Here is a 115343-nt window from a genome sequence, read left to right as displayed (position 1 = left end):
TAGTTACGATTTCGTGGTTAGTTTCTTCAAAATCTAATACTACTCCGATTCTCAAGGCTTCAATCTCAGGATTTTCAGCCGAAAATGCGTTTGAACATGTTAAGTATCTCGTGCAGAAAATCGGACCGCGACCGGCCGGAAGCAAGGCAGAAGTGAAAGCAGCTCAATATATTGATTATGTGTTAAGGCAAAACGGTTGGAAGGTACGCGATCAACCCTTTAGTAAAGTCGTCGTGCGTGAGGCTTCTGTTCTACAAAAGGAACAACAAGTCGAATTAATTAACAGCCAAAATATTATTGCCGAATTACCAGGAACACGTCCCGATACCATCATTGTAGGTGCTCATTATGATTCTGCAACAGTCAATGCCCCCGGAGCAGTGGACAATGCTTCAGGCGTAGGAGTTTTATTGGAACTTGCCAGAGTTCTTAGTCAAGAGCCTCACGAAGAAACCTATCAATTTGTTTTCTTCGGAGCAGAAGAGTATGGACTTGTTGGATCGCAATTCTATACGTCTCAAGTAGATTTATCAGCCGTTCGATGGATGCTCAATCTAGATATGATTGGAAGTCCCATGGAAATTGATGTTGCAGGAAAAAAATCAACCCCTCCAGAGTTAATTAAGCAAGTTACAGCATTGGCTGGTGAAAGCAGTATTCCCTTTCACCTTAGTCGTGATTTCATTTTAATGACACGTGAAAGCGCTCAAGGTGGAGTAAGCGACTACAGTCCTTTTCTCGATCAGAATATTCCTGCTCTTGGATTAGGTATCTACGGTCGGCCAGAGGGGTATTTTCATCGACCGGAGGATCGTATTGACAGAGTTTCGCTAGAAGAGATTCAGAAGATTGGAGATTTTGCGCATCGTTTGCTAACTAATGTAAAGATGAGCACGATTGGCCCAAATGAATGGGATGAATTATATCTGCCTTTCCAGCTCGGCAAGCATGTAATTATTCTCCCTAATTATGTGATACGTATAGTTACTTGTCTTACATTCTTTGTAACTGTGTTAATGTTAATAAAGTTTCATAAGAAAAGGAACCTGAAAAAGTTTGAATGGAAAAAGGCTTTAGGAGTGTTGGGGATCTCATTGTTGCTGAGTCTGATTGTAGTTATTACAAGCGGAATTGGTGAAGCAGTATGGGGATTGATTAAAGAAGTACAAATATTGTACTACGCATATCCTTTGCTTTTTATAGTTGCCCGCGTGGGAATTGCACTAGGGGTCTTCTTAATTATAACAAGTTGGCTGTATAAGCTTCCTTTAGTGCGGGATTCTGAACTCTATTGGGTTACTGGAGCAGTATTGCTTTTAGGAATTAGTTTAGTCTTAGCATTAACTCGGATTGACCTGGCATTTCCGTTCATATTTTGGTTGTTGTGCTTAAACATCCAGTTCTTTTTCCCCAACATTGTTTTGGTTTTAATCGGCCCTTATTTCCTTATTTGGATGCATTATGAACTTCTTAATTCCCAACAATGGATTAGTTATTATCAAGCAATACATAACTATTTCTTAGTTTTCCTTGGGATTTACAGTATATTGATGATTCCATTTTTTCTAGCGTTGCTGCACGTTTTGATTACCAAGACCCATCGCTTGAAAAAACTGTTGGTTCTTTCAAGAAAGCCGGCACTAGTTGTTACTGCTCTATTAATTCTATCTCCTGGTTTAGTTCCTGTTTACACTAGATCTTACCCTCAAACAGTCGTTGTCCAGGAGGAGTGGTCAGGAAGCAGCGAGGGGAAGGTTCACATTTTCTCTGACGAACGTTTGCCCAGAAGCGTCGTAAAAGATTTAAGCGGAGAGGATGGAAAGAGTCTTTACATCCCCATACAAAATGAAAAACCGCCAATTAATGTTGAAGCTTCCATGGCGGAGACTATTAACGATGGACAGAGGATTCTTGACGTATCATTTATCTTGAATTATTCGAGGGAACCATACTTGACACGGGTCAGGATAGAAAGTGAACACCCTTTTGAAGTGCAGACCGATGAATTTTTACCAATGGCCAAACTTCCTAGAAAACTGCAGTTAATAGGAGTACAACAATCAAACCAAAAATACTCAATTATATTACAGAGAACACCGCCGCATAAAAATAATATCCACATGTCCATCGAGACACAGGGTTTAGTAACCTGCTCTATCGAAGCAATGTTTTCTGATCCATCCCCAAGAATACAAATTCAACATGATTTATTATCCATAGACTATCAGATTTGGTTCAAAGAAAAATATGATTTTTAACTGAAACATTGAATAGGCCCAAAAAGAATTGGGAACGATGATAAAGATAATTTGGAGGAGGGTAAAAAAATGTATACAACGATTGCCGTTGAAGATGGACTTGGTAATGTAATTCAGGCCCTTCATAATGCAGGGTTTAAAACGACTCCTTTGGAAGGTCAATCATTAAAGAACAACGTTCGGGCAATTGTCGTAAAAGGGGACGAAACGAATATTCTTGCCCCTGAATGGCCTGTGAAATTGCCAGTTATTAATGCATCCGGACGTAGTGCTGATGAAATTGTAGATGTTCTTCGAGATCGTCTCTCATAATTTATAGAATTATTTTTTGAGCTAAACTTCGTCCTTCTGTAAAGGACGACTTTTTTTCGTGACCATAAAGGTATAATATTCCATATAATGAATTGAAGACTTGTATCTCATTCAGGAAGGAGTTGCTCTTATGTTCTTTGGTCTTATTCCCTTTGCCTTGGGTTTTGGTTTAGGTACTTTTACTGCTGCACCACGTTATGTTCCGTATCCGTCTCCTTATCCCCCATATCCCTATCATTACCAGGGATGGTATTAGAATGCAGCTTTAATTGCACTAATGCTTAGAAAGTTTATAACGTAAGTTTAGACTTTCTGCCAGAAAAATGAGAGAAAAGGAAGCAAAAGCTTTCTTTTCTCTCATTTTCGAGGTATATTTTGAAGGATGTCAATCTCATATTAATGGTAGACTGAAAGCGAGGGAACTAAATGACGGTTGCAAAAGCGTTTCTCAAAAAGAATCGTAAAAAGAGACTTGAGCAAGGGCATCCCTGGGTTTTTCCCGGTGAAATTGAAAAGATCGAGGGGAATCCTCAAGGCGGAGATGTTATACATATTGTGAATCATGTCGGACATTTTTTGGCCCAGGGATTTTATAATCCGCTATCCCAACTTATCATACGAGTAATAACTTATTCAAATGAAGTTGAAGTAGATCAAAATTTATTTCTCCAGAAAATTGAGCAAGCATGGAAGCGGAGACAGTGGTTAGTTCCGGATGCCACATCTTGTCGGGTTGTCCATGGTGAAGCTGATTTTTTGCCTGGATTAATCATCGACAAATATGAAGATGTTTTGGTCGTGCAAATTCTTTCCCTAGGCGTAGAGATACGTCGACAGTGGGTCTATGATGCCTTAACTCAGATCTTTAATCCACGTGGAATTTATGAACGAAGTGATGTCCCGGTAAGAAGGCTGGAAGGACTACAAGAAAGAGAAGGCTTCGTTGATAAGCCATTTGATACCAAGGTTACGGTCTCTGAAAATGGTTTGAGAATTTTGGTGGATGTAGCTGAGGGACAAAAAACAGGCTATTTCTTTGATCAGCGAGAGAATAGAGCAGCCTTGAAGCCACTGATGACGGGATGGGGTGCTAGGCACGGCATTAAAGTGGAAGGGGACACGCTTCCCGTAGATGCTAAAGGGAAAACAGTAAAAAATCCTTTTTGGGATGGTGCTGAGGTATTGGATTGTTTTTCTCATACCGGTTCTTTTATGTTGCATTCCTGTCTCTATGGTGCTAAAAAGGTCACCTGTGTGGACATTTCAGAAAAGGCCGTTGAAATGGCTAAAGGTAATGCATTGCTCAATGGATTCCTGCATCGTACTGAATTTATGGCAGCCAATGCTTTCGATTATTTGAGAGAACAAGTAAATGAGAAAAAAAGCTGGGACATTGTAATTCTAGATCCGCCGGCATTTGCCAAAAACCGTCAATCTATTGAAGGGGCTATACGAGGTTATAAAGAGATCAATCTCCAAGGCATGAAATTGGTCCGTAACGGAGGGATTTTGGTAACTGCATCTTGTTCTTACCACTTGAGTGCTGCACGGTTCTTAAGCATGCTTCAAGAGGCAGCCGCAGATGCTCATAAAGTATTAAGACTCATTGAATTCAGGCGTGCAGGCATTGATCATCCTGTTCTTTTAGGCAGTGAAGAAACGGATTATTTAAAATTTGCGATATTTGAAGTGTTTAACCGCTAATTACCAGAAAATCACTTGCAAAGGATTGTCATTATCATATAATAGGTAATATATGGAGGAGGGCTGGGAATGGAGGAAGTTAAAACTTTTGAAAGTATTTGCAATTTATTACGCAATCGCTCCTATAAGTTGACCCCTCAGCGTCAGACAATTTTACAAACATTTCTGGAGCATGTCGATCGTCATTTAAGTGCTGAAGAGGTGTATATGCTTGTAAAACACCAAAATCCAGAAATAGGTTTAGCGACTGTCTATCGTACCTTGGACATTCTAGCTGAAATAGGAATTTTACTTAAAAATGATTTCGGAGATGGGCGGAGCCGATATGAGTTTAGCAGAAAAGACGAACATCACCATCACCATCATCTGATCTGCTTGGGGTGTGGGAATGTCTCGGAATTTGATGACGATTTGCTAGAGTCTCTTGAAGCCGTGATCATTAAACGAAATCAATTTAAAATCATGGACCATGACTTAAAATTTTATGGGTATTGTAGTCAATGTGGAGAGGGGCATTAAATTGCGCCTTTCTATTTTTATTTGAGCAAGATTTTCTAAAATAGGAATAAATAACAAACAGGAGCTGTAAAAGTCAGAATTCTGACGAGTAAAAGCATTATTAATAAACCTTATTGCGAATTACCGCGCATTTGAAAGGCATTTGACGTTCGATTTATGTACTAAATAGAAGGGGAAAGCAATACGAAAGGAGAACTAAAATATGGTAAAATAAGTAAAAAGAGGTGGAAGCTATGGATCTACCTATGGCCTCAAATACCAAACAAAAAAGGCCCACTCTAAAAAATTCGTATTTGTGGAGTTTTATGCAAGCCAGATGGAATCGTCGGTTTGGTAAGACCGATGAAGCTATCCAAAATTGGGTAGATTTATTGAATCGAGAATCATCTAGACCACGTTTTAAAGAAGTCGGCTATTTAATTGAAGTCCAAGCGTTACAAGAAGCAAGAGGATATTTAGAACAGCTGGAAAGTGACTCGGATGAGGATATATCGGAAAAGAACTATCTTCTTTCAAAGTGTTATCTTGGGCAAGCACTAATTCCACAAGCTAAAGAAAAGATCGAACAAGCGATCCTCAAAAAGCCGCAGAATGCAAAGTATTGGGACTTACTTGCGGACTGTTATCTAGAACTGGGAGATTGGCGTGAGGCAATTAAGGCCTTAGATAACTCCATGAGAGCAGCACCCCAAAATGCAGAAACAAACTATCGAATGGGAATGATTTACTCTTTTCACGAGGAATATCACGAAGCTTTAAGGTGTTTTCAAGGATGTTGTCAACTTAGGCCCCGTGAATTCTTGTATTGGGAAATGAAAGCAGAGATGCATTTACTTCTAGAACAGTTAAAAGACGCCTGTAACAGTTATGAAAGAGCACTTCGTTATGGAGGAACCCCAGACTTAGCCGCCAGACTGGCGTACTGTTATGTTCAGAATGGTGAGATCAAGAAAGGAATTCAATATTACAAATACACCTTAAAGTATGAACCTGATCATTATGACAGCTTAAGTAATCTGGCAGCAGTCTATCAAAATCTGGGCCGTTCCCAAGAAGCGCTGACCTTGTTGGAACGTGCCAAAAACATCTATCCTAAGGACCCGATACTGCTTAATAATTTGGCTTTTACGTTAGTTCATCAGGGACGAACAAGAAAAGCATCTGAGTATTATCGAGAAGCGTTAGAGTTGACACCAGATCATCCACTAATTCTATACAATTTAAGTGTTTGCCTTACGCGTAAAGGAAATTGGCAAGAAGGTATTGATTTAATAAATCAACTTCTTAAAATTGAACCAAATCATTCAGCAGGATGGGCTTTGCTGGGAAATATTTATGACCAAATTGACCAATCAGAGGTTGCAATAGACTGCTTTAATAAGGCATTGAAGCTAGCATAAAAGAGAAGGGAGAGACCCTTCTCTTTTCTCGTATCAATAAGAAAGCTCACAGGGCTATCAGCTCAAAATCGACGGCAATTACGGCAGCAGTATATTTTTTGATATTTCATTTTTCTTTTGTAAATAATAGTGGTAAAATAGAATGTAATTTGTCTAATAAGGAGCGCGAAATGTTTCAGGTATGTGTTCGAGCGCACTTTGATGCTGCTCATTTTATCAGGGATTATGATGGTGATTGTTCTAATTTACATGGTCATCGATGGGATGTAGAGGTTTGTATCGCCGGTAAACAATTGGATCAGTTAGGGATGTTGATAGATTTTAAGGAAGTTAAGCAGAGCATACGTAAAACGCTTAAATTACTGGATCATGGTTTGTTAAATAACTTAACTTTTTTTGGTCCTAAAGGAGTTAATCCTACAGCAGAGAACCTAGCCCAGTTTTTGTTTTTGGAATTCAAAAGGGATTTGGTCATAGAGGATAAGCGCTTGGCGTGGGTAAAAGTCTTTGAATCTCCTGATACATGGGCCATTTTTAAGGAGGATTAAAAAATGGCGGGAATCGTTTTACTTTCAGGTGGTTTAGATTCTACTGTGGCCTTAGCGCTCTATTTGGAAAAGGGCAGTATTGATTTAGCCCTTACCATCGACTATGGACAAAGGGCAAGCAGGAATGAAATCTCTGCTTCGCGAAAGATTGCAGAGTTCTATAATATTGCGCATCAGGTTATTCCTATACCTTTTTTGCAGGAACAGACTCACTCCGCTCTTGTTAATCGTTCTGAAAATTTGCCCTTGATAGAATATAACAAACTAGATGATCTTGAAGGCCAGGCGCTAGAAAGTGCACGTCAGGTATGGGTTCCCAATCGCAACGGTTTATTTCTGAATATTGCGGCTGTTTTTGGCGAAAATATGGGCGACCACCCAGTTATAATCACTGGTTTTAACAGGGAAGAGGCTGCAACCTTTCCAGATAACTCCCTGGACTTTATAGAAGCGGTGAACCGATGTTTGGCTTTTTCTACCCAAAATAATGTGACCGTTTTCAGCCCTACTTCGATTTACGAAAAAAAGGAAATTGTTAGAGAAGGGTTGCGCTTGAACGTTCCATTTAACTATATTTGGAGCTGTTACGAAAGTGGAAATAAAGTTTGTGGACAGTGTGAGAGTTGTCAACGTTTAAAACGAGCCCTGCTTAAGAACGATGCAAAAGAACTGGTAAGAGAATTATTTGAAATAGATCAGAAATAATAGTTTTTAAAGATCTGACCAGAGACTCATAAGAGAGGAAATTTCAATGAAATACTTTATAGAGCACAAACTCCTAAACTACGATGGCAGCCAGCTTCAGTCTTTATTTGCCTATAAAAATTTTGGTTTAATGGGGGATAGTATAAGTGTATTCCGTGGCTCCTGCCATGTAGAGCAAAACGAGATGGTGGACATGGAGGATGTCTTGGCTAAGGATTGGATTTACAGCGAAGACATGTTGCATTTTATAGTAGAACATTTTGATATGGATTTAGAAAAGGCAATTATTCGGCAACGCCTGCTCATCGCTACAATCAAGGAAGAACTCGAAAAACTTGGGGTGAAGACCCTAAGTCGGAGTGGGGATGATCTTTATGAAGAAGATAAAAAGCTTTCTGTAAGTATTAGCACCCTTTCACCAGTGTCTAGTATGATTCATTGCGGGCTTAATGTTTCCAAGCTGAATACACCCATTCCAACCATAGGCTTAGGTGATTTCCGGATTCAAGATGTATTAGGATTTGGAGAGAGCGTTGCCGAACATTATTGTGATGAGGTTCTTTCTATGCGTCTTGCGCGTTGTAAAGTGCGAGGGGTTTCGTAATGCTTAAGTTGCCAGTTACGGAAATATTTTCTTCAATTCAAGGGGAAGGTCCTTATGTTGGAGTAAGGCAAATCTTTCTTCGCTTGCCAAACTGTAATTTAAGGTGTCCATATTGTGATACGGTGACAACAGCACCGCAACAATTGCGCATGGAGACGGAAGCAGGGTCGGGAGTTTTTAACATGACTGAAAACCCTGTTCCAATTGAAAAGATTATAAAGTTGTTGCAAATTTATGATTTTTCTCTTCATCATTCTTTGAGTATCACTGGAGGAGAGCCCCTTCTGTGGGTTAACGAATTACGAGCAATCTTACCTTTTTTGAGAGAGAAAGGCATTAAGATATACCTTGAAACTAATGGAACATTACCTGAGCAGCTTCTTCAGATCCTACCTTGGGTTGATATTATAAGTATGGATATTAAGCTGCCATTTGATGGTCAAAGCTTCTGGGATGTTCATGAGTCTTTTCTGCGCTCTAGTCTTCAAAAAGAAGTCTTCGTCAAAATTGTTGTTCATCGAGAAACCAGTCTTACGGAACTCCAGTACGCTCGTGATTTAATAGTGGCGGTAGATCCGCTGATCCCAACAATCTTACAACCTGTAACAGCAACAAATGAGATCAATACCCCTAAACCTTATCAACTTCTAGAATGGCAAAGTTTTTTTCTTAAGAAACTTACTAACGTAAGAGTTATTCCTCAAACACATGTATTTATGGGACAACTATAGTTAAGTTAAATTAAATCTAATGAAGGACCATATAGAGTAAAGGAGAAAAGAATTATGGGGATGGATTTAGAAAAGATTGAGCAAGCTGTTTACATGATTTTAGAAGCTATAGGAGAAGACCCTAAACGCGAAGGGTTACGGGATACACCAAAGCGTGTAGCTAAAATGTATGCGGAAGTATTTAGCGGTTTACATGAAGACCCTGGTTATCATTTGAATGTACAATTTTCAGAAGAACACGAAGAGATGGTTATCGTGAAGGATATACCGGTTTATTCTATGTGCGAACATCACCTTGTCCCATTTTACGGCAAGGCCCATGTTGCTTATATCCCGAGAAAAGGTAAGATAACAGGTTTGTCAAAATTCGCTCGTGTAGTTGAAGGGTTTGCACGCAGACCGCAACTTCAAGAACGTTTAACGTCTGAGATCGCCGATGCTATTATGGCAAAACTTACCCCGCTGGGCGTTTTGGTGGTTATTGAAGCAGAGCATATGTGTATGACTATGCGAGGGGTTAAGAAAGCAGGATCACAAACATTAACGTCTGCCGTACGTGGGATATTTAAGACAAACCCTATTACTAGATCGGAAGCATTTTCATTAATTCAGGGACACAGACGCTAAGAAAGAGGTAATTTTGGGTGAATGACAATATAAACCCGTCTGATCGTCAAGGAAAGATAGAACTTATTGCCTCACAACGCTTAAGTGTGAATGGTGAACTTTATAAAGTGGTAGATTTTTTAAATAAAAATCTCAAGGGACATCGCTTAATGTTTGGGTTAACTAAAAAAGAAGATAAAATGGTTATTTCTGTTTACGAAGTAGAATAATCGGAGGAATAATATGCATATTTTACTAACAAATGATGATGGATATCATGCCTCTGGTATTCAAACATTATATCGTTCACTTCGATCCCTGACAGAGCATGATATTAGCATTGTTGCTCCAGAAGGTGAGCGTTCTGCCACGGGCCACTCTATAACCTTGTTTCATCCTTTGTTTGTAACAGAACATGATCTTGACAGCCATCAAAAGGGATTTGCCGTTAGCGGTACTCCTTCTGATTGTGTTAAACTTGCTGTCCAAGGAGGGCTTATTACTAAGCCTGATCTGCTTATTTCGGGAATCAACCAAGGCTCTAACTTAGGAACGGATGTTTTTTACTCGGGAACAGTCTCAGCGGCCATGGAAGGAGTAATACTGGGCGTTCCTTCATTAGCTGTTTCTTTAGCAAACTATCAATTTACGGATTTCGAACCGTCAGCAGTCTATTTAGCAAAGCATTTAGATTATATCGTTAAGCCTCATAAGAAAGGCTTAATGAATATAAACTTTCCGGGCAAACCTCAGTCTAAGTGGGCTGGAGTTAAAGTGACAAGACTTGGTAAGGCTATTTATGACAATGTGTTTGAGCGAAGAGTTGATCCTCATGGGAGAGCTTATTATTGGCAATGTGGCAATAGGGCAGAAGATCTTGAAGAGGATACGGATTTAAGAGCGATCCAAGAAGATTTTATTTCGATTACTCCAATGCATAGTGATTTGACGGATTTTAAAGGGATTGAACCTTGGAAAAAATATTTTAACATATCCAACAGTTTGCTCGATAACGGGGTATAATTAAAGGAGTACAGATTAGTTCTGTACTCCTTTACCTATTGATTATAAGGATGTCTCATTTAAGGATTCTTTTGCTCTGCGGATCATGGTTTTAACCATGCTTCCACCAATTCGTCCTCCGACATGACCACATTCTCGAGAGGTCATGTTTTCCCAACCTTGACTCTTAATTTTTGAGCTTATACCTAGTTCATCTGCAACTTCCCATTTGAATTGTTCCAACACCGATTCCGGTAAAATTCCACTATTTCTATTTCTGCGACTCATAAACACATCTCCTCTCAAATCTATCTACTGACACAATTGTAGTATTCACATATGCTTCAGTGTTTATAGTGCATAAATAATGGATAGTTATTGTGTTTTTACTAATGGAGGAAGCTTTAATGATAATTGGCACGTTTATATTTTATTTTATATTATTTGCGATCGTTTTCTCATATCCAGGATTCCGAAATAAGAAGGATAAACGTTCAGTATTTAAATTATTAACAATTCCTGCTATCTTAGGACTGGGAATGGTTTTTTTAACTGTCATAAAAGTATATTTTGTTTACAAGATTTTGGCATTATTAGTTGTTCTTGTGACATTTGTTTTATCTTATTGGCAATGGGGAAACCAAATTCGTCGATTGTGGAATGAATTTTAGGGCGGAAGAAACTTTCCGATCCATGGCAGTCTTCTTAGATCGGCAAAGGTGACGCCGCCATTAAATAATAGAATTGTACCATAAATGACTATTCCAACTAAAAATTCAAGGGGATATCCTAAAGGATGGCTGCTAAAGAACGGATCCGAAAATTGAAATACGAGAAGCATACCTACTCCGCCAAAAACTGGTTGGAGAACAAATCGTTGAAGATCTAAAGGCATTCCGGTGTACCTTGAAATTGCCGCGATATTTAAGACAGCCATCATAAAATAACCAAATGCATACGCCCATGCAGTTCCACGCAGACCCCAATGGGGGAGACCTGTTAGGTAGATAAGCAAGGGGATGCGAATGACAGCCCCAATGATGGAATGGACAACTGGAAGATGAACTTTTCCGATTCCTTGCAAAATTCCCGTTGTGGTTTGTTGTACGTAAGAAAAGATTCCTCCAAAAGCTAACACACGCAAAATTGGTGCAATTTCTGAACTCTTGAAAAACGCGGTCAATGGACGAGCAAAATAAAAGAGAATAATAAGGCAAGGAATTCCAATTAAGATCGTTAAACGAATGGCTTCAGCGCTGCGTGCACGGACGACGTTTAATTGTCGTCTTACGGTTGCTTCAGATATGGCAGGTACAAGTGAGGTTGCTAAGGCAAATGTAAAGACACTGGGAAAGGTTAGCAGTGTAAAAGCAGAACCACCAAGCTGTCCAAATAAGGTTACTGCTTCTCGTGCAGAATATCCCGCTACTTGAAGACGAAGAGGGATGATTATTGCATCTAATGAAGACAAACCCGTAGCCAGCAGCCTTCCAACGGTCACAGGCGAAGCTAATTTCCATAATCTGATTAATATTTGGCGTGAGGAAAAAGTTCTTGCCTGATTGTCTCGTGTGACTTTAAGTTTTGCCCTCCAATATTGGATAATAATAGCGATCAATCCGACGAATTCGCCAGCTAACATGCCTAGAGCTAATCCTGCTGCAGCCCATTCAACGCCATAATTCAAAAGTCGAAGAGCTGCCGCATATCCGACTGCCACTCGAATTATCTGTTCGCAAATTTGGCTTACAGCCGTGGGAACCATATTCTGTAAACCTTGAAAGTATCCCCGGAAGACTGATGATACAGAAACGATAAAAATTGCCGGAGTGCATATGAGAAAGATGTTAAGCACTCTTGGGTCAGAAAAGATCTTGTGAGCTATATAAGGGGAAAGGAAATAGAGAGAAATAGATACGAAGGCTCCTGAAATACTGAGGAGCCAAAGGGCTAAACGGAAGATGGATTGGGCATTAGAAATACGTCCAAGAGATACTTCTTCGGAAACCATTTTGGCAATTGCGAGCGGTATACCCGCTGTTGTAACAACAAGAGCCATCATGTACATAGGAAATACCATATTAAACAAACCATAGGCTTCACCACCAATATTTATCATTATTAAATATTGGTAGGCGAAGCCCAACAGGCGGTTTAACAAATTTGCACCTAACAGTATAGCTGCACCGTAGACAAAGGTCCTTCTCGCCATGTAACCCTCCCTAATCTGAGTTATATATAACCATATGCTTGTAGAAAAAAAGAAATGCTTAGGAAATTTTCGGAGTGCTTACTAGGCATAAAGGATTTTGGCTCACGACGAAGAAATGTTAAATGCATGGAATATTGATCCAAGATTGGGGCATTATACCTCGTGAGGGGAGAGGTAAAAGTGTGGGTACTTCTTAAGAATGCCAAAATATACTGTCCTGAGTATACTGATAATTCGGACTTGTTGATTGTTGGAGTTAACATTGCTGCAGTCGGCAAAAATCTGAGACTGCCTGATTTTGTAGAGGGGGAAGTGATCGACCTTCAAGGTAAGACACTGGTCCCAGGTTTTATAGATGCTCATGTACATATTTGTGGAGGAGGGGGCGAAGCGGGACCTGCTTCGCGTACTCCAGAACTTCAACTTTCTCAAATAACTCGGGCTGGAACAACAACCGTCGTTGGTTGTCTGGGGACAGATTCCGTATCACGCTCTATGTCAGAGCTTTTGGTTAAAGCTAATGCACTCCAGGAAGAGGGAATAAGCACCTATATTTACAGTGGGGCCTACCGAGTTCCAATGAGAACACTTTTGCCAACCTTAGAACAAGACCTAGTCTTGATTTCAAAAGTCATTGGTGCCGGGGAAATAGCTATTTCTGATCATCGTTCGGCACAACCTCAAATCAGTGAACTTGAGCATTTAGCGGCAGAAGCTAGAGTTGGCGGAATGCTCGGAGGAAAAGCAGGGGTAGTTCACGTTCATCTAGGAGAGGGGAAACAAGGCTTACAACCCATATGGGAAATATTGGAGAAAACAGATATCCCTATTACTCAATTTATACCGACTCATATTAATCGAACTCATACTTTACTAGAACAAGGGATTCAGTTTCTTTTAGCAGGAGGGCATATCGATCTCACGGCAGGGTGTGACGATTTTCCGGTTGAACTGCAGGTGCCGTCAGTCTTAAAAATGTTGTACCAGCGGCAACTTCTTAATGATAGGATCACCGTAACCTCAGACGGGAATGGAAGTATGCCTAGATACAACGAAGCAGGCATACTTATTGGCATGGGAGTCGGTTCAGTAGAAGTTTTATGGCGTGATATTAGAAGTTCAGTCATGCAACAAGAAATTCCTTTGGAGGCAGCCTTGCGTACAATTACAGCCAATGCAGCAAACGTACTGCGCCTTAAAAACAAAGGGATGATTCGCGCAGGCTATGACGCTGACCTGGTAGTGCTTGATGAAGATCTGCAGGTCGATTCTGTCTGGGCCAAAGGCAAATGTATGATCCACAATAAACAGCAAAGGGTATGGGGCACATACGAAAAAATAAATTAATATTCCAAACTTGAGAATACTTGACCCACTCTAATCAATAAATTAGTACTAATCTAGGATCTAGACATAGAAACTCCGGTAATCTGTTGCAAGTAAAAAGGCTCGGTCCTTTTTCTTAAATAACAAATCAAGGAGGAATCGTCTTGAAAACCTATGACACAAAACAACTTCGCAACGTCTGTCTAGTTGGGCATGGTGGTGCAGGAAAGACTTCCCTTGCGGAAACCTTTCTATTTAATTCAGGTGCGATCAATCGTATTGGCAAAGTTTCTGAAGGAAACACAGTCTCAGATTATCTACCCGAAGAAGTTAAACACAAAGTGTCGATTAGTATGAGTCTGACTCCGTTTGAGTGGCAAGGAGTTAAAGTCAATGTTCTCGATAGCCCGGGATACTTAGACTTTTTGGGAGAAGTTAAGAGTGGTTTACGTGTCGTTGAGAGTGGAGTTCTCGTACTTTGCGGGATAGCAGGGCTTGAAGTCCAATCGGAAATTACGTGGAATATTATGGAGGAACAAAAACTTCCTAAGATTATTGTTATTAATAAATTAGATCGAAAGAATGCCAATTTCCAAAAGGTGGTGGATCAGCTAAAAGATGCCTATCCAGAAGCAAGGCTGGTTCCTCTACACCTTCCTATGGGGCAGGAATCAAGTTTTAAAGGGTTAATCGATATTCTCGAAAATAAAGCCTACGACTATGACGCAGATGGAAGTGGGAAGTGTTCTGTCAAAGAGGTTCCAGTCGAGTACAGGGAAGAGACCGATTTTTTAAGAGAACAATTAGCTGAAGCAGTAGCGGAAGCTGATGATGAAGTATTAATGAAGTATCTTGAAGGGGAAGGATTAAATGAGGCAGATCTGCAAACTGCCTTAAAGGAAGCATTAAGGCAAAATCTTATAATTCCAGTGCTTTGCAGTTCTGCAAATAAAAATATAGGGATTTCAAAGATTATGGATTTCTTGGTAAAATTCGCTCCCCCCCCGGAAGCAATTCAAGATAAAGCGGCTCTTGTCTTTAAAACCCTAACAGATCCTTATGTCGGGAAAATGTCTTTCCTCCGCGTTTATGGGGGGAAATTTACTGCTGAATCATTGGTCTATAATTCAAGTCGCGAATCAGATGAAAAGATCGGGCAACCTTTTTATTTGAGAGGTAAAATCCAGGAGCCGGTTGGATCTGTGTTACCGGGAGATATTGCAGTTATCGCAAAATTACAAGAAGTAAAATCAGGGGATACATTATGTTCAAAAGATCATCCTATCGAGCTTGAGGGGATAGACTTTCCGGTCCCTGCGTTATCAGTTGCTATTCAAGCGAAGACTAAAGGGGATGAAGATAAGCTTAGCAGTGCTTTAACACGTTTGCTTGAAGAAGATCCTACAATAAGGATCAGTAAAAATACAGAGACTAAGGAATTAATTTTAACAGGACTGGGAGAAATGCAACTTGAGATTCTTCAAGAAAAGCTAACCCGGAAATTTGGAGTTGATGTGACCTTAAAAGTGCCTCGCGTGCCTTATCGTGAGACTATTCGTAAGGCAGTCAAGGTAGAAGGTAAACACAAGAAGCAAACGGGCGGACATGGTCAATACGGGCATGTATGGATTAACATAGAACCTTCTGAAGGCAGTGACTTTGAGTTTGCTGAGTCGATTTTTGGAGGGTCTGTACCGAAGCAATACATTCCAGCGGTCGAAAAGGGAATTCGTGAGGCTATGGCAGAAGGGACTATGGTAGGATATCCGGTAACAGACATTAAAGTAACTCTTTGTGACGGCTCGTATCATGCTGTTGATTCTTCAGAAATGGCCTTTAAACTTGCAGCGATTATGGCTTTTCGCAAAGGAGTAGAGTTAGCTAAACCCACCTTGCTTGAACCAGTTGTTGAAATAGAAGTGAGAGTTCCTGAAGTCTTCATGGGAGATGTAATTGCGGACCTTAATGGAAAACGGGGAAAAGTTTTAGGAATGGATGCCAGCCAAAAAAATCCATCCATACGGGCCCACGTACCACAGGCCGAAATGATGCGTTATGCAATAGATTTAAGAAGTTTAACTCAAGGGAAAGGTTCATTCACTATGGATTTCCTGCGCTATGAAGAAGTCCCAAGCAAAATAAGCGAGACATTAGTCAGTCAATTGAAACTAGCGAATAATCGTTAGAAAACTCGGCTAGTCCAGGCTTTAATCGCCTGCGGGCGCTTTAGGTGCGCTGAATGCGCGGGTCATTGAAATAGGGGCTGTAATAGATTACAGTCCCTATTTTAATTGAATACATTTTGAATAAAGCAGTTGCCTTTTCCAAGGGACAGGTCCATTTTTTGCTATAGAGACAAATTATTACAAGTTGTATAATTGTTTTCATGTCTAGAATCTTTTCAGTAAGAGGATGAATACAAATATAGGAAAATAGAACCATGATGTTGGATTGAAGTTATGTAGGGAGAATGATAAAATAGATGATGTTAGTAAGAACTAACATGATGGAAGTAGAGTGATTGGAGAGGGCCTATGTGCACTACTGAAGATAAAATAATAAATGCTTCAATTGTTCTCTTCTCGAAAAAAGGTTACACTGCTGTTACTACTAAAGAAATAGCTAAAGAAGCAGGCGTAAGCCAAATGACCCTTTTTAGGCACTTTGAAAGTAAACATAATTTATTTGAAAGGTCATTGGATAAATTTGTTTTTTCTCCTAAATCTAAAGCATTATTTGAAAGCTTAGAATGGGATTTAGAAAAAGATTTAAATAAAATTTGTTCTTCCTACCAAGATGTTTTATATAAAAACCAAAAAATTATTCTGATGCATTTAAAAAACGAAGAATTAAATCCGCATTTTGAAGCTGTATTATATAAATTTCCGAATGAGTTTAAGAAACTTTTAAGCAACTATTTCGAAGAAATGAGGAATCGAGGGGCCATCATTGAAAATCCAGAAACATTAGCTGTGAATTTTTTAACAACCAGCTTTGGCTTGTTTTTCACATCTTTAGTCATGAATAAACTTACGTTTGATACTGATATTCAGACGTGTATTTCTAATTATATTAAAATATTTACAAAATGCATAAGCTTGTTATAAATAATTCTCGCCTTAATCAATCTAACCATCCATGGCCAGACCTGAATGATTGAGCCAGCAGAATTTTCAAAAAAAACGTTGTGCATAGTGGAGGAAAAAAATGAGTAGCAGAGTTTTAAATATTGGTTTGGACATTGGTTCTACAACTGTAAAAATAGTTGTTTTAGATAAAGATAAAAATCTTCTTTATAAGAAGTATTTAAGGCACTTTTCTAACATTCGAAATACGGTTATTAAAGTACTTGATGATGCCAGAGCTATTATACAAGGAAATTTATTTACCCTGATGGTCACTGGATCTGGTGGGTATAATATTTCTCATACTCTGGAGATACCTTTTATTCAAGAAGTGATTGCTTGTACGAATGCCATAAAGGTTGTTATTCCCAACACGGAAACTGCTATTGAACTTGGCGGAGAAGATGCCAAGATTACTTTTCTTGGAGAATCTATTGAGCAACGAATGAATGGAACGTGTGCCGGGGGCACCGGAGCATTTATCGATCAGATGGCTTCCCTATTGCAAACAGATGCCCTGGGCTTAAATGAATTAGCTAAAAACTATCATCACATTTATCCAATAGCTTCTAGATGTGGAGTGTTCGCAAAGACTGATATTCAGCCCTTATTAAATGAAGGAGCTGCCAAGGAAGACATTGCGGTGTCTGTTTTTCAGGCCGTTGTAAATCAGACGATAAGCGGCCTGGCTCAGGGACGGCCTATTAAAGGAAATGTAGCATTTTTAGGCGGGCCTCTTCATTTTATGTCGGAGCTTAGAAATCGCTTTATTGAAACTCTAAAGCTAGAGAACAAAAATGTTATATTTCCTGAGAACTCCCAATTTTTTGTGGCGATCGGAGCGGCACTGTCTTTTGGTGAAATGACGCCTATCACCATTCAGAAGTTGTACGATAAAGTACCTGAGATTCTAAAGGTCGATAATTCTGAGAATAAAGAGTTAGAAGTATTATTTGCTAGTGACGAGGAATATAACGAATTTGAGAAGCGACATGCTGTGCATAAAGTCAATCGAGTGGAACTTGATAATTACGAAGGAGATGCCTTTCTCGGAATTGATGCCGGTTCGACTACCACGAAGATTGCCCTTGTCGATGAAGCTGGAAGCTTATTGTATTCCTATTATGGCAGCAACATGGGTAAACCCTTAGAGTCTACCATCGCGGCCTTGAAAAGTTTATATAAAAAATTAAATAAGGGCATAAGGATCGTAAATTCTGCCGTTACTGGATATGGGGAACATCTTATTAAAGCGGCCCTCAGAGTGGACATTGGAGAAATTGAAACTGTCGCACATTACACGGCAGCTAACTTTTTTCAACCAGGAGTCGATTTTGTTCTTGATATTGGCGGACAGGACATGAAAAGCTTAGTGATCCGTGATGGGGTTATAGAATCCATTACATTAAATGAAGCCTGTTCTTCAGGTTGTGGATCATTTGTGGAAACTTTTGCAAACTCATTAAACATGGATGTCAAAGAATTTGCTCGATTGAGCGAAGGGTCCAGGCATCCTGTTGACCTTGGGACACGATGTACGGTATTCATGAACTCTAAAGTAAAACAGGCGCAGAAAGAAGGCGCTGAGATAAGTGATATTTCTGCAGGAATCTCCATTTCAGTTATTAAGAACGCACTTTATAAAGTCATTCGATTGAGAAATATCGAAGAACTAGGTGAAAAAATTGTTGTCCAGGGAGGAACCTTTTATAATGATGCCGTCCTTCGGGCCTTTGAGAAAATAACCAAAAAAGAAGTAGTTCGACCAGATATTGCAGGCATAATGGGTGCTTTTGGTGCCGCTTTAATTGCTAAGGATCAATATGAATTTGGGTATCAAACAAGTCTTGTTCAAGGAGACGATTTGTTCAATTTTACAACTGAGGCTACGATGAAGCGTTGCGGTTTATGTGGAAATAATTGTTTAGTAAGCATTAAGCAATTCTCAGGTGGAAATGAATATATTTCAGGAAACAGATGCGAACGAGGACTGGGAAAAGACCTCGTCAAAAGTGATATCCCAAATCTTTACGAATACAAGTACCAAAGAGTTTTTAACTATAAACCCTTAGCCAAGGACAAAGCAACGAGGGGAACCATTGGCATTCCAAGAGTTTTAAATATTTATGAGGACTATCCTTTCTGGTTCACCCTTTTTACAGAGCTGGGTTATCAAGTGATAATCTCGGGTCGTTCCTCAAATAAGATTTATGAGCAAGGAATGGACACAATCCCTTCCGATTCTGCATGTTATCCTGCCAAGCTTGCGCATGGGCATATGGTTGACTTAATTAATAAAGGGATTAATAAACTTTTTTACCCCTGCATTCCTTATGCAAGGCAAGAAGATAAAGAGGCTGACAACCATTACAACTGTCCTATTGTTACCTCCTACCCGGAGACAATTAATGCAAATATGGACAGTTTGCGGGAATCACAAGTAACGTTTTATCACCCTTTCCTGCCATTGGATATGCCTCGCAGAATGCTAAAACGACTAATGGAAGAGTTAAAACCTGAGGGAATACCAAAGCATGAGCTAGCGCAGGCGCTTGATAAAGCATATGCTGAACTTGATCGTTATAAGGACGATGTAAGAACAAAAGGAGAGGAAACTCTAAATTATATCCGGAAAAATAAGATCAAGGGAATTGTCCTCGTGGGAAGGCCTTATCATATTGATCCTGAAATTAACCATGGTATACCAGAGATGATAAATTCCTATGGCTTTGCTGTTCTATCTGAAGACGCGATTCAACATCTGGGCAAAGTCCAAAGGCCAATGCGTGTTGTTGATCAATGGGTGTACCATTCAAGAGAATATAATGCGGCAAGTTATATAGCAGAACAGGGGGATTTAGAATTAATTCAATTGAATTCCTTTGGTTGCGGACTTGATGCAGTGACTACTGATCAAATTAAAGAGATACTCGAAACATTCGGGAAGATTTATACGGTCTTAAAAATTGATGAAATAAATAATTTGGGAGCAGCAAGGATACGTCTGCGCTCTTTGATCGCCGCAATAAAAGAACGAGATAAGAGAAACTTCACTCCTAAAAGACTATATAATTATCCAGCAAGGGCCGTATTTACAAAGGAAATGAAGAGAACTCATACAATTTTAGCTCCCCAAATGTCCCCGATTCATTTTCAGTTCTTTAAGACGGCGTTTGAAGATTCTGGTTACAGTATAGAATTTCTGCCCTCAGTGGATAAGTCTGCAGTCGACGAAGGCTTAAGGTATGTGCATAATGACGCTTGCTATCCAGCTATTATTGTCGTTGGTCAACTGATGAAGGCGTTGAAATCTGGAGTTTATGATATTAACAACACCTCAGTCATAATGACTCAAACGGGTGGCGGTTGTCGAGCAACAAATTATATTTCGTTTATCAGAAAAGCGTTAAAAGATGCGAATATGGAACAAGTTCCTGTCATTGCCTTAAATACGGGAAATTCATCCAGTTTGGAGACCAATCCCGGTTTCAAATTTACTGTTCCTATGTTTAATAAGATAATGCGGGGGCTGGTCTATGGAGATCTTTTGATGAGAGTCCTGTATAGAGTGCGACCTTATGAGAAGTTTCCGGGTTCAGCTAATCTCTTATATGACTATTGGGTTGAGAGATGTCAGGAATCATTGAAGAGTGGAAATAAAAAAGAACACGAAGAGAATATTCGTCAAATCGTAGCAGATTTTGATAGCCTGGAACTTTACGAGGACTTAGTCAAACCGAAGGTTGGAGTTGTTGGTGAAATTTTGGTTAAGTTTCATCCGACAGCAAATAACAACGTCGTTGAACTGTTAGAAGCTGAAGGAGCAGAGGCTGTAGTTCCTGACCTGACTGACTTTCTCTTGTATGGTGCTTTTGATAATCGCATTAAATACGAGAAACTTTCTGGAAGTTTTTGGGATATGGTGTCTGGATACTTTTCGATTAATAGAATTGAATCTTATCGTAAAGAGATGAAGAAGGCACTTAAAGCCAGTAAACGGTTTGAAGCTCCAAAACCTATCGAAGAGATTGCCAAGTACGCGGAAAATCATCTCTCTCTGGCCAATCAGTGTGGTGAAGGCTGGTTTCTTACTGGAGAGATGGTTGAGTTAATTCGCAGCGGCGTTAATAACATTGTTTGTTTACAACCCTTTGCCTGCTTACCTAATCATATTACGGGAAAAGGCATGGTTAGAGAAATTAGAAGATCCTTCCCTAAAGCGAATATAGCAGCTATTGATTATGACCCGGGAGCAAGCGAAGTTAATCAACTCAATCGAATTAAACTTATGCTTTCAGTAGCCGTAGAAAATCTTGAAAACAAGTCTGAGGAAGCTAAAACCCCACCGTTAGACTTAGAGAATGAGTTAGTGGAACGTAAGTTGACGATGGTTTTAAGCGGAGAGCAGAATTTAATTGAGTGTAAAATGGATTAACGTAGATGTAAAGGGCTCAACCTGTTTTTGGCTAAAACGGTTGAGCCCTTAATATTGCACGAGCAGAGGCAAGTTTTAAAGAAAGGTTAGGTTTACTACCCAGGCCAAAACTTATACTGGCTAAGAGCCTCTAAATTATTTTGATAATGATTAACAATAGAGCTATGATGATTAATAACGCCACCAAAATACCTAAAAAGCCTAAAAGCATTCTCTTCACCCCCTCATTTAGATCTGCAGAAGAATGAGAGGTTTTATTAATATACTCTATTCAGCATGTCCGTAAATGTTCGATATTTATAATTCTGGATATTAATTAGTGTTTTGATTATTGGCAGACGAAGTAATCACTCAAAAAATATAAAATACATCCCTTAATCGACAACATTAGCTTGGCGGAAGTTAAATTAATCGATACACTTAGTAAAATTTAGTTTAAGAAACCATACTCTCAATATATAGTTACAGATTTCCCCTTACTTCGCGAGAAACTTGTGAGATGATTAGGCTATCTTAGGAATATGGGCGCATTATTATTTGGGTAGAAGTGTGTAACATCACTAAAAGCTTTAATAAAAGATGGGGATAAATAGGAATAGATGACTGGATGATTAAAAGCATAGATGAATATAGTCATCCGACAAGAAGGAGTTGTTATGCATAACTATAGTCTTAGGGAATTTTTATTGTTTCCACCTGTTTATTTGAACGTAAAGAAACTTAGGTCCGAACTTCAAGGAAAGACTGTTCTTATCACTGGTGCGAGCTTTGGGATAGGAGAGAAGTTAGCTTATTTACTGGCAGATATGAATATTCATTTGATTTTAGTCGCTAGAACAGAGGAAAAGCTTTTAACAATGAAAAGGGAGATAGAAGAGAAAGCGGCCAAAGTAAGTGTTTATTCTGCCGACCTTAGAAAACCTGAAGAGATTAAGGAATTGTTAACCTTTATTCATCAGTTGCCTGATGGTTTGGATTTGTTGGTAAGTAATGCGGGTATATCAATAAGGCGATCAATTAGCCATTCATTAGACCGTTATCATGATTTTACTCGAACGATGGCTATTAATTATTTTGCGCCAGTTCAATTGTTATTGTCGCTCATTCCACTTCTAGAAAAAAATAAAGGTCAGGTTATTAACATATCAACAATAAACGTCTTGTTAATCCCTTTCCCTTATTGGGCTGCTTATCAGGCATCAAAAACGGCTTTTGATACCTGGTTTCGGTCTGTAGAACCTGAATTGAATGCTATGGATATATCAACAACAACTATCTATCTTCCATTAGTGAAAACACGCATGATCATGCCAACAACTGCTTATCAAAAACTTCCTGCTATGAATCCATATCATGTTGGAAAAATCATTTGTAAGTCAATGTATACAAAAAGACAGAAGTATAGGCCATGGTGGTTTATTTTTGGACAGTTTGCTTCACTTATGTTCAGAGGAATCTGGGAATTATCGACTTCGGTTATAAATAAGAAAGAGGAGATTTGATAGAGATAATGGTTAAACTCATCAATGTTTTATTCAAAATGAGATTACTTTCACCATTAGGACTTTATAGCCTAATTTCTGCTGTTTTCAAATATGGAATGAATTTAATGGCTCTATTAAGTTTTGCAGAAAGGATATATGCTAGTAAAACTGTATTAGTGGATGAGGATGAAACATTAAGTTACGAACAATTATGGTCACAGTCGGAAAGAGTTTCCCTTGTTTTGAAAGAAAGCTATCAACTTCGAAGTGGTCAAAAGGTAGGGTTTTTATGTAAAAACCATGTTTCTTTAGTTAAATCAATTTTTGCAGTTTCTCAATTAGGAGCAGATATCTATTTGCTCAATACTGAAATGAGCCTGAGTCAGTTTAATAACTTTGTCGTTCAACATGATTTTGACTTTCTTGTCTATGATTTTGAATTAAGTTCTAAAATTGAACAGTCATCTTATAGTAAAGATAGGATTCTGAGTTACCATAATCGTTTAACGGCAATCAATACCTTGCTAAATACAACTGGGAAGACAAAACTAAAATCCCGACGGTCCTCATCGAGTAAAATTATGATACTAACAGGTGGTACAACAGGAAATCCTAAAGCAGCAGCTCATAAACCATCCCTGCTCAATTATATAAATCCATTTCTGACCATGTTAACTAGACTCAAACTTATAAATTATAATACGGTTTTTATTGCTACGCCGATTTATCACGGTTATGGGGTAGCGATGCTATTGTTATTTATCGCATTGGGTAAAAAAGTGGTTATTAATAATGGATTTGAAGTAAAAAAAGCGTGTACTCTAATTCGTGAGCATAACGTTGAAGTAGTAACTGTCGTACCATTAATGGTCTATAAAATGCTAAAGCACAATGCAGAAGATTTAAAATCCCTATCCTGTATTGTTTCAGGCGGGGCTGAACTCAATCCGAAACTAGTAATAGATATTTATAATACTCTGGGAGAAGTAGTGTATAATCTATATGGCACTTCAGAAGCCGGTCTGAATACCATTGCAACTCCACAGGATTTACTCTATTCAACGAAAACGGTGGGCAAAAAAATAGAGGGTGTCCACTTAAAGATTTTGGATGAAAATAAGAATGAAGTGAACTTTGGCAACGTAGGTCAATTGTGCATTAAAAATAAATGGTCAATGAGAAACAGTAAAAGTTCTTGGATTGAAACAGGGGATTTGGGTTATCGAGACTGTAAAGGGTATTACTTTTTATGTGGACGGGTGGACGATATGGTTGTTTCAGCTGGTGAAAACGTTTATCCGGTTGAAATTGAGCAGGCATTAATAAATCACCCTCAAGTAGAAGATGCAGCAGTTATTGGGATTAATGATGAAGGCTTTGGGCAACGGTTGAAGGCCTATGTACTTCCAAAAAAAAATGCTGATCTCACAGAAAAGGAACTTTTAGAATGGCTCACCTATAGAATTGCGAAATTCCAGATGCCTAAAGAAATAGCCTTCGTTAATCATTTACCTTATACATCTTTGGGTAAACTTGATAAGAAGCAACTTAAAATGAAATAACCAAATAAGCCCTATCGAAGGGCCTATAAAATAAATCTGTCCGAAACCTGAAATGGGCAAAAAGAAAAAGGCTCTAAGCCTTGGTGAGTTTGGCAGGGGATGAGAGAGTCGAACTCCCACTGACGGTTTTGGAGACCGCTGTTCTACCATTAAACTAATCCCCTATATTTTTTGCAACGAAGTGAATTATATCGGAAAAAGGTGAATGTGTCAATATGCTTTGCGAAAATTCTTTGGATATTGAATTTAATTTTGAAATAAGCAGGCAGGATTTTTGAAGAAAAACAAGAATAGGCATACTATAATAAAGTATATCTATGATCACTTTGTGGATTTATGGTAAGGGTTATAATAATCCATAAAGCAAATGCTAATGAGGGAGGGGTGTTTTTGAGGTCCGATTTACACATTCATACTCATGAATCTGATGGATTACTTTCCGTAGAAGAGGTCATTAACCTTGCGTATGCTAATAAAATCCAAACCTTAGCCATTACGGACCATGAAAGTACACAAGCTATTAACAAGGCTGAAAGTCTTGCTAAAGAATTAGATATTAAAATTATCCCTGGAGTAGAATTGCTAACGAGCTATCAAGGTCATGAAGTGCATCTGCTGGGGTATTTCAATGACGTGAATCATCCGGTTCTGCAAGAACGTTTAAAGGAACTTCGAGCACAGCGTACTGATTTAGCCCATGACATGGTTGAATGCTTAAAAAACAGTGGAATTTCTCTAAAGTGGCAAGATGTTGAGAAAGAAGTCGGAGCAAATGGAGCTGTTACTAAAGGGCATATTATGAGGGCCATTTATCATCAGGAAGATGGCAACACTCAGAAAAATTGGCGAGAAATAGCCGCTCATTTCCGGCCGGGGGGAGTTGCCTATTTACCATATTTAAACCACGCCTTTGAGGATGCAGTGAATCTAATATTTTCTTGCGGCGGACTGCCAGTGGTGGCTCATCCAGGACTGCTTTGGGATCCACAGATAGTGTTCGCTCTGTTAGCCTACCGGCCTATAGGACTTGAAGTATACTATGGGTATTGGGAAAGACAATCAGCGTTAATAAAATACTATACTGAGGTTGCGGAAAACTTTGCTATCATTGCAACAGGCGGCAGTGATTATCATGGACCTTCAGGGTATGTAAAATTGGGTCAAATGGATATTCCCTATGACAGCGTTCTTAAGCTAAGGTCTTACTTAACAATTTAATCTGTACGTAATTAATGTTCGACTCGACAGAAAGGAGCAAGTTGTTGGTTAGGAGGGTTTGGATCGCCTTTATTGCCTTAGTTGTTACACTAATAGTTGGGACAGCCGGCCTCATGGTAACAGAACATCTTAGTTTAGCTAGAGCTATATATCTTACGGTTCAGACAGTTACGACGGTTGGATTTGGAGATATCGAACCACAAACCGACGCCGGGCATATCTTTCTGATTTTCATGATGCTGAGCGGAGTCGGGGTCATGTTATATTTTGCTGGACTATTAATGGCCTTTCTGATTGAAGGTCAGTTAGCTGGTGTATATTGGAGAAGGAAAATGAATAAAAAAATTCAACAAGTGCAAGATCATGTTATTGTCTGCGGTGCAGGACGTGTGGGCAGACAAGTCGTTTACCGCCTTCGTAAAGAGGGGGCTCAATGTGTTGTAATAGAACAAAAAGAAGATCTGGCTAACGAATTAATTGAAGAAGGTTTTTTGGTTATTAACAGTGATGCAACTCATGATGAAACCTTAATTATGGCTTCCATAGAAAAGGCTAAGGGACTTATCTCAGCTCTCCCAGAAGATGCTTTGAATGTTTTTGTTACATTAACAGCGAAAGGACTGAATCCCAATATTCAGGTAGTTGCCAGAATGGATCACCCGGAGTCTGAGAAAAAGTTACTGCGAGCAGGTGCTGATAAAGTGATTTCTCCGGCAACACTAAGTGGTTGGAGAATGGCGATGTCAATCTTGAAGCCTATTAGTGTGGAATATCTTGAAACTGTGATCCATGATCATAATATTGAAATGGAAATGGTAGAACTAAAAATCAATGAAGGTTCCTGTTTAGTTGGAGAGACATTATTAACTAGCGGTATTAAGCAACAGACAGGGGCAATGGTACTTGCCATTTTACGTGGCAATCAGGTAATCAGCAATCCTAGCGCCGGAGACGGAATATTGCAGGGGGATCTTTTGATCGTCTTAGGGTTAAGAGATCAATTGCATCGGTTAGAAAAACTCGCTGCAAACCTTTCAAATTGTAAAACCTGAAAATCATCATAGTTTTCGGTTAAAAGGAGAAGTCTTGGGATAAAATACCCTCTATGTGAGAGTAGTAACACTTTTCATGGTGGAGGGAAGATATATGCATAATTCACGTTCTGAAAAAGATGTCTTGAAGGATATTAAGAAACTAATTCAAACTCATTTCGGAGAAAGCGCTCAAGGAATTCACGTTGAGGTCAGAGGGGATAAGGTTACACTGTGGGGAACAGTGGACAGCCTCGTAGAAAAAGACTTTTTTGCAAGCCGAATCGGACGAATTGCCGGGGTTCGAGAACTGGATAATTCTCTGACTGTAGCTAATGACGGAAACATCTTGGATAAAGACATCGAGAGGGACATAATCGAACGGTTTCAAGGATCTCGTTATGAGGATATCGCTCACTTAGGTTGTCGAGTAAGCCGGGGGATAGTCACTTTGCTGGGGCATATGGAAACTCAAAGTGAGGAGAGATTTGCTAAACGCCTGGCCTCCCAAATACGGGGAGTTAAAGAAATTCGGAGTGAAATTCAGTTTTTACAAAAGGCAGTTGACGATGCGACTTTAGTTAATCGTGTTGAAACTGCTATGGTTGCTTCTCCTTGGGTAGATGCTCATGAGATTAAGACTGCATCTCGAAATGGTCTGATTACCCTCACTGGACTTGTTGACTCTCCTGAGGAAATAGAATGGGCTGTTGATACAGCCTATAAAGTGCCTGGAGTAAAAGCCGTGGTCAGCGAAATATTTGCTCGTCATCAATCTCAAGGGGAGGATTTGTGGTTAACCGAACAGTTAGTCTCTAAGCTTGGCCAACACCGCTTGAATTCTGGACAAATTCGCGCTTTTGTTAAAGATGGAATTGCTTTTCTAACCGGAGAAGTGTACTCAGAAGAAGATCGGGAATGGGCTGGAAAGATGATTCAATATATTCCTGAAATTCACGAGGTCAATAATTCTATAAAAGTCGCGGCACACTCCGCAAAATAAGCTTTAGCTCTAACTTTTCAAGATAGGCATTATTGATCTTAGAAGCCTTCATTTGTACTAGCAAAGTATGATGAAGGCTCTGTTTTTTTGTGGCTGATAATCCAACTGTCGCTGAATAAGTTTTTAAAGATTAGTCGATAATGCTACACATTTTAAATATGAACATAAAATGGAAATTAGAGAATTGAAAAGACATTATATTTTTCGATAGAAAGTCATGCTATAATGAGGACTGTATTGTTTAAGGGTAATATTGATGCTTTAGAAAACTTGGCTAGAGTCAAGCCAGACTAAAAAAGATAGAGAAGGTGAGCTGTTGGATCCGATAACACATGGCTTAATTGGAATTGCACTCAGTAACTTGTCGGGTCACCCGATGCAATTGACTGATCCTGTTTTTTTAGGTTGCACATTAGGTGCAATGCTCCCTGATTTAGATATTATAGCTCACGCAAAAGGTCGCTTGAATTATTTGTTAAAACATAGGGGAGCAAGTCATTCGTTGATTGCTTTGACCACTTCGGCACTAGGACTTAGCACTGGGCTTTATTTGTTTTTCCCAACCACCTCATGGTCAACGGTGTTCTTTTGGACTTTGATAGGAACAATGTCTCACGGAATAATGGACTTATTAAATTCTTTTGGTGCAGAGCTCTTATGGCCTTTTTCACGAAAAAAAATTACTGTGGATATGGTTATGCTTACAGACCCTGTGGTACTAGGTTCTATGCTATTGTCTGTAATTATTTCCCTGATTACACCTGAGTTCGCAAGAAACTCCTCGCTTATTGCTTTAGCGTTTAGTGCGATATATTTAGGATTTCGTCACTTAGGGAGAATTGAGATAAGAGATCGTTTGAGTAGTATTTATCATTTGAAGGAAAAAGATCAAGTTAAGGTTATTCCTGCGATGTACCATCCTTTTACCTGGAATTTTATACTTTTCCAAGAGGAACATGTGAGTTTTGGGGTTATCCGAAATCAAATACCATCGATCTGTCGTGTGTTGCCTAAATTGACCGAGGATAATCTATCAGTTGCCAATGCCTTAGAAGGAAATGTAGCTGTAATATTTAGCCAATTTACTCCTCATTATCATGTAATTGCTCATTATTTAGATAATGAAGAGTGCAGGGTTGAATTTTTGGATTTAAGATATTGGGTCAAAGGAGATTTTCTCTATACTGGTAATGTATATTTAGATTTAAATGGGGAAATATCTCATGAAATCTTCCACCCATTACCTAAGCATAAAGGGGTGCTGTTAAGTTATTAGTTCGAAAATCAAAAAAACCTTTTGACATTCGCCTAGCGCATCTACCATAATAAATACAGTGGAGGAGGTGGAAGATATGTCGAAAAGGAAAAAAAACAGTTCTTTTTGGCTCAAATTTAGTGCACTTTTATTATTAATTATATCGATCTTAGGCTTGCTGGGCGCTTTCGGTTTATCCATCGGAAAACATGTTGATGCTTTCTTTACTTTGACTATGGGAGGTCTAGCCTGGGCTGGGCCCTTCTTATGTTTTATAATAGGGATTATACTCTGGCTTTATGCATCAACTATTACGGCTGAATCGTCTATAAGTTCAGAAAGGTCACCTAAGGATGACTCTAAGATACCAAATAATCAGAAACGCCAGGAGAGAAGAAGTAAAGATAAATCGCAAGACTCTAATGTCTTTCCTCTTCCTGCAGGGAAAATTGTAAGCTTAAAAGGGTTTAATCAATATTTCAATTCAGCAGAATGGGTAGAAATGAAGGATAAAGATGCCCAAATGTGTGAGGAAATGCAGGAGATAGGAAGAGATTTTCCATCATATTTCGGAACAGGAGAATCCGGTTTTCCAACGAAACGCCGCAACATGACCGTTTTAAAAGGGCTTAATAACTATTTCACAGAAGTAGATCAAGAAGTAAGATTAGAGGTTAGCAGCTCAGATCATAAATATTTTGAGCCAGCAAAGTTATCGAAAATACCTACAGAGAAACCAGCAAGCTATTCTACTGTGTTTAAGTCGAAAACAGAACAAGAAGAATTCTTATCCCAATTCAAGGAGGATGAAAATCCTCTCAACGAGAAACTTGATTTTGTTGAAAATCGGAGTGAGGACAGCAGAATTAGCAGTGAAGCAGGGGGTGTTGTGGAAACATCCCAAGCCATTGATGTTCCAATACCTAAAAATGAGACAGTAGTAGAGACAACAACAGATTCAGATTCAGATTCAGATTCGGAAAGGCCGGAAACTGGCTATGGAGATCTAACTGAGCAAACTGTCAAAGGAGTTGCATGGAATACATCAGCACTTACAGAGGCCATGATGGAGACGGCCTGTACTGTTGAGAGGGTGCCAATGTCAGAGCTTGCAGTTGCTCCTGTGGCCGAAGAGCCTGCCTTAACATTTGAATTTGTGGAGCAAGTGGAGCAAATAGCACAAGCGGCACAAATAGCACAAGTAGAGCAAGTTGACCAAGTTGACCAAGTTGAGCAAGCGCCGCAAGTCCTCGATCATAAAGCTGAAGTTGTTAAGCACTGGGAGTTTCCCAATTTCAATTTATTGGAACCGTTGCAACACAGAACAATCATTCAAGATACGGAAACATCGAGGCAACTTGAAAAAGTACTTCTCGATTTTGGAGTAAAAGCCAAATTAATTCGTGTGACAAGGGGACCTGTCATTACCCGTTATGAGTTAGCGCCTGCACCTGGAGTAAAAATTAGTAAAATCGTCAATTTATCGGATGATATTGCGCTTGCGCTTGCTGCGCGGGATGTCCGCATTGAAGCTCCGATCCCTGGAAAAGCGGCGATAGGTATTGAAGTCCCAAATAAACAGGCGCTTTCTGTACCGTTTAGAGAAGTGTTAGAAACTGCTAGCTTTGGACAATACTCTTCCAAGCTCAAAGTTGCTCTAGGAAAAGATATTGCGGATCAACCGATTATCGCTGATTTAATAAAAATGCCTCATCTGCTGGTAGCGGGTGCTACTGGTTCAGGGAAAAGTGTTTGCATTACGACGATTATTAATTCTCTGCTTTTCAATGCAACGCCGGATGAAGTAAAGCTCCTGCTTGTAGACCCCAAGATGGTCGAACTGAGTCAATACAATGGTATTCCGCACTTATTAGCTCCTGTTGTGATCGATCCCAAAAAGGCGGCAAGTGCTTTAAAATGGATTGTTAAAGAAATGGAAAATAGATACGAACTCTTCGCGGCTTCAGGGGTGCGAGATATTGAACGGTATAATCGCTTAAAAGCAGCAGAGACTTCAAGAAATACACCGGCCTTACCCTTTGTGGTAGTGATTATTGATGAGCTCGCTGATTTGATGATGGTTGCGGCGGGGGAAGTAGAAGAAGCAATTTGTCGTCTGGCTCAAATGGCTCGGGCGGCTGGGATTCATTTAGTGATTGCGACGCAACGTCCATCGGTTGATGTAATAACCGGAGTCATCAAAGCCAATATACCTAGTCGAATATCCTTTGCAGTTTCATCTCAAATTGACTCCCGTACTATTCTTGATGCCACTGGGGCGGAGAAACTGCTTGGCAGAGGAGACATGCTTTATTCTCCCTTGGGAGTAAATAAGGCGCTTCGAGTACAGGGGTGTTTGGTAACGGATGAAGAAGTACAGCGAGTAATTATGCATTGGAAGGAAATGGGCAAGCCGGAGTATCTTGACCCAGAAAGACTTTTTGCAGAAACTACTGTTAAGAGTGAAGAGGGGAATGGACCCGATGATGCTTTGTTCCTCGATGCCGGGCACCTATTCATTAGGACAGGCATGGCTAGTGTATCCTTTCTTCAACGCAGGTTGAAATTAGGCTATACCAGGGCAGCCAGATTAATGGATATGCTGGAAGAACAAGGGGTTGTAGGAGCTTATGAAGGAAGTAAACCGAGGCAAGTACTCTTAACTCTGGAAGAATTTGACGAACGATTTGGATGATAAATATAAAGAAACACCCTTGTCATGTGAAAAGGGTGTTTCTTTATGTATGAATGAAGTAAGGGGAAATGGGAATAATGCATAAATGATGTATTAAAATTAAGACGGAGACGGAGAATGAAGTTTTTCACACAATCTTTAAGAAAGAATAAGCCTTATAAAGATATTGTTCTTAACGGCGAAGATTTACTCAGTCATGCTGAAGATATTGCTCGATCAAATGTTAATCAGGGGACTAGTCAGCTAAAACGATCATTGATGCCCAGAGTAAAACAGAATATGAAATTTTTAGAACAGGCTTACCATGAAATTGCTGATTATTCATCGAGAACACAAGACAGTGTACCTGCAACTGAATGGTTATTGGATAACTTTTATAGTTTAAAAGACTTGAGAGTAGAAATTCAAAACAGCCTTCCTCAAAAGTTCGAACGTCAATTACCGCAAAATTCTACGGGCGATTTCGAAGGATACCCGCGAATTTATGGACTGTTGATTGAACTTATTGAACACACGGACAGTCAATTGCAAAGTGAAACGCTGAAAGCCTTTATTAACGCTTATCAGGTTCAAGTGCCCTTATCTAGCGGAGAACTATGGGCAATTCCCATTATGTTGCGTATTATCCTCTTGGAAAATATTCGCAGGTTAACGGAACAAATACTTTATACTCAAGCAGAAAGAGAAGCAGCCGATCATTGGGTTATGCCCTTACTGGAATCAGAACACGGGTCGGAAGAATGGGAAAAACTATTAAAAACGTTAAGTCCTCAAGAAGAATATTCCTCTTCTTATGCAGAACAGATCCTAAAGCGAATTCGGGAGGTTGGTGCGGATGTAGGCCCGCTGTTACAATGGGTAGATCGTGCTGTAGCCAAACAAGATACCACAATTGAAGAACTGGCAAAACTGGAACGCCAACGTCAGACCATGTATCAAGTGTCAATGGGTCACGCAATTTTGAGCATTCATTTCGTTAATGCTGAAGACTGGCCACATTTTTTTGAAGAAGTCAGTTTAGTGGAAGGTATATTTGGAAAGGACCCAAGTAGAGTTTATGGCCAAATGGACTTTCAGTCGCGTGATTTCTATCGCCATTGTGTAGAAAAGATTTCAAGAAACTTTAAAGTGTCCGAGTTAGTTGTAGCTCGAAAAGTGTTAGTGAAGGCAGAAGGGGCATATGAACAAGGGGATGCTGTCTCGTCGCATGTCGGGTTTTATCTGATTGGAGCAGGGCGAGAAGAACTCGAACAAGAATTAGAAAAAGATTTTGGAAAATCAAGGGGCTTCTGGAGTAAGGTTCGGCGCAAAATACGCAAGCAACCTAACTTATTTTATTTCGGAAGTTTGTTGATTGGAGCAGGAACTCTATTGACCTTGGCCTTAGTATACGCGCTCGTAAAGACACCCATTTCCCTTGGCTATATTCCCTTAGTTATAGCGTTGTTAATTTGGGCGAGCAGTATTGTCATCCCCTTAGTGAACTGGATGGCTTCTGAACTATTTCGTCCATCATTCCTGCCAAAATTTGAATTGAGGGAAGGAATACCTCAAAAATTACGGACTATGGTTGCAATTCCTACACTTTTGACAAATGTTGACAGGGTTATTGAACTTGTCAGCGAAATTGAAGTTTATTATCTTGCCAATCGAGATGAGAACTTGTATTTCGCTCTTCTGGGTGATTTTGCAGATGCAGCGACAGAAAGTGTTCCAGAGGATAAAGAAATTGTTTCGGCGGCAGTGAGTGCCATCGAGAAATTAAACAGAAAATATGGCAACAATCGATTCTATTTCTTTCAAAGAAGAAGACTCTTCAATAAATCTGAAGGCGTATGGATGGGGTGGGAGCGCAAACGTGGGAAACTTGTCGAGTTCAATCGACTTCTGCGTCAAGAAGGAACGACAAGTTATGATATTCAAATTGGAGAACTTTCCATACTGTCAACCATTCGTTATGTAATCACACTTGATGCAGATACCCAGCTGCCGCGGGGAATTGCTAAGAGACTCATTGGAACAATCGCTCATCCTTTGCATTCACCTCAACTTAGCGCAGATGGAAAAAGGGTGGTTCAAGGCTACGGGATACTTCAACCGCGAGTGGGCGTATCAATTCTTAAAGCTGGTGCTTCTAATTTTGCAAGAATTTTCTCGGGAAGAGTTGGAGTTGATCCCTATACTACGGCAGTATCGGATGTTTATCAGGACTTGTTTAGTGAAGGTATTTTTACTGGAAAAGGAATTTATGATGTAGATGTTTTCCATAAAGTAACGGATCAATCATTTCCAGAAAACACGATCCTGAGTCATGATTTGATTGAGGGATTGTATGCACGGGCTGGGTTAGTTTCTGATGTGGAACTTGTTGATGGTTATCCTGCTAACTACCTCGCTTATACCTGTCGGCAACACCGCTGGGTTAGGGGGGATTGGCAACTCTTACCCTGGTTGTTTGCGCCCATCCCATTTTTAGCACGTTGGAAAATATTCGATAACTTGAGAAGGAGTTTAGAAGCACCTGCCCTGTTGTTACTTCTTATGCTTGGATTTATGGTTCTTTCTGGAGAACCAATAGTTTGGGTTGGAATAGTCTCTCTAAGTTTATTCTCGCCCATTGTATTATATCTGCTAAATCAACTTTTCAATGACCGTGCTGAGAAGGGAAACTTAAGTCATGACTTAATGACCTTAGCTAAGCAGTTTGTTCTTCAGTTCGTGTTTCTTCCTTATCAAGCTTTAGTTATGCTGGATGCAATCGTCAGAAGTCTGTATCGCCAGTTTGTTTCTCATCGACTTCTGTTAGAATGGGAAGCTGCTTCAGATGCAGAGAAACGCATAGGTGCCAGCTTGCAAACCATGTCGCGCTCGATGTGGCCTGTAATTCTCTTTGTTTTGTTGGCAGTTTTGGGCATTGCCTACGCTTTCCCAACAAAGTTAGGAAGATTTGTCCCATTGGCAATTGCCTGGGTCATTTCAATTTGGGTTGCTCATTATGTAAGCGAACCTATTCAGCATAAAAAAATCTCACTTTCAGCTTCAGAAGAGATCGTTTTGCGTCGCTTTAGCAGAAAGATATGGGCTTTTTTTGAAGAATATCTTGGCGGGGATGATCATTGGTTGCCTCCGGATAATGTGCAAATTGATCCACCAAATGGCGTAGCACATCGAACTTCACCCACCAATATTGGGTTAGGGCTTTTAACAAATTTGGTGGCAAGGGATTTCGGATATATACCCTCAACAAAGGTATTGGAAAATATTCAGCATATGGTTAATACTATTGGAAAGCTGGAACACTGGAGAGGGCATCTTTATAATTGGTACGATACTCAGACCCTTATGCCCTTAGAACCTCGCTATATCTCGACAGTTGACAGTGGAAACTTTGTGATGTATCTTTTGACTTTAAAATCAGGGTTAGCCGAGATTATTGAAGAAAAACCTTTGCTTGATTTGCAATTTGTAAGAGGGCTTAAGGATACTTATAACCTTTTGCTTGAAGAAGTTGACGAAGATACCTATCAAGAATTGAATTCTTTTAAAGTAACACTGGATCAACTTCTTGGTTCAGATGAGCCTTTGAATCTTAAGAACTGGATGAATCTATTATCACTATGGCCAGCGCAGATTTTAGAACGTGAATTAGGCAAAGAGGGATTATACTGGGCACATCGTTTAGATACCATGATTCAATCATTTTGTTTAGAACTTGGCGAATTGTGTCCTTGGATTGGAAATGAGCAAGTTATAAATAATCTCAGCCTGAAGGGACTTGCTGATTTCTATGCGAACGGACTTGGAAATGGCAGTTTTCCTCCGGAACTTAGTGAGAACATCGAACGGGCACACAAGAAGATTCTAGGTTATATTCATAAATCGGAGGAATTACAGCAACACCTTGAGGGGATGGCTTTAGCTACAGATTTTTATCCCTTGTTTGACGAATCACGTCAGCTCTTCTCAATCGGTTATCGTGTTTCAGACAGCAAACTTGATAACTCTTATTATGACTTATTAGCTTCTGAAGCCCGCCAAGCAAGCTTCTTTGCAATTGCCAAAGGGGATGTGCCTCCAAGCCATTGGTTTAAACTTGGACGTTCACTGACAATGACGAAAGGCAAAAGAAGCTTAGTCTCTTGGAGTGGAACAATGTTTGAATTTCTGATGCCACTCTTAGTGATGAGGAATTATGAGGGAACTCTTCTCAATGAAACTTATCACTCGGTTGTTGATGTCCAAAGAAAATACGGGTTGGATCACAATGCACCTTGGGGTATTTCTGAGTCAGGATTCCATGCTTTTGATCCTCAACTAAATTACCAGTATAAGGCGTTCGGTGTACCTGGATTGGGTCTGAAACGCGGGCTGATTCAAGACCTAGTGATAGCGCCGTATGCAAGTTTTTTGGCGCTGATGGTTTCTCCTCGTGAAGCATTGTTGAATATCTCCGCGATGGAACAAAAGGGTTTTGGAGGACGTTTTGGGTTATATGAAGCAGTTGACTTTACTCGTGAACGTGTCCCGGTAGGACGTTCCTATAAACTTGTCCAGAGTTTTATGGCCCATCATCAAGGAATGAGTTTATTAGCGATCGATAATGTCTTATTTAAAAACGTCATGCAACAGCGTTTACACAATGAAGCATTGATTCAGTCTGCAGAACTTCTGCTTCAAGAGCGGTTGCCGGACGTAACGTCAATTATTCCTCAGCCCGAAGATGAACATCAAGTTATCAGGCAAAAAACCAAAACTCTTGATCTCGAGAAAAACCAGTTCATTCTTTTAAACACTGTAAATAGCCCTATTCCAATTGCCCATTGTATTTCCAACGGACAATACTCTGTCATGATGACAAATTCGGGCTCAGGCTTTAGTCGTTATAAGAATATTTGCGTCTCGCGCTGGAGAGAGGACGTCACGCAAGATACGTGGGGCATGTATTTCTATATTCAAAACCTGAACTCTGGTGACGTATGGTCAGCTACTTACCAACCCTGTAAGAATTCTGGCGAGGAATACAAGGTGACCTATGCACCGGATCAAGTTGAGTACTGTCGGAAGGATGGCAACATAACTACCCATACCGAAGTTGTTGTATCCCCTGAGGACCAAGCGGAGATGCGCCGCATTTCTTTGACAAATCATAGTAAGCATGATCGAATCGTCGAAGTCACAAGCTACTTTGAAGTGGTTTTGGCTAGGCAAAGTGAGGATCTTGCGCATCCTGCGTTTGGTAACCTCTTCATTCAAACTGAATTTGATCATGAGGCACTTTTAGCATCTCGTAGACCACGGAGTGAGAATCAAGCTAGACTATGGCTCATGCATACAGTTGCAACAGAAGGGGAAAAAGTAGGGTCCCTTCAATACGAAACAGATCGTGCGCGTTTTATTGGCCGAGGCAGAAGTCTTGCCAAGCCTCAAGCCTTAGACGCTAACCATCCTTTGTCGAATACAGTTGGTGCGGTGCTAGATCCTATCATGAGCCTGCGCCAGCGGGTTAGAATAACTCCAGGGCAAACTGTGCGGGTCTCATTTTCTGTCGGATACGCGGAGAGCCGTGAGGAGGCAGTCCGTATTGCAGAGAAATATCGTGATCCTCTCTCAGTTAATAGAGCGTTTGAGTTAGCATGGACACATAGTAAAATGGAACTTCGTCATTTAAACCTGACATCAGCACAGGCTAATGAGGCCTTAAGTCTTGGCGGACATTTACTTTATCTCAGTCCTTGTCGCAGAGATGCGGAGGAATGCATTAAACAGAATTGCAAAGGGCAGTCTGCTCTTTGGCCTTATGCGATTTCGGGAGATCTTCCGATTGTCCTTGTTCGAGTTGCTAATGCTGAGCACTTAGATTTGGTGCGCAGACTTCTGACAATTCATGAATATTGGAGACTCAAAGGACTGCTGGCTGACCTTGTAATACTCAACGAAGATGAGAGCGGTTATGTACAGGCTTTCCAGGATAGCCTGCGTGATTTTATCTCAATGGGACATGCCCGAGATCTTTTGAATCAACCTAGTGGTGTCTTTCTTCTCCAAAAAGGGCTTGTTCAGCCAGATGTACTTAATCTTCTCTGCACAGTAGCCCGTATTACCTTTATTGGAGAGGGGGGATCTTGTTCTGTTCAAGTTCGCAAAAAGGCAAAGCTTAGTACGAGGGAATCTGAGCTTATTGCGGAGAAGTCTCAAGAACAATCTCTTCAAAATGACCAAAACATAATTAACATGCTGCAGGATGTAACAGAAGGATCAGATTGTCGGTTGCATTTTGCTAACGGATACGGCGGATTTAGCGAAGATGGGAAAGAGTATATAATTGAATTACAGGAAGGTATGAATACCCCCTTGCCATGGATCAACGTCATTGCTAATTCCAAATTCGGTTTCCAAATATCTGAAGTGGGTGCTGGATATACATGGTCTCAAAATAGCAGGGAATATAAGTTAACTCCTTGGTCAAATGATCCAATTCTTGACCCGGTGGGTGAAGCACTATTCTTGCGAGATGAAGAAACGGGCGAGTCTTGGTCTGTTACTGCTAATCCCAGACGTGAAAAAGGTGTCTATAAAATTCGGCATGGACAAGGATACTCAATTTTTGAGCATTACAGTCGAGGATTGAAGCAAACTCTGCGTCTTTTTGTTCCCATTGATAAGCCTGTTAAGATCGTGGAACTGACGATGTCGAACCTTACAGAGCGTGCTTTAAGTTTAAGTGCAACTTATTATGTTGAATGGGTCATGGGGGTTGTACGAGAGCATACTGCGCCTTATCTGGTGACTGAGTATGACAGAGAAAGCAACACTTTCTATGTTCAAAACACCTATCAAGAAGAGTATGCGGGAAGGATTGGGTTTTTAACTGCCTTTGGAGCTACCGTTACAAGTTTCACAGGAGATCGTTCTGAATTTATTGGACGTAACAAAAGTTTGGAAGATCCTATCGGATTACAGCTGGATTCCTTTTCGGAATCTGTTGGAGCGGGACTTGATCCATGTTCTGCAATGCGACTGGAAATTCCAATGATGCCAGGTGAAAGCAAAACGATTACCTTTTTATTCGGAGAATCAGCTAATCGCCAAGAGGCAGAACAGATCATTTCTGATTATGAACAACCTGAAAAGATTGAGGGTTCGTTTGAAGAAGTCAAGCAGCATTGGGATGAGTTATTAGGGAACATTCAGATACAGACCCCAGATTTGTCCATGAATTTGCTTTTAAACCGTTGGTTACTTTATCAAACAGTAGTGTGCCGATTATGGGCGCGTTCTGCGTTTTATCAGTCAGGAGGGGCTTACGGCTTTAGAGATCAACTTCAGGATGTAATGGCCCTTGTTTATACGGAGCCAACAGTCACTCGTAATCAAATCCTTATCCATTGCAGGCATCAGTTTATCGAAGGGGATGTACAGCATTGGTGGCACGCTGAAAAAGGAAAAGGGATTCGAACCAAATTCTCAGACGATTTATTATGGTTGCCCTTCGTTACCTTCCATTATATTGAGCGCACAGGGGACATCGGTGTTTTGGATGAAATGACTGAGTACTTGGAGGATGAACCACTAAGAGAGGGTGAAGATGAACGATACTCAATTCCAAGAATTTCTAATCAACAGGGAACGGTTTATGAGCATTGTTTGCGTGCAATCGAACGGGGCTTAAGTTTTGGAGAACACGGCTTGCCGCTTATCGGCTCTGGGGATTGGAATGACGGCTTCAGCAGAATTGGACATAAAGGTAAAGGTGAAAGTGTATGGCTGGGCTGGTTCTTATATATGACCTTGGTCCGTTTTGCAGGCTTATGTGATGCTCGTGAAGATTCTGAACGGGGAGTTCATTATCGAGATATTGCCGAAGAACTTCTGAAAAATATTGAACTGCATGGTTGGGATGGAGGTTGGTACCGCCGTGCTTATTTCGATGATGGTACACCGCTGGGATCTTCTCAAAATAAGGAATGTCAAATTGACGCACTTGCCCAATCCTGGTCAGTTCTGTCTGGGGCCGCCAGACCAACTCGAGTTCAGGATGCTATGTTGGCTTTAGAACACTATTTGTGGCGCAAAGAAGATGGAATTCTCCTCCTGTTGACCCCGCCCTTTGACAAGTTGCTACCTGATCCCGGATATATTAAAGGATATGTTCCTGGCGTCCGAGAAAACGGAGGACAGTATACCCACGGAGCGGCTTGGGCTATTTTAGCCTATACGACTTTAGGGGAAGGGGACAAGGCGACCGAGCTTTTTCAGATGCTAAGTCCTATACATCATGCTCGTACTGAACATGAAGTGAATCGCTATAAAGTGGAACCCTATGTTATGGCTGCTGATGTCTATGGCACTCATTCACATGTAGGACGCGGTGGCTGGACATGGTATACTGGAGCTGCAGGGTGGATGTATCAAGCAGGATTAGAGGGGATTTTAGGATTTAAACGGCAAGGAGATACAATAGTCTTAAAGCCCTGTATTCCTAGCCGTTGGTCGGGCTTTAGCTTAACTTATCAGTATCAAACAACAAAATATGAGATTTTTGTTGAGAATCCTAACGCCAGGATGTCTGGGTACACGAAGATCATTTTAGATGAAGCAGAGTTACTCGAACCTGTAATTGTCTTAAAAGATGACGGTAAAACCCATACAGTCCGTTTAATTCTCTAAGTAAACAGGCCTGCGGTGCGGATTCTGTGTAAATTCAACCTTGGCGAATATCGAGAGGAGGATAACTGAGATGGATTTTTACCGTGCCTTATCCGAACACTATGATGAAATATTCCCGCTGAAGGAACCGCAGAAAATTTTCCTACATGATTATTTGAAACAAGAAAATCTAGGCTCGGTACTGGATATCGGATGTGGTACAGGGACGTCTGCCTTAGAAATAAGTCAAACCGGCGTGCGAGTGCTCGGTGTAGATTTAAGCGATGAGATGATTGAGATTGCTAAAAGGAAGGCACAAGAGAGGAAAAGCAGCTCTTCATTCGCCAGCGCAGATATGCGAGACCTGCAGTTAATTCAGGAAGAATTTGAGGGAATCTTATGTTTAGGAAATACGCTGGCACACGTATCTGGGGAAAATGAGTTGAATCAGGTTTTAGGTCAGTTCTGGGAAAAGGGAACCCACCTTTTATTGCAAACAGTTAACTATGACCGAATTTTGACCAATCAAATCATAGAGTTGCCAATTATTAAGACCTCTCAGCTTGCCTTTTATCGCTACTACACCCATAGACCGGATGGGAAACTCGATTTTTCCATGAAGATCGAGTTTCCGGACACGAAACAAGTTATATCTGGAGTTAACGTTTTGTTCCCCATAACTAGTTCTATTTTAAAAAAGGCCTTGAAGGAGACCGGTTGGGAAATAACCGGGTTGTGGGGTAACTATGAAAAAGCCCCTTGGACGGAGGATTCTCCGGCTACGATTGCAACAGCCAAACGTATACCAAGATAAGAATTATAGAAAAGGAAGCCGAAGGTAGGGCTTCCTTTTCTATCTCGTAATTCACTATTCAATTGTTTCTTAAAAACAAAAAAATTCAAGTTCGAACCGCAAATATCGAACATCTAACATCGAACTGCGATCAAGCTATACCATTAAGCCGATCATAGATGATCTCGCGAGCTCCGACTGTCAAAATTACAATCAGATTTTCTTCAGCAAAGACGGTATAAATGACTCTGTGTTCCTTTGCTCCACTGCGGAAAGAGACACGATAAGTCTCATAATACGGCCCTCTGAGTCGCTTAAAAGCAAACGGATCTTGTTCTAAGCTTTCGAACACTGCTGGAATTTCTCTAAGCTCTTCTTTACGGAGAACAACCAGGTCATGGACACCGCGGGTAGTGATCATCACATGATACAGTCCTTTGCGGCCCTTTTGAATACCCAGTGATGTTAAAGCTTGAGCTTCCCACCACTTAATCGATTGACCATTTTTATGTGCCCTGTGCGCTTCTTCTGATAAACGGTCGAGTACGGTGCTTAGTTTTAATTTGCGTTCCAAGAGTTTGTTTTTAAGACAGTCTCCACTGCATCCCTTTGCAAGCAAATCACTTACAATTAAGTCTTCAAAGAAATCTGAAAGCGGCCGGACTGAGCGCTCGGCAGTTCGGACAAAAACTTTACCTTCTGAATCGACACACAAATCTAAAGTATCCTCTGCTACCAGTCCAAAGAGTTCTTGTAGTTCTGCAGGTAATACGATTTCTCCTTTTGCGCCAACCTTTACCCGATAAGTTTCCATAGATACTCCTCCTTCTAGATTATTTTTTGTTTATAAAGGGTTAAGGCCGGAAGTGATTGACTCCTAAGATATAACTTCAACAATATTTTGAATATTCCTTCTAACTATATAGTATTCCTTAGATATTATTTTGAGTTCTAAGATTTAGTAATATCCCTTTGTATTTTTTTGCCTACCATATTTAACATTTTGATAGAAAACGATTATAATTGTACCTTAATAGGTAATCTTACTTATGATCATATAACGCATCAGTCAGAAAGAACAATTGACACCTTGCCATTCTTGACTCGGTGTTACTAACCTCGAACATCCTGTTCGAGTCATGGTCTGGCTACCGCCTACAGTTTAGTGCTGGAAAGTAAAAGACAAGAGAACTTATTCACTTTTGGGGGGAACAGCTTTGGCTAAAAAAAATTATTACGTTGTTAAAAGCGGGCATAAACTTGGGATTTTTAATAACTGGCCCGAATGTCAAGCGTCAGTAAAGGGCTATAAGGGAGCTCTCTATAAAGGCTTTGAAACGAAAGCAGAAGCACTTGAGTGGCAAAATGATGAAGGAGCCTCTAAGGATCTTAGAGACAGCAGCAATGCAGGCATGCTAACATCATCTATTGGTAACGTTGACTTTGAAGTATATACCGATGGAAGTTATTTAAATGGCAAGTATTCTTATGGCTATGCCTTTGTCAAGGATGGTGAAGTCGTTCTCGAAAGTTTCGGGATAGGGGAAGACCTTGAAGCAGCTAGTATGAGAAATGTTGCGGGCGAAATTGCCGCAGTACTTCATGCTGTAGAAAAAGCCAAGTCGCTGAACTCACGTATCCGTATCTATCATGACTATTCTGGTATTTCTCTTTGGGTGACCGGAGACTGGCAAGCAAAAAATAAGTTTACTCAAGCTTATGTTGAATTTATGCGCGCGCACCATGGATTGTATGAGTTTAAAAAGGTTGCCGGTCATAGCGGAGATCAGTTTAACGATTACGTTGACCGGCTGGCCAAAAAAGCTTTGGGGATAAAAACGAAATAACTAAATAAAGAGTTGCATATCTGATTCAAGAGCATCGCTTAAATACTCTTTGGCTGTTATAATTTCAACTTCCGGGAGTAATTCATCTTCCTTAAAGCCCATAACATCAACAGATAGCTTACATCCGTAAAATTTGACTCCTTTTTTCCGAGCACCGTTGAGAAAGTCTGTCAGAGAAGGAGCTTTATCATCTTCCATCATTTCTAGAAGCATTTGTTTTCCTAGACCTGCCATGTTCATGCGCGAAAGATGCAATTCTTCAGGCCCTTTAGGCGTGACCATTCCAAACATTTTTTCGTAAAGAGTTTTGTCATCTGAGCTTCCCTTTTCCGGATCACGAACGAGACAAAGCCCCCAAAACGCGAAGAACATAGTCACATCTACATCAAGCTCTCGGGCGGAATTGGCTAGTATAAGCGCTGCTAAAGCCTTATCATAATCGCCGCTAAACATTAATAGGTTCATTTTCTTGTTCAATTTGTGCACCCCTTTATGATCGTCATATAAATCCTATTATTAGTAGAAATAGGTATTTATATTAGTTGATTAAATGTAAGATGTTGGGTGCTTACTGATTCTTTCTAACAATTGCATCAGAATATCTATTTCACTAAAATCGTTGTACAATCCAAAACTTAGACGTACTACGCCTGGTCGGGAAATGTCTCTGCGTTTTCTGTATAAATCCATTTGCCTTGGGGAGATAGATAACAGTCTTTGAATATAGGGCTGGGTGCAAAAACAACCGGTTCTAACCGCAATTCCCGCCTGATTGGATAAAATTGCAGCTGCTTGTTCATGGGCAATACCGTTAACATTAAAAGGGATTACGCCGATTCGAGGTTCACCCGGGGCCGTATGGGAATAAACTGTTATACCCGGAATCGATCTTAGTTTTGAGTTAGCATAGTTTGTAAGCTGGTTTTCATATTGGTCGATGTTTTTCATCCCTAGTGTGGTCAGTGTCTTAATCGCTGCTGTCAGAGCGACCACACCCATTAGATTGGGGGTGCCTGCTTCTTCGTTATGCGGGGGAGGTTCCCATACTACCCAATCGTGAGTGACAGTTTCGGCTGTACCTCCTCCTACGTACTCAGAGATTCCTTTTTTGAAGGTTTCTTGTGGACCGATAAGTACTCCGGTTCCAAAAGGTGCGTACATCTTATGCCCTGAAAAGGTCAGATAGTCAATGCTTTGAAGCGGATTTTTTGGGTTCATGTTGACAGAGTTATGAGGAACCAATTGTGCTCCGTCAACATGTATTTTTGCTTGGTAGCGATGAGTCAACTCAGCTATTTTATGTATTGGATTTACATACCCTGTGACATTGGATGCTCCAGTGACTGTTACAAGTTTAACATTCCCTTTGTGCTTGATTAATCTGCTCTCTAGATCCTCGAGACTCAATTTTCCAGAGGAATCTGTCTGAACATAATCAACTTGAAACTTGTTTCTCCAAGGAAGATCGTTAGAATGGTGTTCCATCCAGGTTGACAAGATAACACTTCTTTTGTTTCCATCCCATAAACGATAAGATAATTTATTAATTGCCTCAGTGGTATTTTTGACAAAAATAACTGTATCTCGAGAGGGATCGGCATTAACGAATTTTAGAACAATTGATCGTGCTTCTTCAAAGACTTTAGAAGAAAACTGTGATTTATAACCTGTGCCTCTATGAATGGATGAATACATGGAAGCAAAGTGATTTATTTCCTCCATAACTGAAACAAAAGGCGGGGTAGAAGCTGCGTTATCAAAATTGATGGCTGTTGTGTACTGACCACTCTTCAGTGGGATTTTTGTATCCGTTCCTATAACTAGATTTCTATAATTAGATCGGGATAATTTAAAGCTTAAATTCATATGATCACCTCTATCTGGAAATATTCAGTTTTTATACTCTGCTAGCATGATATTTATTGATTGACAAAAAGGTGACAGAAGTTTTTGAAACGCACATGATATTCACACTGCTGAAACATACTAAACATAGGTACTGAAGTGAATAAAGATTCGTGGAGGTAAGTATGAAAAAGTCAGGTGAAATACAAAAACATACTAAAGGGTATACCAGTGCTAAGTATGATTCTAGAAGTGCGGAATTTAAGCAAGAACAGAAAAAAGCTAAAGAAGCCGCAGAGAATCAGTCTTGAGAACGGAACGTCAAGGTTTCTGAAAAAGTGATAACTAAAAAAGTGGCTGTAACAGAGTTTGTTACAGCCACTTTATAATGCTTGAAAGTCTTATAAGGGGTTCTTGGGATTATTTGTTGTATTGGTTGGAACCTTTTTCTTATCGTTATCTGAGTTTGGACGTTTGTCATCAAGATTGGCGGCATGAGTTCTCGATTTATCCGTTTTCTTATTGCCCACCTGTTTTCGTCTCCTTTCTTAAAAGAAAATGTATTTGAATTTATCCAAGCATAAGTCTCTCCCTTCAAGAGGGAGGTGGATGTTCAACTTTCATTGAACGAGTTAAACTAACTTAGGTTTCCCGAATTTCGTAATCTAATGCCAATTGCCCATCACTTAAGAATTTGAACTATAAATAATTGTTAAGAAAAACAACTATTGACTAAACTGCTATTATCATGCTTACTAAATGTAGTAATCAGAATATTGGAAGATTTTCAAATCAACTTATAAACGAATGTAAAGGGGATTAAATAGTGCCGTATATAAAAATTTTAGGAAAGAGCTCATATTATCGACAAAGTTGTGATTTTCAGGCAGGTCTCCCTACTGTAGTATTTGTCCACGGTGCGGGAGGAACCAGCGGAAATTGGGTCTGTCAGTTAGCCGGAATCCAGGGCTGCAATTTGATTGCCCCAGATCTTCCTGGACATGGCCGTTCAGAAGGTTCGGCAATTGAAAGTATAACCGGGTATCGGGAATTTGTTTGGGGTTTTGCGCAAGCATTAGAGTCGAAAATGTTTTATATTGTTGGGCATTCTATGGGCGGGGCAATAGCTTTAGATTTGGGTTTAGAACATTCAGAAGCGCTGAAAGGATTAATTATTATCGGCAGTGGGGCAAGACTGCCAGTAAGCTCTTCGTTTTTAGATTTACTATCTATGGGTAAACATCCTCTCCAAATTGTTAAATACAGCTATGCAAGCACTATTTCCCCAGATATTCTAGAAATAGCAACTCAAGAAATGAAAAGTGTACCAATCGAAGTTTATCAAGCTGATTTACAAGCTTGTAATGAATTTAATATCATGGATCGTATCCAAGACATCAACAACCCAACCTTAGTCATTTGTGGGCAAGATGATCAAATGACTCCCCTTAAATACTCTAAACACCTTTGCAAAGAATTACCTCATTCAACCATAGCTCTTATAACAGAGGCTGGACATATGGCTATGCTAGAGCAACCGGGTCAGGTTAATAAAGCTATTAATAACTTTTTGTCCTTGAACTGATTTAATTACCTAAAGTGAAAACACAAGGAGACATGTAAATTGAAATGCTCTAGATGTCTCTTGTGTATTGGGAATTGAATTTATAGGGATATAGATGCTTCTCACAGTACGTGTATAGTTAATAGAAGTAAACGATTTGCGGGCGGGCAAGTGAACTCGTTCAGCTAAAGCTGAACATCGAGACTTCGGTGACGTAAGTCTCCCAGTACGATAGTCTCCGGTGGAGATTATCGCCGAAAGCGCACGGCCCGTAACGAATACAATTGCGCTGAGGATAGGGCATATCCACAGACGAATACATTCGCGCCGTAGGATGGAGTCTACCTCCTTTGCGCCAAGTGTTCCTATTGGGAAAGGCGCTCGGCGATACTCTCCGCTGGAGACTATCGTCACCGAAGTAGAATAGGGAACACCCACTTGAAGAAGTGGGAGTGTCGGAATTGATTAAAAGAGAGGGTTATTAATGATAAGAACACTGAGCGCATATGTAAATGTAGCCCTTGAAGATTATGATGATTCAATGCTAAATCATCTCGTAGAACTTATGAAAGAGTCTCTAAGAGAACAATCTACAGAAACTATTCTTGAAGATACGTGGAAAGTGGAAGAAAATAAACGCAGACTGTTAAAAAATGAAGAAGGGGTATGGGTATCCCAGCCCTTGGCAGACATGTTTTCGGAAGATATTCAGGAAAATGAGATCTTAGAAGTTATGACAGTAGGGATAAAAGTAGATGCGGTTAGTGAGTAATGGTTAAAAGTAATGCTCTTGGCTAAGAATAGTTATAACTGATTATCGAACTCATTAAGGAAGGATAATGTATATGGATCAACTTGAGGATATTATAAAGAAGAGTACAGAACTTGGAGAGGCTATTGCTCAAACAACTGTGTATCGAGATTTCAAAAAGGCAGAACATGATCTTCTTCATAATACGGAAGCCCGCAAGTTAGTTGAAAATTTACAAAAGGTGAAGCAGGAATATCATGGGAGACAAATGGCGGGATTGGAATTGAGTAAAGTAGAACAAGAAAAACTTAAAGAAATGGAAACTGCATGCGTAAGAAACCGTCAAGTATTACTATCAAACGAAGCTAATTCAAAATTTCAAGAGTTAATAGAGCAGATAACGGCAAACATTAAAAATGGAATTAAGAGTATAGACACTTAACTAACTTGCCATTTGGACAAACACAACTTATGATAGTAAAAGAAAAGTTTAAGTGAATTTTTACGGTCAAACATGGCGGTTTACCGTTTGAATTGAGAGAGGTTGATCCAGATGGCAAAAATTGAGCTGATTGCAACAGCCGCATTTGGTTTAGAATCCATTGTTGCTCGTGAACTGAAAAAAATTGGGTATGAAGAGTTAGTCGTGGAAAATGGAAAAGTCACATTTACTACAGATGAGTTGGGAATATGCAGAACAAACCTTTGGCTACGAAGTTCTGATCGCGTGTTGTTAAAAATGGGATCATTTGAAGCTCAGACATTCGAAGAGCTTTTTCAACAAACAAAAGCCCTTCCCTGGGAAGAATGGTTGCCAGAAGATGCAAATTTTCCTGTGCAAGGAAAATCTATAAAATCGAAGCTGTTTAGTGTATCAGACTGTCAAGCCATAGTAAAAAAAGCGATTGTTGAACGCCTTAAAGAAACGTACGGCCGAAGTTGGTTTGAAGAAACTGGGCCTCGATATCAGATTGAAGTTGCTTTGCTAAACGATAAGGTTACATTAACCATTGACACATCAGGTGCAGGTCTTCATAAACGCGGTTATCGAGAACTTGCCGGTCAAGCACCTCTTAAAGAAACTTTAGCGGCGGCTATGATTCAGCTTAGCTTCTGGAACAAGGATCGCACCTTAATTGACCCTTTTTGCGGAACTGGAACTATTCCCATTGAGGCAGCCTTTATAGCTCAAAACCGTGCCCCAGGCCTTAAAAGAAGCTTCGCAGCTGAGAAATGGCCGCGTATTCCTAAAGTGCTTTGGCAAGAGGCATGGCAGGAGGGTTTAGATCTTTGGCAACGCAATACTCCATTACATATCTACGGTTCTGATATTGACCCTAATGCTCTGGCATTGGCTCGCACACATGCTGTTGAGGCGGGTGTTGATGATGTTATACATTTTCAACGATTACCTGTGGCAGAAGTCAGGTCCAGATTTAAATATGGACACATGATAGCTAATCCGCCTTATGGTGAACGGCTTGGGGATATCAAAGATGTGGAAGGACTTTATCTTGAACTTGGTGAAACGTTTAATCGATTAGATGACTGGTCACTTCATATGCTTACTACTTACCAATTCCCGGAAAGGTTAATTGGGCGACGCTGGGATAAAAGTCGTAAGCTCTATAATGGCCGATTGGAATGTCATTATTTTCAATTTTTTGGTCCTCGTCCGCCAAGAGCCATATGAGAAATAATTAAAGTAATTAAAAAAGTTAAAAAGATGTTTGTTGTTTATGATGTAAAAACATTCATGAAACAACAAACATCTTTAGTATTAGTCGGAAAGTAACTTATTGATCCTTATCCATCTCAGAACTAAAAGAAGTTGTTGAGACAGCTTTTTGTTTAATCAATCTAGTGAACTTTCACTTGGGGTTCACCTTTTAAAGATTTTATGTCCTTAATTGCCCGCTGAACTTCTTCATCAAGCCCTTCAATAGCAATCGTCACAGAACCCTCTGAACCATCAACTCCACCCGCAGCAATACAGCGCGCCTCAAGGTCATAGAGAATTTCCAGAGCGGACAATTCTGTGACAACCGTTGCTCCAACCATTGGAATAAGGCCAACCTTATTTCCAATCGCTTCGTCGACTGAAGATTTAGTCATAAATTCAACAGCTGCTCTCACATCTGGAATCATTTTTTCAAGCCCAATAGGTACAATCAATTCGATACCTCGGGCATAAAGGGTCCCTTGAGCTGCTCCGATCGTTCCTCCCATTGAATCCGAAACCATTACTGCTGCTAAGCCGGTGTGGTCTACGGCATTACCACCTTTGATAAAAACGTCTCCTCTTTGCAATTTAGGTAAGCAATCTTTCCAAAAAATTTCTTGAGACTGCCCGTTAGAAATAACATAGGGAGGTATTTTTTTGGAAGACTTACTGACTCCTAACTCTCCTCCGGTGACGATACCCATTGTATAACTGGTTTTGTCCTCAAGCTGTATACCAAGTAACTCTTCAGCTACAAAGGCATTCGTCGTACCGCCGGCTACGATGATAGTATGCTTTTCCATTGCATTCTGTATACTGGATATTCCTTTTATCCCTTTTGCAATTAGTCGTTTCGATTCACTGGAAGTTAACGTAAACAGTGCTTTCATTGATTTCCTCCTAATTTTTCTCGGCTTACTTAAAAACCAATTATATGTTATATCAAAACTATAGGATAATAAAGTTTCAGAAAAGATGTATTGACTTAGGTCAAGTTCGAACTTCCATAATCTAGTAACAGTTTTGCCCATTATGCATACATTGAATTAAGAAAATTAACCATAAATTACAGGAAATGGAGGAATATAAAATGGCATTTGGTGGAGTTGTCGAAGGAGCTTGTGGACCTAATTGGTTATCCGGAATTGCTGTTGTAGTGGTTATTATCCTTCTGCTCATAGCAATGGGAATTGTATTCTAGTAAAAATCAAGCATAATTGTTCGTCGATTTGAAAGGAGGAGCTTTCATGTACGGATACGGAGTCGGCTGTGGTGTAGGGAGTTATATTGGTGTAGGCATAATCTCAATCGCTATCCTTATTCTCATCGCTCTAGGAGTAATCTTTTAAAAACTAATCAAAATATGAGGAGCATCTCTGCAAGGTATTTCTTCGGAGATGCTCTTTATTATTTTAAAATAAATGAAAATTGTAATAAAACAGTTATTTTTCTTAGAAAGTACTAATTTACACAGTCATCAATTTCTGCGATAGTATAATGAGAAATGATAATTTTACAAGCCATACAAACTCACTTAAGATAAAGTGTGCATAGATAACAAGAGAAGGAGGTTGGGATTGTGATTCTTAGTATTATTGCGTATCTATCCATTGTTCTTTTCGTAGGAATATCTGTTTACAAAGCGTATCAATTTGCTGGAATGCCCTTTCATGGTAGAATGGATCTCTATCCTGTCCCTAAAGAAAAGGGGTATGAACACGGAGGCTCCTACTACGAGGAAACGGCTTGGTGGAGTAAGCCACATGAAGTTTCTCACATGAGAGAAATAATTGAAATGCTTAAAGAAATTATTTTTATTAAAAAATTATTTGAAAATCAGCGTCCTTTCTGGTGGATTTCTTATGCGTTGCATTTAGGAATTTACTTGATAATGGCTTGGACAATCTTATTGGTCATAGGAGCGATGTTTGAACTCAATGGGATTCTTGTCGCAGCTGACAGTTCAAGTATTTTGGGGCTGTTGGTTTTCTACCTTTCTATTGTTACTGGGTATATCGGGCTTGCTTTGGCTGCTTTGGGTTCTGGGATGCTGTTTCTTCGCAGAGCGTTCGATAATACGTTGAAAAAATACACAACTCCTCAAGAGTATTTTAATCTTTTATTGATTTTTGTTGCACTCATTACAGGAATTTTTACATGGGGAAATGATTTATCCTTTGGCTATGCAAGGGAAGTAACTGGAAACCTCGTTACTTTTACGCCTTTTGTTGCCGATGGCTTACTCACTTTACATGTTGTCCTTGTAGGCATTATGTTAACTTATATTCCAATCAGCAAAATGAGCCACTATGTTGGCAAGTATTTTACGTTCCATAAGGTTCTATGGGATAATAACCCGAATCTCAAAGGGAGTGGTGTTGAGCAACAAGTGAAAAATGCGGCGTCATTCCGTCCGACCACCTCATGGTCTGCTCCTCATATTAAGCCACCCGTAGCACCCGAGAAATAACTCTGATTCGTGTGTCTTAACTTTATGGAAAGAGGGATCAAAGTATGTTAGATCAAAAAGATTTACGTCCAAAGGATATGGGGCGTTCAGATGAGCAACTAATCAAGCTGGACAATCTCATACCTTTATTAGCCCCATATGATAAACCAGGGATGGAGTCCCCTTTGACTGATCCTAAACCTGCCTGGAAAGAGAAATACTGCACGTCGTTAGATGGTTATATTGGAATTGATACCCTGACTCGCCCAAAATCTAAAGAGGAAGAAGACGAATTCGTTCGAAAGTTCCTCAGCGGTTTAGAAAAAATCTTTTCCGATGCTAATAATGGTGTTCTGCAACCGTTGTTATTGTCCTTCGAATACTGTGCGAAATGCAATACATGTTCAGATGCCTGTCATATCTATACAGCAGCAGGAAACAATGAACTGTATCGCCCGATCTACCGCTCCGAGGTTTTGCGAAAAATCGTAAAGAAGTATTTTACGACGAGCGGAAAGCTTCTTGGAGGTTTTGTAGGGGCAGATATCGATGTGAATTGGGAAACGATTGCTCGGCTGGGAGAATTGGCTTATCGCTGTAATCTTTGCCGTCGTTGTGCTCAAACATGTCCATTGGGATTGGATAACGCCATCCTCACGAAAGAAATTCGCAAGATTTTCAGCCAAGAAATGGGGATTGCCCCGACTCCTCTTCATACTAAAGGGACGATGTTGCAGATTAAAACTGGTTCATCAACAGGGTTAAGTAAACCAGCTTTTTTAGATACTTTGGAGTTTTTAGAGGAAGATACTGAAGAAAAATTTGGTATTAAACTTAAATTCCCGGTAGACAAAAAAGGTGCCGATATCTTAGTGTTGCATAATGCCGGAGAGTTTATGGCCTGGCCGGAAAACCCCGTTGCTTTCGCCATTCTTTTTGATGCAGCTGGCTTAAATTGGACCCTTAGCAGTGAAATCATGGGGTATGACAGCGTAAACTACGGTCTTTGGTATGATGATGTTCAGGCTAAGAAAATTGCTACGATGCAGATGAAAGTTGCCAAAGATTTTGGTGTTAAGAGACTAGTAGTGGCAGAGTGCGGTCACGCCCATAAGGCTTCGATGATTACAGCTGATCGTATGGGTACTGATAGACTTCCTGTGGAAAGCTGTTTACCTCTTCTTTGGGATATGGTTAAGAGTAAACGTCTAATCCTTGATCCCAGTAAGAATAACTTTCCAGTGACTCTTCACGATCCATGTAATGTCGTACGACAAATGGGAATTGTGGAACCACAACGCAATGTCCTTAAAGCTATTTGTCCTCAGTTTAGAGAAATGACTCCCCATGGTGTAGACAACTATTGTTGTGGCGGAGGAAGCGGATTCGCTATCATGAATTCTGCTAACTTCCCTGAGTTTAGAACGCAAGTTGCTTCAAGGGTGAAATTCAACCAGATTCTTGGAGCATTTAAAGGAACTATGGAGGATACCTCAACCCCTAAATACATCTGTGCTCCTTGTTCTAACTGCAAAGGGGCTATGAGAGGTCTTCTTGAGCATTACGATGCAACCGAGAAGTACAACCTTCAATATGGCGGTTTAGTTGAACTTATGGTAAATGCTCTTGTGAGTTTGAAAAAACCTTTCCTTGAGTTTTTAGAATAGGCGATCTGTCGGTATTAATCGATGTTTTTTAGAATGGACCATTTCAGAATTTCTGAAATGGTCCATTCTTCCAAAATTGATTCCATTGGCGTCTACAGCTAACAAACAAGGGCGGGTTATTGCAGATCATATTGGAGGAATAGATACACGCCTTGCACCAGTCGAGGGAACATCTGTTCTCCAGGCCTTTGACTTGAATATTGGGCGCACTGGTCTGGGAGAAAAAGAAGCCAAAGAAAAGGGATACAATGTTGTAACCAGTGTGAGCAGCGGGCTTGATTCTACTCATTATTACCCAATGCATGCCAATATTACGATTAAATTAATTGCCGAACAAGAGAGTGGACGTTTGCTTGATGCCCAAGTTTGTGGCATGGGAGAGAGCGTAAAGAGGCTTGATGTTTTAGCAACAGCCCTCAAGTTTGGCGCCAAAGTTGAAGATTTAATCGATCTGGATCTGGCTTATGCACCCGCCATTTGCCACAGCTATTGACGTTCTGATTCATGCCGCTACCACCCTGGAAAACATGCGCTTGGGGTTAGCCAAAGGAATTACTGCCGAAACGGTTCAAAAACGCCTGCAAGCCAGCGAAAACTGTATATTCTTGATGTCAGAGAGTTAGAAGAGGTTGAAGCCAGTCCTCTGACAATTGAGGGTACTGTAGTCATCAGTCTAGGTGAATTGCGAGACCGATGGGAAGAGATCCAAACTGATTCATTAATTGTTACAGTTTGTGGATTAGGGATTAGGGATTAGAGGGTATGAAGCAGCCTGCATGCTCCAGGGAAAAGGACTAAAAGAGGTCGCTTTTCTCCAAGGAGGCATCTCGGTCACGAAAGCGTACTTTAAGTAAAAATCCTTACTTCTTTATAACTTGTTGATAATTAGTTTTCGATATAGTACAATCTGTATTATATATTGTACGAATGGAACTCAAGGTGTTAAATTAAGTACATGGACTAGTGTTAATTTACACAAGTGAAAAGTTTCCCAGTGTCCAATGTTTGTTTGTTCTCTTTAATAGTTTAAGGAGGTGTAATTTGTGTTTATTGTATCAATCGATGAAGATCTGTGCTCAGGATGTGACTCATGTACAGAAGGATGCCCAGCTCACCTGCTTGGCTTTAGTGAGGACAAGGCTCATGTAACTGGTGATGAATCAGAGTGCATGGGTTGTGAAAGCTGTACATCAGTTTGTCCAACTGGTGCTATCAGTATTACTGAAATGTAAGTAATCCCATAAACTAGAAGACGGAGGGTGTGCCATGACAGAAAAGAAAACGCCACTACTGGACGAGCTAGAATCAGGTAAATGGCCCAGTTTTGTGACGGAAATTAAGCGCGCTGCGGTGAAGAGTGAAGCTGCAGGCGAGTTGCTCCAAGTCTTGGAAAGATCCTATGCAGAGCGTAGAGGACACTGGAAACATGGTGGAATTGTTGGAGTTAGAGGTTACGGCGGTGGAGTAATTGGCCGTTATGTCGATGAGCCTCAAACTTACCCACATGTTGCTGAGTTCCATACGATCCGTTTACTTCAACCTTCGGGATGGTTCTACAACACGAAAACACTTCGTACAGTATGTGATATTTGGGAGAAACATGGTAGCGGTTTAACCAATATGCATGGCTCTACAGGAGATATAATTCTTTTAGGGTGCAAAACTGATCAAATTCAACCAATTTTCGACGAGTTTAGTGAAGCAGGATTTGACCTCGGTGGTTCGGGATCTTGCCTAAGAACTCCTAACTGTTGCGTTGGACCAGGCCGTTGCGAAAACGCTTGCTACGATACACTTGAGGCATGCTATAATATTACGAACGAATTCATGGATGAGCTTCATCGTCCTATGTGGCCATATAAGAGCAAGATCAAGTTTTCCGGTTGTGCAAATGACTGTACTTCTTCAATTGCTCGTTCTGATTGCTCTGTAATCGGTACTTGGCGCGATACTTTAAGAATTGACCAAGACGCTGTTAAAGAGTATGTTGCTAAAAAATTTGATGTTCAAGGAATGGTTTGTGACAAATGTCCAACCGGCTGTCTCACATTCAATGCTGATACTCAAGAACTCAGCGTAGTAGGTGAAGATTGCACACGTTGCATGCATTGTATCAATATGATGCCTAAAGCTGTTCGTGCAGGAAAAGAAAAAGGTGCTACCATTCTAATCGGTGGTAAATCGACAATTGTTCAGTCTGCATTCATGTCTTGGGTTATTGTTCCTTTCATGAAAATGGAAACTGAAGATGATTTCGAGCCATTCAAAGATCTTATGCGTCGTATCTGGGAGTGGTGGGATGAACACGGTAAGTCCCGCGAGCGTATCGGTGAAACTATTTATCGTTTAGGAATGACCAAATTCCTCAAAGGAATTGAAGTTGAGCCTGTACCGCAAATGGTCTTCCGCCCACGTGCCAATCCATATGTATTCTGGGATCAAGATGATCTTGACAGGTCTGGAACGGCACTCGATGGATCGAAGCTCTAAGTTTTTAAAATAATAAGTAGCTAACGAGAGGTGGATAATGATGGCAGTTTTAGATCAAGGACCTCCGCATTATAAGAAGATGCTTCCTCCGATTATTCAAGAAAACTATGGACAGTGGAAATATCACGAGATTCCTCAGCCAGGTGTACTAAAGCATGTTGCCGAAAGTGGCGCAGCTTTGTACAGTGTCCGTGTGGGTTCTCCACGTTTAGTCAGTATTGATTTTGTACGTGATTTATGTGTAATCGCTGACGAATACTGTGATGGATTCCTTCGTTTTACAACCCGTAACAATGTTGAATTTTTAGTTTCTGATGAGGCTAAACTAAACCCTCTTCTGGACGCTTTAAATGCTAAAGGTTACTGTGTTGGTGGAACAGGCCAATCCATTAGCAATATCGTACACACTCAAGGGTGGGTACACTGTCATACTCCGGCTACCGATGCTTCAGGTGTTGTTAAAGCCGTAATGGATGATTTATATGAGTATTTCAATACCATGGTACTCCCTGCTAAATTAAAAATGGGCTTAGCTTGTTGCTTAAATATGTGTGGAGCTGCACACTGCAGTGATATTGCGATCGTTGGTGTTCACAGAACTCCACCTCGTATCAACCACGATGTAATTCGCAAAGGCACAGAGATTCCAAGTCTCGTAGCTAGCTGTCCAACAGGAGCTATTCGTCCAGATCCTAAGAACAAGAGCGTTATCGTCAATGAAGATAAATGTATGTATTGCGGTAACTGCTATACAATGTCTCCAGGAATGGAAATATATGATCCTAAGAACGATGGAATTGCGATTCTAATTGGTGGTAAAACCTCCAATGCTCGTTCAGCACCGAGTTTCTCACGTATGGTCATTCCATTCCTGCCGAACACTGCTCCTCGTTGGCCTGAGACAACTGAAGCAATTCGTAAAATCATTGAACTCTGGATTGCAAATGCTCAAAAAGGTGAGCGTGTGGGTGAGTGGGTTGAGCGGATTGGTTGGGAGAAGTTCTTCAGCTTGGCTGAGCTACCGTTCTCAGATATGTTGATTGATGATTATATCTTCTCCAGAGAGACATTCCGTACTTCAGCATCATTTAAGTACTAATCTGAGGAAAAATTTAGAAAGTTGGTATTTAAAATGGCAAGAGGACCAGCAGATCCCGAAGTCAAAGCCAAGGTTCTAGAATACCTTGCGAAAGTCCAAAAAGCTAAGAGTAGAGATGTCGCAGTAGCTATTGGTGCGACAAAAAGCGATGTTGATAACGCAGTAAAGGAACTTACTGCTGAAGACCTCGTTGAATATCTCTATATTACTACAACATTTATTTGCCTAAAAGGAAAGGTCCAAACACCAGATTAAACCTAATCTTCTGATGGACCAGAGATAAAGATTGTTATCATATGCGTTATAGACCATCCTAAATGCCCGATGTCCCTGTTTCTGCTGATTCGTATCTGCATTATGGGGACGGGTTTCAGGGTGGTCAATTTTATCTTCATTCTATCCAGCTCCATTTTGAGATAGGCCTAGCGTACTCTCTCCTGAATAAAATCTCCAAGAAAGGTGTGGGTATTATGTTGTCATTATCACTAAATGAACAGAATATTAAAAATGTCCCTCGCTTAGTAATTGGAGCACCTCAGGGGCGAAGTGGGAAAACAACGTTCACCTTGGGATTACTCAGAGCTTTTGCACGGCAAGGAATGGCAGTACAGCCCTTTAAAAAGGGCCCAGACTATATTGATGCCAGTTGGCATACTGCGGCAGCTGGTTATATTTGCCGCAACTTAGATTCTTTCTTCATGAAAAGAAATCAAATATGCAAATCCATATTTGATCAATCTGTTGAAAAAAATATTACTATTATAGAAGGCGCTATGGGACTTTATGATGGACTGGATTTAGAAGGTAGCAGCTCAACTGCCGAAATAGCCAAGGTAACACGTACACCCGTATTGTTTGTTGTAGATGCTACTAGAATGACCAGGAGTATAGCTGCAATGGTGATGGGATATCAGCACTTTGATCCGGATGTTCAGATTGTTGGTGTTGTTCTTAACAAAGTTGCTCGAGTTCGTCATGAGAAGATGGCTAGAGAAGCTATCGAAAAATTTTGCAAAATCCCTGTAGTAGGTGCAATTCCAAAGGATGTAAACTTATGTATCCCTGATCGTCACCTGGGACTTGTTACAAAAGGTGAGTTTGATGAAACAGACAAATTGCTTGATTATTTTGCTGATGTAATCAGTGAACATGTTGATTTAGATAAAATTTTAACATTAGCTCGAAGTGCACCTGAACTTCCGAGTTGCTCGGAGTCTATAGTTCCTAACTTAACAGCTGAATACTCCTTGAAAAATAGAGGTTTAAAACCCAAAATAGGGATTATTCAGGATGCAGCCTTTAGTTTTTATTATCCAGAAAATATTGAAGCATTAAAAGGACTGGGAGCAGAAGTGGTTCCTATTAGTGCTCTTTCAGATAATCAACTTCCCGATGATCTTGACGGACTCTACATTGGCGGAGGTTTTCCAGAGGTTTTTGCAGCAAAACTAGAGGAAAATGAAACTTTGCGTGGAGACATTAGAATAGCCGGAGAAAAGGGTCTGCCGATTTATGCAGAGTGTGGTGGTCTTATGTACCTGGGACGGTCTATTCGGACGTCTTCTCAGAACTTTGAGATGGTTGGTTTACTGCCATTCGACACTCAAATGGAAGGTAAGCCGCAAGGACATGGCTATACGATTATGGAAACCAATCCTGATCAGTCCTGGTTTAAGGAAAAGGCAGAAATTAAGGGTCATGAATTTCATAACTCTAAAGTGATTAACTTAGCACCTCATGTGAAATTCGGGTTAATTGTTAAGCGCGGTCATGGAATTGATGGGCAGCATGATGGAATTTGTTATAAAAATGTATTTGCAGCATACAATCATATTCATGCTTTAGGCTGTCCCGAATGGGCTGAAGGAATGATGAATTTATCTGTAAATTACCACATGTCTAAGTGGGCACAGGCAGATAAGTTATTAAGCTAATGCGCTCCTTAAACAATCATTAGTTTTTATATATTAAAAATGACTATACTAATCAATATATAAGCTTTCCAAATGGAAGGCTTTTTTATTATAGATTTAGTATTATTAATATGTTTATTAAACCTTTTTTTTGAAAAGATGAGTCTATATCTGGCTAATAAGTCCTTTGGATGATATTATAATAATGACAAGCGTTCATTTTAGAATGAAATTAAATCATTCATGTCTCTGGATGAGTAAGAATGTCTAATCATTATATTTCCTTATGATTAATGGACAAACTCAAACTTACCAGTATTGGGTATTATAGCTTATATACTATGATTATGAATATTATGGAATGGAAATATTTATAACAGGCACTAAAATGGAGAACTAATATAGAGATCTAGGAAGGGGATACATCAATCATGGAACAACACCTTCTTGTTTTCAAAGAGGTTGCAGAAACTAGAAACATTACGTTAGCTGCTAAAAAGTTGCACATGAGTCAACCCAGTATAAGTTTGCAAATTCAAAATTTAGAAAACCAATATGGTGCCCGCTTTTTTGATCGAACCAATAAAGGTGTAACTTTAACTAAAGAGGGCAAAATTTTTTATGCCCATGTTCGCAGTGTTTTAGACATTCTATCAAATGCAAAAGAACAGATAAGTGCTTTAGCAAAAGATCAGAGAGGGTTGATATATCTCGGAGCCACTTTAACCATCGGAGAATATATACTTCCCAATATTCTAGCGTTTTTGTTCAAAACTCATCCTGACGTAGATTTTAAAGTAAAGATTGCTAATACAGAGTCAATTTCCCAGGATGTCCTTGAAAAAAAATTGCATATTGGATTAATTGAGGGGCCAGTCCCTCAGCATAAAGATTTAAATGTCGAGAATTTCTGGGAGGATGAGTTGGTAGTCGTAATTGCTAATTTTCACCCTTGGGCCTCAAGGAAAAGCATTACTCTTGCAGAACTTCCAAATGAGCGCCTGGTGACACGCGAGGATGGATCGGGAACTCGTAAGGTAATGGAGATGGCTCTACAAGAGAGAGGGCTCGATCCTGAGCAGTTAAATGTAGCAATGGAACTCGGAAGTACTCAGGCGATTAAGCAGCTCGTTTCTGCGGGGCTTGGGATAACTATAATTTCTTCATTGACTGTAAGTCGAGAAGGAGACCAGAAGTTATTTAAGACTTTAAAAATTCAAGATGCGCCTATTTATCGCCCTCTTAGTATTCTTACCAATGCCAGAACTACACAGACTAAAGATGAACGCATCTTAATTAACCTGCTTCACGATCATAGGTTGTTGTCTGATGTTCTAAGCAGGGACTACAATGAATTAGTGGATCTGGAATAGGATTTTGACTGAGTGAGTAAAAGGAAGGGCGAGTACAAGATAATATGAAACAGGACTGTCGGATTGGACTCGTTCAGATGGAGTCTATGGTAGGGGAGACTGAACGGAATTTACAAAACATAACTTATTTAGCCGAAATTGCTCAAAAGCAGGAAATTTCGCTGTTGTGCTTTCCAGAATGCGCTTTAGATGGGTATTCGCCACATGATGCAACAGCAATTGCTAACCCTTTGGATTCTAAATGGATTAAGCAATTAAGAGAATGCTCAATGGACTTAGGGATAACTCTCTTGGTTGGTATGGTAGAGCGAAGATCAGGAGAACATAGACCTTACATATCACAGGTTATCTTATCTCCAGGAGAGGAACTTAAGGTTTATCGTAAAGTACATTTAGGTCGGAGTGAGTTAGAATACTTTTCTCCAGGAGATCATTTTCCGATTTTCTCAGCCCACGGTACCTCATTCGCAGTAGGTATTTGTTGGGATTGGCACTTTCCCGAAACGGCTGCAATCTATTCGCTCAAAGGTGCCGAGGTCTTATTTGCGCCCCATGCTTCACCTTTAGTGGCTGGAGATCGAAAAGAGCTTTGGTTACGTTACCTTGGAGCAAGAGCTTATGATAATTCTGTTTATATAGGTGCCTGTAATTTAGTAGGAAGTAACGGGAAATCAAAAAAATTCAGTGGCGGAACTTTAGTAATAGGTCCAAAGGGGGAGCTAGTTGAGCAGACGGAAATTGGGAATGAGGGCATATATACTGCCATCCTTTCGGCCGAGCGGATTAATCATATTCGCCGCCCCGAGCGTACTTCTATGCGAGATAGTTTCTTTTTGGCCGATCGACGCAAGGAGCTTTATCATGAGCTTATAGAATTGGACATTTTGGATAAATAAAAAATAGAATCCCTTCCTAGGCATGCGCCTGAGAAGGGATTTGTTTTTAACTAGTCATTAAAGATGATAATCTGTCAGTATACTTTATGAAAGGATAAGTGCTATATTTACCAATTGTTTCGTGATCTTGGTTGGTAGCAGTCTCTGCAATATACGGGCCTATCGCCGGAAGGCTGGAAAGGTACAGTAGTCTCTTTTCCACAAGTTGCACAAATAGCTGGGAACATTTCACGGGGTTGACGAGAATAACCGCCACCACTGTTATTTCTATTCTGTTCTTTTCTGGCAGCGCGACATTCCGGGCAACGGCCAGGCTCATTGGTGAACCCTTTTTCCGCATAGAACTCTTGTTCTGAAGCTGTAAATTCAAAATCACGACCACAATCTTTGCAAACTAAAATTTTGTCACTAAACATTAAAAAACCTCCGAAATTTTATTACCCGCGACATGGGAAGTTCAGAATCTTCCCACAGCCTTAGGCAATCGAGAAGTTTGTCTAAATCCTCAAGTACTTCGAGCAATTTAATTATAAACTAAATACCAAATATTAGTCAATGCTTCCCTGGGAATTGTCCTATAAATTGCCATTGTTAGCAAGTTTAAGGTAATTTGTAATAAATAATGCTCTTCTTGCATAATAATAAGCCTAAAGTCTTTATATTGTAATTAGTTGGAAAGTATAGAGACCGGTACCAGTCAGAAATGATGGGTAACGGTCTGTTAGACAGGGGTGGGCACGTTGAGGCACAATGATATTGAGACACTTCCCAATCGAATCGTTGGCATGCAGAGACTTGAAACCTTATTTAATCAGAAGGGTTATTTAATATGTCAGTCAAGTGGAGAAAGGATCTATGACTTTAATGAAGTCGTAGCGGTCTTCTTGCCGCTTAATCCATCAACAGATAATGTCATAGCAGTAAGCAGTATCTGCGCGCTGGAATTTGTGCAGAAATGTATCTCAAGCATTTAAAAGGTTAGTTGAATAAGTACAGCTTTAAAAAAACGAAAATAACTCCTAAGTTTAATCAAATAGATTATGGTTAAGAAAGTAGGGCTATCTAACAGCTCTATCTTTTTTTGTGCGTCAGGATGGAATAACTTCTCTTTCTCCCAATCCACGGCGTGCTTAGCAAAAGGTTAATTTTTAATAATACCCTTTTGTATCGAATCAAAATCACTTGCTCTTAAAGCAATAGAATTTAAATAATTAAGCTAGGACCAAAGACTAGGACTAACTAATATTAACTTTGCGACTATTGCCTTATATCGTTTTGTACGGTTAATAACTATAATAAAATTAAGCAGATAGGAATACTAAGAAAAGGGAGTATAAAAACAAAATTAATAGGGTTTCTGAAGGACGAAACTGGACAGGCAATTACAGAGTATATGGGCCCATTATCGCTCTCGTAGCGGTTGGATTTATTATTGCTTTAACAGCCATGGGCGGTCAACTCAGCACACTATTTAATTCCTTAGTAGCAAAGCTTACACCAGCTTAAAATATTTGCCACTAGGACCCTTTTCTAATTAACATAAAACAAAACGAACCCTACTGGCCGCAGTAGGGTTCTTGACACTAGGAGGCCGCTTTGAGAGTCAATGACCTTGCTTTAGGATTCATATTTGGTATCGTTGCCTTCAACGACTGGCGAGAACAAAAAATCTATAAAAAATTGCTTTTTTCTTCTGGCACTGATCTGCGGTCTGAGCGCTGCTGGATCAACGTATATGTATCTGAACAAAGCGACAACTAATACAACTTCTACACTCAAACCTTTGGTAATCGTTAAGACGGACATCCCAGCTCGGACTGTAATTGCGGCCAGTCAGTTAGAGTTGAAGGATATTCCAATCCAAGGGTATCCTCAAGGTGGATTTTCAACAATCCAAAATGTTGTGGGTTCAGTAGCTCTATTAAATCTATCAGCGGGTGATTTAGTTGTTAGTTCAATGGTAGAACGTCCTTCCCCTCAGAGTAATGGTGATGGGCTTTTGACAGGAAGTACTGCAGCCCTGACTGTTCCGAATGGGAAAAGGGCTGTAGCAATACCGATAGGTTTAGTAAGTGGAGTGGGTTATGCCATTAGACTCGGTGATCACGTATGTCTTGGTGACAATAGATATTAATGACTCCAATGCAAATACACAAGCAGTGACTTTAACTACTCTAGCAGCTCAGGATGTCTTAGTGTTGAGTATTGGAGAAACACTTAAAGAAGAGAAAAATAAGGTTGAGACTAAATCGTACACACTAGCGCTAAGCGTACCTCAAGCTATGGCTGTCACACTCGGCGGTGAAAAAGGCAGTCTGCGTTTGTTATGCGAAACCCGGTAAATACAGAAATTCGCCAAGATACCCCGTTTACGGAAAATATATTTATGGATCCCAATTTTATTAATAACTATAAGTAAGGAGGGGTTACTGTGAGACGCATCAATATCTTGATTGTTGACGATATCAGTGACACCCGGGACAGCATCCGACGGCTTCTCCAGTTTGAAGATAATATTGAGGTCGTGGGTGATGTAGGGTTAGGCTCTGAAGCGATATTGTTTGCCGAAGCAAACAGGCCGGATATTATTTTGATGGATATTAACATGCCGGAAATGGACGGAATACGTACTACAGAGTTACTCGCCCACCGTGCTCCGGAATGCTCTGTCATTATTATGTCAGTACAAGGAGAACAGGCATATTTACGTCGAGCCATGATGGCTGGAGCACGAGAATATATTGTCAAGCCCTTTACTGGAGATGAGCTTTTCAGTGTTATTGCCAAGGTCTATGAGTTAGATCAACGGAAAAGAGATGTTTCGGGAGAACAGATAAAGGTAACTAACAGCCCTAAAACTAGAAAACTGTGAAATGATCTCGTTCTTTAGTACATAGGGCGGAGTAGGCAATACGACTTTAGCTACCGATCTTGCAGTACAATTAGCGAGTTCCGGCAAATGGCGAGTCCTTCTAATCGATCTAAACCTTCAGTTTGGAGATGTTGCGGTTTTTTTAAACCTAATTCCTAAACGATCGATAGCGGACTTAACCCAATCAGGCACTATCAAGTATTCTGAGATTCAGTCGTATTTCTTGACTCATTTTTTGGGCTTCAAGTCTTAGCTGCCCCGACACGGCCAGAGTATGCAGAATTGGTCACTGCAGAGCATGTCGAACAGATTCTGTCTAAGGTGTAGGGCGAATTTGATTTTATTATACTTAAGCCTTAAACAGATTCATAGAACGCACTAAAGACTTTTGCAGCAGCTAAGTGGTCTTTCACGCCCCCGAGTTCGCGTACAGAATGCATTGCTAAGATAGGGTTGCCAATATCTACAGAACGGATATCGAGGTGTGTACTGGATATCGGACCAATGGTAGAGCCCCCTCGTTCATCAGAACGATTGACAAATTTCTGGACGGGTACATCTGCTAAGTGACATAGGGCAGAAAATATTGAGGCAGATTCTGCATCGGTAGTGTAGCTCTGATTAGCACTAGTTTTAATCACTGGGCCGCCATTCAAGATAGGACGATTACTAGGATCATGCTTCTCACCGGCATTGGGGTGAAGCGCATGGGCCATATCAGCCGAAATGAGAAATGAATGCTCTAAGGCTTGGAAATATGCTTCTCGGTCTTTCTTTTGAGCAAGCAGGATTCGTTCCAACACATGGGACAGAAGAGGAGAAGCCGCACCTTGCTTGGAAGTGCTTCCACATTCCTCATGATCAAAACAGGCAAGGACCTTAGTGGACAATGATTGGTTTACCTTGGCAATGGCCCATATTCCTGCATGAATCATGGCCAGATCATCCAAACGCGCGCTTGATATAAACTCTTGTTGAAGTCCGACAAGACAACCCTTTTCAGCTTCATAAAGGAACAGGTCGAAGTCTATAATATCTTCAGGCAGACAATGCAGGCTTTCAGCAAGGTAATGAATTAAAACATTTTCTTTATGTAAGTCTTTAGTAACTTGAGCCAATAAAGGCAGCATATCCTTCTGTTTATTTAATTCTAAACCTTCATTAACTTTGCGGTTCATATGAATCGCAAGATTGGGAATCACAAGCAAGGGTCGATCACTATGGAAAAGTCTGGTTTTTGGAGAAAAGGGAGATTCTCCCCTCTGGATAATTCGACCAGCTACAGAAAGAGGGCGGTCTAGCCAAGTATTAAGAATGGGACCTCCGTACGTTTCAATATTCAATTTGAGATAATGACCTTCTACTGATATTTCAGGTAAGGTTTTAATACGGAAAGCAGGGCTGTCTGTATGCGCTGCAATCAGGCGAAACCCATGTTTTTCTGGCTCACCCAGGCCAAGCGAAAAGGCAATTAGAGCTGAATTGTTACGAGTTATGAAATATTTCCCACCTGGAGTCAAGGACCATTTCCCGTTAAGAGATAGCTCTTGAAATCCCTGAGGAGCGAGCAATTTCTTAACAGTTTCCACGGCGTGAAAAGAAGATGGGCTTTCCTCAATAAAATCCAGGAGTTCATGAGCGAACGTTAGCTCGGCGTCATTAATAAATGAAGTTTTCATTACGTCGGACCACCTTTCAAATTTCTGTTGGTGATTCTTACTATAAGTAAATAGCAAGAGATAAGCAAATATTAATCACACTTCTAAAATAAATTAGCTGGCATTCCTTAAGGTTGAAGGATATTTGACATAACATATAGAAAGTGAAATGACCATTTATTTATAATAGAATTGTGGGATTAAATTGAATATTAATATTAAAAATGTCAACGTAAAAACTCTTGAAGATTTTAACTTGCAAGATATTACTGAGATGTGGAACCGCTGTTGGCTCGGGTATTATTATAATATGGCATATAAACAAGAACATATGAAAGCTTGGCTTGCTCTGAGTCAAGTTTCTTTGTCGCGTTCTGTTGCCATTTTTGTTGATAATCGTGTTGTAGGGTTTACCTTGCTGGCAATAGATAATAAAGATGGATGGATTGCTGGCACCTGTATAGATCCTGATTACCGACGAAATGGCCTTTTTACAGTCCTGTTGCGTTCCCAGTTGAATATGGCAAAAAGTATTTTTCTTAAACGGATTTACCTTGAAGTACTGGAACAGAATTATGCAAGAAAAATTTATCAGTCCGTCGGTTTTGTCGATGTGCGTCAGCTTAATGTTTACCGTGCTCAAAGCATCGCTGATTTTAACGATAAGATGCTTCAGATTCATCCGGTTGCACTAATATCAGTAGACGAATACTTTCAAAATCGCAACCATGCTTTTTTTAATCCGGCTTGGCAACGAAGAGAGGGGTATCTCAGACGACATGGTAACCTTTTAGCTTACATTAATCAAACTAAAACTGCGGGTGCCTTGTTTGCAGAGGAAAAATCGGGTCTTTTGCTTGATATTTGGAGTTCAAATTTAGCGGGAATAGAAGAAGTTCTTCCCACTATACTTCAATGGTCAGGTGCATCTTTCTCACTTACTAATCAACCAAATGATTGGATTTCCACCTTTCTCCGGGCTCATGGAATTAACCCCAGTGCCAAACAACTAGAAATGTGTATTGAACTGTCATAAACCGCATTCTCCGCACATAGGCTAATTTAGTCCGGATGAAACGACACAAAAGCGGGGTCATTTTGGTTCGTTTTAAACGGCAGATGTAAAAAATTATTAATTTTACGAAAAACTTGCAATTGTATCAAAGAAGGTATATACTAATCTAGTTACCCAGAAAATGAAAGGAAAGAGTGCGTATGACGAAAAAAGAGCAGTTAATGATTAATGCAATTTTAGAGTCTGTTGGACTAGAACCCATTAAGTCTACTCAGACCCTAAGGCAAGTTCATGAAGAAGGATAAGTAGTTACAGAAAGGGAGCGGTATTTTGACCCAGATCCTAATCCTAAAGTGTAACCTAATGAGCTTAAACCCATTCGGAAAAAGCCAAATATAAAAGCGAGATTCTTAAATAATTAAGAACCTCGCTTTTGTACTTGGATGAGTTATATTTTGTATATAAGCGAGAAACTATAATTGATGGGAGAGAAACTAATTATGGCATTATCATTACTTGGAATTGCCTGCAGTCCACGACGCAACGGCAATACGACAAAATTGCTATTAGAGGGAATTAGAGTTGCCCAGGCCGAGGGACACAGCACGGAGTTGGTTTATCTTACTGACCTAAAGATCAGTCCCTGCCAAGGATGTGGTGCGTGCTCTGCTAAGGGAATTTGTGTAATAAATGACGATATCCTAAAGCTTCAAGAGAAGTTAATTCACTCCGACCGTTTCATTCTAGCCGCGCCTATATATTTTATGGGGGTCAATGCTCAAACCAAAACAATGATTGATCGAATGCAAACGTTTTGGGCGCGCAAATATCTTCTTAATCAAACGCTACTAAATCCAGCTGGACCTGAACGAATTGGACTTTTTATTTCTACGGCGGGAACACGTCTCCCAAATGTATTTGAGTGTGCCGAGCGTTCCGTCAAAACGTTTTATCATATGTTAGATATTAAATATTCTCAAGCTTGCCTATATAGTGGAGTTGATAAAGTCGGTGATATTGAAGCTTCTCCGTCTTCATTGGAAGAAGTGCGTAAAGCTACCCAAGCTCTTTTGATAACCTAATATTACAAAAACTTTCTAGTCGAATCGTTGACTATTATGATATACTAATTATTAAAATACTATAGTTTTGATGGAAAGGAACTATGCCTCATGCGAGAAACTTCAATACCTTTAAGCGTCCCAAAAATTGCAATTGTTACAGACAGTACAAGTGATCTAGACTCAGATATGACTAAGGAGTTTGGGATTGAGATTCTTCCTTTGCACGTTGTATATAAAGATCGAGAGTATCTCGACGGGGTCAGTATCAGTCCAAATGAGGTATATGACAATATGGATATTGAAGTTCCCACAACATCATTACCTTCTCCAGCAGAAATCTCTAATTTGTTTGACCGACTAAGAGAGGAGAAGTTTACTCATATTCTCACAATGCACATATCAAGTGGTTTAAGCGGTACTTATGAAACTGTATGTCAGGTAGCCAAAGATTATAAGGAAATGGAAATTGAAGTCTTGGATTCTAAAGCGCTTTCCATGGGCCTCGGTTTTCCCGTTCTCCAGGCGGCTCGCGAGCTTCGCAAATCTATTGATTTTCAGGCCGTACTCAAGGTAGCTAAGAAAGTTTCTGAGCAGACTAAGCTATATTTTGTCTTATCTACATTGGAGTATCTAAAGCGGGGTGGCCGCATCGGATATGTTTCAGGTACCATAGGAGAGCTTCTTAACATAAAACCAATAATCTCTATAAATTCAGAAGGAAAATATATTACATATTCGAAAGTCCGCGGCAGAGACCAATCACTCAAAAAATTATACGATATACTCATAGAAAGTATTCAGGATGGACAATATAATGTGGCTATTGTACATGGAGGAGCAGAGCAGGAAGCTCGTAAGCTGTGGCAAAATGCTAAAGAACTTCCAAATATTAAAGAATTGTTGTTCAATCAGATCAGTCCGGTTATGGGGGTCCATACAGGACCCGGACTTGTTGGTGTTATAATTTCTCCAGTACTTACAGCTCAGTCTTAGACTGGGCATATTTCTTTTTTACTGAGCGTTTGCAGAGGAAAAGGGCACTCATTCAACAAGTGCCTTACCCGCTATAATAATTTGTTAAATTTAACAAGGTTATGCTATACTCACTTAAAAGGGAAGATTATCCAATGAGGCAAATCCAGTAAAGTCTTGAAAATCTAATTATATTGAAAATACAACTATATGGGAGGTTTGTCAGGGTGAGTATTCAAGATCGCTATCGCTTATGGACGGAAGACCCCTATTTTGATGAAGAAACACGGCAAGAGCTAAGAGAAATCACCGATCCACAAGAAATTGAGGACCGTTTTTATACGGATCTAGAATTCGGCACAGGTGGGTTAAGAGGTATTATTGGCGCAGGCACAAATCGTATGAACAAATATGTTATTCGAAAAGTAACCCAAGGGTTGGCTGAATGTGTTTGTGATCATGGGCAAGAAGGAATGCGGCGAGGGGTCGTGATTGCTTACGACTCGCGCAGGTATTCACCTGAATTCGCTCTCGAGGCCGCCCTGGTGCTTGCCAAGAACGGAATCAAAGTATATCTTTTTGATGCACTTCGTCCCACACCGGAACTCTCCTTTACGGTCCGCCATTTGCGTGCTTTGGCGGGGATTGTTGTGACAGCGAGTCACAACCCTAAAATCTACAATGGGTACAAAGTATATTGGGATGATGGAGGACAGGTGCCTCCTGTAAAAGCAGATCAAATTCTTGCCCGCATAGAAGCCCGTGAGAGCTGGTTGGGAATCGAACCTCTATCCCTTGAAGAAGCTAAGCGATGTGGACTGCTTCAAATAATTGGAGAAGAAATTGATAAACCCTATCTTGCTCGTGTCAGGAAATTGGCACTGTACCCAGATCTTGATAAGCAAAAAGGGAAGGAACTCAGTATCGTCTATACGCCGCTTCACGGAGCGGGAAATATCCTAGTCCGAAGGGCTTTGTCTGAACTCGGTTTCAGTTCGGTCAATGTTGTTCTCGAACAAGAGCATCCTGATCCGGAATTCACAACCGTCCCGTATCCCAATCCTGAAATTCCGGCAACGTTTGAACTTGCTCGAAAATATGGAAATGCTGTGAAAGCAGATCTTCTTCTAGCTACAGATCCTGATGCGGATCGTTTGGGGGTTGCCTTACGTACTCCTCAAGGGGACTATATACAGCTTACGGGGAATCAAATCGGAATACTGTTAACATACTATATCCTATCTCAGAAAAAGGCTTTAGGAACCCTTCCGGAAAATGCAACGATTATTAAAACTGTTGCCTCAACTGATTTGGCAGATGAAGTTGCCAGATATTTTAATGTTCAAGTTGAAAACGTGCTGACAGGGTTTAAATTCATTGCTGAAAAGGAAAAGGAAATGGAGGAGGGCGGTTGGGGAACCTTCGAATTTGGTTTTGAAGAAAGTTACGGATATTTGGCAGGGGATTTTGTCCGAGATAAAGATGGAATTATCGCTTCTGTCATCTTAGCTGAAGCTGCCCTCTATTATCAGCAGATTGAAGGACGCAATTTCTTTGCTGTTCTCGAAAGCATCTATCAACAATTTGGATTTTACCTTGATGACCAAGAATCCCTTGCCCTAGAAGGGAAACTTGGAAAAGAAGAGATGGCTTTAATTATGGATTCACTCCGTCAAGAAGAGATTCATGAATTGTGTGGGATGTCTATTGAAAGATTTGACGACTACGAACTGCGAATAGGCAAAAACTTTGAAACAGGACAAACATATCCTCTCAAACTTCCTCGGTCAAATGTTTTAAGATATTCTTTTGCGGGTGGAGGATTTGTGATGGTGCGACCCTCAGGTACGGAACCCAAAATTAAATTTTACTTCTCAGTGAAAGCTGATACCTTAGCTGGGGCAGAAGATTTCCTTCGCAAAGTGAAAGAGGATGTCATGCAACGTATCAATCAAATACGTTCTGTCTAAATAAACAAATTTAAATGGCTGTCTTATTGGCTCTTCCAATAACATATAAAGAACACTCTTAGCGAATTGCGATGGAGGGTAAACTAACGAAAAGGATTTTTCGTTCTAAACGTCGAATTCTCTCGAGATGAGGCATATATAGGCATTTTTTATCGCTAATACTAGTCAGAAAGTATAAACTGACTGTACATTATATATGTGTCTGCAAAAGGGAGAGTTTTCTTAATGCAAATAAGTAACTACTGGTTCGCTGTTGTAAATCCGCATTCATCCAATGGCAGTACTCTTAAACGATGGCCTCAGTATTTGAAACGACTGCGAGAAGAAGGATATCCTATCGACTTCACTTATACCTCTGGACCTGGGGATGCAATTCATATCACTCAAAAAGCCTTGAAAGAAGGGTGTAATCGCATCATTTCTGTCGGGGGAGACGGGACTATGAATGAAGTAGTTAATGGATTTTTCTCTAATAATCAGCTGATTAACCCGCAGGCAGAGCTAGCCGTTTTTTCACATGGTACTGGATGCGACTTTATTCGCACCTTACAAATTCCTAAAGGAATTGAGGGTTTTATCGATATTCTGAAACAAGGTCGAAAACGAAAAATCGATGTCGGGGAAGTCCTCTTTCATGATAATTATGGACAGCAGATCCACCGTTATTTCCTTAACGTTGCAGACGTTGGTTTAGGTGGGGAGACAGTTGCTCGCGTCAATCAGCAAAGTAAGTTGCTTGGAGGTAAACTATCTTTTCTTATTGGATCAGTAATAAGCATACTTCGTTACAGTAATAAAGTTATGAGCTGTCAAATCGATGGGAAACTAATTTGTAATGGTCGCCTTAATAGTATTATGGTAGCAAACGGTCGTTATATTGGTGGTGGAATGATGATCGCACCGCATGCAGAACTTGATGATGGTCGTTTTGATATAGTATTCTTAGGAGACTTTTCAACCTGGACTATTTTACGGCATATACCAAAAATCTATCGGGGCACTCATCTTTCGATCCCTGGGGTTAGCGTGCTGCGCGGTCGCTCCGTAGTCATTACTTCAGCTGAAAAAATTCTGCTGGATATTGATGGGGAGCAACCCGGTCAAGGACCTATCCAGCTTAAAGTTATTCCTCGTATTCTTTGTTTATGGGGTTAAATGATTTGCCGGCTCTAAACCTGCCTGAAAATTTAATTGAGTGCATCCGCTTATTTCAGGGATAGGTATTCATAGATGTTCTATGAAACCTATCTCTGTTTTAATTGCAAATTCTGTTGGGTAAAAAAGTATTCTAAAGAGTAAAAAGATAATACTTAAAGGTCAATATTGGTCAAATAAATGTCTGACCAATATTGACCTTTAAAAGAAAATAGACTATAATTTTGATAACAAGGAAAAATACTCTAAATTATTAAGAGTCTTTTAGGATATAAAAATCTAGGGAATAGTTACTCTATATAAAATAATGCTGACTAAACGTAGTGTTATGAGGTGAAAGTATGGACTTTAAAGACTATTATGTGAGCTTAGGTGTTTCAGCCGATGCCGATGAAAAAACCATTAAGAAAGCTTTTCAGAAACTAGCTAAAAAGTATCATCCGGATGTTAATCCCGGAGATAAAGTTGCTGAAGAAAAATTCAAAGAGGCTACGGAGGCATATCAAGCAATTAGTGATCCTGAAAAGCGACGTAAATACGACGAGTTGCGTCAAGACTATCAACAATGGAAAGCTCGTGGAGGACGTGGGGATTATAATTGGGATCGTTGGCAATCGAATCCCAGTGGAGGGAGCGGAGGACATACCTATACCATGTCCCCGGAAGATTTTGCAGAAATGTTCGGTGGCTCGGGTAAAACCGGTGGATTTAATTTTGGAGGGGAAGGATACTCTGACTTCTTCTCAACTCTCTTTGGAGGAGTTGGAGGACCAGGCCGAGGATTTGGCGGAGGGCCCGCTGCTGGTCGTCCCCGTCAAGGCCAGGATCTTGAAGTTGAAGTTCAAGTAACTCTAGAGGAATCTTATACTGGTACAACGAGAGTCATTCGAACAGGTGAAAAGCAAATTGAGGCTAAGATCCCAAAAGGGGTACGGACCGGTTCTAAGGTACGGCTTTCAGGTCAAGGCAGTCCGGGAATTTCGGGCGGACCAGCTGGGAACCTCTATTTAATTATAACGGTAAGCCCGCATCCCTATTTCGTTCGCGATGGAGATGACTTAAGGGCCGAGATCCCGGTTGATTTTTATCGAGCGGTTTTAGGCGGAGAAGTCAGTGTCAAAACTTTTAGCGGTGAAGTCTTGCTAAAAATTCCGCCTCTTTCCCAAAACGGAAAGAAATTTCGCCTGAAGGGCAAAGGTATGCCAAATTTAGAAAAGCCTGCTCAACAGGGGGATCTTTTTGTGGAAGTTTCAATTAAGTTACCCGAAAATATGAGTGATTCAGAAATTACGGCTCTGCGTGACCTGGCTGATAAACGAGGAGTTGTTCTGTAGTGTCACACCATGGCGCTCTTAAATTTAAACTAGCTTGAAAAGGAGTGAGCGATTATGTCATTTGATACCAACCGTTTTACCCAGAAATCACAGGAAGCAATCACAGGTGCCCAAACAATGGCGGAACGCAACGGGAACAGTCTAGTTGAACCGGAGCATCTATTACTCACCCTCTTAGAGCAAGGTGATGGCGTTGTTCCTCAAGTATTAACTAAACTAGGCATGGCAGTTGGATCCCTCATCCAAACTATGCGTCAAGAGATCAACCGCTTTCCCCGAATTAGCGGCGGCAATGTGCAAATGAGCATTTCTCCCCGCTTGCGCAGTGTTTTGGTAGCTGCTCATGATGAGATGGCACCGTTTGGCGATGAATACGTCAGTACAGAACATTTACTGCTTGGGATCTGGGAAAAGGCCGGAGGGTCTGCCCAACAAGTTCTAAAGCAAGCCGGATTAACTCGGGAAAAATTGCTTCAAGCATTGCGTGAAGTTAGGGGAACCCAACGTGTCACGAGTCCTAATCCTGAAGGGACCTACGCTGCTCTCGAGCAATATGGGCTTAACTTAGTGCAACAAGCAAGGCGTGGACGTCTAGATCCAGTTATTGGCCGTGACGAAGAAATTCGCAGGGTTATTCAAACTCTATCCAGACGCACGAAAAATAACCCTGTCCTCATTGGTGAGCCAGGGGTTGGTAAAACAGCCATCGCAGAAGGTTTAGCTCAAAGAATTGTGCGTGGAGATGTCCCAGAGGCAATTAAGGATAAACAGGTGATTTCTCTTGATATGGGAACCTTAATTGCTGGAGCCAAGTATCGTGGGGAGTTCGAAGAACGATTGAAAGCCGTACTCAAAGAAATCCAGGACCGTGATGATGTAATCTTATTTATTGATGAACTGCATACAGTTGTAGGGGCCGGAGCTGCTGAAGGAGCAATGGATGCCAGTAATATGCTCAAGCCGATGCTTGCTCGAGGAGAACTCAGTATGCTGGGAGCTACAACACTCGCAGAATATCGCAAGCACATTGAGAAGGATGCCGCTCTCGAACGGCGATTCCAACCTATTATGGTGGAAGCCCCCACAGTGGAAGATACTATTTCAATTCTGCGCGGTCTTAAAGAACGCTACGAAACACATCACGGTGTACGAATTACTGACGGGGCAATTATTGCGGCAGCTGTTCTTTCAGATCGTTATATTAGTGACCGCTTCCTGCCTGATAAAGCAATTGATTTAATTGATGAAGCCGGTGCACGCATGCGTATGGAAATTACTAGTGACCCTCATGATTTAGACCAAATTAAACGTCGAATGATGCAACTCGAAATAGAACGGGAAGCCTTGAGGAAAGAAAAGGATGAGGCCAGTAAAGAGCGCTTAGCGAAAATTGAGGAAGAATTAGGTAATCTTAAGGAAGAACGTTTTGGCATGGAGGCTCAGTTGCAGGGAGAACGTGAAACTCTTGTTAGGATTCAACAACTAAAAGAAGAAGTAGATCGTTCACGTATCTTAATGGAGCAAGCTCAACAGCAACTTGACTATAATAAAGCTGCAGAGCTCCAATACGGAATAATCCCTAATTTGGAAAAAGAACTGAAAAGCACGGAGGAAAAACTGCAAGATAAGAAAAATACTTTACTGAAACAAGAAGTAATTGAACAAGACATTGCGGAAATCGTGGCAACTTGGACCCATGTTCCCGTTTCCAAATTAATGGAAAGTGAGATGCAAAAGCTCATTCAGATGGAAGATCGAATTCATCAGCGAGTTATTGGTCAAGAAGAAGCTGTTCGTGCTGTTGCCGATGCCGTGCGTCGAGCGCGAGCAGGGTTGCAAGACTCAAATCGACCCCTAGGTTCATTCCTTTTCCTAGGCCCTACGGGGGTAGGGAAGACAGAGCTTTCAAGGGCGTTGGCAGAATTCCTCTTTGATGATGAACAAGCAATGGTTCGGATTGACATGTCCGAGTATATGGAAAAACATTCTGTGTCACGACTGATCGGAGCTCCTCCCGGATATGTCGGTTATGAAGAGGGTGGACAACTCACAGAAGCCGTCCGACGTAAACCTTACAGTGTCATTCTCTTTGACGAAGTAGAGAAAGCGCATAGCGATGTTTCCAATATATTATTGCAACTTCTAGATGATGGAAGGTTAACCGATGGTCAGGGCCGAATAGTAAATTTTAAAAACACAGTAGTGATCTTAACCAGTAATATTGCCAGCCCGACTATTCAAGAATTAACCCAACGCAACGCTGGCAAGGAAGAAGTACGATCCAGCATTAATGAAGAACTTCGACATTATTTCCGGCCGGAATTTCTCAATCGTCTTGATGAAATTATAATCTTCCATCCACTTGGACGTCAGCATATTGGTCAGATTGTCGATATTCAGCTTGGTCAGCTACGTAAACGCTTAAGTGAAAGCAAACTGACACTGACCCTATCATCAAAGGCAAAGGAACAACTTACGAATGAAGGGTATGACCCAATTTACGGAGCGAGGCCTCTTAAACGAGTGATTCAACAACGTTTGCAAAACTCTTTAGCTTTCAAACTCCTGAAAGGAGAATTTAAGGAGGGGCAAGAAATCTTTGTAGATGTTGACGAAGTGGGGAACTATTCATTTTCTCTCCTTAAAGATAAAGTGAGTTAATAATAATTAAAGGCAGAATCCCTTGACTAATTTTCATTAGATCGAGGTATTCTGCCTTTAAAATCTATGGGATATTATTTACATAATTAAGTCCTTAATTTTATCCAAATATTGCCTGACTTGATCAGCAAGAGTCTGAAGTTCTGTTTTTTGCTCAATCAGTCCTTGAATCTGTTCCTCTAGTTGTACAATTTCCATCCGCTTTTCAATGAGCATATTGTCTGCTTCAATTTCCTTGGACTCCGAAAGATGCGCTGCTTCACTTAGTATGACTTCACTCTCGCTGCGTGCGGATTGAAGAAGCTCTTCTGCCTGTATTGTTGCTTCATCTTTTACTTGATTTGCGATTCTTTGGGCGCTTACAAGGGCATCTCTTAGATCTTTTTCAATCTGCTCATAATACTTTAGGCGATTTCCCCATTCTGAGTTTTGTTCCCTTAAACTGTTAATCTGTAAGCGCAGTTCCTTGTGAGCTGCATTTGCTTCAGATAATTGTCGTTCGCTTTCTGCCCACGCTTGGTCAACAGCATCGGAATCATACCCACGGAAACCACGCTTGAATTCTGGCGTCTCCAAATGTTTATACCTCCATTCTCAAAACCCAAAATTATGTAATGTTTCTATAGAAAATGTGTATAATAATCCTTGTACCTTTTCAGTTTAACTCATGAACATCCTGCCTGTCTAGCATAGTATCTATTTGAACATACTTTGTGTTCATTTATTATGAATAATTTATGGTCTATTTACACATCCTGAGAATGTTATGTAAATTAGTTTTTCAGAAGGAGGGATCTTGATGCAACTAAATGATATGGAAACGAAGAAAATCCTTGACCAAGGCATGTTAACCCGAAGCTTAATTGAGACCGAAACCGCTATGAAAAAGTGCCAAGTTTACACAGAAATGGCAAAAGACGCTGCTGTTAAGGGGTTTTTTAAAGAACAAGCCAAAGGTTTAGAAGATGTGGTAGGTTATTTTAAAAAAGGAATGGTAGAACTTCAATAGAAAGGGGGTACAAAAATGAGCCAATTTAGCGATTTGGATATGCTTTATGATTATGAAAAAGACGCTGCGGCTGCTGCTACTGGGTACATGACTTTAGCCACGCGTGCTCATCATGCTAATTTAAGAGATATATACTTACGCTTAGCCAACGAAGCGACTAATGCGCATAGTAAAGTGAGTAAATTGATTACTCAAAGTGGTGGAATTGCATAGTTCAAGCGTAAATAAAGAACCGGGAATCAATAAATTCCCGGTTCTTTATTTTTATTTATGATACTTTGGAAAATTAACCTGCAACTTGTCTAGAGCGATAAAGTGCAGTTTTGTGGCGTATGCGTTGGATTGCATTATCCAAGGATTTCGGATGAAGCCCTAAGTGCTCGGACACTTCCCGTTGTTTAAATCCTTGGATGAAATAGTGTTCAAATACCAAGCGTTCAAGATTTGACATATTCTTATTTAAATCTTGAATCATGGAATGGACTTCATCGTTGGCGATAACCGTTGATGCTGGGTCCTCAGCGTTTGGTAATAATTCTAAAAAGCTTGTTTCCTCTGTCTCAGAAACTACGTTATTGAGGGAATAGGCTTCATTAAGGTTAGCGTGTTTTTGGCGTGTATATTTACGCAGCCCATCGATAAGTTTCCGTTTAATAACCATCCTTAAAAAATGAAGAAAGGGAATACCAGATTCTTCGTCATACGATAGGATCGCCCGATATATCGCGATTCGTCCTTCTTGTAACAAATCCTCATAGTCTGCTCTAGGTAAGAAATACTTAGAAGCAATCATACGAATTTCAGGTTCATAATGTTGAATAATCTCATTTAAAGCATCTTTATTGCCGGAGCGCGCTGCTTCAAGCATGGCTGTCTCCTTGGCTAAGTTGCAAATGTTCGAAGTCATGGCACTCTCAACTCCTTGTCAAAAAATAGACACCTATAAGAGTTTAATAAAGAATATGTCATTTGACAAGGAGTTTTTAGTGGACAAACCTCCATATTATTCTAATTGATTTATTGTTTAAGCGATAAACGGTTTATGGTTAAAATGATTTGAGTAAATTTGCAGTCTCTATTGCGGTCATAGCAGCGTCAAAGCCTTTGTTTCCTGCCTTAGTTCCCGCTCGTTCAATCGCCTGTTCAATACTGTCAGTTGCAATGACACCAAAAATTACTGGTATCCCGGTTTGTAAGCCAACCTGGGCAATTCCTTTACTGACTTCATTGCTGACAAGGTCAAAATGAGGTGTTGCCCCACGAATAACAGCCCCAAGACAAATGACTGCATCATAGTTTTTGGAGAGGGCCATTCTTTGAGCAACTAAGGGGATTTCAAAGGCTCCGGGGACCCAGGCTAATTCAATATCGTTTTCCGTTACCCCGTGTCGCTGCAGTGCATCAATTGCACCACCTACTAATTTACTTGTAATAAACTCATTAAAACGCGCAGCAATAATTCCAATCTTTAGCCCTTGAGCAATTAAATTTCCTTCATAAGTTTTCATTTTTTATAACCATCCTTTCAGTATCTGGAACTAAGCTTATCCTTAAATGATCTAGTAATACTAATGATTCACTACTGTACTTCTGATAAAAAATGTCCCATCTTTTGTTTCTTAGTGCAAAGATATTTTGTGTTTTCTGGTTTACACGAGATCTCTAAAGGGACACGTTCAACTACTTTTAAGCCATACCCTTCTAGTCCGACGATCTTGCGTGGATTATTGGTCATTAAACGGACTTGAGAAATTCCCAGGTCGGCTAAAATTTGGGCACCAACGCCATAGTCTCTTAAATCTTCCGGAAATCCTAAGGCAAGATTTGCCTCCACAGTGTCTTTACCTTCTTCTTGCAGTTTATACGCTCTTAATTTATTTAACAAGCCGATTCCACGGCCTTCTTGACGCATATAAAGCAACACTCCGCGTCCTTCGCGCTCAATCTCTTGCATAGCGGCAGAAAGTTGGTCTCCGCAGTCACAGCGACGGGAATGAAAAACATCTCCGGTTAAACATTCTGAGTGAACCCTGACTAGCACAGGTTTACCATCGTCAACTGTACCTTTAACTAATGCAACATGTTCTTCTTTATCAAGAATACTGAGATAACCTACAGCACGGAATTCACCAAAACCGGTAGGGAGCTGAATACTTTCAACCTTTTCAATCAGTTTTTCCGCTTGGCGCCTGTAACTGATTAGATCTTTTAAGGTAATCAATTTAAGATTGTGCTTTTCAACAAATAATTGCAGATCAGGTACTCTAGCCATTGTTCCGTCTTCATTCATGACCTCACAAATCAGGCCCGCTGGTTTCAGTCCGGCAAGACGTGCTAAATCTACAGAGCCTTCCGTGTGACCTGCACGAACCAAAACTCCGCCTTCTCGAGCCAGAAGTGGGAAGATATGCCCGGGACGTTGTAAATCGGTCGGTTTGCTCTGAGGGTTCACAAGAACCTTGACAGTTTCCGCTCGTTCAAAAGCTGAAATTCCAGTAGAACTTGTGACGGAATCAACGCTTACAGTGAAGGCCGTACCATGAGGATCGGTATTATTAGTTACCATCTGCTCAAGTTGTAAGTCATGAATTCGATCCTTGGTCATCGGAACACAAATTAAACCTCGTCCGTAGGTTGCCATAAAATTAATTGCTTCTGGAGTAGCCATTTCGGCAGCCATAACCAGGTCACCTTCGTTCTCGCGGTCCTCGTCATCCACCATTACAACCATTTTACCTTGTCGTATATCTACTAAAGCTTCTTCTATTGTATTAAATGACATTGTTTGCACTCTCCTCATTGTTCCATCTATCGGATGATCCGAATTAGATAAATCCATGTTCAGCTAGAAAACCTAGTGACAAATCTTTTTTGTTATCGCTTGAAGTCGCATTAAGCCCCATAAAACGAGCAACGTATTTACCAATGAGGTCTGTTTCAAGATTGACGCTCGCTCCAATTCCCTTGAATCCCAGGGTAGTCTCTTTGGAAGTATGGGGTATCAGAGAGACTGTAAAATAATCGGCTTCTACGTCAATCACGGTAAGAGAAATTCCATCAATAGCAATTGAACCTTTCGGCAACATATAGGAAATAAGAGCAGGGGGAGCATTGATTTCATAGACTTGAGCGATGCCCCATGGAACAATTCGACGAATGTTGCCGACCCCGTCAACATGCCCGCTAACCAAATGTCCGCCTAAACGGGTTTGAAGCTGTAAAGCTCGTTCCAGGTTAACACGACTGCCACTCTTTAGTTCAGCTAAATTCGTTTTTGCTAATGTTTCAGCCATTACATCTACTGTGAATTCTCGATCACCTAGCCGAATAACGGTTAAGCAAACTCCATTGACAGCAATGCTGTCTCCAATTCGGGTTCCATCAAGAACCTTTTTTCCTTCAAGAGTAAGTTGACCTGATTCTGGCAAGAGTCGAAGGGCTCGGACGATGCCTAGTTCTTCTACAATTCCGGTAAACACATCTTTCTCCTCCCTAATGCATCTGCGTCGATAGGATAATAGTCTAATCTAAACCTTTGGGCGTATATACCCTGTAACGTGCAGGTCGCCTGTCTCCATATCAACGCAGAGATTGTCTAGACCTATAGCATCAGCCATGCGCCCGATATGTAAACCTGAAAGGGGAGAAGGACCATTTCCGCCAACAAGTTTAGGTGCAATAAAAAACTCTGCTTTGTCGACTAACTTTTCTTGAAGAAGCGCTCCCGCCAGTCCGCCTCCTCCTTCTAATAAGACACTTATCCAACCGCGCTGGACAAGATCACGCATCAGTTTTTCCAGAGGGACATGTCTCTCTGTATTGTATTGCCACACTTCAACTTGATGGAGGCTTTGCAGACGTTCAACCTTCTCTCTCGATGCCGAAAGCGAAGTGGCTATTATACAAGGACTGAATTTCGAAGAGGTAAGCACTTGGGCATGTTCGTCAATGATTAATTTTCCATCTACAATAAGTCGAATGGGGTCTTTTCCACTGGGAAGACGGCAAGTGAGGGCAGGGTTATCCTGAAGAATGGTTTGACTGCCTACTAGGATAACATCATAACGATCACGAAGCTGATGAACGTATTGGCGTGAGATTTCATTACTTATCCACTGCGAATCCCCAGTTTCTGTGGCAATTTTTCCATCTAAGGTCATTGCCGATTTGTAAACAACAAATGGCAGGCCTGCAGTTATTGATTTAATGAAGGTTTCGTTTAGGAGTAAGGCTTCTTTTAACAATAACCCTACGTCAACTTGTATTCCAGCTTCTCGCAAGCGTTCTAGACCTCGACCTGCGACCAGTGGATTAGGATCCTTCATGGCAACGACAACCCGCCTGAGTTTAGCGCGGATTAATGCATCAGCACAGGGTGGAGTTCGGCCAAAATGGGAACACGGTTCCAGTGTAACATACGCTGTAGCTCCATGTGCATGATCACCTGCGGCTGCCAGGGCGTGAATTTCGGCATGAGGAGTTCCTGCCTTATGATGAAACCCCTCACCTAAAATCTTATCATCTTTAACGATAACACACCCAACTAAAGGATTGGGGCTGGTTCTGCCCAATGCCATGGCCGCTAACTCGAGTGCTCTTTTCATAAATTGTTCATCATTAAGATTGGAGGGACTTGATTTGTTCATGATAATTCCCTTTCTAATTATTTCGGATTTAGTGTCTCCAAAAAGCGATAAATTAGATAAAGATAAAATGAAAACAAAAAAACACCCAATTTTCTCTAGGTGTTGAATAAGACGCAGCTCAAAATAAGCGTAAGCACGCAATTTGAAACTGTTCCTCTTCTCATCCAGACTGTACTGTCGGCCCTGGAATTTCACCAGATCTGCCAAAAAGGCTCGCGGGCTTTACCGCCGGTAGGGAATCTCACCCAACCCCAGAGGAGTATACGATTATTGAATTTATTATAGTTTACTCCAGGCTGTTGATTTTAGCAACCCTATTACCAAGATTCTAGTTTAACTTCGGATTATTTTCCGTGTAGGGCCAGAAACTCACTGCTTAATAAACCCATGAGAATGGCATCATGATAGTTTCCTAACACGTAGCGAGCTTCACGTTGACGGCCTTCAACTTTGAACCCAACTTTTTCATACGCTTTTATAGCTCGGATATTCTCATCCCAAGTATCTAGCGAGAGTCGGTGGAAATTCCACTGCGTGAAGAGAAAACGCGCAAATACAATTAAGGCATCTGTTCCATACCCTTTTCCCCAATAAGCTTTATCGCCAATAACAATATAAATTGTCGCTGATCGACCAGGTATATTGAGTTCTTTAAAACCAATAGTTCCGATGAGGTGATCATTTTCATCGAGTATAGAATAGCGGTAAATATCTGGTGACCCGTCAAGAAATTTAACAGCAATCTGATCTTTGCTCTGCATAGTATTTAGAGGCCAAGCGCCAGAGGACCAAAAATTAACCTCTTGATCATTATACCATCGGTATATTGTGTCAATATCATCTTCCTCAACTGTCCGAACGAATGTTTTTAGACCTTTTAACATTACAAAAGACTCCTTTATTAAATTAACCCAATCGTCTCAGTATTGCACTTTAAACTAGTTAGCTACTTAGTATTTATTTTATAATTATTTTCAGATTAAGAGCAACTCAGGGAGTATTAGTAATCAAAAAAAGAAGTATTTTCATTGAGGGCTTTTTATAATAAATATTCGTTCTTTGAATTATAAGGATTTTGTATTAAGCGAGTTTTAATTAGCTTAGATTAAACTTAATATACTGAAAACATTGAAATTAGAGGTTTCTAATTGATAGATTGCTTTTAAATTCATCAAATGATTGACATAGATGATATCTTTAAAGAAGACATATTTATCATGAAGAAAAACAATGTCTCATGGCAGACAGTACCTGCTGAAAGATGGTGATAGAATTATAAAAACCACTTTGTCCTCTAAAATATGCAAGAACAAAGTGGTTCAGTATAGCAAGAAATCGCTGACCTTAAGCCAAATGTCGTTAACCTGCAGGTGCTTGATTACTATTTATTTCAAACCCCTGTATCCCTTGTAGGGAGTTCAAAGTGGTCGGGGCGACGGGATTCGAACCCACGGCCTCTTGGTCCCGAACCAAGCACGCTACCAAACTGCGCCACGCCCCGTATTTTAAGAACGTCTATCATATTAACAAATCATATTAATTCTGTCAACCTATTTTGGCATAACCAATCTCTTTTATTTAAAATCATACATAAAATTATAAAATATTCAAAAAATGAATGATGATTCATTGATAAATTCTACTTTTTATAATAGAATACTCCTATACCGATTTGTTACCACAACTACAAAAAATGATAAATATAGGTAGAAAAAGGCAGTTTGTTAATCCAAATGCTGGGTCTTTTGATTGCTACCCCTTTTGATTTAAGATATACTTTATACAAGCAATAGATTAAGAAATTCCAAGGTGTATATACATAAGGGAGAGAAATATATTTGAGCAAAATAGGGATTGTTATGGATTCTACAGGATATTTATCGAAGGATATCCTTGAGCAATTTCAAATTCGCGTGGTGCCTCTTAATGTAAATATCGGAGACGAAACGTATTCCGAAACAGAATTGACCAATCAGATTTATTTCAAAAAGTTAAGTTATATCTCCGGTCTTTCTACTACATCTCAACCTTCCGTTGGCAAATTTTTAGAGACTTACGAAGCTATGTTTTCTGAAGGTATCGAGGATATCGTGAGTATTCATCTCTCATTAGCAATAAGCGGCACATTACATTCCGCGGAAATGGCCAAAGAGCTGTCTTCAAACCAAAATATTCACATTTTTGATTCGAGATCCTCTGCATTGGGTCTTGGTGTTTTGGCATGGGCGTCAGCTGAGTGGGCACAACAGGGCTTTAGTGCTTTGGAAATTATGGACAAGTTAAAAATGCTAATCCAAGAAACGGAACTTTATTTCATAGTGGATACATTAGAAAACCTGCGAAAAGGCGGGCGAATTGGTGGAGCAGCTGCTCTGGTGGGGACATTGCTTCAAATTAAACCAATTCTTTATTTTAATAAAAGTGCCCATATAGATGTTTTTGATAAAGTGCGTTCACGTTCACGGGCTTGGCAAACTGTTCTTGACCAATTAGACCGGGCTTTATCTACCGGCAAACGTTATAGAATTTGTGTTATGCACGTCAATATACCTGAAGAGGGTAGAGTATTGCTTAACGAGCTTCAGGTTCGCTATCCGGAGCATGAAGTTCGTTTGTTTGAAGCTGGACCAGTCATAGCAACTCACGTCGGAGCAGGTGCTTTTGGGCTTGTATTTCACCCTTGGCCTTCTAATTAAGAACGGTCTGAAATTTAATTTTAGTTTTCAGGAAGGGTCGGATTTAATAATGTTTTATTTATTAGAGCCCTTTATAGCAGGTCGATTGAAAGCTTACATAATGGGCGTGTATGAGCAATATTTAATGACTCTAAATGGGCAATTCATGAGATTAATTCTCTTAGAATTGAAACATACATAACGGAGACATAAATTTAGTCTAAATTTAATTTTGTATATTAAAACTAAAAAGAAATTAAGTTGCATACTATAATTTTAAAGGTAGAATCGTTTAATTTGTCAGTTGCATTAAAAGATTATAATATTTGTCTGAATATACAGAAATATTAAACAATGAAACTAAGTTTTATGTGTTTAAAAAAAGTTGCTTAAAATAAAAAATATATTCAGAAATTTTGCAGGATTTGTGAAACAAAAAAAGAATATATAATTAATAAAAGCGCAGCATTAGGTTAATAGGCTTATGATTAAATGCAGAGAAGGAGTTGAGTCTCGTTGAAAATAGCAATTTCTGGCAAAGGTGGCGTTGGTAAAACTACCTTTGCTGCAAATTTTGCCCAATGGCTCTCAAATAAAGAGATATCTGTTTTAGCAGTTGATGCTGACCCAGATGCCAGTCTAGGGACGATCTTAGGAATCTCTGATGATGTTCTTGCGAATCTAAAGCCGATTGTTGATATGAAACAATTAATCGAAGAGCGCATGGGGGGAAGTGGAACTTATTATCCACTTAATCCCAACGTGGATGATATACTTGATGACTACAGCATCTCGCTGGGCGCTCTTAGATTCTTTCGCATGGGTAACATAAAAGGAGGCGGCACTTCTTGTTACTGTAAAGAAAACAGCTTTCTTCAAGCCTTAGTTAATTCGCTTATCCTTGGGGAAAAAGATACAGTCATCTTAGATATGGGTGCAGGAATTGAACAACTAACCAGGGGGACAGCTTTAGGAGTCGATGTTTTAGTCATTGTCACAGAACCGAGTAAGGTAAGCATTCAAACCGTAAAGGTAATACAACAGCTCGCTTTAGAACTGGGTATTCCTCGAGTACTTGTAGTTGGCAACAAAGTTCGCAATTCTAAAGATGAAAGTTTTCTTAGAGACCACTTTCCTAAAGAACAGCTTATTGGCATCATCCCTTACAGTGACAAGCTGTTGGAAATGTCCTTAAATACAGGTAATATCGAGTTGCCTGGTGGGTCTCTGGGAGTTGAGCTCAATACAATTTACCAAAAAATTGTAGACGAAGGGAGATGACAGAGGTTTCGTAGTAGAGACGTGTATTTGTAAGAGACAAGATCTTAATAAAGAGGAGGGTGTAATATGCCTAGATATCGGGATTTAACCCATACCGCCCGACCATCCGACGCACCGCGAGTCGTAGATCCTAAGAATCCCATTCGTACAACCGACCCCGGTGCCCTTCAAATGTTGGAAATGATTAAGGATAAAAATATTGAGACGGTTTATGATCGGGTAGTTGCTCAACAACCTCAATGTGCGTTTGGATACAAAGGAATATGTTGCCGTATCTGTATCGCCGGCCCTTGTCGTGTTAAAAAAGAGGACGGTCCTGGAAGTCGTGGAATCTGCGGAGCCTCAGCTTATACCATTGTTTCACGTAACATTGTCCGCATGATTGCTGGAGGAGCCGCATCTCACTCTGAGCATGCACGCCATGTTTTGCATACAGCTCATGCATTAGTCGATGGACATGCCGACGATTACGAAATCAAATCTCCTGCAAAGCTTCATAAATTAGCTGAAAAACTTGGAGTAGCCACTCTTGACCGTGGGGATAAGGACATCCTCAGAGACGTTGTTGAGATCGGATATGCAGATTTTGGACGTTATCAAGATCGTCCGTTAGCGTTTCTTGATTCATTTATGACTGAAGGACGCCGTAAGAAATTCCAGCACACTAATATTATGCCGAGAAATATTGACGGATCAATAACCGAGCTTATTGCTCAAACCGCCATGGGCGTTGACAGTGATCCAGTAAATATCATTTTCGGAGGACTCAAAAGTGCACTTGCTGACTTAGGCGGGGAATATATCGGCACAAATCTAAGCGACGTGTTGTTTGGAATTCCCGAACCTATCGTATCGGAAGCAAACTTAGGTGTAATCAACCCCAAAATGGTGAATATTGCCGTTCACGGGCATAACCCAGTTCTGAGCGAAATGGTTGTTGCAGCTGCACGCGCGATGAAAGAAGAGGCAGTAAAAGTCGGAGCTGAAGGGGTCAATATTGTAGGAATCTGTTGTACCGGTAATGAGTTGCTCATGCGGGAAGGTGTATACTTAGCAACATCTTCAGCCTCTCAAGAAATGGCCATCTTAACGGGTGCTTTAGATGCGATGGTCGTGGATATTCAGTGTATCTACCCAGCTGTGCAAACCATAGCGGAATGCTATCATACAAAAGTTATTACTACAGAAGCTATTATGAAAGTCCCAAGCGCTCAACACATCGCTTTCAATACCACCACAGCAATGGAAGATGCTAAAAAGCTAATTAAGATTGCTATCGAAGCTTATAAGCATCGGGATCCTAAGAAAATTTCCATTCCTAACGAAAAGCATAAGCTTGTAGCTGGTTTCAGTGTAGAAGCGCTTACCGAAATATTCTCAAAGATCAACCCCGAACGTCCGATATCTGTGCTTACAGACGCCATTCAGAGTGGACAGCTCAAAGGAGTTTGTCTCATGGCCGGATGTAACAATCTTAAACGGGCTCAAGATGAATCCCATATAACTGTCTTGAAAGAACTCGTGAAAAATGACGTTTTCGTTATTTCCACAGGCTGTTCCTCAGGAGCGTTTGCGAAATTTGGTCTTATGTCCCCCTTAGCAGTGGATACCTATGCCGGAGAAGGTCTTAAGTCATTCATTCAAACCCTGGAAGCAGCAAATCCTCAATTGGCCACGGGTCTACCCCTAGTTTTCCATGTAGGCTCGTGTGTTGATAACAGTCGTGCTGTAGATTTGGCCGTCGCAATGGCTAATGAACTTGGAGTTGATATCCCTAAAGTGCCGTTTGTTGCTTCTGCTCCGGAAGCAATGCACGAAAAAGCGGTAGCGATTGGTTCTTGGTGCATTACCATGGGACTGCCTACCCATGTCGGGTCCTTGCCTCCTGTTGAAGGCAGTGACCTTGTTTATGGAATTACTACTCAAATTGCTCATGACGTTTTTGGTGGGAACTTTATTTTTGAAGTCGATCCCGTTATTGGAGCATCAAAACTCTTAGATGCTTTAGAGTATAGAACTTGGAAATTAGGCATTCACAGGCAAACAGCGGAGAAAAACGACACCGCAATAGCGCAAGGTTGGTAAGAAAGGAGGAATGTTTATGTCTATGGAGGAAATTTACGCAGACGCAATTAAAGATCCTAATAATCAACCCAAAAAACTCTTACGAAGAACGTATGATGGTACAACCATTGCGATGACTTATGCGGAAATCTTATTGAATCGGGCAATTAAGGATTTTGGTACTGAGCAAGAAGTTGGTTATCCAGATACTGCCTACCACCTCCCAGTTATCACCTGTCTTTCTGGAGAAAAGGTGACCAAATTAGGTGAATTGGTTCCTATTCTGAACCGTATGCGCAGTCAAATTCGTACAGAACTTACCTTTGAAAATGCCAGGCTTTGGGGTGAATCTACCCTATACGCGGCTGAAGTCATTGAGACAATCAATTATCTGCGTGGAGAAGAACCTAAAGTTAAACCTTGGACTGGATTCTTAGGTGACCCGATAGTACGGAAACACGGAATCAAGATGGTTGACTGGACCATTCCAGGAGTTGCAGTAATTCTTGGGCGAGCAAAAGATTCTCAAGCCGCCAAGAAAATCGTTGATAATCTGATGGGTAAAGGATTCATGATCTTTCTGTGTGATGAGGTCATTGAGCAGTTACTCGAAGTAAACGTCAAAATTGGGGAAGACTACATTGCTTTTCCTCTAGGAAACTTTACACAGATTATTCACGCTGTAAACTATGCCTTCCGCGCAGGTCTTGCTTTCGGTGGAATTCCAGCTGGAGAACGTGAAAACCATCGCGATTATCAACGTCGTCGGATTCGGGCATTTGTCCTTAGCCTCGGCGAGACAGATGATGTCAAGTTAGCGGCTTCAATGGGCGCAATTTTCATGGGCTTCCCAACTATTTCGGATCAAGTGCTTCCGGAAGACATGCAAATCCCTGATTGGTACGTATCTGAACCTGATTATGAGAAAATCGTTCCATTAGCCATGGAAGTTCGGGGCATTAAACTAACTAATATCGAAATACCGATTCCTGTAAACTTTGGACCTGCTTTTGAAGGAGAATCTATCCGTAAAGCTGAAACCTATGTAGAATTTGGTGGCGGTCGTTCTACAGCCTTTGAGCTTGTTCAATCAGTAGGACCTGATGAAGTTGTTGACGGTCAGGTCACAGTCATCGGGCCTGAAATCGATACTGTCCCAGAAGGATCCAGACTTCCATTGGGAATTAGGATCGACATTTTTGGACGTAAAATGCAGGATGATTTTGAAGGAGTTTTGGAGCGTCGAATCCACTACTTTGCAAACTATGGAGAGGGTATCTGGCACGTTGCTCAGCGTGATTTATGTTGGGTACGGATTTCCAAAGATGCCAGAGCGAAAGGTTTCTTAATTAAGCATCTGGGAGAACTCCTGTTAGCGAAATTAAAACAGGAATTCCCCGCTATCGTAGACCGTGTTCAAGTGACTCTTATTACTGATCAGGCCGCAGTTGAGGAAGGCCTTGTCAAAGCACGCGAACGATATCGTGCTCGTGACGATCGTATGAGGAGTTTAACCGATGAGTCAGTCGAAGATTTCTATTCCTGTTTACTTTGTCAGTCCTTTGCACCAAACCATGTTTGTATTGTTACTCCTGAAAGGGTTGGTTTGTGCGGTGCAGTGAGCTGGTTAGATGCTAAAGCATCCTTTGAAATCGCACCAAACGGACCCAACCAACCTATTCCTAAAGGGCCAGCAATTGATGAGCTAAAAGGTATGTGGCAAAGTACGAATGATTATCTGTTTAAAGCTTCGAACAACACCTTAGAAGAGGTCAACCTCTATACCTTAATGGATAAACCGATGACCTCTTGCGGTTGCTTTGAGGCTATCATGGCAATCGTTCCTGAAGCAAACGGCCTCATGCTGACGACTCGCGAACATTCCGGAATGACTCCTTGCGGTATGACATTCTCATCACTGGCTGGAACATGCGGCGGTGGAATGCAAACCCCTGGGTTCATGGGAATCGGAAGAACTTATCTGCTCAGCAAAAAGTTCATCCCTGCTGATGGTGGACTTTCCCGTATTGTCTGGATGCCAAAAGAACTAAAAGAATTCTTGCGTGAGGACTTTATTCAACGCTCCATCGATGAAGGTTTAGGAGCAGACTTCATAGACAAGATTGCGGATGAGTCTGTTGGCACAACTGTAGAAGAAATAATTCCTTTCCTTGAAGAAAATGGACATCCATGCTTTAATCTTGAACCACTAATGTAATATTCCCGCAGACGACAAGGTCCCCAAAAGGGACCTTGAGGGTCTGCTTCATCCTAGATCGATTAGAAAGGGGATTTAAAATGGCTCTTACAGGTTTAGAAATCTATAAACAAATGCCCAAGAAAAACTGCGGAGAATGTGGCGTTCCAACTTGCCTAGCCTTTGCCATGGCATTGGCCTCAGGAAAAGCAGCTCTAGACTCTTGCCCCTATGTAACTGAAGCTGCCCGAGAGAACTTGGATTCTGCTGCTGCTCCTCCGATTAAAGCAATAAAATTCGGTAAGGATTCTGTTCTCGGAGATGAAACCGTTCTTTTCCGTCATGACAAAACGTTTTATCATCCCACGACTTTACTTATTTCTGTGTCAGATACCTTAAGTGATGATGAATTGAATGCCAAAATTGAGGAGATTAAGGGCTTAGAATTTGAGCGTGTCGGTCTTCAATACTCTATTGATGGTGTAGCTGTAGTTCAAGAATCCGGAGATGCTGCCCGCTTTGCTAAAGTAGCTGCTGTTGTGGCAGAAGCTACAGATAAATCATTACTTCTATTAAGCAGTGATCCCGAGGCGATGAAAGCTGCTCTCGCACCATTGGCATCGCGTAAACCCCTTATTGGAGCGGCAACTGCAGATAACTACGAAGCTATGGTCAACCTAGGTAAAGAAAACTCAGTTCCTGTCATCATTAAAGCAGATGGACTGGATGCTCTCGAAGAACTTGTAGTTAAGGCACAAGCTTTGGGCTATAAAGAATTCGTTTTGGATCCTGGTTCCAGAACACCGGTCGATACTTTAGCAAATCTTACCCATATTCGCCGTTTAGCCATTAAGAAAAAATTCAGACCGCTTGGTTTCCCTGTCATTGCCTATACAAGCAAAACTGAACCAATGGAAGAAATCATGGAAGCCTCAGTATATGTGGCTAAATATGCCAGTGCTGTCGTCTTGAAAACCAGCAAAAAGGCTCACCTTTTACCGTTAATGACCTTAAAGCAGAACATTTATACAGATCCTCAAAAACCAATTCAAGTTGAACCAAAACTGCATTCTGTTGGCAATGTGGATGAAAATTCGCCATTCTATATTACCACTAACTTCTCCTTAACGTACTATAGTGTCGAAGGTGAAGTTGAAACCTCCAAAATTCCTAGCTATATCTTACCAATTGATACCGACGGAACATCCGTCCTCACAGCCTACGCTGCTGGTAAATTCGAGCCTGAGAAAATCGTCGAAGCAATGAATGCATGTGGAATTGCTGATAAGGTAAAACACCGCAATATCATCATTCCGGGTTATGTAGCAGTAATTTCCGGAAAACTTTCTGAACTGTCCGGTTGGAAAACCATTGTTGGACCACGTGAGTCCAGCGGGATTGTATCTTTCTCGAAATCTTTGACTTAAGACTGAGCAGGGTACACTAAAGCAAATTGCTATGTTGAGAGACGGGCAATGTTTTTCTGAAAATTCATCATACTAATGGGATTTCTTGGTAGAGTAAGGAAGTGAAAGCGATGTCCCAATTTAGAATTAAATTCATGCCAGAGAACCGTGTTATTGAAGCTGATCAGGGTACATCTCTGCTTAACGCAGCCGCGAAAGCCGGAATTATGATCAAATCTGGGTGCGGTGGTAAGGGAACATGCGGAGCTTGTAAAGTTGACGTTTTAAGTGGAGACCCCTTAGTAAATGGGACGGGTAATTTAACACCTGAGCAACTTGCTAAAGGAATTCGGCTTGCCTGTAAAACCTTGGTCCAGGGGGATATGACAATTGAGGTGCCTCCTGAGTCTAGGTTACAAGAACACCAAGTGTTGATGGGAGATGTTCAAAAAGGACTCCTACAGGAAAGCGAACATGATTTACTCGATAAATTCGGGCGTCACTCTTTAGCTATAAAACAGAGGATTTCACTTTCCATACCGACCTTGACCGAAAATTCCAGTGATTGGGCACGTCTAAGTATTGAACTCCGTCGCGTCCTAAAAACCGGAGATAAACCCATTCATATGCCTCTATCCATTCTTAAGCATCTGCCGGAATCACTCCGCAAAGCAAATTGGGATGTATCCATTACCATGACAGATACAGAAGCCGGGTTAACCATTACGCATATTGAGCAGGGAAATGATGTCCCCCCTTATGGGCTTGCTATTGATATAGGTACAACAACAGTTGTTGTCTATCTCATTAATCTTTTAACTGGAGAGATTGTCGATCAACAAGGTACTTATAACAAACAAGCGAAATATGGGGATGACGTAATAACCCGGATAGTGTATGCAGTTGAAAACGAACAGAACTTAATAGAGATCAGAGATGCTGTTGTAGAAACCGTCAATGGACTTCTTGACAAGATTCTTGCTCGTCAATCATTAAGTAATATGAATATCGCTAGCGCAATGGTGGCAGGAAACACAACAATGACCCAATTGTTCTTAGGCGTAGATCCGCGGTACATTCGGTTGGAACCCTATATTCCCACTATGACAAACGTTCCCTCATTCCCGGCTCGAGAGATTGGCCTCCATATGTTGCCTGAGGCAATGGTGCATTGTTACCCCTCAGTAGCAAGTTATGTCGGAGGGGACATTGTAGCAGGAACACTGGTGACGGACTTGGCCAATGGGGAAGATATTATTCTCTTTATTGATATCGGAACGAATGGAGAAATTGTACTCGGAAACCAGGATTGGCTTGTTGCTTGCGCTTGTTCTGCAGGTCCAAGTTTTGAAGGTGGCGGTATTACTTTTGGTATGCGAGCTATGCCCGGGGCGATAGAACGGATCATCATTGATCCTGAAACCTTGGATGTGTCCCTTAAGGTGATTAATAACCAAACTCCTGTAGGAATATGCGGATCGGGGCTTGTGGATTGTATAGCCAAACTTCTCAGTGCAGGTATTATCGACCGCGCTGGGAACTTCCAGCTCGGACATAAGTCGGGCTCACAGCGATTAAGAGCTACGACGGATGATAAGGAGTTTGTCCTAGCTTGGGCTTATCAAGCCGGTGGAGAAAAAGATGTGGTCATTACTGAGAATGATGTCAAGAATGTCATTCGTGCCAAAGGTGCGATCTACGCCGGAATCCGATCATTACTGAATATGGTTGCAGTGGATATTGAAATGATTAGCCGGATTGTCATTGCAGGCGGTTTCGGCAATTACCTTAATATTCATGATTCTGTTCAAATTGGACTGCTTCCAGATCTTGAACCGGAACGGTTTGAATTTATTGGAAATGCATCCGTTAAAGGTGCACGCCTCGCCTTACTTTCTCAGAATGCCTGGCGGGAAGCAGAAGAATTAGGACGAAAAATGACGTATGTCGAACTTTCAGTTGGAGTGACATATATGGACGAATATATGGCCGCCTTGTTTTTACCTCACACGGATATGTCCCTATTTCCATCTTTTCAATAAACGTTATAATGGAGGTCAATTATGTCTAAATATATAGCTGTTGCAGGTAAAGGTGGAGTAGGAAAAACCACATTCACCGCTTTATTATTAAGGCAAATGGTTCGTCGAAAAAAAGGGACTTCAATACTCGCAGTCGATGCAGACCCCAATGCAAATCTAGGTGAAGCGTTGGGCTTGAATGTTACTTCGACAATATCGGAGTTGCTTGAACAAAGTAAAGATCCTAAAGCAATTCCTGAGGGTATGCCAAAAAACATCTTTATCGAGTACAAACTGCAACAATCGTTAGTTGAGTCAAAAGAAATTGATCTGCTTGTCATGGGAGGGCCTCAAGGGGCCGGGTGTTACTGCTATCCTAATGACATCTTGCGTAAACATCTAGAGAACATTGGGGAAAACTATGACTTTGTGGCTGTGGATTCTGAAGCAGGCTTGGAACATATAAGTCGTCGTACGATTCCCCGCATTGAAGTCATGTTTGTAATTAGTGATTCTTCGGCTCGAGGGATTCGTTCAGCTGGAAGAGTTCACGATCTTATTCGGGGGCTAAAATCTGCTGTACAAACCATATTTTTGATTGTAACCAAGACTACAGAGGGAAGTATGGAATCATTGAGAGAAGAGATTGACCGTACTGGTCTTACTGTGATTGGAGACATTCCGTTAGATCCTTTAGTTGTGGAATATGACTTGGCGGGCAAACCACTATTTGATTTGCCTGATGATGCCGTCTCGGTCCAGGCAGTGGATAGCATTCTGAACCGTGCCGGAATCTTTAACTAGAAAGGAGAGAAGTTCATGTCCGTAACGTTAGTAAAAGAAAAATATTCCAGTAAAGTTGGAGAGGTAGTACTCGGCGCAACTGCTGAACAGGGAGGAACAAGAACCTCCACAATTACGGTTGGAGGGGACAGTGCCTTACCGTTTCTCCACTTTGAAGGAGAAACGAAGAACCGTCCGGTGATTGCAATGGAGGTCACAGACGTAGTACCTGCTTGGAATGAGATGATTATGAATCAAATTGGGGATGTCATCAGTGATCCAGCCGCTTGGGCTAAAAAATGCGTTGATGATTTTGGCGCAGATCTCATCTATCTAAAACTGAACGGCGCTGATCCCGAAGCAGAAAACCGTTCCCCAGAAGATTGTGCACGTATCGTAAAAGACGTCCTAGCAGCTGTGGGGGTACCTCTCATTGTGGAAGGGTGCGACGACTCAGAAAAAAATAATGAGATTATGGCTGTTATTGCTGAAGCTGCAACAGGGGAAAACCTCCTGATCGGTATCGCTGAGCAAGATAACTATAAGTCCATTGCCGCTGCCGCGATGGTACACAAACACACTCTGATTGCCCGTTCACCACTTGACATTAATATCTGCAAACAGCTCAATATCTTGATCAATGAGATGGGACTGCCCCTAAACAAAATCGTCATTGATCCTACGGTTGCCGGTCTGGGATTTGGAATTGAGTATGTCTATTCAATCATGGAGCGGGCACGTCTCGGAGCCTTGGCAAATGATAAAATGCTTTCAATGCCTATCATTTGTACAGTTGGATACGAAGCTAACCGCTGTAAAGAAGCTTATGCATCTAATGAAGAGTTTCCCGGATGGGGAGATCTCGCAGATCGCAGCGTTCTTTGGGAGGCTGTAACAGCTTCTGGCGTACTTCAAGTCGGAGCTAGTATTCTTGTAATGCGTAACCCTGCTGCAGTAAGTGTTGTCAAAAAGAACATTGCCGATATGACGGGGAAATAATCCCTATTATAGGTTCAAACTTCTATCTGTAAAATTACCTTCATTTAGCTAATTAATTTATTAATAATGAAAGGACGTGACCGAATGCTTATTTTTGGCGAACGGATTAACGGAATGTTTACTGATATTGGAGATGCACTTCGCAATAAAGATCCGAAGCCTATTCAATATTGGGCTGTAAAGCAACAAGAAGGAGGAGCACACTACCTTGACGTTAACTCCGGCCCTGCTATTCCGACTCACGAAAGAGTGGAAGCGTATGAGTGGATGGTTAATGTTATTCAGGAAGTTTCCGAATTGCCTCTTGTCTTAGACTCAACAAACTATGATGCTATTGAAGCAGGCTTAAAGGTTTGTAAGCGTCCAGCAATTATTAACTCTTGCCCTGCAGAACAAGTGAAAATAGAACGTGTTTTCCCAATGGCTATTCAATATAATGCTGGAATTATCGGGTTGACCATGGATAAGAAAGGTATCCCAAAAGACGCCGAAAATCGAGTGGCTTTTGCTATGGAATTAGTGGCTGCGGCAGATGAGTACGGAGTACCGATGGAAGACCTATTCATTGATCCATTGATTCTCCCTGTAAACGTTGCTCAGGAGCATGCACCAGAGGTTCTAGAGTCCTTAAGACAAGTGAAAATGTTGGCAAACCCAGCACCACGCACGGTTCTAGGACTTTCAAACGTATCTCAGAAATCTCCGGATCGCAACTTGATTAATCGGACATATATGGCAATGGCAATTGCGTGTGGACTTGATGCAGCCATTATGGATGCCAATGATGATGACCTTGTTGACGTAGCTGCTACTTGTCAGATCCTTCTTAATAGAAGCGTCTACGCTGATTCTTATCTTAAAGTTTTCCGCGCTCGCTAAAATTTTAGCAAGTTTAGAACATCCGCTTCTTGTAAGTGGATGTTCTTTTTCACTCTATCATACGTCTATTTCGCAAAAAGAAGCTGTTAACAAACTTTAATTTTATAGTTTGTTGCAGCTTCCTTTTATTAACATGAATGTTCATACCGTCAAGGATACAAGCATAGCTATTAAAGATTATAGAATTTGGAAGGGGATAATTATGGAGGCTTATTATCATAACGATCCGAGAATTCAAGAATGGGTAGAGCAAATTATTGAAACAATATTTACGACATGTTTATTAAGCGGTAAGGATTCAGAGGCAGAATATCAAAAGGGATGTCAAATTGTAGGAAAGCTTTCATCTTTATTACAGGGATTTTCTACATTTCCTTCCGAGTATCTAGCGGATGGACTTGAACAAATTATTGAACAACAACTTCCTGACCCACGTGTTATTAGTAATTTTTCTACATTTATTGAAACAATGAATAGAATGCTCAATGAAGGTATGTTAAAAGCGATGGGCGATAGCCCTGAAGAGTCTGAACTAATTGAAATGCCTGAATCAATTCCTGCCTTAGCTTCGATCTGCCAAAACGAAATTTTAATTGAAGAGAGTGATAAGAACGAAGTATTGATCGAAGAAAATGAAGAAAAAAATTATAGCGCATCAGGGGATTTTGAAGTGATTAACAGCATGGAAAAGTTGCAAGAGTGCATTGAATCAGATAATAAATCAGATACTTCTAATAAAGATTCACATGAAATTGTTTCAATATCAGCAAAAGCTAGTGAGTTAGTTCAAACTGTCCAGATCCCTTATAGGGCGGAACGTCTTAACGATGTTCTAAGCTATATTTTCCCCAAAGCAACTGTCTTATGGAATGTTTCATTACTGAATCAGGAATTTTTAGCTCAAGTAGAGGATGTGCTAATCAGCCGCTTTGATTCAGCCCGTCCTAGTGAGACTAATAAATATATAAAAGACGGTTGGAGGATTTTGGTCCTGCGTGAGGATGATCTTTCTTATCCGAGAAGATTAGAGAGAGAAGTTAGAACTATTCTGCGTTTAGGCCGAAAGGCCTAATGGGGGATAAGTTATCTAATTTTTCTTGCTTAGAAGTAGGAAATACTGTTTCTATGTCGAATAAAACAATATAGAAGTGCAAGTTAATGTTTAATATTATTGAAATGAGGAATAATTTTGTCTGATCAGTTGGGAGAAATATTGAAAAATACTTTGAAGGCTATCGAATCAGGAAAAGAAGAAATATTTTTAATAGCTGAAACATCTCGAACTGAGACTCATCGGCTTGTTAATGAACTCTCTCAACTTAAATCAGATATTGAAGAAATTATTTTACAAGTTGATTTTCAAGAAAAAGTGGAACGACGCATGCGCCAAAATCTAATGGAGGTAAATCGAGCGTATCAAGAACATACTCAAGAAGAAATGATGAAGACGTATGCGGAAGCAAAAGATGCCCAAGTTAAATTGCAACTTTTGCAACAAAAAGAAATTCAGTTGCGTAAGCGGCGCGACGATCTTGAAAGATCTCTTACTCAAATGGAAGTAACAATTGAACGTGCCCAAAACCTTATGACTCAGGTCAGCATGGCAATCAGCTTACTGCAAGGTGGCGTTGTTGAGGCCCTTCAAACTCAGAGTCACGAGCAACGGCTAGAGATGGGTCTGCGTGTTATTAAAGCTCAAGAGGAGGAACGTCGCCGTGTAGCGAGGGAAATCCATGATGGTCCTGCTCAAACGCTTGCTAATATTGTCTTACGCTTAGAAATTGCCGAAAAATTACTAGAATTAGATACTAGTCGGGCCAAGTCCGAACTTCAAGACCTTAAGAATTTAGTTCGTGCTAACTTGCAAGACATTCGCAGGATAATTTTCGATCTTAGGCCAATGGCATTGGATGATTTAGGAATTGTCCCTGCAATCTCAAAATACCTGGATAATTTTCAAGATAACTATAGAATTAACTGTGATTTGCGTATCGAAGGAAGAGAAAGGCGGCTTCTTCCAGCCATGGAAGTTGCTCTCTTTAGATTAGTTCAAGAGGGAATGACGAATGTCGCTAAACATGCACAGACTGCTAAAGTAGAGATTTGTTTAACTTATAAAGATGAATGGACGATCGCCACAATACGTGATTATGGGAAAGGCTTTGAAGTAAATACAGCCATGAATTCTCCTGGGGAACATTTTGGACTTGTGGGAATGCGGGAACGAGTTGAAATGTTTTCAGGGTGTTTTTCGATACAATCAACTATTGGAAAAGGGACAACGATTGAACTGTCAATTCCATCGAACCAAGAGGGAGGAACGACAACTTGATAAGAATTGTAATTGCAGATGATCATCCCTTATTAAGAGAAGGGCTTCGTCGCATTTTAGAATTTGAAGATGGGATTGAAGTCGTTGCAGAAGTGGGAGATGGTCAAGGTGCCATCAATGTAGCGCGGACAATGAAATTTGATATTTTATTAATGGATTTAAATATGCCTGGGGTTAATGGACTAGAAGCAGGTCGGGTAATTCGTCGTGAATGTCCAAACGTTGGCATCTTAGTGCTAACTGTTGATGATTCCGATGAAAAGGTTTTCCAGGTTCTGCAAATTGGTGTAGCAGGTTACTTACTTAAAGATGTAGATTCTAAAACCCTGATTGAATCAATTCGCAAGGTTTATTCCGGAGAACCAATCTTATCTCCATCTGTAACGGGGAAACTGCTTGATCAGTTGAGCCAACCGAGCCCTTTGAAAGATACATGCGGTCTAAGTGATCGGGAGATGGAAATTCTGCATTATGTTGTGAAAGGGTCTTCCAATCGTGAGATTGGGACCTCTTTATTTATTAGTGAAAAAACAGTAAAGAATCATTTATCGAGCATTTATCGTAAACTAGCTGTTGAAGATCGGACGCAAGCTGCCCTAAAGGCTGTTAAACTGAATTTCTTTCAGCTTGATTAGAAAGCAACAGTTTATTATGGTCATTGCTAAACCTAGAATAAACAGGTAGAATAAGTAGAGATATGTAAGTTAGCAGTATATGATTGAAAACTATAAATAGCATTGTTAAAGTAAAGCGTCCAAAATGCTATTCTTCACAGAATAATATTCTGAAAGGAAAAGCAATGAGGCGCTATTTTTGGAGGATTGATTGATGAAAATTAGCTTTTTGGGGGCAGCACAGGTTGTCACAGGATCTTCTTTTCTAGTCGAATCAGGGAAATCACGCATTTTAATTGATTGTGGAATGTTTCAGGGTTCCAAGGCACTCAAAGAGTTAAATTATGGAGAATTCCCCTATAATCCAGCAAGTCTTGACGCTGTTATTTTGACACATGCTCATACTGACCACTCTGGAATGTTACCTAAACTTATTAAAGCTGGTTTTAAGGGTCCAATCTGGGCTACACCTGAGACAATTAAATTATGTTCAATAATGCTTCCTGACAGTGGGCATATACAAGAAATGGAAGTGGAACGTAAAAATCGAAAGCGAAATAGAGCAGGGATCGAACCCCTGGTTCCAATATATACAGTTCAGGATGCACTCGATACCATTCAATACTTTCGAGCCGTATCCTACAAGGATATTGTAGACCTTGTGCCGACTATTTCCTTTGAATTCTTCGATGCCGGTCATATACTTGGTTCAGCGCATGCAGTTCTTCACGTCAAAGAATCTGACTATCATAAAACGATTGTATTTTCAGGTGATATAGGGAATGTTAACCAACCCTACATTCAAGATCCAAGCATATTAAGTGTGGCAGATATCGTGGTTATGGAAACGACTTATGGAAATCGTCTCCATTCCGAAAGCAATGAGGGCAACAAAATTGACCGTTATGAACAACTTGCTAAAATTATTACTGAGACATACAAAGCTGGCGGAAATTTGGTTATCCCTGCTTTTGCCATTGAACGAACTCAAGACCTTCTTTTTTACCTTCAAAAACTACAGAATGAACATCGCATACCAATATTGCCCATTTATATTGACAGCCCTTTGGCTATTGCAGCTACGAAGATTTTCCAAGAAAACACAGACAATTTTGATTCTATCACTAAGGAACTGATTAGAACTGGAAATAATCCTCTAAATATGACTAATGTTCATTTTAGTCAAACAGCTCAGGATTCTATGGCTCTTAATTCAATTGAAGGTGGAGCGATAATTATTGCTGCCAGCGGCATGGCTGATGCTGGTCGAATTAAACATCATCTGAAACATAATCTATGGCGAAGAAATGCTACAATTCTATTTGTAGGATATCAGGCCCAAGGAACATTGGGCCGAATTCTCTCAGATGGTGTTGAGACTGTAACCATACACGGGGAGAAAGTCGCAGTCAATGCACAGATTAGTCACATGGACGGATTTTCGGCTCATGCAGATCAGGCTGAACTTATTCATTGGCTCTCTCTGCTGGGGAAAAAAGCAGAGCAAATTATTCTTGTGCACGGAGAGTTAGAATCTCAGACTAGTTTTTCTGATAAAGTTTTAGAAGTGTTCGCAAAAACGCCTCTTATACCCCAGCTTGGAGAAACTATAGAATTTACTCAAGAACAAGTTCTACAGCATGCTCCTGAAAAAGTTTGGTTGTCTAAAGGGATTAAGGTTGAGGATGGCAATGAGGTTTCCACAGAGAAGGTTCTTAGGAATATTGCAATACCTGCTGCACCTTCTTATAAGCGATCTAAGACATCGGCATCTAAAATATCACGCTCACAAGTTAATAGAGCATATATACGATTACGACATCACCTTAAAAGCCTTATCGATGAGGGTCAAAGAACCCGTGATTTTGAGCGGGTCGTTAACCTACTCGACAGCATAACACGATGGCTTGAAGAACAGGAACGAAAAACTAGGCGTTAAACTTTAAAAATTACAGCCACGCATATTCTAAGGTTTGACGTTTTATACCTGCAAGGAAGCGAAGGCTTTCTTCACGTCGCTTAATTGCTAAACGCTTTCCTGCTTTAGTGACTACTTTGTCAGGAAGAGCATCCGCAAAAAGGCGTGCGCGGTCTATAGCGTCTTCAGGAGTCTGTATTAGTTCGTCCTGCCCTACGAGACTAAATAGACGCATCAAGCCAATATTACCCATATTATCCAGAATATCTGCTTCTCTTAAATAAACTGCTTCATCACTCCGTCCTGGTTCCGAGTAATACATGTGATTTTCAACAGCGTCTAAAACAAGGGGCAGTTTATCGGATGAGAACATCATTTGTTGCAGAAGGTTTGCCGATACCCCTTTTGAGCGTAAGGCATGATCAATGTTTTTAAGGGCATAGACAGGATATTTACCTGTATCATGTAACATTGCAGCTGTATAAAGAACCTCATCATCTAAGCTAAGATGACTGGAAAGTTCTTTTGACAAGTGATAGACCCTGAAGCAATGCTTAATCCCCCAAGCTGAGAGAGATCCTGATTTCTCGACTATTTGAATAAGTTCTTTTCTAAAATCCATATTTCGTTATCCTCCTTTTCGTTTCATAATATATACGCCAAAAGAGCCTCATACTCCTTCCATAATATGGCAAGTACGATAAAAGCTTTTTGTTCTAATTTGTATGTAATAGAAAAAATATCCTTTCTCTGCAGGTTTTAATAAGGATAATGTCTGATATAGGAGAATAATTTTTATAGATAATTCTGTGACCGGTACATGGGGAGATGAATGCCAATGAATAAAGTAAACGTTTATGGGAGCTTTACACAAGCTCTTTTCTTTTCCGGAGTTGTTTCAATTCCAAAATACCTGTTGACTCACTATACTAAAATTGGAATCAGTGATCATGAGATGATGGTGATAATTCAAATTCTATGCGAATCTGAATCAAATCCATATCCTTCAATTGCCACTTTAGCTGGGCGTATGAATGCTTCATCTTCGAATATAGAAGAAGATTTGGGCGGTTTGGTAGAGCGAAAACTCTTGACCATCGAAAGGTATTGGAATCCAGTTGAACTTAAGTGGGGAAATAGTTATAGTTTTGTTGGGCTGATCGATGAACTAGCCGAGCTTTGGGCCATTGAACGTTCTCAACAATTGGAAGAAGAACGAGTCCTAAAACAAAATCAAGTCTCTCCAAATATCACACCTTTACCCAATCCAACAAATCCGGCAATGGAGAATTTAGTTCAGACTTTTGAGCAAGAACTAGGTCGGTTGCTCACACGTCTGGAGTGTGAAAATCTAGATCGATGGCTATCTTCTCATTTTACTGAAGAACTTATTATTGAGGCATTAAGAAGAGGGGTTAGTGCAGGTATCCGAAATTTCCGTTATTTAGATTCAATACTTAGAGAATGGGAAAAAAAGGGACTGCGTACACGTGCAGAAATCGAAGCTGAAGATGCTAATTTTCAATCTCGTCAAGAAAAGAAGACCACAAAACCAAAGAATAAAGGGTCAAAAACAACATCCAATAAATATGAAAATTTCTATCTTTAAATTGTTTGGATACGTCTGGATTTTAGAGGAGGTTATCCAAAATGAAAAGTGTAAATGATATTTTGAAAAGTAATATCTTAAAAACAAAAACAAATAGTACTAACCCCAAGCCTGTTATTGATTATCCCAATTCCAACGATAAGTCTGGGTGCTCTATTTGTGATGATCGAGGGATTGTTCTTGAAGGAGATATTGCCTATCCCTGCAGTTGTATGCAATCGAGGAAAATCGAAAATCAATTTCGCCATGCCCGTATCTCTAGAGAGTTGATGAACTGCAGATTGGAAAAGTTTCGATTTGATTATTATTCCGATGACATGACAGATATACATCGTGACGGAGCAGTTAGGGCCTTAAAGGCAGCTAAAAGCTTCGTTGATGATTGTCTGCGCACTCCTTATGGTCTCGGACTATTGTTTACTGGGCCCGTTGGCTCAGGAAAAACGTATCTTGCTGCTTCCATAGCTAATGAACTTATGGAGTCTCAGTTAAAGGTACTTTTTCTTGTTGTTCCCGACCTCTTGGATGAATTGAGAGCAACCTACAAATCGGAACTTAACGAACTTGATTTATTAGATACAGCCCGATCTGTGCCAATCTTAATCCTTGATGATTTAGGAGCGCACAATTATACAGATTGGACAAGAAACAGACTCTACTCAATTATTAATTATCGCCTAAATGAGCAACTCCCTACAGTTATTACGTCCAATCTTTCTCTCGATGAAATGGAAGATTATATTGGTATACGCACTACATCACGCATAATTCAGTCTTCGCGAATTTTCCGATTAACGGTGGAAAAGGATATTCGTCTTCAGATTTATCAGGAACGGGAAGGTAAAATTTAGTCAAACGGCCTCAATATAGAAAAAGGAAATCGGGTAAATATAATCTGACTCCGAAAATTTTTAAAATATTTTTCTAAACCTATGCATGTCCTCACACGGACGTGCATAGGTTTTTTAAAAGAGTGAATAAAAATTAATAGGAGGTTTTCTGCTATGGCTAAAATCATTACAATTAACCGTAAATACATTGCCATGGTCGCCAGTGTTTTTGTTATTTGTCTTATTGGGTATGCAGGATTTTCCCTTTGGGAAAATAAGAACGAAAATGTAGCGAAGAACATGGCTGCACCTGAAATTAAAATGATTGGGGTTACTGTCGAGCCGGCTTCAATCGTTAAGGATCTCACTTACGGAAGCGTAACTATAAAAGGCGCACAGGTGATTACAACTAAAACCTTTGACCTAATTGTTACGGTACAGAACATGACTGCTAAAAAAATGACGAATGTACCCGTGGAATTACAAGTGAGTTTAATTGGAAATGACAGCAAAAAAGTTACTTCACCCGGAAGTTTAGAAACATTAGAACCAGGTGCTACTGCTCGTATTGCATTTCGACAAATTAATGTTTTGGGTGATGCATTGGGTAAAAGTGCCACAGATGGACAGCATTTGATTACATTGAGAGTTAATCCTAATCCTGAAGGGGGAGTAGAACAAGCAACAGAAGCAAGTTTTCGCTTCAATGTAGATACAACAGTAAAGGTTCCCTCGACTGTGAAAAAACAGTAAATTCCCATAAAAATAAGTGCTGTCTAAGCACTTATTTTTGTTTTTACTTCATTTAGGGATATAATAACTTTAAGTGAGGTGGATAAAATGGAAATAAGAGTTGATTTACATACGCATACGGTTGCAAGTGGACACGCCTATAGTACTCTTCCCGAAAATGCTCTTGCAGCCTCTCGTAAAGGTATCAAGTTACTTGGTATGACTGACCATGGACCTTCAATGCCGGGCGCACCAAACCTCTATCATTTTGGGAACTTAGCGATTATTCCAGAAGAGTTGCATGGAGTCAAAATCTTACCTGGAGTTGAAGCAAATATAACAAACTATGAAGGAGAATTAGATATCCCAATACATTATCTAGCCAATATGAAACTCGTTCTGGTCGGACTTCATGTTATTTGTTACCCTGGAGGAACTTCTGAACAAAATACAGAGGCCTATATTAAAGCCATGAAAAATCCTTTTACAGATATGATGGTTCACCCGGGACGACCAGAATTCGAATTGGATCTGGAACGGATTGCTCATATGTCTGCACAATTAAATATCCCAGTCGAAATTAATAACAGTTCGCTGTCAAGCGAAAAGAGGGGCGCCTGGGGAAATTGTCGACGTTTTGCCCGTTACATGGCTCAATTTAAAGGGCCGATCATTTTAGGTAGCGATGCTCACTTTACTGATCGTGTCGGAGAATTTAGCCATGCCCTCGCTTTAGTAGAAGAGGCAGGAATTAAGGAGGAGCAAGTTATGAATACCTCGCCAGATCGAGTGCTGGATTATTTAGCCTTCCGACGTAAAAACCGCCCAACAATTACTTAAGCTATGTAAATGAGACTAATTTTCCAATCAATCTAATAGGTACACGAAGCCTCTCCTACCCATATATTGTATTGAGGGAGGGGAAGAAATGTCCGGCAATCAGCCAGATAACCTTTGCGGAGAACCTATGCTGCTGGGAATCGAACTTCTTGCTCCCATCAGTTCAGTCGCAGGAAGTTCAACAATAATATTTGCTCAACCACTCTTAACTGGAGAAGTGTTTGAATCCGCCGCTGTTTTAATTGGGGCTCAACTTATCCTCTTAATCGCTCACCACTTTTTCGGTGTTAAAAGCATTCCTATTCTTGACTCGAAGAATGAACAAACAGTACAGTTACCTCTTTCTGAGCTTCAGGACTTCTTGAGATGGATGACCAACGGAGCGAATTCTTCTTTAAACTTAAACAGTTTACCTAATGAAAGAAATAGACTTATTAATTCAGATACTGAAGCTGCTGTTGAATTAGGAGATAGAGGCTTCATAACTCCCGAAAGCCCCGAAGCCCCAATAGTCCTTGCATTATTTCTCATTGCAAACTTTTCGAATAAGCCCTTTACGCCTGCTAATGAGATTATTCTTCCGATACTCACCTTTCCTGGCCTTCGAGGAGCACTTCCGCTCCTAATCGTGGGACTGTTAGCTACGATTTTTGTTAGAGCAGTTGTCCCACCCGAAACAACAGGTGCAAAGCCTCTGGTAAAAGCGAACACATTGACTAAAAGTAATATGCCGCTTACCTTTACGCCCAACGATCTCCTGAAATTGTTAACTAGATTTGGAAAGCACTTCGGCTCAGATTAAATTCCTAAAAGAGATTGTCTAAAAACCAAGATAATAGTATAATCATCGTCTAAGGGGAGGCAAAATGCCTTTCCTTATTCGTTGTTTATAATAAATTAATTTGTTTCACTAAATTATTTATAGTACAATAAGTTTTGTGGGTAAACTATATAAAGTAATTGATAAACTAGTACATACGTACAGCAAAAGTAAAGGACGTGTAATAGTGCTTTTTAAACGAGGACAGATAGATCGTGAACGTATATCGGGAGTTATAATATTTATAAGTCTATTTGTTATACTAATGACATTGGTCGGGGTTAGGTTCTTAAATGTTAAAGTGACAAATATCGAATTAATTGATCGGGGCTTATATTCGGTTATTACGGATAATGGTCCAGTGAATATTGGTAAGGATGATATTTTAAGAATTGAAAGAACATCTAAAAAAACAGGGATGACTAGTTCAACCGTTGAATTATTTAAGATATATACGACCAAAGGTTTTATTTATCTTTCGTCGTTGGATCCCTTTTATAAGATGGGAAAAGAACTGATTAATTCCGTAGATTTAGAAGGGAAACCAGTATGGATTCACAATTTTAACGGTACTGGTTCTGAGGCATCCTTTGATCAACGACAGAATGCAAATTTGAAACTTATTCAGCCGTTCAGCTATGCGATTGGTACCTCTGCTAAACTGGCATCAGTTATGTTTTCCATTTTATCGTTGCAATATCTTTCGCTTGCTATAGGTGGGTTATCTTTGATGCTCCTTATATTTCCTCTCAGATTAGAAACACCTTTGCCTGCACAATCGGTTATTTTGCAGAATTCGGAGTATAGTAAGGAAGAAAAGCAACTTGACGCTGTCGCAAAATAACACTAATCAGAATTTGGATCTCCAAAAGCTTTGATGTTTTACTGAAAGGAGTTGCGTCAATGAAAGTATCTGTTAAACACATAAAGGGTATGCATTTCCAAGGCGAAGGAAGTTCTAAAGTCTTGACTAATATGGATGCCAGTGTAACAGCTGGAGGAACGGGACATGGAACCAGTCCTATGGAACTCTTGTTGATGACAATTGCCGGATGCAGTGGAATGGATATTGTTACGATTCTTGACAAGATGAAGGTTAAAGTCCATCGTTTTGAAACGACCGTAGAGGGGGAACGTGCCAGTGATCATCCTCGGGTATTTAAAGATATCGAAGTTGTCTATAAATTCTGGGGGGAGTCTCTACCCAAAGATAAGCTTGATCGTGCCGTGCAACTCTCTATGGAAAAATATTGCAGTATCGCTAATATGATTGATAAAGCAGCCAATCTCACATACCGAATTGAAATTAACCCTTAAGCGTAAGATTTGAGCCGTTTTAATTACGGCTCATTTTCAATTATTTGCCATTATGTGACATTATTAGCTGGTTTCCAATGTTACTTTGCAGACAATCCTTGATACAATATACATCTTTTGTTATACTAAGTACGTTATAAATGAAATTTAATTAAAGGATAAACACATAATGATTAATAGTTCTTGGTTTTCTAAGAAGCATTTTTTTTATTGCCATCGGCCTTAATATTTATTTTATTACTCGACGTAAGCAACACGATGTTGTTATTCAAATGTGGGTTACCATCATTGTTGGAATGCTAGCCAACTTAGCTATTCAGATAATTGATTTAAAGCTTGGAATTTTTAAATGGGAATCAGTTCAGATCAGTATCTTTCTTTTGACTGCTATTGTTGTCTACTCTCTGTGGAAACTATCAATAGAGTTAAGAAAACGACATTCTAAATAGTCGTAGCCGCACATCTTGAAAACTGCGGCTTGTTTTTTTGTACTGTCCACTTATCTTGCCATCCAATAGCAGTAATGGCCGGGGTATAAGTGTGGCTAGGTCTGTTACAAGCGATTAGTGAGTTTTTTAGCAAGTAATTCTATAAAAGGAGAAAGAGCTTAAATGAAAAAAAAGGGTAGGATTAAGATAAAAAAGATTTTTGGGTATCTAGTCTTTAATATTATTTTTGCTGCAATACTAGTTCCATTTATATTGTTTTGGGGCCCCTTCGAATCTCTCAAAATTGTAGCAGTTGGCGCAGTGGCAACATCGCGACATCCACAGGTAGTAGAGGCTTTTCTTTCTCAAGAAGAGATTAGCCGTATTATGAATTCTAATAACTATCAAGGATCTGGCAACGGGATTGACTTAGTAAGCACAGAAGTCATGACTGATAAGACTTCGGGTATTACAATCGAAGATATCAAAGGTCAAAGCTTTAAAGGTAAAGTAATGTTAATTAAAGACCCAATGCGAGTAAAATTAGCCGTTACTAAAGAAATTGGTGTAACAGGAGAAAGAGTAACAGATTTTGTCAAGGATATGGGGGCCATTGCGGGGATTAATGCTGGAGGATTTTATGACCCTAATGGTAAAGGAAATGGGGCTTTTCCGGACGGTTTAACAATGCATGACGGGAAGTTGATTCATAACAATGTGGAGGACAAAGCGGTTAACATTGTCGGATTTGATGACAAAGGGAAACTTGTCCTCGGTAAAATGAATGCAAAGCAACTGGAAGAGAAAAACATGCGTGAAGTGGTTACCTTCGAACCTAATTTAATTGTCGATGGTAAACCGGCAATTACGGGTGATGGTGGTTGGGGTATTGCCCCTCGGACAGGAATCGGGCAAATGGCTGACGGAACGGTGATATTTGTTGTTATTGACGGACGCCAACCTACTTGGAGTATAGGGGCAACCCTGCGTGACCTCATGAACGTCTTTGAAGATTATAATGCTGTCAATGCTGTCAACTTAGATGGAGGATCATCATCAGAGCTTGTCTATAATGGTAAGGTCATGAATAAACTTTGGAACATTTTTGGCGAACGATATATTCCTACTGCTTTTGTAGTTACTAAATAAGAACTATTAAGCACTGTTATAAAAGGAGAAAAATAACGCATGAAAAAGAAACTGCGCACGATATTTGCTTGGGTTTTAGTTTCACTCTTCCTACAATTTGGAGCTTATTCTTTTTTAGAAAATAAAGTTGCTAAAGTTCTGGGCCCTGTTGCTGAAGCTGGTCCAATAACAAAGCAACTTGAAGCAACAATACCCGGTACTGATTTTGAAAATGTTCAAGTTTCTTATGCTAAGGATTATTTAGCTTATACAGAAAATGGCACACTCAAAATCTTTAACCTTAAAAAAGAAAAAATGGTCTTCGAAAAGAAAGCCCCTGCGAATGATAACACAATGGGCGTTCTCAACTATCAATGGCTTCCGGATCGTGATACCCTAGTCTATTTTTATGGTAAAAAAAATCCCAATCCGGTAACTTACGTAACTGTACCCGTTGACCCTGTTGTACCGCCTGCAACGACGCCTCCCAAATCAACAGTACCAATTAATCCTGAAGATCCTAATCAAAAACCTAATAAGCAAGTGGAAGAAGAAGTCAAACCAAAAGTTCCCGTTCAGACTAAAACTGTACCTAAGTATGGTAATCCACAAATTACAGAATTGTACACACTCGAACTGCCAAATAGTGATGAAGACACTGCTCCAGATGATCGTTTTAATCAAACAATTAATGAATTCCCAGCTGGCGGGAAAATCGAGGAATTTGTCGTCTCAACTTCTACCAATCTTATATACCTCACAATTAAAAACGGATCTACAGAACGACTCATGGAAATTGACGTCATGAAAAACGTACGTACATTAAATAAAACGGGAGAGACTATTGATAGCATGGCAGCCTCAGATCGATATGGAACACTTTTCATTACCAGCAAAGTGGGAGGGACCAAGCAAGTCATCTCTTTAGGAGTTGGAAATCGTCATACCATTTCTAAAAATGCTAATGACAGGGTCATAGGAGTTCTAGATGGCAAGGTGTATATCGGCGAAGTCAAAAATAATGTTTTAGTTAAAATTAAATCAACTGAGGATCGCTCCGAAATCAAGGATAATCCTTCTTTCCAAACAGAATGGGAAGGTTCAATTCCTTTTAATAACGTGAGTACGCTTATCGGCTCCGAAGGGCAGATAGTTATATATAGTCAACAAATGGCCAATGTAATTACTGCCGGACAACTTGAAGAGATCCCATTGCTTGGTGAAGAGAATTATATCTCTGATGATGGTGCTGAGCTCATTCAAATGAAAAAATCAGGAACATCAACGATTGTAGAATTAAAACCTCTTAAAGACTAGTTAATTTTTTACTTGGATATCAATTAGCTTAAGCGAAGTTAGGCTACAAAAAAAGAACACTTTAGGGTGTTCTTTTTTTGTTGGCATCCATGGCGATGCACTAACTTCGAACATACATGTTCGCGTGAGGGCTCCAGGGACACACGGCCATCCTTTGCCAGAGGTCATGGAGCCCTTACACGCGCATATTTCCATGACTAGGTATAAATGCAACTTGGACTAGCTTAGACGGCCCTATTGCTTCAAATAGGCTGTGTATTAACTATCCATCGTGGTGCGCCATGGCTATGCTCTGACAAGAAAGTTCTGTTTGAGTTATAACCATCGTATTTGAAGTCTTATTTGGTTTTAGCGAAAACTGTCATTAGGAGGTTTGATAGAGGAGGGAGTATCCTCAGAGGAGGGAGTATCACTTGAGGCGGGAGTTTCGCCAGCGGGTAGAGTTTCCCCAGAGGAAGTTGGCAATCCTTTAAGTTGGGTTTCAAGATTGTCGAGCAGCGCACGGATTTGATTCATTTGCTCAATGACAGATGTCATGTCCAGCGAATTAAGATCAACCTCTGTTTCGTCTTGCCCAGAAGGGACTGGGAGTGTGCCACTTTGTCCAAGTGTTGTTGGTTGAGGCGCGCCCTCACCAAAAAGTTCAATTAAGGCTTTTCCTAAGTTTTCTGTCATTACCAACTGGTTTTGATAAGCGAGTACGACTCTTTTCATCTCAGGAATACTGCCGCCTTTATCTGATTGCAGATAAATCGGTTCAACATAGAGGAAGTTGCCGCCGATTGGAAGAGCCAAAAGATTTCCTCGAATTACGCTTGAACCTTTTTGATCCCACAGAGAAAGCTGTTCAGAAATCTTAGGGTCTTGATCTATTCGAGATTCAATCTGTAATGGACCATCAATTTCAATGTTTTTAGGCAACTTATATAGTAATAATTCGCCATAATGCTCTCCATCCATTCGAGCAGCCATCCAGGCTACCATATTGTTGCGTGTATTCGTGGCACTAGACGCTGGTGTAAACGGAAGCATGAGCACGAACTCAGGTTTAGCTTCTCCTGGAATCTTCATGATCGTGTAGTAGGGATCTACGCTTTGTGGGGTTGTTTCGTCGAAAAGTTCTTTTGCAATATCCCAAGAATCTTCCTTATTGTAAAAAACAGATGAATTAGTCATATGAAAGTTTTTAAGCATATTGCTTTGAACACTAAAAAGGGATTCTGGGTATCGCAGATGGTTTTTTATGCTAGGTGGCATACTGTCAAGGTCTTTAAAAACGCCTGGGAATATCTTCATATAGGTTTTCAGGATAGGATCGCTGGGATCAGCTGCATAAAAATCGACGGTGCCGTCATAGGCATCAATAATTATTTTTACTGAGTTCCGAATATAGTTAAAATCTTGATTAGGATACATATTGGAATAGGGCAGGGAATCTGACGTAGTATAGGCATCAATAATCCATTTCAAACGGCCGGCATTAATAATCACATAAGGGTCCATATCATAAGTCAAAAACGGAGCCAGCTTTTCAACCCGCTCACTTATATTGCGGTATACGAGCATTTTACTGGCTGAAGTTACTTCATTGGCAAGGTAGAAGCGCGGGGTTCCATGGCGAAGAGAAAGCATAAATTTATTGAGTGGAGTTAACGGGATCCCGGTTTTACCATTATAAGAATTTTCTGCATTAGAGTTTCCCAGAGGATAATCAAATTCTTTGGCCGTGGTATTGGCGACGACCCAGTCGTTAGTCAATTCACCATAATAGATCCTTGGCTCGGTCATCTTAAATTCAGGAAATTCACTTACAGGTGGGACATCCTTAATAGCATAAGAAGGAAGTCCTTCAGAAGTGACTGCATTGGCAAAGGAAGCAGATGCTCCGAAACCGTGGGTGTACTTTAAGCGCATATTTACAAATGTTTTTGCATTAGAAGTCAGATCAGGAGTAGAGATTTCTCGAGGCCCAATCATTACTTGGCGAGACTCTCCATTAATCGTATAACGGTCGATATCAATGTCATTAAATTTATAATACAGTCGAATACCCTGTTTCTGATTATAGGTCTGTAACATGGGACGAGCATCATTAAGTCGGATATTGTTAAGAGTTCCTTGTTCTGTTTTTAAAGTTTCTGCTGTGACTGGTGTATTACCCGGGTAATCAATTTCTTTAATATTGTCCAAGCTGTATCCAAAGCGCGTTAACTCTATCTCATGTTTAATGTACGGTTGCTCCTTACTCAGCTCATTTGGAAGAACAACAAACGATTGGATAAGAGCGGGGAAGACACTGTAGATTAGGATTCCAAAAACAAAACTTCCTGCAATTGGGATTGTCAATAGCCGGGAATCTCTAAAAGTCAGTGAGATGAAAGCAAGGATAGATCCTAAAATACTTATAAAAATTAGAATTTTGAGGGCTGGAAGTGTGAAATTTAAATCTGTAAATCCGGCACCTACCACGTGTCCATGGGTAGAATAGAGCAACTTAAAAATATCTAAGTAATAACCGTAAGCTTTTAAAGCAAAGAGGATTCCGATTAAAAATGCTAAGTGCTTCCGGCAGCTGGGTCCCATTGAGACAGCACCACTTCGCCAAAGCTTTCTTGAGTGGAAACGAATGACTCCTGTAACGATATAAAAAATAATGGTAAACAAGGTGAGTAAAAAGAGGGGACCAAAAAATGCATCAAATATTGTTCTTAAAAAAGGAAGTTTAAAAAAGTAAAAAGCTAAATCCTTACCAAAAATCGGATCGACCTGATTAAATTGCGTGGCATGGGTAAAAGATAAGACATCTAACCAGCCTTTAAACCCAGCTACGAAACTTATGCCAAAACTAACGATTGCCGAAATTACTAGTAACCATACAGTAACTTTGCGTTGACTCAGGTTGAAAACAGGACGGTTCATATCTTGTACCAAACGCAACCGGAGGCGTAAACGTTCGTTAACAAATGTCACAATGGCATGTCGAATAGATAGCAAGGTTCCGGCAATAAAGAGGAAGAGAATGGTTCCATTTACTGCCTGAAAGAGCACTTTGCTTAGAAATGGAGTCCAGAATAATTGAGAATAACCAAGGTTAGTAAACCACAACCAATCTTCGTATAACCCACTTGAGGCGGTTAAGAATGAGACTAATATTATGAAGCCAATTAGGATTTTAATAAAACGTTTCAGAACAAATTCCTCCTTCGAAACTTCCGATCTTTCTTAAATATAACTACAACAGTTGTGTAATACTAAACCCGTATTAATATATTCTTCCCAATTAATTAAAATCCCTTCATTCATATGTTTCATTTGGACCAAATTCTTTTTTAATTCTGGATAAACTATGATATACTATCTACGTATTTAATACCCTTAAGGGGTATATAGGCAAATAGTAAAGAGGAGTTGAAAGTCATGTATGACGTCATTATTGTGGGGGCTGGTCCTGCAGGTCTAACAGCTGGAATATATACCGCACGGGGAGGACTTAAAACAGCGGTAGTAGAATTAGCAATGCCTGGCGGTCAAGCTGCATCAACGGAAAATATCGAGAACTATCCTGGATTTCCAGACGGAATTAATGGGTATGAACTTATGAATCTATTTCATAGGCAAGCTCTGTCGTTTGGTGTTGAGTTTATCTTTGAGGAAGTTCAGAAATTAGAGCTAAAGGAAGCAGTAAAGAAAATACATACAACCGGTCAAGTTCTTGAAGCGCGTTCTATTATTATCACTGCAGGTTCCAAGCCTAGGTTATTAGGTGTCCCTGGTGAAGACAATTTCCGAGGAAGCGGAGTTTCCTACTGTGCAACCTGTGATGGTGCCTTCTTTAAAGGCAAGAAGGTTGTGGTTGTTGGTGGAGGGGATGCTGCCATTGAAGAAGGGGCATACCTTACTAAATTTGCAGAAGAAGTGACGATTGTACACAGAAGAGCAGGCTTTCGTGCTTCTCAGATCGTCTTAAATCGCGCCAAAGATAATCCGAAAATACGATTTGAACTAAATGCTGTTGTCGAGGAAATACTTGGTTCAAACCATGTTGAAGGGGTACGTGTCCGCAATGTACTCAGTAATGAAACACGAAATATCCCAGCGGATGGAGTGTTTATTTATGTTGGGACAGATCCAAATGCCCAATTTATTGATGAGGAAATTGAAACAGATGACCGTGGTTATATTCTGACTGATGCTCTTTTACAAACCAATATCAAAGGCGTATATGCTGCAGGAGACATTCGCAACACACCACTGCGTCAAGTAGCTACTGCAGTTGGAGATGGTGCTTTGGCTGGGGTTGAGGTTGAAAAGTATTTAGCAGATTCAGAGTAGGTATAAATAATACTAATTATGAGAATTCCTATTAAAATTATCAAAATACATGGTTTAAATCTTGAAATAAGGTTGCTTTTATACTAGTATATAAAAACAATAACTATTTCAGGCAGGTTTTTTTAATTTGGAGATTAAATACAAAGGAGGGATTTATTGTGAACTTCGTGGTCTGCCTTAAGCAAGTTCCAGATACATCTGAAGTACGTATCGACCCAGTGACTAATACCCTCATGCGAGAGGGCGTGCCATCAATTATTAATCCCTATGATGCACATGGTTTGGAAGAAGCAATTCGCCTTAAAGAAAAAGTCGGAGGGAAGGTTACAATAGTATGTATGGGTCCTCCGCAAGCTAAAGAAGCATTGAAGAAAGCTATGTCTTATGGTGCCGATCGAGCAATCCTTTTGAGTGATCGTGCTTTTGGTGGTTCAGATTCCTTAGCTACAGCTTATATTCTTTCAATGGCCCTACAAAAGCTGCATGAAACGGAACCTATCGATCTCGTATTCGCAGGAAAAGAAGCCATTGACGGAGATACCGCCCAAACGGGTCCAGGTATAGCTCAACGTCTTGGATTCCCTCAATTGACATATGCCATAAAGGTTAGAGAGCTTACTGAAACTTCTATAACGGTCGAACGCAAGACAGAAAGCGGGCGTCAAGTTGTTCAAGCTCAGTTGCCTGCTTTACTTACCGTAGAGAAAGAACTTAACGATTTGAGTTACGCATCCCTTCCGAATATGATGAAAGCCGCCGCCTATGAACCTGAAACGTGGGATGCCAAGACCCTTCCGTTTGATGTCAAACAAATGGGCCTTAAAGGCTCACCTACCAGCGTCTCTAGAATTTTTGCACCACCTGGTCGCAGTGGCGGGGAAATAATAGACGCTTCAAAAGATCCAGCCTCGATAGCCGCAACTGTAGTACAAAAACTATTTCAGTCGAATGTTATCATGGTTAATCCCCTAGCGAAGGGAGGAAAGCGCTAATGACTGTCGCAGTTGACAAGACAAAATGTATTGGGTGCGGAGCTTGTGTCGTGGAATGCCCGGTGGAAGCTATGGACCTGATCGATGGGATAGCAGTGGTGGATCCGAAAAAATGTGAAGACCACGGTAAATGCGTCCTTGTATGTCCTACGAATGCACTTGCTATACCCAATCAACCTTCAAAGCCTAAAGAACAGCTTGATCCAGAGGCTGGTTCCAAATTCAACTTAAAAGATCCTTTGCCCGAAGCGGTTAAAGACTATGCTCAAGATAATGATAAAAAGACAATTCCTGCTCAAGTTACGCCGGTTGCTGGTGGAGATGTATGGAGTGGGGTCTGGGTTATTATTGAATACACTAATGGGAAAGTGGCTCCTGTCTCTTGGGAATTGCTGGGCGAAGGGCGAAAACTAGCCGATTCTATAGGGTGTGGACTCAGTGGAGTGATTACTGGCAATGAGATCGACAGTGTTATTCCGGAAGCTTTTGCTTATGGGGCGGAGAAAGTCTTTGTAGTTGATCACCCTATTCTTAAAGATTACCGAACTGAACCTTATGCCGAAGCAATTACCAGTCTGGTTAGAAAATATCAACCAGAAATTATTTTAATGGGCGCAACTTCTATGGGAAGAGATGTTTTTCCAGCTATCGCTACAAAATTACAAACTGGATTAACTGCTGA

101 protein-coding genes, 2 tRNA genes, 1 pseudogene and 1 riboswitch (2 of these 105 running past the window's edge) are annotated in these 115343 nt (G+C 40.4%); of the genes and pseudogenes, 84 read left to right on the top strand and 20 right to left on the bottom strand.

What is annotated here, in order from left to right:
• The 13 genes from M8E35_RS03240 to surE all read left to right on the top strand — a co-directional run.
• Window positions 1-2258 carry the 3' portion of a M28 family peptidase gene (locus M8E35_RS03240; protein ID WP_252467315.1) on the top strand. 49 nt of this gene lie to the left of the window's left edge, so the window shows 2258 of its 2307 coding nt (coding positions 50-2307); the start codon falls outside the window, past its left edge; its stop codon occupies window positions 2256-2258.
• 69 nt (window positions 2259-2327) lie between these two features.
• A complete protein-coding gene (locus M8E35_RS03235) occupies window positions 2328-2570 on the top strand; it encodes a YkuS family protein (RefSeq protein ID WP_252467314.1) in 243 nt (80 codons plus the stop codon).
• A 130-nt stretch (window positions 2571-2700) separates the two neighbouring features.
• The gene (locus tag M8E35_RS26410; RefSeq protein WP_289710656.1) at window positions 2701-2826 is read left to right on the top strand and encodes a hypothetical protein; all 126 of its coding nucleotides are present in this window, start codon (window positions 2701-2703) and stop codon (window positions 2824-2826) included.
• A gap of 170 nt (window positions 2827-2996) precedes the next feature.
• Window positions 2997-4274, top strand: a complete 1278-nt coding sequence (locus tag M8E35_RS03230; RefSeq protein ID WP_252467313.1) for a class I SAM-dependent rRNA methyltransferase — start codon at window positions 2997-2999, stop codon at window positions 4272-4274.
• 69 nt (window positions 4275-4343) lie between these two features.
• Window positions 4344-4793, top strand: a complete 450-nt coding sequence (locus tag M8E35_RS03225) for a Fur family transcriptional regulator (RefSeq protein ID WP_073029256.1) — start codon at window positions 4344-4346, stop codon at window positions 4791-4793.
• Between the two features lie 233 nt (window positions 4794-5026).
• Window positions 5027-6193: a tetratricopeptide repeat protein gene (locus M8E35_RS03220; RefSeq protein ID WP_252467312.1), complete on the top strand. Its 1167-nt coding sequence runs from the start codon at window positions 5027-5029 to the stop codon at window positions 6191-6193.
• A 170-nt stretch (window positions 6194-6363) separates the two neighbouring features.
• On the top strand, window positions 6364-6741 hold the full coding sequence (queD, locus tag M8E35_RS03215; RefSeq protein ID WP_252467311.1) for a 6-carboxytetrahydropterin synthase QueD: 378 nt from the start codon (window positions 6364-6366) through the stop codon (window positions 6739-6741).
• Window positions 6742-6744: 3 nt separating this feature from the next.
• The gene (queC, locus tag M8E35_RS03210; RefSeq protein WP_252467310.1) at window positions 6745-7446 is read left to right on the top strand and encodes a 7-cyano-7-deazaguanine synthase QueC; all 702 of its coding nucleotides are present in this window, start codon (window positions 6745-6747) and stop codon (window positions 7444-7446) included.
• 46 nt (window positions 7447-7492) lie between these two features.
• Window positions 7493-8050, top strand: coding sequence for a DUF366 family protein (locus tag M8E35_RS03205; RefSeq protein ID WP_252467309.1), 558 nt, complete (start codon window positions 7493-7495; stop codon window positions 8048-8050).
• The gene (locus M8E35_RS03200) at window positions 8050-8781 is read left to right on the top strand and encodes a 7-carboxy-7-deazaguanine synthase QueE (protein ID WP_252467308.1); all 732 of its coding nucleotides are present in this window, start codon (window positions 8050-8052) and stop codon (window positions 8779-8781) included. Before M8E35_RS03205 ends, M8E35_RS03200 begins: the two co-directional genes overlap by 1 nt.
• Before the next feature lie 54 nt (window positions 8782-8835).
• The gene (folE, locus tag M8E35_RS03195) at window positions 8836-9408 is read left to right on the top strand and encodes a GTP cyclohydrolase I FolE (RefSeq protein ID WP_252467307.1); all 573 of its coding nucleotides are present in this window, start codon (window positions 8836-8838) and stop codon (window positions 9406-9408) included.
• Window positions 9409-9425: 17 nt separating this feature from the next.
• Entirely contained in the window at window positions 9426-9617 is a 192-nt protein-coding gene (locus M8E35_RS03190; RefSeq protein ID WP_252467306.1) for a YpmA family protein, read from the top strand.
• A gap of 13 nt (window positions 9618-9630) precedes the next feature.
• A complete protein-coding gene (gene surE, locus M8E35_RS03185) occupies window positions 9631-10410 on the top strand; it encodes a 5'/3'-nucleotidase SurE (protein ID WP_252467304.1) in 780 nt (259 codons plus the stop codon).
• Window positions 10411-10452: 42 nt separating this feature from the next.
• Here surE and M8E35_RS03180 read toward each other — a convergent pair whose 3' ends face one another.
• Complete coding sequence (locus M8E35_RS03180; RefSeq protein ID WP_073029248.1) at window positions 10453-10677, bottom strand: alpha/beta-type small acid-soluble spore protein; 225 nt, start codon at window positions 10675-10677, stop codon at window positions 10453-10455.
• A 119-nt stretch (window positions 10678-10796) separates the two neighbouring features.
• Here M8E35_RS03180 and M8E35_RS03175 point away from each other — a divergent pair, with 119 nt between their 5' ends.
• On the top strand, window positions 10797-11060 hold the full coding sequence (locus M8E35_RS03175; protein ID WP_252467303.1) for a hypothetical protein: 264 nt from the start codon (window positions 10797-10799) through the stop codon (window positions 11058-11060).
• On the opposite strand, the gene M8E35_RS03170 is transcribed toward M8E35_RS03175, so the two are convergent.
• On the bottom strand, window positions 11057-12601 hold the full coding sequence (locus M8E35_RS03170; RefSeq protein WP_252467302.1) for a putative polysaccharide biosynthesis protein: 1545 nt from the start codon (window positions 12599-12601) through the stop codon (window positions 11057-11059). The two genes, M8E35_RS03175 and M8E35_RS03170, sit on opposite strands and share 4 nt — an antisense overlap.
• 180 nt (window positions 12602-12781) lie before the next feature.
• Between M8E35_RS03170 and iadA the strand changes: the two genes are divergently transcribed.
• The 6 genes from iadA to M8E35_RS03140 all read left to right on the top strand — a co-directional run bounded on the left by iadA (window position 12782) and on the right by M8E35_RS03140 (window position 24533).
• The gene (iadA, locus tag M8E35_RS03165) at window positions 12782-13948 is read left to right on the top strand and encodes a beta-aspartyl-peptidase (protein ID WP_252467301.1); all 1167 of its coding nucleotides are present in this window, start codon (window positions 12782-12784) and stop codon (window positions 13946-13948) included.
• 143 nt (window positions 13949-14091) lie between these two features.
• The gene (gene fusA / locus M8E35_RS03160; protein WP_252467300.1) at window positions 14092-16113 is read left to right on the top strand and encodes an elongation factor G; all 2022 of its coding nucleotides are present in this window, start codon (window positions 14092-14094) and stop codon (window positions 16111-16113) included.
• A gap of 348 nt (window positions 16114-16461) precedes the next feature.
• Window positions 16462-17034: a TetR/AcrR family transcriptional regulator gene (locus tag M8E35_RS03155; protein WP_252467299.1), complete on the top strand. Its 573-nt coding sequence runs from the start codon at window positions 16462-16464 to the stop codon at window positions 17032-17034.
• 100 nt (window positions 17035-17134) lie between these two features.
• Window positions 17135-21487: a 2-hydroxyacyl-CoA dehydratase gene (locus M8E35_RS03150; RefSeq protein ID WP_252467298.1), complete on the top strand. Its 4353-nt coding sequence runs from the start codon at window positions 17135-17137 to the stop codon at window positions 21485-21487.
• 623 nt (window positions 21488-22110) lie between these two features.
• Entirely contained in the window at window positions 22111-22989 is an 879-nt protein-coding gene (locus M8E35_RS03145) for an SDR family NAD(P)-dependent oxidoreductase (RefSeq protein ID WP_252467297.1), read from the top strand.
• 8 nt (window positions 22990-22997) lie between these two features.
• Window positions 22998-24533 carry an AMP-binding protein gene (locus M8E35_RS03140; RefSeq protein ID WP_252467296.1) on the top strand — a complete coding sequence of 512 codons (1536 nt, stop codon included), beginning with the start codon at window positions 22998-23000 and terminating at the stop codon, window positions 24531-24533.
• 90 nt (window positions 24534-24623) lie between these two features.
• Here the strand turns inward: M8E35_RS03140 and M8E35_RS03135 are convergent.
• Window positions 24624-24697: transfer RNA gene (locus tag M8E35_RS03135), tRNA-Trp, on the bottom strand.
• A gap of 226 nt (window positions 24698-24923) precedes the next feature.
• Between M8E35_RS03135 and M8E35_RS03130 the strand changes: the two genes are divergently transcribed.
• From M8E35_RS03130 to M8E35_RS03100, 7 genes are all read left to right on the top strand, one after another.
• On the top strand, window positions 24924-25751 hold the full coding sequence (locus M8E35_RS03130; RefSeq protein WP_252467295.1) for a PHP domain-containing protein: 828 nt from the start codon (window positions 24924-24926) through the stop codon (window positions 25749-25751).
• 44 nt (window positions 25752-25795) lie between these two features.
• Entirely contained in the window at window positions 25796-26803 is a 1008-nt protein-coding gene (locus M8E35_RS03125) for a potassium channel family protein (RefSeq protein ID WP_252467294.1), read from the top strand.
• A gap of 94 nt (window positions 26804-26897) precedes the next feature.
• Complete coding sequence (locus M8E35_RS03120; RefSeq protein ID WP_252467292.1) at window positions 26898-27785, top strand: BON domain-containing protein; 888 nt, start codon at window positions 26898-26900, stop codon at window positions 27783-27785.
• A 313-nt stretch (window positions 27786-28098) separates the two neighbouring features.
• Window positions 28099-29061, top strand: coding sequence for a metal-dependent hydrolase (locus M8E35_RS03115; protein WP_252467478.1), 963 nt, complete (start codon window positions 28099-28101; stop codon window positions 29059-29061).
• 76 nt (window positions 29062-29137) lie between these two features.
• Entirely contained in the window at window positions 29138-31735 is a 2598-nt protein-coding gene (locus M8E35_RS03110; RefSeq protein ID WP_252467290.1) for a DNA translocase FtsK, read from the top strand.
• A 117-nt stretch (window positions 31736-31852) separates the two neighbouring features.
• Complete coding sequence (locus M8E35_RS03105; RefSeq protein WP_252467289.1) at window positions 31853-40402, top strand: glycoside hydrolase family 94 protein; 8550 nt, start codon at window positions 31853-31855, stop codon at window positions 40400-40402.
• Between the two features lie 70 nt (window positions 40403-40472).
• A complete protein-coding gene (locus M8E35_RS03100; protein WP_252467288.1) occupies window positions 40473-41195 on the top strand; it encodes a class I SAM-dependent methyltransferase in 723 nt (240 codons plus the stop codon).
• A 130-nt stretch (window positions 41196-41325) separates the two neighbouring features.
• Here the strand turns inward: M8E35_RS03100 and M8E35_RS03095 are convergent, their stop codons facing one another.
• Entirely contained in the window at window positions 41326-41988 is a 663-nt protein-coding gene (locus M8E35_RS03095) for an AbrB family transcriptional regulator (protein WP_252467287.1), read from the bottom strand.
• A 403-nt stretch (window positions 41989-42391) separates the two neighbouring features.
• Here M8E35_RS03095 and M8E35_RS03090 point away from each other — a divergent pair, with 403 nt between their 5' ends.
• Complete coding sequence (locus M8E35_RS03090; protein WP_252467286.1) at window positions 42392-43021, top strand: ribonuclease H1 domain-containing protein; 630 nt, start codon at window positions 42392-42394, stop codon at window positions 43019-43021.
• Here the strand turns inward: M8E35_RS03090 and M8E35_RS03085 are convergent, their stop codons facing one another.
• Window positions 43022-43498: a DsrE/DsrF/DrsH-like family protein gene (locus M8E35_RS03085; protein WP_252467285.1), complete on the bottom strand. Its 477-nt coding sequence runs from the start codon at window positions 43496-43498 to the stop codon at window positions 43022-43024.
• A 69-nt stretch (window positions 43499-43567) separates the two neighbouring features.
• Window positions 43568-44887, bottom strand: coding sequence for an aminotransferase class V-fold PLP-dependent enzyme (locus M8E35_RS03080; RefSeq protein WP_252467284.1), 1320 nt, complete (start codon window positions 44885-44887; stop codon window positions 43568-43570).
• 164 nt (window positions 44888-45051) lie between these two features.
• Here M8E35_RS03080 and M8E35_RS26405 point away from each other — a divergent pair, with 164 nt between their 5' ends.
• The gene (locus M8E35_RS26405) at window positions 45052-45177 is read left to right on the top strand and encodes a hypothetical protein (RefSeq protein WP_282433987.1); all 126 of its coding nucleotides are present in this window, start codon (window positions 45052-45054) and stop codon (window positions 45175-45177) included.
• A gap of 90 nt (window positions 45178-45267) precedes the next feature.
• Here M8E35_RS26405 and M8E35_RS26400 read toward each other — a convergent pair whose 3' ends face one another.
• A complete protein-coding gene (locus M8E35_RS26400; RefSeq protein WP_282433986.1) occupies window positions 45268-45396 on the bottom strand; it encodes a hypothetical protein in 129 nt (42 codons plus the stop codon).
• 296 nt (window positions 45397-45692) lie between these two features.
• Between M8E35_RS26400 and M8E35_RS03075 the strand changes: the two genes are divergently transcribed.
• The 4 genes from M8E35_RS03075 to M8E35_RS03060 all read left to right on the top strand — a co-directional run bounded on the left by M8E35_RS03075 (window position 45693) and on the right by M8E35_RS03060 (window position 48874).
• The gene (locus M8E35_RS03075; protein WP_252467283.1) at window positions 45693-46451 is read left to right on the top strand and encodes an alpha/beta fold hydrolase; all 759 of its coding nucleotides are present in this window, start codon (window positions 45693-45695) and stop codon (window positions 46449-46451) included.
• Window positions 46452-46914: 463 nt separating this feature from the next.
• The gene (locus M8E35_RS03070; RefSeq protein WP_252467282.1) at window positions 46915-47202 is read left to right on the top strand and encodes a hypothetical protein; all 288 of its coding nucleotides are present in this window, start codon (window positions 46915-46917) and stop codon (window positions 47200-47202) included.
• Window positions 47203-47275: 73 nt separating this feature from the next.
• A complete protein-coding gene (locus tag M8E35_RS03065) occupies window positions 47276-47623 on the top strand; it encodes a YlbF/YmcA family competence regulator (RefSeq protein ID WP_252467281.1) in 348 nt (115 codons plus the stop codon).
• Between the two features lie 111 nt (window positions 47624-47734).
• A complete protein-coding gene (locus M8E35_RS03060; RefSeq protein WP_252467280.1) occupies window positions 47735-48874 on the top strand; it encodes a THUMP domain-containing class I SAM-dependent RNA methyltransferase in 1140 nt (379 codons plus the stop codon).
• 167 nt (window positions 48875-49041) lie between these two features.
• On the opposite strand, the gene M8E35_RS03055 is transcribed toward M8E35_RS03060, so the two are convergent.
• Window positions 49042-49794 (bottom strand): hypothetical protein, encoded by a 753-nt coding sequence (locus M8E35_RS03055; RefSeq protein ID WP_252467279.1) that lies wholly within the window; start codon window positions 49792-49794, stop codon window positions 49042-49044.
• Between the two features lie 689 nt (window positions 49795-50483).
• Here M8E35_RS03055 and M8E35_RS03050 point away from each other — a divergent pair.
• From M8E35_RS03050 to M8E35_RS03000, 11 genes are all read left to right on the top strand, one after another.
• Window positions 50484-51374: a respiratory nitrate reductase subunit gamma gene (locus M8E35_RS03050; protein WP_252467278.1), complete on the top strand. Its 891-nt coding sequence runs from the start codon at window positions 50484-50486 to the stop codon at window positions 51372-51374.
• A gap of 44 nt (window positions 51375-51418) precedes the next feature.
• Window positions 51419-53020, top strand: a complete 1602-nt coding sequence (locus tag M8E35_RS03045; protein ID WP_252467277.1) for a (Fe-S)-binding protein — start codon at window positions 51419-51421, stop codon at window positions 53018-53020.
• Between the two features lie 85 nt (window positions 53021-53105).
• Window positions 53106-53513, top strand: a complete 408-nt coding sequence (locus tag M8E35_RS03040) for an oxidoreductase dimerization domain-containing protein (RefSeq protein ID WP_252467276.1) — start codon at window positions 53106-53108, stop codon at window positions 53511-53513.
• On the top strand, window positions 53485-53643 hold the full coding sequence (locus M8E35_RS03035) for a hypothetical protein (protein WP_252467275.1): 159 nt from the start codon (window positions 53485-53487) through the stop codon (window positions 53641-53643). Before M8E35_RS03040 ends, M8E35_RS03035 begins: the two co-directional genes overlap by 29 nt.
• Window positions 53644-54063: 420 nt before the next feature.
• Window positions 54064-54252 (top strand): ATP-binding protein, encoded by a 189-nt coding sequence (locus tag M8E35_RS03030; RefSeq protein WP_007784269.1) that lies wholly within the window; start codon window positions 54064-54066, stop codon window positions 54250-54252.
• Between the two features lie 34 nt (window positions 54253-54286).
• Window positions 54287-55510, top strand: coding sequence for a dissimilatory-type sulfite reductase subunit alpha (dsrA, locus tag M8E35_RS03025; protein WP_252467274.1), 1224 nt, complete (start codon window positions 54287-54289; stop codon window positions 55508-55510).
• A gap of 40 nt (window positions 55511-55550) precedes the next feature.
• Complete coding sequence (gene dsrB, locus M8E35_RS03020; protein ID WP_252467273.1) at window positions 55551-56609, top strand: dissimilatory-type sulfite reductase subunit beta; 1059 nt, start codon at window positions 55551-55553, stop codon at window positions 56607-56609.
• Window positions 56610-56642: 33 nt separating this feature from the next.
• Window positions 56643-56864 carry a hypothetical protein gene (locus M8E35_RS03015; protein ID WP_073029409.1) on the top strand — a complete coding sequence of 74 codons (222 nt, stop codon included), beginning with the start codon at window positions 56643-56645 and terminating at the stop codon, window positions 56862-56864.
• A 215-nt stretch (window positions 56865-57079) separates the two neighbouring features.
• Complete coding sequence (locus tag M8E35_RS03010; RefSeq protein WP_252467272.1) at window positions 57080-58543, top strand: cobyrinic acid a,c-diamide synthase CobB; 1464 nt, start codon at window positions 57080-57082, stop codon at window positions 58541-58543.
• Window positions 58544-58953: 410 nt separating this feature from the next.
• On the top strand, window positions 58954-59895 hold the full coding sequence (locus tag M8E35_RS03005) for a LysR family transcriptional regulator (protein ID WP_200797885.1): 942 nt from the start codon (window positions 58954-58956) through the stop codon (window positions 59893-59895).
• 44 nt (window positions 59896-59939) lie between these two features.
• The gene (locus M8E35_RS03000; protein ID WP_252467271.1) at window positions 59940-60791 is read left to right on the top strand and encodes a nitrilase-related carbon-nitrogen hydrolase; all 852 of its coding nucleotides are present in this window, start codon (window positions 59940-59942) and stop codon (window positions 60789-60791) included.
• A 107-nt stretch (window positions 60792-60898) separates the two neighbouring features.
• Here the strand turns inward: M8E35_RS03000 and M8E35_RS02995 are convergent, their stop codons facing one another.
• Entirely contained in the window at window positions 60899-61207 is a 309-nt protein-coding gene (locus M8E35_RS02995) for a zinc-ribbon domain containing protein (protein WP_252467269.1), read from the bottom strand.
• Window positions 61208-61522: 315 nt separating this feature from the next.
• Between M8E35_RS02995 and M8E35_RS02990 the strand changes: the two genes are divergently transcribed.
• From M8E35_RS02990 to M8E35_RS26835, 6 genes and pseudogenes are all read left to right on the top strand, one after another.
• Window positions 61523-61765, top strand: a complete 243-nt coding sequence (locus M8E35_RS02990) for a hypothetical protein (RefSeq protein WP_252467267.1) — start codon at window positions 61523-61525, stop codon at window positions 61763-61765.
• 622 nt (window positions 61766-62387) lie between these two features.
• Entirely contained in the window at window positions 62388-62552 is a 165-nt protein-coding gene (locus tag M8E35_RS02985; RefSeq protein ID WP_252467266.1) for a hypothetical protein, read from the top strand.
• Window positions 62527-62925, top strand: coding sequence for an SAF domain-containing protein (locus M8E35_RS02980; protein ID WP_252467265.1), 399 nt, complete (start codon window positions 62527-62529; stop codon window positions 62923-62925). Before M8E35_RS02985 ends, M8E35_RS02980 begins: the two co-directional genes overlap by 26 nt.
• Entirely contained in the window at window positions 62876-63133 is a 258-nt protein-coding gene (locus M8E35_RS02975) for a CpaB family protein (RefSeq protein WP_252467264.1), read from the top strand. The genes M8E35_RS02980 and M8E35_RS02975 overlap by 50 nt, the downstream gene beginning before the upstream one ends.
• Before the next feature lie 89 nt (window positions 63134-63222).
• Window positions 63223-63663 carry a response regulator gene (locus M8E35_RS02970; protein ID WP_252467263.1) on the top strand — a complete coding sequence of 147 codons (441 nt, stop codon included), beginning with the start codon at window positions 63223-63225 and terminating at the stop codon, window positions 63661-63663.
• 70 nt (window positions 63664-63733) lie between these two features.
• Window positions 63734-63916: pseudogene (locus M8E35_RS26835) on the top strand (histidine kinase); the annotation flags it as partial.
• Between the two features lie 103 nt (window positions 63917-64019).
• Here the strand turns inward: M8E35_RS26835 and M8E35_RS02965 are convergent.
• Entirely contained in the window at window positions 64020-65342 is a 1323-nt protein-coding gene (locus M8E35_RS02965) for a M18 family aminopeptidase (RefSeq protein WP_252467262.1), read from the bottom strand.
• A 184-nt stretch (window positions 65343-65526) separates the two neighbouring features.
• Here M8E35_RS02965 and M8E35_RS02960 point away from each other — a divergent pair, with 184 nt between their 5' ends.
• The 7 genes from M8E35_RS02960 (at window position 65527) to clpB (ending at window position 75492) form a co-directional block, all read left to right on the top strand.
• Window positions 65527-66357, top strand: coding sequence for a GNAT family N-acetyltransferase (locus tag M8E35_RS02960; protein WP_252467261.1), 831 nt, complete (start codon window positions 65527-65529; stop codon window positions 66355-66357).
• A gap of 479 nt (window positions 66358-66836) precedes the next feature.
• The gene (locus M8E35_RS02955; protein WP_252467260.1) at window positions 66837-67418 is read left to right on the top strand and encodes a flavodoxin family protein; all 582 of its coding nucleotides are present in this window, start codon (window positions 66837-66839) and stop codon (window positions 67416-67418) included.
• A gap of 90 nt (window positions 67419-67508) precedes the next feature.
• A complete protein-coding gene (gene fakB / locus M8E35_RS02950) occupies window positions 67509-68393 on the top strand; it encodes a DegV family protein (RefSeq protein ID WP_252467259.1) in 885 nt (294 codons plus the stop codon).
• 206 nt (window positions 68394-68599) lie between these two features.
• Window positions 68600-70342 carry a phospho-sugar mutase gene (locus M8E35_RS02945; RefSeq protein WP_252467258.1) on the top strand — a complete coding sequence of 581 codons (1743 nt, stop codon included), beginning with the start codon at window positions 68600-68602 and terminating at the stop codon, window positions 70340-70342.
• Window positions 70343-70567: 225 nt separating this feature from the next.
• Window positions 70568-71497: a diacylglycerol/lipid kinase family protein gene (locus tag M8E35_RS02940; RefSeq protein WP_252467257.1), complete on the top strand. Its 930-nt coding sequence runs from the start codon at window positions 70568-70570 to the stop codon at window positions 71495-71497.
• Window positions 71498-71838: 341 nt separating this feature from the next.
• Complete coding sequence (locus M8E35_RS02935; protein ID WP_252467255.1) at window positions 71839-72831, top strand: DnaJ C-terminal domain-containing protein; 993 nt, start codon at window positions 71839-71841, stop codon at window positions 72829-72831.
• Window positions 72832-72885: 54 nt separating this feature from the next.
• Window positions 72886-75492, top strand: a complete 2607-nt coding sequence (clpB, locus tag M8E35_RS02930) for an ATP-dependent chaperone ClpB (protein WP_252467254.1) — start codon at window positions 72886-72888, stop codon at window positions 75490-75492.
• A gap of 78 nt (window positions 75493-75570) precedes the next feature.
• Here the strand turns inward: clpB and M8E35_RS02925 are convergent, their stop codons facing one another.
• On the bottom strand, window positions 75571-76068 hold the full coding sequence (locus M8E35_RS02925) for a DivIVA domain-containing protein (RefSeq protein WP_252467253.1): 498 nt from the start codon (window positions 76066-76068) through the stop codon (window positions 75571-75573).
• Between the two features lie 223 nt (window positions 76069-76291).
• On the opposite strand from M8E35_RS02925, the gene M8E35_RS02920 reads away from it, so the two are divergent.
• Entirely contained in the window at window positions 76292-76501 is a 210-nt protein-coding gene (locus M8E35_RS02920; RefSeq protein ID WP_252467252.1) for a hypothetical protein, read from the top strand.
• Window positions 76502-76516: 15 nt separating this feature from the next.
• A complete protein-coding gene (locus tag M8E35_RS02915; protein WP_252467251.1) occupies window positions 76517-76714 on the top strand; it encodes a spore coat protein in 198 nt (65 codons plus the stop codon).
• Between the two features lie 73 nt (window positions 76715-76787).
• Here M8E35_RS02915 and M8E35_RS02910 read toward each other — a convergent pair whose 3' ends face one another.
• The 7 genes from M8E35_RS02910 to M8E35_RS02880 form a co-directional block, all read right to left on the bottom strand.
• The gene (locus tag M8E35_RS02910; RefSeq protein ID WP_252467250.1) at window positions 76788-77408 is read right to left on the bottom strand and encodes a sigma-70 family RNA polymerase sigma factor; all 621 of its coding nucleotides are present in this window, start codon (window positions 77406-77408) and stop codon (window positions 76788-76790) included.
• Between the two features lie 139 nt (window positions 77409-77547).
• Entirely contained in the window at window positions 77548-78009 is a 462-nt protein-coding gene (ribH, locus tag M8E35_RS02905) for a 6,7-dimethyl-8-ribityllumazine synthase (protein WP_073029067.1), read from the bottom strand.
• A gap of 71 nt (window positions 78010-78080) precedes the next feature.
• Complete coding sequence (locus tag M8E35_RS02900; protein ID WP_252467249.1) at window positions 78081-79283, bottom strand: bifunctional 3,4-dihydroxy-2-butanone-4-phosphate synthase/GTP cyclohydrolase II; 1203 nt, start codon at window positions 79281-79283, stop codon at window positions 78081-78083.
• 43 nt (window positions 79284-79326) lie between these two features.
• On the bottom strand, window positions 79327-79980 hold the full coding sequence (locus tag M8E35_RS02895; RefSeq protein ID WP_252467248.1) for a riboflavin synthase: 654 nt from the start codon (window positions 79978-79980) through the stop codon (window positions 79327-79329).
• A gap of 48 nt (window positions 79981-80028) precedes the next feature.
• A complete protein-coding gene (gene ribD / locus M8E35_RS02890) occupies window positions 80029-81147 on the bottom strand; it encodes a bifunctional diaminohydroxyphosphoribosylaminopyrimidine deaminase/5-amino-6-(5-phosphoribosylamino)uracil reductase RibD (protein ID WP_252467247.1) in 1119 nt (372 codons plus the stop codon).
• Between the two features lie 148 nt (window positions 81148-81295).
• A riboswitch (FMN riboswitch) is annotated at window positions 81296-81410 on the bottom strand.
• Window positions 81411-81491: 81 nt separating this feature from the next.
• A complete protein-coding gene (locus M8E35_RS02885; protein ID WP_252467246.1) occupies window positions 81492-82031 on the bottom strand; it encodes a GNAT family N-acetyltransferase in 540 nt (179 codons plus the stop codon).
• A 540-nt stretch (window positions 82032-82571) separates the two neighbouring features.
• A tRNA-Pro gene (locus tag M8E35_RS02880) sits at window positions 82572-82648 on the bottom strand.
• A gap of 337 nt (window positions 82649-82985) precedes the next feature.
• On the opposite strand from M8E35_RS02880, the gene fakB (M8E35_RS02875) reads away from it, so the two are divergent.
• The 13 genes from fakB (M8E35_RS02875) to M8E35_RS02815 all read left to right on the top strand — a co-directional run bounded on the left by fakB (M8E35_RS02875) (window position 82986) and on the right by M8E35_RS02815 (window position 100337).
• Window positions 82986-83843 carry a DegV family protein gene (gene fakB, locus M8E35_RS02875; protein ID WP_252467245.1) on the top strand — a complete coding sequence of 286 codons (858 nt, stop codon included), beginning with the start codon at window positions 82986-82988 and terminating at the stop codon, window positions 83841-83843.
• Between the two features lie 495 nt (window positions 83844-84338).
• Window positions 84339-85103 carry an ATP-binding protein gene (locus M8E35_RS02870; protein WP_252467244.1) on the top strand — a complete coding sequence of 255 codons (765 nt, stop codon included), beginning with the start codon at window positions 84339-84341 and terminating at the stop codon, window positions 85101-85103.
• 66 nt (window positions 85104-85169) lie between these two features.
• A complete protein-coding gene (cooS, locus tag M8E35_RS02865) occupies window positions 85170-87188 on the top strand; it encodes an anaerobic carbon-monoxide dehydrogenase catalytic subunit (protein WP_252467243.1) in 2019 nt (672 codons plus the stop codon).
• A gap of 16 nt (window positions 87189-87204) precedes the next feature.
• Complete coding sequence (gene acsB, locus M8E35_RS02860; RefSeq protein WP_252467241.1) at window positions 87205-89385, top strand: acetyl-CoA decarbonylase/synthase complex subunit alpha/beta; 2181 nt, start codon at window positions 87205-87207, stop codon at window positions 89383-89385.
• An 80-nt stretch (window positions 89386-89465) separates the two neighbouring features.
• Window positions 89466-90791, top strand: coding sequence for an acetyl-CoA decarbonylase/synthase complex subunit gamma (gene acsC / locus M8E35_RS02855; RefSeq protein ID WP_252467240.1), 1326 nt, complete (start codon window positions 89466-89468; stop codon window positions 90789-90791).
• Between the two features lie 110 nt (window positions 90792-90901).
• Complete coding sequence (locus M8E35_RS02850; RefSeq protein ID WP_252467239.1) at window positions 90902-92812, top strand: ASKHA domain-containing protein; 1911 nt, start codon at window positions 90902-90904, stop codon at window positions 92810-92812.
• Window positions 92813-92833: 21 nt separating this feature from the next.
• Window positions 92834-93595, top strand: a complete 762-nt coding sequence (locus M8E35_RS02845; RefSeq protein WP_252467238.1) for an ATP-binding protein — start codon at window positions 92834-92836, stop codon at window positions 93593-93595.
• Between the two features lie 15 nt (window positions 93596-93610).
• Window positions 93611-94573 (top strand): acetyl-CoA decarbonylase/synthase complex subunit delta, encoded by a 963-nt coding sequence (locus M8E35_RS02840; protein ID WP_252467237.1) that lies wholly within the window; start codon window positions 93611-93613, stop codon window positions 94571-94573.
• 84 nt (window positions 94574-94657) lie between these two features.
• Window positions 94658-95452 (top strand): methyltetrahydrofolate cobalamin methyltransferase, encoded by a 795-nt coding sequence (locus M8E35_RS02835; protein WP_252467236.1) that lies wholly within the window; start codon window positions 94658-94660, stop codon window positions 95450-95452.
• A 202-nt stretch (window positions 95453-95654) separates the two neighbouring features.
• Window positions 95655-96524: a hypothetical protein gene (locus tag M8E35_RS02830; protein WP_252467235.1), complete on the top strand. Its 870-nt coding sequence runs from the start codon at window positions 95655-95657 to the stop codon at window positions 96522-96524.
• A 117-nt stretch (window positions 96525-96641) separates the two neighbouring features.
• A complete protein-coding gene (locus tag M8E35_RS02825; RefSeq protein WP_252467234.1) occupies window positions 96642-97784 on the top strand; it encodes a sensor histidine kinase in 1143 nt (380 codons plus the stop codon).
• Window positions 97781-98419 (top strand): response regulator, encoded by a 639-nt coding sequence (locus M8E35_RS02820; protein ID WP_252467233.1) that lies wholly within the window; start codon window positions 97781-97783, stop codon window positions 98417-98419. Before M8E35_RS02825 ends, M8E35_RS02820 begins: the two co-directional genes overlap by 4 nt.
• A 193-nt stretch (window positions 98420-98612) precedes the next feature.
• Entirely contained in the window at window positions 98613-100337 is a 1725-nt protein-coding gene (locus M8E35_RS02815; protein ID WP_252467232.1) for an MBL fold metallo-hydrolase, read from the top strand.
• A 10-nt stretch (window positions 100338-100347) separates the two neighbouring features.
• On the opposite strand, the gene M8E35_RS02810 is transcribed toward M8E35_RS02815, so the two are convergent.
• On the bottom strand, window positions 100348-100938 hold the full coding sequence (locus tag M8E35_RS02810; protein ID WP_252467231.1) for an HD domain-containing protein: 591 nt from the start codon (window positions 100936-100938) through the stop codon (window positions 100348-100350).
• Window positions 100939-101154: 216 nt separating this feature from the next.
• Between M8E35_RS02810 and M8E35_RS02805 the strand changes: the two genes are divergently transcribed.
• The 9 genes from M8E35_RS02805 to M8E35_RS02765 all read left to right on the top strand — a co-directional run bounded on the left by M8E35_RS02805 (window position 101155) and on the right by M8E35_RS02765 (window position 109337).
• Entirely contained in the window at window positions 101155-101925 is a 771-nt protein-coding gene (locus tag M8E35_RS02805; protein WP_252467230.1) for a DnaD domain-containing protein, read from the top strand.
• A 41-nt stretch (window positions 101926-101966) separates the two neighbouring features.
• Complete coding sequence (locus M8E35_RS02800; protein ID WP_252467228.1) at window positions 101967-102776, top strand: ATP-binding protein; 810 nt, start codon at window positions 101967-101969, stop codon at window positions 102774-102776.
• Between the two features lie 153 nt (window positions 102777-102929).
• Window positions 102930-103508 carry a hypothetical protein gene (locus M8E35_RS02795; protein ID WP_252467226.1) on the top strand — a complete coding sequence of 193 codons (579 nt, stop codon included), beginning with the start codon at window positions 102930-102932 and terminating at the stop codon, window positions 103506-103508.
• An 87-nt stretch (window positions 103509-103595) separates the two neighbouring features.
• Window positions 103596-104327, top strand: coding sequence for a phosphatase (locus M8E35_RS02790; RefSeq protein ID WP_252467225.1), 732 nt, complete (start codon window positions 103596-103598; stop codon window positions 104325-104327).
• Between the two features lie 88 nt (window positions 104328-104415).
• Window positions 104416-105129 carry a hypothetical protein gene (locus M8E35_RS02785; RefSeq protein ID WP_252467224.1) on the top strand — a complete coding sequence of 238 codons (714 nt, stop codon included), beginning with the start codon at window positions 104416-104418 and terminating at the stop codon, window positions 105127-105129.
• A gap of 205 nt (window positions 105130-105334) precedes the next feature.
• Window positions 105335-105991, top strand: a complete 657-nt coding sequence (locus M8E35_RS02780; protein ID WP_252467223.1) for a hypothetical protein — start codon at window positions 105335-105337, stop codon at window positions 105989-105991.
• A gap of 59 nt (window positions 105992-106050) precedes the next feature.
• The gene (locus M8E35_RS02775) at window positions 106051-106464 is read left to right on the top strand and encodes an OsmC family protein (RefSeq protein ID WP_252467222.1); all 414 of its coding nucleotides are present in this window, start codon (window positions 106051-106053) and stop codon (window positions 106462-106464) included.
• Between the two features lie 611 nt (window positions 106465-107075).
• Window positions 107076-108041 (top strand): phosphodiester glycosidase family protein, encoded by a 966-nt coding sequence (locus M8E35_RS02770; protein WP_252467221.1) that lies wholly within the window; start codon window positions 107076-107078, stop codon window positions 108039-108041.
• A gap of 39 nt (window positions 108042-108080) precedes the next feature.
• On the top strand, window positions 108081-109337 hold the full coding sequence (locus M8E35_RS02765) for a hypothetical protein (RefSeq protein WP_252467220.1): 1257 nt from the start codon (window positions 108081-108083) through the stop codon (window positions 109335-109337).
• Between the two features lie 348 nt (window positions 109338-109685).
• Here the strand turns inward: M8E35_RS02765 and M8E35_RS02760 are convergent, their stop codons facing one another.
• On the bottom strand, window positions 109686-112526 hold the full coding sequence (locus M8E35_RS02760; protein WP_252467477.1) for a UPF0182 family membrane protein: 2841 nt from the start codon (window positions 112524-112526) through the stop codon (window positions 109686-109688).
• Window positions 112527-112754: 228 nt separating this feature from the next.
• Between M8E35_RS02760 and trxB the strand changes: the two genes are divergently transcribed.
• From trxB to M8E35_RS02745, 3 genes are all read left to right on the top strand, one after another.
• Window positions 112755-113669, top strand: coding sequence for a thioredoxin-disulfide reductase (gene trxB / locus M8E35_RS02755; protein ID WP_252467219.1), 915 nt, complete (start codon window positions 112755-112757; stop codon window positions 113667-113669).
• 158 nt (window positions 113670-113827) lie between these two features.
• A complete protein-coding gene (locus M8E35_RS02750) occupies window positions 113828-114661 on the top strand; it encodes an electron transfer flavoprotein subunit beta/FixA family protein (RefSeq protein WP_252467218.1) in 834 nt (277 codons plus the stop codon).
• Window positions 114661-115343, top strand: the 5' portion of a protein-coding gene (locus tag M8E35_RS02745; protein ID WP_252467216.1) for an FAD-binding protein. 649 nt of this gene lie beyond the right edge of the window; the window shows 683 of its 1332 coding nt (coding positions 1-683); it begins with the start codon at window positions 114661-114663; its stop codon lies beyond the right edge, outside the window. Before M8E35_RS02750 ends, M8E35_RS02745 begins: the two co-directional genes overlap by 1 nt.

It is taken from the genome of Desulfosporosinus nitroreducens (assembly GCF_023897015.1).
Classification (GTDB): Bacteria; Bacillota; Desulfitobacteriia; order Desulfitobacteriales; family Desulfitobacteriaceae; genus Desulfosporosinus; species Desulfosporosinus nitroreducens.
The sequence above is the reverse complement of the archived record's forward strand: the minus strand, read 5'-3'. Positions and strand labels throughout refer to the sequence as shown.

Coding starts and splice junctions, on each gene's coding strand:
- M8E35_RS03235 (WP_252467314.1), top strand. CDS start 2,328: ATGTATACAACGATTGCCGTTGAAGATGGACTTGGTAATGTAATTCAG.
- M8E35_RS26410 (WP_289710656.1), top strand. CDS start 2,701: ATGTTCTTTGGTCTTATTCCCTTTGCCTTGGGTTTTGGTTTAGGTACT.
- M8E35_RS03230 (WP_252467313.1), top strand. CDS start 2,997: ATGACGGTTGCAAAAGCGTTTCTCAAAAAGAATCGTAAAAAGAGACTT.
- M8E35_RS03225 (WP_073029256.1), top strand. CDS start 4,344: ATGGAGGAAGTTAAAACTTTTGAAAGTATTTGCAATTTATTACGCAAT.
- M8E35_RS03220 (WP_252467312.1), top strand. CDS start 5,027: ATGGATCTACCTATGGCCTCAAATACCAAACAAAAAAGGCCCACTCTA.
- queD (WP_252467311.1), top strand. CDS start 6,364: ATGTTTCAGGTATGTGTTCGAGCGCACTTTGATGCTGCTCATTTTATC.
- queC (WP_252467310.1), top strand. CDS start 6,745: ATGGCGGGAATCGTTTTACTTTCAGGTGGTTTAGATTCTACTGTGGCC.
- M8E35_RS03205 (WP_252467309.1), top strand. CDS start 7,493: ATGAAATACTTTATAGAGCACAAACTCCTAAACTACGATGGCAGCCAG.
- M8E35_RS03200 (WP_252467308.1), top strand. CDS start 8,050: ATGCTTAAGTTGCCAGTTACGGAAATATTTTCTTCAATTCAAGGGGAA.
- folE (WP_252467307.1), top strand. CDS start 8,836: ATGGGGATGGATTTAGAAAAGATTGAGCAAGCTGTTTACATGATTTTA.
- surE (WP_252467304.1), top strand. CDS start 9,631: ATGCATATTTTACTAACAAATGATGATGGATATCATGCCTCTGGTATT.
- M8E35_RS03180 (WP_073029248.1), bottom strand. CDS start 10,677: ATGAGTCGCAGAAATAGAAATAGTGGAATTTTACCGGAATCGGTGTTG.
- M8E35_RS03175 (WP_252467303.1), top strand. CDS start 10,797: ATGATAATTGGCACGTTTATATTTTATTTTATATTATTTGCGATCGTT.
- M8E35_RS03170 (WP_252467302.1), bottom strand. CDS start 12,601: ATGGCGAGAAGGACCTTTGTCTACGGTGCAGCTATACTGTTAGGTGCA.
- M8E35_RS03155 (WP_252467299.1), top strand. CDS start 16,462: ATGTGCACTACTGAAGATAAAATAATAAATGCTTCAATTGTTCTCTTC.
- M8E35_RS03150 (WP_252467298.1), top strand. CDS start 17,135: ATGAGTAGCAGAGTTTTAAATATTGGTTTGGACATTGGTTCTACAACT.
- M8E35_RS03145 (WP_252467297.1), top strand. CDS start 22,111: ATGAATATAGTCATCCGACAAGAAGGAGTTGTTATGCATAACTATAGT.
- M8E35_RS03140 (WP_252467296.1), top strand. CDS start 22,998: ATGGTTAAACTCATCAATGTTTTATTCAAAATGAGATTACTTTCACCA.
- M8E35_RS03120 (WP_252467292.1), top strand. CDS start 26,898: ATGCATAATTCACGTTCTGAAAAAGATGTCTTGAAGGATATTAAGAAA.
- M8E35_RS03110 (WP_252467290.1), top strand. CDS start 29,138: ATGTCGAAAAGGAAAAAAAACAGTTCTTTTTGGCTCAAATTTAGTGCA.
- M8E35_RS03105 (WP_252467289.1), top strand. CDS start 31,853: ATGAAGTTTTTCACACAATCTTTAAGAAAGAATAAGCCTTATAAAGAT.
- M8E35_RS03100 (WP_252467288.1), top strand. CDS start 40,473: ATGGATTTTTACCGTGCCTTATCCGAACACTATGATGAAATATTCCCG.
- M8E35_RS03095 (WP_252467287.1), bottom strand. CDS start 41,988: ATGGAAACTTATCGGGTAAAGGTTGGCGCAAAAGGAGAAATCGTATTA.
- M8E35_RS03080 (WP_252467284.1), bottom strand. CDS start 44,887: ATGAATTTAAGCTTTAAATTATCCCGATCTAATTATAGAAATCTAGTT.
- M8E35_RS26405 (WP_282433987.1), top strand. CDS start 45,052: ATGAAAAAGTCAGGTGAAATACAAAAACATACTAAAGGGTATACCAGT.
- M8E35_RS03070 (WP_252467282.1), top strand. CDS start 46,915: ATGATAAGAACACTGAGCGCATATGTAAATGTAGCCCTTGAAGATTAT.
- M8E35_RS03065 (WP_252467281.1), top strand. CDS start 47,276: ATGGATCAACTTGAGGATATTATAAAGAAGAGTACAGAACTTGGAGAG.
- M8E35_RS03060 (WP_252467280.1), top strand. CDS start 47,735: ATGGCAAAAATTGAGCTGATTGCAACAGCCGCATTTGGTTTAGAATCC.
- M8E35_RS03055 (WP_252467279.1), bottom strand. CDS start 49,794: ATGAAAGCACTGTTTACGTTAACTTCCAGTGAATCGAAACGACTAATT.
- M8E35_RS03045 (WP_252467277.1), top strand. CDS start 51,419: ATGTTAGATCAAAAAGATTTACGTCCAAAGGATATGGGGCGTTCAGAT.
- M8E35_RS03035 (WP_252467275.1), top strand. CDS start 53,485: ATGCACCCGCCATTTGCCACAGCTATTGACGTTCTGATTCATGCCGCT.
- dsrA (WP_252467274.1), top strand. CDS start 54,287: ATGACAGAAAAGAAAACGCCACTACTGGACGAGCTAGAATCAGGTAAA.
- dsrB (WP_252467273.1), top strand. CDS start 55,551: ATGGCAGTTTTAGATCAAGGACCTCCGCATTATAAGAAGATGCTTCCT.
- M8E35_RS03015 (WP_073029409.1), top strand. CDS start 56,643: ATGGCAAGAGGACCAGCAGATCCCGAAGTCAAAGCCAAGGTTCTAGAA.
- M8E35_RS03010 (WP_252467272.1), top strand. CDS start 57,080: ATGTTGTCATTATCACTAAATGAACAGAATATTAAAAATGTCCCTCGC.
- M8E35_RS03005 (WP_200797885.1), top strand. CDS start 58,954: ATGGAACAACACCTTCTTGTTTTCAAAGAGGTTGCAGAAACTAGAAAC.
- M8E35_RS03000 (WP_252467271.1), top strand. CDS start 59,940: ATGAAACAGGACTGTCGGATTGGACTCGTTCAGATGGAGTCTATGGTA.
- M8E35_RS02995 (WP_252467269.1), bottom strand. CDS start 61,207: ATGTTTAGTGACAAAATTTTAGTTTGCAAAGATTGTGGTCGTGATTTT.
- M8E35_RS02980 (WP_252467265.1), top strand. CDS start 62,527: ATGTATCTGAACAAAGCGACAACTAATACAACTTCTACACTCAAACCT.
- M8E35_RS02975 (WP_252467264.1), top strand. CDS start 62,876: ATGCCATTAGACTCGGTGATCACGTATGTCTTGGTGACAATAGATATT.
- M8E35_RS02965 (WP_252467262.1), bottom strand. CDS start 65,342: ATGAAAACTTCATTTATTAATGACGCCGAGCTAACGTTCGCTCATGAA.
- M8E35_RS02955 (WP_252467260.1), top strand. CDS start 66,837: ATGGCATTATCATTACTTGGAATTGCCTGCAGTCCACGACGCAACGGC.
- fakB (WP_252467259.1), top strand. CDS start 67,509: ATGCGAGAAACTTCAATACCTTTAAGCGTCCCAAAAATTGCAATTGTT.
- M8E35_RS02940 (WP_252467257.1), top strand. CDS start 70,568: ATGCAAATAAGTAACTACTGGTTCGCTGTTGTAAATCCGCATTCATCC.
- M8E35_RS02935 (WP_252467255.1), top strand. CDS start 71,839: ATGGACTTTAAAGACTATTATGTGAGCTTAGGTGTTTCAGCCGATGCC.
- clpB (WP_252467254.1), top strand. CDS start 72,886: ATGTCATTTGATACCAACCGTTTTACCCAGAAATCACAGGAAGCAATC.
- M8E35_RS02920 (WP_252467252.1), top strand. CDS start 76,292: ATGCAACTAAATGATATGGAAACGAAGAAAATCCTTGACCAAGGCATG.
- M8E35_RS02915 (WP_252467251.1), top strand. CDS start 76,517: ATGAGCCAATTTAGCGATTTGGATATGCTTTATGATTATGAAAAAGAC.
- M8E35_RS02910 (WP_252467250.1), bottom strand. CDS start 77,408: ATGACTTCGAACATTTGCAACTTAGCCAAGGAGACAGCCATGCTTGAA.
- ribH (WP_073029067.1), bottom strand. CDS start 78,009: ATGAAAACTTATGAAGGAAATTTAATTGCTCAAGGGCTAAAGATTGGA.
- M8E35_RS02900 (WP_252467249.1), bottom strand. CDS start 79,283: ATGTCATTTAATACAATAGAAGAAGCTTTAGTAGATATACGACAAGGT.
- ribD (WP_252467247.1), bottom strand. CDS start 81,147: ATGAACAAATCAAGTCCCTCCAATCTTAATGATGAACAATTTATGAAA.
- M8E35_RS02885 (WP_252467246.1), bottom strand. CDS start 82,031: ATGTTAAAAGGTCTAAAAACATTCGTTCGGACAGTTGAGGAAGATGAT.
- cooS (WP_252467243.1), top strand. CDS start 85,170: ATGCCTAGATATCGGGATTTAACCCATACCGCCCGACCATCCGACGCA.
- acsB (WP_252467241.1), top strand. CDS start 87,205: ATGTCTATGGAGGAAATTTACGCAGACGCAATTAAAGATCCTAATAAT.
- acsC (WP_252467240.1), top strand. CDS start 89,466: ATGGCTCTTACAGGTTTAGAAATCTATAAACAAATGCCCAAGAAAAAC.
- M8E35_RS02850 (WP_252467239.1), top strand. CDS start 90,902: ATGTCCCAATTTAGAATTAAATTCATGCCAGAGAACCGTGTTATTGAA.
- M8E35_RS02845 (WP_252467238.1), top strand. CDS start 92,834: ATGTCTAAATATATAGCTGTTGCAGGTAAAGGTGGAGTAGGAAAAACC.
- M8E35_RS02840 (WP_252467237.1), top strand. CDS start 93,611: ATGTCCGTAACGTTAGTAAAAGAAAAATATTCCAGTAAAGTTGGAGAG.
- M8E35_RS02835 (WP_252467236.1), top strand. CDS start 94,658: ATGCTTATTTTTGGCGAACGGATTAACGGAATGTTTACTGATATTGGA.
- M8E35_RS02830 (WP_252467235.1), top strand. CDS start 95,655: ATGGAGGCTTATTATCATAACGATCCGAGAATTCAAGAATGGGTAGAG.
- M8E35_RS02815 (WP_252467232.1), top strand. CDS start 98,613: ATGAAAATTAGCTTTTTGGGGGCAGCACAGGTTGTCACAGGATCTTCT.
- M8E35_RS02810 (WP_252467231.1), bottom strand. CDS start 100,938: ATGGATTTTAGAAAAGAACTTATTCAAATAGTCGAGAAATCAGGATCT.
- M8E35_RS02805 (WP_252467230.1), top strand. CDS start 101,155: ATGAATAAAGTAAACGTTTATGGGAGCTTTACACAAGCTCTTTTCTTT.
- M8E35_RS02800 (WP_252467228.1), top strand. CDS start 101,967: ATGAAAAGTGTAAATGATATTTTGAAAAGTAATATCTTAAAAACAAAA.
- M8E35_RS02795 (WP_252467226.1), top strand. CDS start 102,930: ATGGCTAAAATCATTACAATTAACCGTAAATACATTGCCATGGTCGCC.
- M8E35_RS02790 (WP_252467225.1), top strand. CDS start 103,596: ATGGAAATAAGAGTTGATTTACATACGCATACGGTTGCAAGTGGACAC.
- M8E35_RS02785 (WP_252467224.1), top strand. CDS start 104,416: ATGTCCGGCAATCAGCCAGATAACCTTTGCGGAGAACCTATGCTGCTG.
- M8E35_RS02775 (WP_252467222.1), top strand. CDS start 106,051: ATGAAAGTATCTGTTAAACACATAAAGGGTATGCATTTCCAAGGCGAA.
- M8E35_RS02770 (WP_252467221.1), top strand. CDS start 107,076: ATGAAAAAAAAGGGTAGGATTAAGATAAAAAAGATTTTTGGGTATCTA.
- M8E35_RS02765 (WP_252467220.1), top strand. CDS start 108,081: ATGAAAAAGAAACTGCGCACGATATTTGCTTGGGTTTTAGTTTCACTC.
- trxB (WP_252467219.1), top strand. CDS start 112,755: ATGTATGACGTCATTATTGTGGGGGCTGGTCCTGCAGGTCTAACAGCT.